Origin of the sequence: Nocardioides pymetrozini (assembly GCF_046058985.1) — a bacterium.
Lineage (GTDB): Bacteria > Actinomycetota > Actinomycetes > Propionibacteriales > Nocardioidaceae > Nocardioides.
Genome location: NZ_CP175556.1, coordinates 3,410,760 through 3,521,206, shown reverse-complemented (window position 1 = coordinate 3,521,206; position 110,447 = coordinate 3,410,760). Strand labels below are relative to the sequence as shown.

At 72.2% G+C, this 110,447-nt stretch carries 115 protein-coding genes (2 of these 115 cut by a window edge); 79 read left to right on the top strand and 36 right to left on the bottom strand.

The window, feature by feature from the left end; all coding sequences use genetic code 11:
* Nucleotides 1-1,919 carry the 3' portion of an ATP-dependent RNA helicase HrpA gene (hrpA, locus tag ACJ5H2_RS17250; RefSeq protein WP_408896665.1) on the top strand. 1,903 nt of this gene lie to the left of the window's left edge, so 1,919 of the gene's 3,822 nt are visible here — the last part of the coding sequence; its start codon lies beyond the left edge, outside the window; its stop codon occupies nt 1,917-1,919.
* Nucleotides 1,920-2,314: 395 nt separating this feature from the next.
* Nucleotides 2,315-3,151, top strand: a complete 837-nt coding sequence (locus ACJ5H2_RS17245) for a helix-turn-helix domain-containing protein (protein ID WP_408896664.1) — start codon at nt 2,315-2,317, stop codon at nt 3,149-3,151.
* 16 nt (nt 3,152-3,167) lie between these two features.
* On the opposite strand, the gene ACJ5H2_RS17240 is transcribed toward ACJ5H2_RS17245, so the two are convergent.
* Both ACJ5H2_RS17240 and ACJ5H2_RS17235 read right to left on the bottom strand, forming a co-directional pair.
* On the bottom strand, nt 3,168-3,935 hold the full coding sequence (locus tag ACJ5H2_RS17240; RefSeq protein ID WP_408896663.1) for a sigma-70 family RNA polymerase sigma factor: 768 nt from the start codon (nt 3,933-3,935) through the stop codon (nt 3,168-3,170).
* A gap of 294 nt (nt 3,936-4,229) precedes the next feature.
* The gene (locus tag ACJ5H2_RS17235; protein WP_408896662.1) at nt 4,230-4,829 is read right to left on the bottom strand and encodes a hypothetical protein; all 600 of its coding nucleotides are present in this window, start codon (nt 4,827-4,829) and stop codon (nt 4,230-4,232) included.
* Nucleotides 4,830-4,877: 48 nt separating this feature from the next.
* On the opposite strand from ACJ5H2_RS17235, the gene ACJ5H2_RS17230 reads away from it, so the two are divergent.
* On the top strand, nt 4,878-6,302 hold the full coding sequence (locus ACJ5H2_RS17230; RefSeq protein ID WP_408896661.1) for an ABC transporter substrate-binding protein: 1,425 nt from the start codon (nt 4,878-4,880) through the stop codon (nt 6,300-6,302).
* Here the strand turns inward: ACJ5H2_RS17230 and ACJ5H2_RS17225 are convergent.
* Both ACJ5H2_RS17225 and ACJ5H2_RS17220 read right to left on the bottom strand, forming a co-directional pair.
* A complete protein-coding gene (locus ACJ5H2_RS17225) occupies nt 6,215-7,573 on the bottom strand; it encodes a ribonuclease D (protein WP_408896660.1) in 1,359 nt (452 codons plus the stop codon). The two genes, ACJ5H2_RS17230 and ACJ5H2_RS17225, sit on opposite strands and share 88 nt — an antisense overlap.
* Nucleotides 7,573-8,187, bottom strand: a complete 615-nt coding sequence (locus ACJ5H2_RS17220) for a DUF3000 domain-containing protein (RefSeq protein ID WP_408896659.1) — start codon at nt 8,185-8,187, stop codon at nt 7,573-7,575. Before ACJ5H2_RS17220 ends, ACJ5H2_RS17225 begins: the two co-directional genes overlap by 1 nt.
* Nucleotides 8,188-8,256: 69 nt before the next feature.
* On the opposite strand from ACJ5H2_RS17220, the gene hemE reads away from it, so the two are divergent.
* A complete protein-coding gene (gene hemE, locus ACJ5H2_RS17215) occupies nt 8,257-9,318 on the top strand; it encodes a uroporphyrinogen decarboxylase (protein ID WP_408896658.1) in 1,062 nt (353 codons plus the stop codon).
* Here hemE and ACJ5H2_RS17210 read toward each other — a convergent pair.
* From ACJ5H2_RS17210 to ACJ5H2_RS17165, 10 genes are all read right to left on the bottom strand, one after another.
* Complete coding sequence (locus ACJ5H2_RS17210; RefSeq protein WP_408896657.1) at nt 9,303-10,169, bottom strand: NYN domain-containing protein; 867 nt, start codon at nt 10,167-10,169, stop codon at nt 9,303-9,305. The two genes, hemE and ACJ5H2_RS17210, sit on opposite strands and share 16 nt — an antisense overlap.
* 26 nt (nt 10,170-10,195) lie before the next feature.
* Nucleotides 10,196-11,116: a LysR family transcriptional regulator gene (locus ACJ5H2_RS17205; protein WP_408896656.1), complete on the bottom strand. Its 921-nt coding sequence runs from the start codon at nt 11,114-11,116 to the stop codon at nt 10,196-10,198.
* A gap of 118 nt (nt 11,117-11,234) precedes the next feature.
* A complete protein-coding gene (locus ACJ5H2_RS17200; RefSeq protein WP_408896655.1) occupies nt 11,235-12,152 on the bottom strand; it encodes a DUF4349 domain-containing protein in 918 nt (305 codons plus the stop codon).
* A 57-nt stretch (nt 12,153-12,209) separates the two neighbouring features.
* Nucleotides 12,210-13,295: a DUF6670 family protein gene (locus ACJ5H2_RS17195; protein ID WP_408896654.1), complete on the bottom strand. Its 1,086-nt coding sequence runs from the start codon at nt 13,293-13,295 to the stop codon at nt 12,210-12,212.
* Nucleotides 13,296-13,480: 185 nt separating this feature from the next.
* Nucleotides 13,481-13,831 carry a winged helix-turn-helix transcriptional regulator gene (locus ACJ5H2_RS17190; RefSeq protein WP_408896653.1) on the bottom strand — a complete coding sequence of 117 codons (351 nt, stop codon included), beginning with the start codon at nt 13,829-13,831 and terminating at the stop codon, nt 13,481-13,483.
* 176 nt (nt 13,832-14,007) lie between these two features.
* Nucleotides 14,008-15,348, bottom strand: coding sequence for a DUF58 domain-containing protein (locus ACJ5H2_RS17185; RefSeq protein WP_408896652.1), 1,341 nt, complete (start codon nt 15,346-15,348; stop codon nt 14,008-14,010).
* 13 nt (nt 15,349-15,361) lie between these two features.
* Nucleotides 15,362-16,351 (bottom strand): AAA family ATPase, encoded by a 990-nt coding sequence (locus tag ACJ5H2_RS17180; protein WP_408896651.1) that lies wholly within the window; start codon nt 16,349-16,351, stop codon nt 15,362-15,364.
* On the bottom strand, nt 16,348-17,562 hold the full coding sequence (locus ACJ5H2_RS17175; protein WP_408896649.1) for a DUF4350 domain-containing protein: 1,215 nt from the start codon (nt 17,560-17,562) through the stop codon (nt 16,348-16,350). Before ACJ5H2_RS17175 ends, ACJ5H2_RS17180 begins: the two co-directional genes overlap by 4 nt.
* Nucleotides 17,559-18,188, bottom strand: a complete 630-nt coding sequence (locus ACJ5H2_RS17170; RefSeq protein ID WP_408896648.1) for a DUF4129 domain-containing protein — start codon at nt 18,186-18,188, stop codon at nt 17,559-17,561. Before ACJ5H2_RS17170 ends, ACJ5H2_RS17175 begins: the two co-directional genes overlap by 4 nt.
* On the bottom strand, nt 18,185-19,321 hold the full coding sequence (locus ACJ5H2_RS17165) for a hypothetical protein (protein ID WP_408896647.1): 1,137 nt from the start codon (nt 19,319-19,321) through the stop codon (nt 18,185-18,187). The genes ACJ5H2_RS17170 and ACJ5H2_RS17165 overlap by 4 nt, the downstream gene beginning before the upstream one ends.
* 374 nt (nt 19,322-19,695) lie before the next feature.
* Here ACJ5H2_RS17165 and rpsJ point away from each other — a divergent pair, with 374 nt between their 5' ends.
* From rpsJ to ACJ5H2_RS16980, 37 genes are all read left to right on the top strand, one after another.
* Nucleotides 19,696-20,004, top strand: coding sequence for a 30S ribosomal protein S10 (rpsJ, locus tag ACJ5H2_RS17160; protein ID WP_007078637.1), 309 nt, complete (start codon nt 19,696-19,698; stop codon nt 20,002-20,004).
* Nucleotides 20,005-20,015: 11 nt separating this feature from the next.
* Nucleotides 20,016-20,666 (top strand): 50S ribosomal protein L3, encoded by a 651-nt coding sequence (gene rplC, locus ACJ5H2_RS17155; RefSeq protein ID WP_218236193.1) that lies wholly within the window; start codon nt 20,016-20,018, stop codon nt 20,664-20,666.
* A gap of 7 nt (nt 20,667-20,673) precedes the next feature.
* On the top strand, nt 20,674-21,300 hold the full coding sequence (rplD, locus tag ACJ5H2_RS17150) for a 50S ribosomal protein L4 (RefSeq protein ID WP_408896646.1): 627 nt from the start codon (nt 20,674-20,676) through the stop codon (nt 21,298-21,300).
* Nucleotides 21,300-21,605 carry a 50S ribosomal protein L23 gene (gene rplW, locus ACJ5H2_RS17145; protein WP_141003841.1) on the top strand — a complete coding sequence of 102 codons (306 nt, stop codon included), beginning with the start codon at nt 21,300-21,302 and terminating at the stop codon, nt 21,603-21,605. Before rplD ends, rplW begins: the two co-directional genes overlap by 1 nt.
* A gap of 24 nt (nt 21,606-21,629) precedes the next feature.
* Nucleotides 21,630-22,466, top strand: a complete 837-nt coding sequence (rplB, locus tag ACJ5H2_RS17140) for a 50S ribosomal protein L2 (RefSeq protein ID WP_408896644.1) — start codon at nt 21,630-21,632, stop codon at nt 22,464-22,466.
* A gap of 14 nt (nt 22,467-22,480) precedes the next feature.
* A complete protein-coding gene (rpsS, locus tag ACJ5H2_RS17135) occupies nt 22,481-22,762 on the top strand; it encodes a 30S ribosomal protein S19 (RefSeq protein WP_139621517.1) in 282 nt (93 codons plus the stop codon).
* Nucleotides 22,759-23,190 (top strand): 50S ribosomal protein L22, encoded by a 432-nt coding sequence (gene rplV, locus ACJ5H2_RS17130; protein ID WP_408896643.1) that lies wholly within the window; start codon nt 22,759-22,761, stop codon nt 23,188-23,190. The genes rpsS and rplV overlap by 4 nt, the downstream gene beginning before the upstream one ends.
* A complete protein-coding gene (gene rpsC / locus ACJ5H2_RS17125; protein ID WP_408896642.1) occupies nt 23,190-24,029 on the top strand; it encodes a 30S ribosomal protein S3 in 840 nt (279 codons plus the stop codon). Before rplV ends, rpsC begins: the two co-directional genes overlap by 1 nt.
* 3 nt (nt 24,030-24,032) lie before the next feature.
* Entirely contained in the window at nt 24,033-24,452 is a 420-nt protein-coding gene (gene rplP, locus ACJ5H2_RS17120) for a 50S ribosomal protein L16 (RefSeq protein ID WP_257430580.1), read from the top strand.
* Entirely contained in the window at nt 24,452-24,688 is a 237-nt protein-coding gene (gene rpmC, locus ACJ5H2_RS17115) for a 50S ribosomal protein L29 (RefSeq protein ID WP_408896641.1), read from the top strand. Before rplP ends, rpmC begins: the two co-directional genes overlap by 1 nt.
* Nucleotides 24,688-24,963: a 30S ribosomal protein S17 gene (gene rpsQ, locus ACJ5H2_RS17110; protein WP_408896640.1), complete on the top strand. Its 276-nt coding sequence runs from the start codon at nt 24,688-24,690 to the stop codon at nt 24,961-24,963. The genes rpmC and rpsQ overlap by 1 nt, the downstream gene beginning before the upstream one ends.
* Nucleotides 24,964-25,044: 81 nt before the next feature.
* Nucleotides 25,045-25,413, top strand: coding sequence for a 50S ribosomal protein L14 (rplN, locus tag ACJ5H2_RS17105; RefSeq protein ID WP_408896639.1), 369 nt, complete (start codon nt 25,045-25,047; stop codon nt 25,411-25,413).
* Nucleotides 25,413-25,826, top strand: a complete 414-nt coding sequence (gene rplX / locus ACJ5H2_RS17100; RefSeq protein ID WP_408896638.1) for a 50S ribosomal protein L24 — start codon at nt 25,413-25,415, stop codon at nt 25,824-25,826. Before rplN ends, rplX begins: the two co-directional genes overlap by 1 nt.
* Nucleotides 25,826-26,395, top strand: coding sequence for a 50S ribosomal protein L5 (gene rplE / locus ACJ5H2_RS17095; RefSeq protein WP_408896637.1), 570 nt, complete (start codon nt 25,826-25,828; stop codon nt 26,393-26,395). Before rplX ends, rplE begins: the two co-directional genes overlap by 1 nt.
* A 1-nt stretch (nt 26,396) precedes the next feature.
* Complete coding sequence (locus ACJ5H2_RS17090; RefSeq protein ID WP_011757321.1) at nt 26,397-26,582, top strand: type Z 30S ribosomal protein S14; 186 nt, start codon at nt 26,397-26,399, stop codon at nt 26,580-26,582.
* A 68-nt stretch (nt 26,583-26,650) separates the two neighbouring features.
* Entirely contained in the window at nt 26,651-27,055 is a 405-nt protein-coding gene (gene rpsH, locus ACJ5H2_RS17085; protein WP_179727418.1) for a 30S ribosomal protein S8, read from the top strand.
* 22 nt (nt 27,056-27,077) lie between these two features.
* Nucleotides 27,078-27,617, top strand: coding sequence for a 50S ribosomal protein L6 (gene rplF / locus ACJ5H2_RS17080; protein WP_408896634.1), 540 nt, complete (start codon nt 27,078-27,080; stop codon nt 27,615-27,617).
* A 2-nt stretch (nt 27,618-27,619) separates the two neighbouring features.
* On the top strand, nt 27,620-28,003 hold the full coding sequence (rplR, locus tag ACJ5H2_RS17075) for a 50S ribosomal protein L18 (RefSeq protein WP_408896632.1): 384 nt from the start codon (nt 27,620-27,622) through the stop codon (nt 28,001-28,003).
* A gap of 25 nt (nt 28,004-28,028) precedes the next feature.
* Nucleotides 28,029-28,673 carry a 30S ribosomal protein S5 gene (gene rpsE, locus ACJ5H2_RS17070; protein WP_408896631.1) on the top strand — a complete coding sequence of 215 codons (645 nt, stop codon included), beginning with the start codon at nt 28,029-28,031 and terminating at the stop codon, nt 28,671-28,673.
* A complete protein-coding gene (gene rpmD, locus ACJ5H2_RS17065; protein WP_139621508.1) occupies nt 28,673-28,861 on the top strand; it encodes a 50S ribosomal protein L30 in 189 nt (62 codons plus the stop codon). The genes rpsE and rpmD overlap by 1 nt, the downstream gene beginning before the upstream one ends.
* 1 nt (nt 28,862) lies before the next feature.
* Nucleotides 28,863-29,303: a 50S ribosomal protein L15 gene (gene rplO, locus ACJ5H2_RS17060; protein ID WP_408896629.1), complete on the top strand. Its 441-nt coding sequence runs from the start codon at nt 28,863-28,865 to the stop codon at nt 29,301-29,303.
* Between the two features lie 197 nt (nt 29,304-29,500).
* Nucleotides 29,501-30,814, top strand: coding sequence for a preprotein translocase subunit SecY (gene secY / locus ACJ5H2_RS17055; RefSeq protein ID WP_408896627.1), 1,314 nt, complete (start codon nt 29,501-29,503; stop codon nt 30,812-30,814).
* Nucleotides 30,811-31,386, top strand: a complete 576-nt coding sequence (locus ACJ5H2_RS17050; RefSeq protein WP_408896626.1) for an adenylate kinase — start codon at nt 30,811-30,813, stop codon at nt 31,384-31,386. Before secY ends, ACJ5H2_RS17050 begins: the two co-directional genes overlap by 4 nt.
* Nucleotides 31,387-31,391: 5 nt before the next feature.
* Nucleotides 31,392-32,234: a type I methionyl aminopeptidase gene (gene map, locus ACJ5H2_RS17045; protein ID WP_408896625.1), complete on the top strand. Its 843-nt coding sequence runs from the start codon at nt 31,392-31,394 to the stop codon at nt 32,232-32,234.
* A gap of 10 nt (nt 32,235-32,244) precedes the next feature.
* Nucleotides 32,245-33,372, top strand: a complete 1,128-nt coding sequence (locus ACJ5H2_RS17040; protein WP_408896624.1) for an isochorismate synthase MenF — start codon at nt 32,245-32,247, stop codon at nt 33,370-33,372.
* 237 nt (nt 33,373-33,609) lie between these two features.
* On the top strand, nt 33,610-34,662 hold the full coding sequence (locus ACJ5H2_RS17035; RefSeq protein WP_408896623.1) for a TerC family protein: 1,053 nt from the start codon (nt 33,610-33,612) through the stop codon (nt 34,660-34,662).
* A 53-nt stretch (nt 34,663-34,715) separates the two neighbouring features.
* Nucleotides 34,716-37,085, top strand: a complete 2,370-nt coding sequence (locus tag ACJ5H2_RS17030; protein ID WP_408896621.1) for an FHA domain-containing protein — start codon at nt 34,716-34,718, stop codon at nt 37,083-37,085.
* A 60-nt stretch (nt 37,086-37,145) separates the two neighbouring features.
* Entirely contained in the window at nt 37,146-38,192 is a 1,047-nt protein-coding gene (locus ACJ5H2_RS17025; protein ID WP_408896620.1) for an LLM class flavin-dependent oxidoreductase, read from the top strand.
* Nucleotides 38,193-38,368: 176 nt separating this feature from the next.
* Nucleotides 38,369-38,590 (top strand): translation initiation factor IF-1, encoded by a 222-nt coding sequence (gene infA, locus ACJ5H2_RS17020; protein ID WP_028656368.1) that lies wholly within the window; start codon nt 38,369-38,371, stop codon nt 38,588-38,590.
* 42 nt (nt 38,591-38,632) lie between these two features.
* Nucleotides 38,633-38,746 carry a 50S ribosomal protein L36 gene (rpmJ, locus tag ACJ5H2_RS17015; protein WP_004008316.1) on the top strand — a complete coding sequence of 38 codons (114 nt, stop codon included), beginning with the start codon at nt 38,633-38,635 and terminating at the stop codon, nt 38,744-38,746.
* A gap of 175 nt (nt 38,747-38,921) precedes the next feature.
* On the top strand, nt 38,922-39,296 hold the full coding sequence (gene rpsM / locus ACJ5H2_RS17010; RefSeq protein WP_036547929.1) for a 30S ribosomal protein S13: 375 nt from the start codon (nt 38,922-38,924) through the stop codon (nt 39,294-39,296).
* 61 nt (nt 39,297-39,357) lie between these two features.
* Nucleotides 39,358-39,759, top strand: a complete 402-nt coding sequence (rpsK, locus tag ACJ5H2_RS17005; protein ID WP_038681087.1) for a 30S ribosomal protein S11 — start codon at nt 39,358-39,360, stop codon at nt 39,757-39,759.
* A gap of 37 nt (nt 39,760-39,796) precedes the next feature.
* Entirely contained in the window at nt 39,797-40,405 is a 609-nt protein-coding gene (gene rpsD, locus ACJ5H2_RS17000; protein ID WP_408896619.1) for a 30S ribosomal protein S4, read from the top strand.
* 138 nt (nt 40,406-40,543) lie between these two features.
* Nucleotides 40,544-41,566, top strand: coding sequence for a DNA-directed RNA polymerase subunit alpha (locus tag ACJ5H2_RS16995; protein ID WP_141003809.1), 1,023 nt, complete (start codon nt 40,544-40,546; stop codon nt 41,564-41,566).
* Between the two features lie 79 nt (nt 41,567-41,645).
* The gene (gene rplQ, locus ACJ5H2_RS16990) at nt 41,646-42,260 is read left to right on the top strand and encodes a 50S ribosomal protein L17 (RefSeq protein ID WP_408896618.1); all 615 of its coding nucleotides are present in this window, start codon (nt 41,646-41,648) and stop codon (nt 42,258-42,260) included.
* A 91-nt stretch (nt 42,261-42,351) separates the two neighbouring features.
* Nucleotides 42,352-43,368 (top strand): 4-hydroxy-3-methylbut-2-enyl diphosphate reductase, encoded by a 1,017-nt coding sequence (locus ACJ5H2_RS16985; RefSeq protein WP_408896617.1) that lies wholly within the window; start codon nt 42,352-42,354, stop codon nt 43,366-43,368.
* Nucleotides 43,368-43,985, top strand: a complete 618-nt coding sequence (locus ACJ5H2_RS16980; protein WP_408896616.1) for an L-threonylcarbamoyladenylate synthase — start codon at nt 43,368-43,370, stop codon at nt 43,983-43,985. Before ACJ5H2_RS16985 ends, ACJ5H2_RS16980 begins: the two co-directional genes overlap by 1 nt.
* On the opposite strand, the gene ACJ5H2_RS16975 is transcribed toward ACJ5H2_RS16980, so the two are convergent.
* From ACJ5H2_RS16975 to ACJ5H2_RS16950, 6 genes are all read right to left on the bottom strand, one after another.
* Nucleotides 43,982-44,404: a DUF6542 domain-containing protein gene (locus tag ACJ5H2_RS16975; protein ID WP_408896615.1), complete on the bottom strand. Its 423-nt coding sequence runs from the start codon at nt 44,402-44,404 to the stop codon at nt 43,982-43,984. The two genes, ACJ5H2_RS16980 and ACJ5H2_RS16975, sit on opposite strands and share 4 nt — an antisense overlap.
* A gap of 74 nt (nt 44,405-44,478) precedes the next feature.
* Nucleotides 44,479-44,919, bottom strand: a complete 441-nt coding sequence (locus tag ACJ5H2_RS16970; RefSeq protein ID WP_408896614.1) for a hypothetical protein — start codon at nt 44,917-44,919, stop codon at nt 44,479-44,481.
* Between the two features lie 10 nt (nt 44,920-44,929).
* Nucleotides 44,930-45,367 (bottom strand): hypothetical protein, encoded by a 438-nt coding sequence (locus ACJ5H2_RS16965; RefSeq protein ID WP_408896613.1) that lies wholly within the window; start codon nt 45,365-45,367, stop codon nt 44,930-44,932.
* Nucleotides 45,364-45,963, bottom strand: coding sequence for a hypothetical protein (locus ACJ5H2_RS16960; RefSeq protein WP_408896612.1), 600 nt, complete (start codon nt 45,961-45,963; stop codon nt 45,364-45,366). The genes ACJ5H2_RS16965 and ACJ5H2_RS16960 overlap by 4 nt, the downstream gene beginning before the upstream one ends.
* Before the next feature lie 3 nt (nt 45,964-45,966).
* Nucleotides 45,967-46,686: a hypothetical protein gene (locus ACJ5H2_RS16955; protein WP_408896611.1), complete on the bottom strand. Its 720-nt coding sequence runs from the start codon at nt 46,684-46,686 to the stop codon at nt 45,967-45,969.
* Nucleotides 46,687-46,802: 116 nt separating this feature from the next.
* A complete protein-coding gene (locus ACJ5H2_RS16950) occupies nt 46,803-47,882 on the bottom strand; it encodes an ABC transporter ATP-binding protein (protein ID WP_408896610.1) in 1,080 nt (359 codons plus the stop codon).
* An 83-nt stretch (nt 47,883-47,965) separates the two neighbouring features.
* Here ACJ5H2_RS16950 and ACJ5H2_RS16945 point away from each other — a divergent pair, with 83 nt between their 5' ends.
* The 8 genes from ACJ5H2_RS16945 to ACJ5H2_RS16910 all read left to right on the top strand — a co-directional run bounded on the left by ACJ5H2_RS16945 (nt 47,966) and on the right by ACJ5H2_RS16910 (nt 56,426).
* Entirely contained in the window at nt 47,966-49,096 is a 1,131-nt protein-coding gene (locus ACJ5H2_RS16945) for an ROK family protein (protein WP_408896609.1), read from the top strand.
* 68 nt (nt 49,097-49,164) lie between these two features.
* Nucleotides 49,165-50,448 (top strand): extracellular solute-binding protein, encoded by a 1,284-nt coding sequence (locus tag ACJ5H2_RS16940; protein WP_408896608.1) that lies wholly within the window; start codon nt 49,165-49,167, stop codon nt 50,446-50,448.
* Between the two features lie 31 nt (nt 50,449-50,479).
* Nucleotides 50,480-51,367 carry a carbohydrate ABC transporter permease gene (locus tag ACJ5H2_RS16935; RefSeq protein WP_408896607.1) on the top strand — a complete coding sequence of 296 codons (888 nt, stop codon included), beginning with the start codon at nt 50,480-50,482 and terminating at the stop codon, nt 51,365-51,367.
* 5 nt (nt 51,368-51,372) lie between these two features.
* A complete protein-coding gene (locus tag ACJ5H2_RS16930) occupies nt 51,373-52,215 on the top strand; it encodes a carbohydrate ABC transporter permease (RefSeq protein ID WP_408896606.1) in 843 nt (280 codons plus the stop codon).
* Nucleotides 52,212-53,639, top strand: a complete 1,428-nt coding sequence (locus tag ACJ5H2_RS16925) for a glycoside hydrolase family 3 N-terminal domain-containing protein (protein ID WP_408896604.1) — start codon at nt 52,212-52,214, stop codon at nt 53,637-53,639. The genes ACJ5H2_RS16930 and ACJ5H2_RS16925 overlap by 4 nt, the downstream gene beginning before the upstream one ends.
* Nucleotides 53,636-54,535: an ROK family protein gene (locus tag ACJ5H2_RS16920; protein ID WP_408896603.1), complete on the top strand. Its 900-nt coding sequence runs from the start codon at nt 53,636-53,638 to the stop codon at nt 54,533-54,535. The genes ACJ5H2_RS16925 and ACJ5H2_RS16920 overlap by 4 nt, the downstream gene beginning before the upstream one ends.
* The gene (locus tag ACJ5H2_RS16915; RefSeq protein WP_408896602.1) at nt 54,532-55,638 is read left to right on the top strand and encodes an N-acetylglucosamine-6-phosphate deacetylase; all 1,107 of its coding nucleotides are present in this window, start codon (nt 54,532-54,534) and stop codon (nt 55,636-55,638) included. Before ACJ5H2_RS16920 ends, ACJ5H2_RS16915 begins: the two co-directional genes overlap by 4 nt.
* The gene (locus ACJ5H2_RS16910) at nt 55,638-56,426 is read left to right on the top strand and encodes a glucosamine-6-phosphate deaminase (RefSeq protein WP_408896601.1); all 789 of its coding nucleotides are present in this window, start codon (nt 55,638-55,640) and stop codon (nt 56,424-56,426) included. The genes ACJ5H2_RS16915 and ACJ5H2_RS16910 overlap by 1 nt, the downstream gene beginning before the upstream one ends.
* Nucleotides 56,427-56,441: 15 nt before the next feature.
* Here the strand turns inward: ACJ5H2_RS16910 and ACJ5H2_RS16905 are convergent, their stop codons facing one another.
* The gene (locus tag ACJ5H2_RS16905) at nt 56,442-57,233 is read right to left on the bottom strand and encodes an exodeoxyribonuclease III (RefSeq protein ID WP_408896600.1); all 792 of its coding nucleotides are present in this window, start codon (nt 57,231-57,233) and stop codon (nt 56,442-56,444) included.
* 22 nt (nt 57,234-57,255) lie between these two features.
* Here ACJ5H2_RS16905 and ACJ5H2_RS16900 point away from each other — a divergent pair, with 22 nt between their 5' ends.
* Entirely contained in the window at nt 57,256-58,371 is a 1,116-nt protein-coding gene (locus tag ACJ5H2_RS16900) for a glycosyltransferase 87 family protein (protein WP_408896599.1), read from the top strand.
* Here the strand turns inward: ACJ5H2_RS16900 and ACJ5H2_RS16895 are convergent.
* Nucleotides 58,349-60,541 (bottom strand): CDP-alcohol phosphatidyltransferase family protein, encoded by a 2,193-nt coding sequence (locus ACJ5H2_RS16895; RefSeq protein ID WP_408896598.1) that lies wholly within the window; start codon nt 60,539-60,541, stop codon nt 58,349-58,351. The two genes, ACJ5H2_RS16900 and ACJ5H2_RS16895, sit on opposite strands and share 23 nt — an antisense overlap.
* Before the next feature lie 48 nt (nt 60,542-60,589).
* Here ACJ5H2_RS16895 and ACJ5H2_RS16890 point away from each other — a divergent pair, with 48 nt between their 5' ends.
* The 8 genes from ACJ5H2_RS16890 to ACJ5H2_RS16855 all read left to right on the top strand — a co-directional run bounded on the left by ACJ5H2_RS16890 (nt 60,590) and on the right by ACJ5H2_RS16855 (nt 67,656).
* On the top strand, nt 60,590-61,630 hold the full coding sequence (locus tag ACJ5H2_RS16890) for a zinc-dependent alcohol dehydrogenase (protein ID WP_408896597.1): 1,041 nt from the start codon (nt 60,590-60,592) through the stop codon (nt 61,628-61,630).
* Nucleotides 61,618-62,028 (top strand): 6-pyruvoyl trahydropterin synthase family protein, encoded by a 411-nt coding sequence (locus ACJ5H2_RS16885; protein ID WP_408896596.1) that lies wholly within the window; start codon nt 61,618-61,620, stop codon nt 62,026-62,028. Before ACJ5H2_RS16890 ends, ACJ5H2_RS16885 begins: the two co-directional genes overlap by 13 nt.
* A gap of 9 nt (nt 62,029-62,037) precedes the next feature.
* Nucleotides 62,038-63,090: a glycosyltransferase family 4 protein gene (locus ACJ5H2_RS16880; protein ID WP_408896595.1), complete on the top strand. Its 1,053-nt coding sequence runs from the start codon at nt 62,038-62,040 to the stop codon at nt 63,088-63,090.
* Nucleotides 63,091-63,126: 36 nt separating this feature from the next.
* On the top strand, nt 63,127-64,038 hold the full coding sequence (locus tag ACJ5H2_RS16875; protein WP_408896594.1) for a lysylphosphatidylglycerol synthase transmembrane domain-containing protein: 912 nt from the start codon (nt 63,127-63,129) through the stop codon (nt 64,036-64,038).
* Nucleotides 64,011-64,700 carry a RibD family protein gene (locus tag ACJ5H2_RS16870; RefSeq protein ID WP_408896593.1) on the top strand — a complete coding sequence of 230 codons (690 nt, stop codon included), beginning with the start codon at nt 64,011-64,013 and terminating at the stop codon, nt 64,698-64,700. Before ACJ5H2_RS16875 ends, ACJ5H2_RS16870 begins: the two co-directional genes overlap by 28 nt.
* Before the next feature lie 159 nt (nt 64,701-64,859).
* A complete protein-coding gene (locus tag ACJ5H2_RS16865) occupies nt 64,860-65,681 on the top strand; it encodes a M57 family metalloprotease (protein ID WP_408896592.1) in 822 nt (273 codons plus the stop codon).
* Between the two features lie 74 nt (nt 65,682-65,755).
* A complete protein-coding gene (gene ychF, locus ACJ5H2_RS16860; protein ID WP_408896591.1) occupies nt 65,756-66,829 on the top strand; it encodes a redox-regulated ATPase YchF in 1,074 nt (357 codons plus the stop codon).
* Nucleotides 66,830-67,008: 179 nt separating this feature from the next.
* Nucleotides 67,009-67,656: a DUF3800 domain-containing protein gene (locus ACJ5H2_RS16855; RefSeq protein ID WP_408896590.1), complete on the top strand. Its 648-nt coding sequence runs from the start codon at nt 67,009-67,011 to the stop codon at nt 67,654-67,656.
* Nucleotides 67,657-67,980: 324 nt separating this feature from the next.
* On the opposite strand, the gene ACJ5H2_RS16850 is transcribed toward ACJ5H2_RS16855, so the two are convergent.
* The 4 genes from ACJ5H2_RS16850 to ACJ5H2_RS16835 form a co-directional block, all read right to left on the bottom strand.
* Nucleotides 67,981-69,312 (bottom strand): ABC transporter ATP-binding protein, encoded by a 1,332-nt coding sequence (locus ACJ5H2_RS16850; RefSeq protein ID WP_408899646.1) that lies wholly within the window; start codon nt 69,310-69,312, stop codon nt 67,981-67,983.
* Nucleotides 69,313-69,442: 130 nt separating this feature from the next.
* Nucleotides 69,443-70,285: an ABC transporter permease gene (locus tag ACJ5H2_RS16845; protein WP_408896588.1), complete on the bottom strand. Its 843-nt coding sequence runs from the start codon at nt 70,283-70,285 to the stop codon at nt 69,443-69,445.
* The gene (locus ACJ5H2_RS16840) at nt 70,282-71,250 is read right to left on the bottom strand and encodes an ABC transporter permease (RefSeq protein ID WP_408896587.1); all 969 of its coding nucleotides are present in this window, start codon (nt 71,248-71,250) and stop codon (nt 70,282-70,284) included. The genes ACJ5H2_RS16845 and ACJ5H2_RS16840 overlap by 4 nt, the downstream gene beginning before the upstream one ends.
* On the bottom strand, nt 71,247-72,788 hold the full coding sequence (locus ACJ5H2_RS16835) for an ABC transporter substrate-binding protein (RefSeq protein WP_408896586.1): 1,542 nt from the start codon (nt 72,786-72,788) through the stop codon (nt 71,247-71,249). Before ACJ5H2_RS16835 ends, ACJ5H2_RS16840 begins: the two co-directional genes overlap by 4 nt.
* Nucleotides 72,789-72,926: 138 nt before the next feature.
* Between ACJ5H2_RS16835 and ACJ5H2_RS16830 the strand changes: the two genes are divergently transcribed.
* From ACJ5H2_RS16830 to ACJ5H2_RS16815, 4 genes are all read left to right on the top strand, one after another.
* Nucleotides 72,927-73,457 carry a hypothetical protein gene (locus ACJ5H2_RS16830; protein WP_408896584.1) on the top strand — a complete coding sequence of 177 codons (531 nt, stop codon included), beginning with the start codon at nt 72,927-72,929 and terminating at the stop codon, nt 73,455-73,457.
* A 55-nt stretch (nt 73,458-73,512) separates the two neighbouring features.
* Nucleotides 73,513-74,808 carry a DUF222 domain-containing protein gene (locus tag ACJ5H2_RS16825; RefSeq protein ID WP_408896583.1) on the top strand — a complete coding sequence of 432 codons (1,296 nt, stop codon included), beginning with the start codon at nt 73,513-73,515 and terminating at the stop codon, nt 74,806-74,808.
* 328 nt (nt 74,809-75,136) lie between these two features.
* A complete protein-coding gene (locus tag ACJ5H2_RS16820; protein WP_408896582.1) occupies nt 75,137-75,790 on the top strand; it encodes a hypothetical protein in 654 nt (217 codons plus the stop codon).
* 4 nt (nt 75,791-75,794) lie between these two features.
* Nucleotides 75,795-76,643: an alpha/beta fold hydrolase gene (locus ACJ5H2_RS16815; protein ID WP_408896581.1), complete on the top strand. Its 849-nt coding sequence runs from the start codon at nt 75,795-75,797 to the stop codon at nt 76,641-76,643.
* Between the two features lie 4 nt (nt 76,644-76,647).
* Here the strand turns inward: ACJ5H2_RS16815 and ACJ5H2_RS16810 are convergent, their stop codons facing one another.
* Entirely contained in the window at nt 76,648-76,863 is a 216-nt protein-coding gene (locus ACJ5H2_RS16810) for a hypothetical protein (RefSeq protein ID WP_408896580.1), read from the bottom strand.
* Between the two features lie 103 nt (nt 76,864-76,966).
* Between ACJ5H2_RS16810 and pcrA the strand changes: the two genes are divergently transcribed.
* Nucleotides 76,967-79,402, top strand: coding sequence for a DNA helicase PcrA (gene pcrA / locus ACJ5H2_RS16805; protein ID WP_408896579.1), 2,436 nt, complete (start codon nt 76,967-76,969; stop codon nt 79,400-79,402).
* 12 nt (nt 79,403-79,414) lie between these two features.
* Here pcrA and ACJ5H2_RS16800 read toward each other — a convergent pair whose 3' ends face one another.
* Nucleotides 79,415-80,578 carry a M23 family metallopeptidase gene (locus ACJ5H2_RS16800; protein WP_408896578.1) on the bottom strand — a complete coding sequence of 388 codons (1,164 nt, stop codon included), beginning with the start codon at nt 80,576-80,578 and terminating at the stop codon, nt 79,415-79,417.
* Between the two features lie 340 nt (nt 80,579-80,918).
* Between ACJ5H2_RS16800 and sucC the strand changes: the two genes are divergently transcribed.
* Nucleotides 80,919-82,097, top strand: a complete 1,179-nt coding sequence (sucC, locus tag ACJ5H2_RS16795) for an ADP-forming succinate--CoA ligase subunit beta (RefSeq protein ID WP_408896577.1) — start codon at nt 80,919-80,921, stop codon at nt 82,095-82,097.
* Between the two features lie 19 nt (nt 82,098-82,116).
* Entirely contained in the window at nt 82,117-83,013 is an 897-nt protein-coding gene (sucD, locus tag ACJ5H2_RS16790) for a succinate--CoA ligase subunit alpha (protein WP_408896576.1), read from the top strand.
* Between the two features lie 108 nt (nt 83,014-83,121).
* On the opposite strand, the gene ACJ5H2_RS16785 is transcribed toward sucD, so the two are convergent.
* From ACJ5H2_RS16785 to ACJ5H2_RS16775, 3 genes are all read right to left on the bottom strand, one after another.
* On the bottom strand, nt 83,122-84,573 hold the full coding sequence (locus ACJ5H2_RS16785) for a hypothetical protein (protein WP_408896575.1): 1,452 nt from the start codon (nt 84,571-84,573) through the stop codon (nt 83,122-83,124).
* On the bottom strand, nt 84,566-85,075 hold the full coding sequence (locus tag ACJ5H2_RS16780) for an RNA polymerase sigma factor (protein ID WP_408896574.1): 510 nt from the start codon (nt 85,073-85,075) through the stop codon (nt 84,566-84,568). The genes ACJ5H2_RS16785 and ACJ5H2_RS16780 overlap by 8 nt, the downstream gene beginning before the upstream one ends.
* Before the next feature lie 126 nt (nt 85,076-85,201).
* Nucleotides 85,202-87,154 (bottom strand): hypothetical protein, encoded by a 1,953-nt coding sequence (locus tag ACJ5H2_RS16775; protein ID WP_408896573.1) that lies wholly within the window; start codon nt 87,152-87,154, stop codon nt 85,202-85,204.
* Nucleotides 87,155-87,291: 137 nt separating this feature from the next.
* Here ACJ5H2_RS16775 and ACJ5H2_RS16770 point away from each other — a divergent pair, with 137 nt between their 5' ends.
* From ACJ5H2_RS16770 to ACJ5H2_RS16750, 5 genes are all read left to right on the top strand, one after another.
* Nucleotides 87,292-88,611, top strand: a complete 1,320-nt coding sequence (locus ACJ5H2_RS16770; RefSeq protein ID WP_408896572.1) for a DUF6350 family protein — start codon at nt 87,292-87,294, stop codon at nt 88,609-88,611.
* 19 nt (nt 88,612-88,630) lie between these two features.
* Nucleotides 88,631-89,245, top strand: a complete 615-nt coding sequence (purN, locus tag ACJ5H2_RS16765) for a phosphoribosylglycinamide formyltransferase (RefSeq protein ID WP_408896571.1) — start codon at nt 88,631-88,633, stop codon at nt 89,243-89,245.
* 127 nt (nt 89,246-89,372) lie between these two features.
* On the top strand, nt 89,373-90,965 hold the full coding sequence (purH, locus tag ACJ5H2_RS16760; RefSeq protein ID WP_408896570.1) for a bifunctional phosphoribosylaminoimidazolecarboxamide formyltransferase/IMP cyclohydrolase: 1,593 nt from the start codon (nt 89,373-89,375) through the stop codon (nt 90,963-90,965).
* 65 nt (nt 90,966-91,030) lie between these two features.
* Nucleotides 91,031-91,903, top strand: a complete 873-nt coding sequence (locus ACJ5H2_RS16755; protein WP_408896569.1) for a bifunctional methylenetetrahydrofolate dehydrogenase/methenyltetrahydrofolate cyclohydrolase — start codon at nt 91,031-91,033, stop codon at nt 91,901-91,903.
* Nucleotides 91,904-91,956: 53 nt separating this feature from the next.
* Nucleotides 91,957-92,250 carry a DUF3017 domain-containing protein gene (locus ACJ5H2_RS16750; protein ID WP_408896568.1) on the top strand — a complete coding sequence of 98 codons (294 nt, stop codon included), beginning with the start codon at nt 91,957-91,959 and terminating at the stop codon, nt 92,248-92,250.
* Nucleotides 92,251-92,316: 66 nt separating this feature from the next.
* Here the strand turns inward: ACJ5H2_RS16750 and ACJ5H2_RS16745 are convergent, their stop codons facing one another.
* Nucleotides 92,317-93,303 (bottom strand): malate dehydrogenase, encoded by a 987-nt coding sequence (locus tag ACJ5H2_RS16745; protein WP_408896567.1) that lies wholly within the window; start codon nt 93,301-93,303, stop codon nt 92,317-92,319.
* Nucleotides 93,304-93,400: 97 nt separating this feature from the next.
* On the opposite strand from ACJ5H2_RS16745, the gene ACJ5H2_RS16740 reads away from it, so the two are divergent.
* Nucleotides 93,401-94,069: a hypothetical protein gene (locus tag ACJ5H2_RS16740; RefSeq protein WP_408896566.1), complete on the top strand. Its 669-nt coding sequence runs from the start codon at nt 93,401-93,403 to the stop codon at nt 94,067-94,069.
* 18 nt (nt 94,070-94,087) lie between these two features.
* Here ACJ5H2_RS16740 and ACJ5H2_RS16735 read toward each other — a convergent pair whose 3' ends face one another.
* On the bottom strand, nt 94,088-95,098 hold the full coding sequence (locus ACJ5H2_RS16735) for an MIP/aquaporin family protein (protein ID WP_408896565.1): 1,011 nt from the start codon (nt 95,096-95,098) through the stop codon (nt 94,088-94,090).
* A gap of 157 nt (nt 95,099-95,255) precedes the next feature.
* Between ACJ5H2_RS16735 and ACJ5H2_RS16730 the strand changes: the two genes are divergently transcribed.
* From ACJ5H2_RS16730 to ACJ5H2_RS16700, 7 genes are all read left to right on the top strand, one after another.
* Complete coding sequence (locus ACJ5H2_RS16730; RefSeq protein ID WP_408896564.1) at nt 95,256-97,445, top strand: NADP-dependent isocitrate dehydrogenase; 2,190 nt, start codon at nt 95,256-95,258, stop codon at nt 97,443-97,445.
* 109 nt (nt 97,446-97,554) lie between these two features.
* On the top strand, nt 97,555-101,064 hold the full coding sequence (locus ACJ5H2_RS16725; protein ID WP_408896563.1) for an ATP-binding cassette domain-containing protein: 3,510 nt from the start codon (nt 97,555-97,557) through the stop codon (nt 101,062-101,064).
* Nucleotides 101,065-101,115: 51 nt separating this feature from the next.
* Entirely contained in the window at nt 101,116-102,327 is a 1,212-nt protein-coding gene (locus ACJ5H2_RS16720) for an MFS transporter (protein WP_408896562.1), read from the top strand.
* 63 nt (nt 102,328-102,390) lie between these two features.
* Nucleotides 102,391-103,479: a tryptophan--tRNA ligase gene (trpS, locus tag ACJ5H2_RS16715; RefSeq protein ID WP_408896561.1), complete on the top strand. Its 1,089-nt coding sequence runs from the start codon at nt 102,391-102,393 to the stop codon at nt 103,477-103,479.
* Nucleotides 103,479-103,985 carry a 2'-5' RNA ligase family protein gene (locus tag ACJ5H2_RS16710; protein WP_408896560.1) on the top strand — a complete coding sequence of 169 codons (507 nt, stop codon included), beginning with the start codon at nt 103,479-103,481 and terminating at the stop codon, nt 103,983-103,985. The genes trpS and ACJ5H2_RS16710 overlap by 1 nt, the downstream gene beginning before the upstream one ends.
* Before the next feature lie 18 nt (nt 103,986-104,003).
* Entirely contained in the window at nt 104,004-105,089 is a 1,086-nt protein-coding gene (locus ACJ5H2_RS16705) for a YihY/virulence factor BrkB family protein (RefSeq protein ID WP_408896559.1), read from the top strand.
* Entirely contained in the window at nt 105,086-105,313 is a 228-nt protein-coding gene (locus tag ACJ5H2_RS16700) for an SCO4848 family membrane protein (RefSeq protein ID WP_408896558.1), read from the top strand. The genes ACJ5H2_RS16705 and ACJ5H2_RS16700 overlap by 4 nt, the downstream gene beginning before the upstream one ends.
* Before the next feature lie 145 nt (nt 105,314-105,458).
* On the opposite strand, the gene ACJ5H2_RS16695 is transcribed toward ACJ5H2_RS16700, so the two are convergent.
* The 3 genes from ACJ5H2_RS16695 to ACJ5H2_RS16685 are packed head-to-tail and all read right to left on the bottom strand — an operon-like array spanning nt 105,459 to nt 108,997.
* On the bottom strand, nt 105,459-106,202 hold the full coding sequence (locus ACJ5H2_RS16695; protein WP_408896557.1) for a succinate dehydrogenase/fumarate reductase iron-sulfur subunit: 744 nt from the start codon (nt 106,200-106,202) through the stop codon (nt 105,459-105,461).
* A complete protein-coding gene (locus tag ACJ5H2_RS16690) occupies nt 106,199-108,262 on the bottom strand; it encodes a fumarate reductase/succinate dehydrogenase flavoprotein subunit (RefSeq protein WP_408896556.1) in 2,064 nt (687 codons plus the stop codon). The genes ACJ5H2_RS16695 and ACJ5H2_RS16690 overlap by 4 nt, the downstream gene beginning before the upstream one ends.
* A gap of 12 nt (nt 108,263-108,274) precedes the next feature.
* Nucleotides 108,275-108,997, bottom strand: a complete 723-nt coding sequence (locus tag ACJ5H2_RS16685; protein WP_408896555.1) for a succinate dehydrogenase cytochrome b subunit — start codon at nt 108,995-108,997, stop codon at nt 108,275-108,277.
* A 185-nt stretch (nt 108,998-109,182) separates the two neighbouring features.
* Here ACJ5H2_RS16685 and ACJ5H2_RS16680 point away from each other — a divergent pair, with 185 nt between their 5' ends.
* Nucleotides 109,183-110,447 carry the 5' portion of an FdhF/YdeP family oxidoreductase gene (locus tag ACJ5H2_RS16680; protein ID WP_408896554.1) on the top strand. 1,030 nt of this gene lie beyond the right edge of the window, so 1,265 of the gene's 2,295 nt are visible here — the first part of the coding sequence; its start codon is at nt 109,183-109,185; its stop codon lies off the right edge, out of view.

The following is a 110,447-nucleotide window of genomic DNA, read 5'->3' as shown; positions in this document are numbered from 1 at the left end:
CGTTCGTGATGGCCGGCGAGCTCGTCGAGACTGGGCGGCTCTGGGCCCGCCAGAACGCCGCGATCGACCCGCGCTGGGCCGAGCGGCTGGGCGCGCACCTGGTGAAGCGCACGTACTCCGAGCCGAGCTGGTCGCGCAAGCGCCAGGCCGTCATGGCCCGTGAGCGGGTCACCCTGTACGGCGTACCGCTGGCCACGGACCGTGCCGTCTCCTACGGCAAGGTCGATCCCGAGCTGTCGCGCGAGATCTTCATCCGTCACGCGCTCGTCTACGGGGAATGGGACACCCGGCACCGCTTCTTCCAGCACAACCGCCGGCTGCTCGCCGAGGCCGAGGAGCTCGAGCACCGGGCCCGCCGGCGCGACCTCGTGGTCGACGAGCACACGCTGTTCGACTTCTACGACGCGCGGGTGCCCGAGGGCATCGTCAGCGGCGCCCACTTCGACCGCTGGTGGCGCGACGCCCGTCGCGCGAACCCCGACCTGCTCACCTTCGACCCCGCGATGCTCACCCACGACACCGTGGAGGAGGTGCGCGAGGAGGACTATCCCCAGGAGTGGTCGGTCACCGGCGGGCTGACCTTCCCCATCAGCTACCACTTCGAGCCGGGCGCCCGCGACGACGGGCTGACGATCGACATCCCCGTCGCCACCCTCAACCGGGTCGACGACGACGACTTCTCCTGGATCGTCCCCGGCCTGCGGGCGGAGCTGGTGACCGAGCTGATCCGCAGCCTGCCCAAGCAGCTGCGGGTCAGCTTCGTGCCCGCGCCGAACACCGCGCGCGAGTTCCTCGCCGCCGTCCCGCCGGGGGAGGAGCCGCTCCTCACCGCGCTCGAGCGCTACCTGCGCTCCACCACGGGCGTCCACGTCCCGCGCGAGGCGTGGGACCTGGCCGCGCTGCCGGAGCACCTCAAGCCGACCTACCGCGTGGTCGACGAGAGCGGCGCGGTCCAGGGCAGCGGGAAGTCCCTCGCGCGGCTCAAGGAGCCGCTGCAGCCGCAGTTCGAGAGGGCGATGGCCGAGGTCGCGTCGGACTCGGGGGTGGCCCGCACGGGCGAGACCGACTGGGTGTTCGACGCCATCCCCGCCACCGCCACCTGGACACGCGCCGGTCACGAGGTCGAGGCCTATCCCGGGCTGGTCGACGAGGGCGGCACCGTCGGCCTGCAGGTCTTCGGCTCGGCCGACGAGCGGGACGCCCGGCACCGGCTCGGCGTCGTACGCCTCGTGCTGCTGGCGCTCGGCTCCGCTCCGCTCGCGGGCGTCGTCGAGGGGCTGGGCAACGCCGAGAAGCTCGGTCTCGCCGGCACGCCGTACTCCGGGGTGGCCGCGGTCCTCGAGGACTGCCTGCGCGCCGTCGTGGTGGACGCCGTCGACGGGCGGGATCCCGTGCGCACCCGGGCCGACTTCGACGACCTGCTCGCCGCGCTGCGCCCGCGCGCCGCCGCAGGGGTGCGGGAGGTGCTGGCCGAGCTGCTCCGGGTCCTGTCGGCGTGGCGCGAGGTCGAGCGCCTGCTCAGCGGCCGCGCCGAGCTGCCGCTGCTGCCCGCCCTCAGCGACCTCCAGGGCCAGCTCGCCCGGCTCGTCCACGACGGCTTCGTCGGGGAGGCCGGGGCTGTCCGCCTGCGCCGCTACCGCACCTGGCTGGCCGCGATGCGCGAGCGCCGCGCCGCCCTCGAGACCGGCGGTCGCGCCGCCCTGGCGAAGGACCGCCAGCGGATGGACGTCCTCCAACCCCTGCAGGACGCGTACCTGGCGCGCGTCGCGGCCCTGCCCGAGGGCCGTCCGCCCGGCGACGGGCTGCGCGCCGTCCGGTGGATGCTGGAGGAGTACCGGGTCTCCCTGTGGGCACAACAGCTCGGCACCGACGGCCCCATCTCCGACGTCCGGATCCGCAAGGCGCTCGACGCGCTGTGAGGCAGCGCCCCGTGCGGGACTGGACGGCCTTGCAGCGGTGTCATCATCGGGGCCGTCCGTCGTCCTTCACTCCGAGAGCTGATGGAGCGATACCTGAGCGTCCCGTCGACGCAGTTCGGCAGACCCCGCTTCGGTCGCGCTCAGGCGGTCCGGTCCGGCCCGGCCCCTGCGGGCTGCCTTCTGTCCGGTGTGCCTCCCCCTGCGCGAGCGCAGGCAGAGTCCCGCACCGCCGGGTCTGACCGGCGAGCTCGCCTCGTCCTGGCTGTCACGGTCGCGGCGGTGCGAGCACCAGGGGAGATGGGGTGGGATTGCCCGAGGGGCGAGAGCACCATGGGCAGTGCGAAGAGTGGCCGGGCGGGGCATGAGCCCACGTGGAGCGAAGGAGGAGCGCGCGGATGTTCGACGATGTCATCGCGCCGGAGGTGAGGCGCGTGATCAGTGTCGGCGCGTTCCAGCAGCAGTGGCGCCTCTTCACCGCCGCCGCGCCGGGCTGGGCGGAAGGACGCCATGGGCGGGCGGCTGTGCACGTCGTCGCGAACATGCTGAGCCTGGCGGCTCAGCAGCGGGTGGACGACTACCGGGAGTTGCACCGGCTCTCGGCGGAGCTGGGAGCCCACCGGCTGGCGATGCTCCAGCAGACCCTGTCCGTGACGATCGAGACCGACGGGGAGCTGTCGCTGGGGAGCGCCTTCGTCCACGCACTGGCTCCGCCGTTCTACGGCCCGGTCCTGGGGGAGGTCGATGACGAGGCCGAGTCGGCGACTCTCGCCGCACTGTGCACCCGCACAGCCATGCTGTTCATGCTGGCTGGAGCTCACCTGGTCTCCCCAGGACCCGACATCCAGACGCCCCAGGACTTCGTCGACCACTTCCTCCACGAGCGCCTGCCGCAGTGGCGAGCACAGGTCCTGCGCTATGCGAACGACCCCTGGTCTCCCTACGCCCAGCATCTCCTGGCGCTCGCGGAGGCCGCGGGCATGCCCGAGTTCGGGACGACGATCCGCAACTTCGTCGGAACCCTTCGCCTCCATGTCGACGAGCGAGACCGTCAGGCCGTCGCGGCGGAGATCCTCCATCTGGTCAGCCGTAGTGGCCTGACCCAGGCGGAGTTCGCGCGCCGCGTCGGGACCTCGCCCTCGCGGATGTCCACCTACTGCTCGGGTCGGGTCACGCCCTCAGCCGCGCTGATGGTGCGGATGCGCAGGTTGGCGAACGAGCCCGCGGCGGAGTGAGCCCCGACGACGCCCGTCAGGCTGCCGAGAGCGACCTGCTCGGCCGCGGCCGACGTGGGAGGATATGGCGGTTGACCTCCGCCAGCTCGACCCTGGCCGCCCGGCAGGCAGGGCATCGCTCCACGTGCGCCTCGAACGAGCGCCGGCGCCGGGGCGGGAGTGCCCCGCGGGCATCCAACGACAGCAGCTGCCGCATGGCTCGGCATCGTGGCTCAGGGCTCTGGCGCACGTGCTCCTCGAGAAAGGCCTGGCGCAGCCCCTCACGCGCCCGGAAGCTCAATGCGGCCACGGCGTTCGGGGCGATCCCGAGCCGCCCGGCAGTCTCGGCATGGGAGAGGCCGTGGACCTGCGTGCACCACAGGACGACCCGCCAGCGCTCCGGCAGGCTGTGGAACGCCGCCCTGACGGCCTGCCTCTCGAAGCGCTGCGCGGCGTCGTCGTCGACCGACCCACGTGTCGCGAGGCCGGCGTCGCATGCGTCCCCACCGTCGATCCGCTGGGTGTCGCGGAGGGAGTTGAGCCACAGCATCCGGATCGACGTCAGGAGATAGCCACGGAACGAGTGGCTCGGCCCGAGGCCACGCCGCAGTGCGTCGAGCACCCGGGTGAATGCCTCAGCAACGAGATCCTCCGAGTGAGCGCCGGCCCCCAGCCGTCGGGCACGGGAAAGCGCCGCTGCGGCGTGTCTCTCGTAGAGAGCGGCGTAGGCGTCGAGGTCGCCCTCCCTCGTGCGGCGGACCAGATCGTCGTCGTGGACGTCGTGAGCGTGAACATGAGTGTTCATGTGCAACTTCCCCCCAGCGCCGCGCCCCCGCGCGGCGACTTCCCGCGTCGCACGTTAGACAGGGCCGCGGCACCCGCCAAGGAAGGTGGGTCCGTCGGACCGAATCGTTCTCAGATGTGAGCACGCGGCCGCAGGAAGAGCGCGCGGCCGGCGCGGAGGAGGCTCTGCGGAGCGAGCACACCGGGCCGGGAGCGCCTCACGGCGCAGGGCCGCTCGTAGCGGCTAGATGTGGGACCCGGGGCTGCCGCGACCCGGCGTGCTCGCATGCTCAGTCTAGTGCCCGGGCGGTCACGGTCACGCCAAACCGCGGGAGAGCTCCAGGTGCCCCGCCGCCTCGAGCTGCTCGGCCAGCACGAGCATGCGGCGCACGTCGGCGTCAGCGACCTCGTGCAGGGCCGCCCGGCCGGCCGCGACGACGCGGGCGAAGGCGGCCGCCCGGAGCAGGACGTCGGCGAAGTCGCCATGGGCGATGCCCCGCAGGACCTCGTCGACCATCGTGCGCAGCTCGTCGGGCCCGGGCGGCTCGGCCACCCCGGCGACCACGCGGGCGAACTCCGCGCGGGCGCGGCCGGCCTCGAACTGGCGAGCGATGCCGGCGGGATCGGCGTACACGCCCGAGCGGAGCAGGTAGAGGCGCCAGAGGCAGCCCGCGAGCGAGTCGGCGGCGGCATGCGACCAGAGCGCGGCGATCGCCTCGATGCCCTCCGTGTCGGCGAGGTGGACGAGTCGGTCCGAGACGCCGGCGTCCTCGCTCGCCCGGGCCCCACGGACCAGCAGCACCGCGGCCCGCTCGGCCGCCTCGGTGAGCAGAGCGGGATCGGCGCCCTCGGCGTGCTCGTCGAAGAACGCGCTCTCCCGCGGCGCGGGGCGATGGTGACGCCGGTGCTCGGACATCCGACCAGCGTAGAACGGGCGCTGTGACCGGCCGGTAGGGTGGCCGCCGTGGGTCGGTTCACGTGGCGGACAGGTGCGGTGGTCGTCGGGGTCGCGTTGGCGGTGCTCATCGGCATGATCGCGCTCGCGAACGGCACGGAGCAGAAGCCCGACCCGCACCCGCCGACGCCGCCGACCGCAGCGGTGACCGAGCTCGAGCTCGCCGTCTGGGGCTCCGAGCCCGAGATCGCGGCGTACCAGACGGTCGTCGACGACTACAACGCCAGCAGCAAGGACACCAACGTGTCCGTCGTGTCCTGGCCCGACGCCGACGCGATGCTCGACGCGATCCGGGCCGGCCGAGCGACCCCGGACCTCTACCTCCTGCCACGGGGCGAGCTGGCCGAGACCGTGGCCGAGAAGCGCAACGTGCCGCTGCTCGACCTGGTCAACGAGCGGGAGATCCCGATCGGGGACGACTTCGCCCGCGACGCCGTCTCGGCGTTCTCGGTGCACGACGACCTGCAGTGCATGCCGTACGCCGCCTCGCCGATGGTCATCTACTACAACACCGAGCTGGTCGACTTCGCCGCGATGGAGGCCGAGGGCCTGCCGGTGCCGAACGAGAGCCACTCGGGCTGGAACTTCGCGCAGTTCCGCGCGGCCGCCGAGTTCGCGAGCCGCCCGCGCCGCAACACCCGCGGCATCCACATCGAGCCGACGCTGCGCGGCCTGGCGCCGTTCATCTACTCCGGCGGCGGGCAGCTCTTCGACGACGAGGGTGAGCCGACCAGCCTGGCGCTCGGCGAGGACGGCTCGACCGACGCGCTGCGCCAGACCCTCGAGCTGCTGCGCGACCCGCGGCTCACCCTTAGCACCCGACAGCTGGAGCGGCGCTCCGCGCTGGAGTGGTTCCAGCGCGGGAAGCTGGGGATGATCGCCGGCTTCCGCGGCATGACCCCCGAGCTGCGCGCGACCGAGGGCCTCGCGTTCGACGTGATGCCGATGCCCTCGCTCGGCTCGGCGCACACGATCGCCGAGCTGAACGGCCTGTGCCTGGCGCCCAACCGCCCGGCCCGCACGGAGGCCTCGGCGAACGTGCTGAGCTATCTCGTGAGCGACGAGGCGCTGGCCCGGGTCGCGGAGACCGGCTACGTCCAGCCCGCGAAGCTGACGGTCGCCTTCTCCGAGGACTTCCTCCAGAGCGACCAGGCGCCGGAGCACTCGACGGTCTTCAACGCGGTGATGCGCACGATCGTGCTGCCGCCCCTGATGGCCCAGGGCCGTGAGCTGCGCGCACTGGTCGATCCCGACATCGAGACCCTGCTGACCACGCCCGACATCGCGGACCTGCAGGAGTCCCTGCGAGCGATCGACGAGAAGTCGCGCAGCCTCCTCGACCCGGACTACGAGCCGTCGGAGGCGCCGTCCGAGACGCCGTCGGGCGAGCCGTCCGGAACGCCCTCGGGCGAGCCGTCGGACGACCGCGGCTGACGCTTGCGTCGCGGCCCCGGGGCAGCGGTCTCCTCGGCGTCGAGGATGGCGCGGCTCAGCGCCGACGCGGTCAGCCCGATCTGCCAGCTGCGGGCGCCGAGCGCGCGGAGCTGGTCGATGACCGCCTCAAGCACGCCCACCGCGTCGCGGGTGGCCGGCGGCGACCACATGACCCGGCGCAGCGTGTCGGGCGTGAGCAGGTTCTCCAGGGGAATGTCGTGCTCCGTGGCCAGCTGCGAGACGGCGGCACGGGCGAGCTCGAGGCGACGGGCGGCGACGGGGTCCTTGTCGGCCCAGGCGCGCGGGGCCGGGGGACCGTCACCGTGGCTCACCCGGGTGGGCAGCTCGCTCTCGGGCAGCTGCGCGGCCTCCTGCAGCGCGGCCAGCCACTCGCGGGAGTGTCGGGCCGCGCCACGGCCGTGGAACCCCGGCGTGCCGAGCAGGGCGCCGCGCGTGGTCGGCATGGCGGTGGCCGCCGCGACGATCGCGCTGTCGGGGATCAGCCGGCCGGGGGTGACGTCGCGCTCGCGCGCGATCCGGTCCCGGGCCTCCCACAGCGCCCGCACCGCGCCGAGGGTACGACGACCGCGGACCTTGTGCAGGCCCGAGGTGCGCCGCCATGCGTCCACCCGGACCGTCGGCTCGAAGCCCCGCAGGTGGTCGAACTCCTGGCGCGCCCAGTCGGCCTTCCCGGCCTCCTCGAGCTGCGCGGCCAGCAGGTCGCGCAGCTCCACGAGCACCTCGACGTCGAGCGCGGCGTACTCGAGCCACGGCTCCGGCAGCGGCCGGGTCGACCAGTCGACCGCGGAGTGCTCCTTGCGCAGGTGTCGGCCGAGCAGGGTCTCCACCAGCGTGGCCAGGCCGACGCGGGGGTAGTTCAGCAGCCGCCCGGCCAGCTCGGTGTCGAAGAGCGCGACCGGTCGCAGGCCCACCTCGGCGAGACAGGGGAGGTCCTGGGTGGCGGCGTGCAGGATCCACTCCGCGTCGCCGATCGCCTCCTGGAGCGGGACCAGGTCGTCGAACGCGATCGGGTCGATGAGGCCGATGCCGGCGCCCTCGCGCTTGACCTGGATGAGATAGGCGCGGTTGGAGTACCGGTAGCCCGAGGCACGCTCGGCGTCGATGGCGACCGGGCCGCTCCCGGCGGCGAGTGCCGCGCAGTACTCCGCGAGGGCATCCGGGGTCTCGATGACCGGTGGGAGGCCGCCGGACAGGGTCAGCAGCTCGACCGGCTGCTGCTCGTCGGGCTCCTCGGTGGCGTGGTCCGCCATCAGTCGGCGCCACCCCGCTGGCCGCGCCGCGACGGCATGACCGCGATCCCGTCCGGCACCGGCTCCAGGCCGCCCGCGGTGCACATCAGCTCGCCCCACGCCTCGGCGTGGGTGGCGATGTCGGCGGGGTCGACCGGCGTCCAGGACGCCCGGATCTCCAGCTGCGCGCTGCCCGGCTCCTCGGCCATCGAGCCGTAGCTCTCGGTCACCACCTTGGTCACCGTGCCGGACACCGCGACGTGCTCGGCGCCGTGGGCCTCCAGCGCGTCGGTGAGCCAGGTCCATCCCACGTCGGTGAGCATCGGGTCGGTCGCCAGGTCGTTGTCGATGTCGGCGCGGCAGTACGCCACGCAGCGGAAGGTGCCCTCCCAGGCGTCGTTGCCGGCGGGGTCGTGCAGCAGGACCAGGCGGCCGGTGGCGACCTCCTCGTCGTCCACCGTGACGTCGGCGGAGAGCGCCGCGGCGTACGGCGCGATGCGCTGTGGCGCTGGCATCTCCTCGCAGAACACCTCGGGCCGGAACGAGGCCGCGCGCAGGCCCGCGACGGCAGCGGTGAACGCGGGGGGTGTGCCGGCCGCGCCGGACCCGTGGTTCATCTCCTGGCGGGCGACCATGGGGCCACCCTAGGACCACCGGGCCGGATCGATGTGCGTCCCACGCCGTCAACCTGAGACCCTGGCCCCGTGACCGCCGCACTCCACGCCAGCCCCCTCGCCGACAGCGCCTTCCTCAAGGCCGCGCGTGGAGAGCCGGTGCCGCACACGCCGGTGTGGTTCATGCGCCAGGCCGGGCGGTCGCTGCCGGAGTACCTCGCGGTGCGCGAGGGCGTGGCCATGCTGGACTCCTGCCAGGACCCCGGGCTGATCACCGAGATCACGCTCCAGCCCGTGCGCCGCTACGGCGTCGACGCCGCCATCTTCTTCTCCGACATCGTGCTGCCGCTCAAGGCGGTCGGCGTCGACCTCGACATCGTCCCCGGCGTGGGCCCGGTGGTCGCCCACCCCGTGCGCACCCTCGCCGACGTCGAGGCGATCGCCGACCTGACCCCCGAGCACGTCCCGTACATCACCCAGGCGGTCGAGGCACTGGTCGGCGAGCTCGGCTCGATCAACGGCGGCACGCCGCTGATCGGCTTCGCCGGCGCGCCGTTCACCGTCGCGTCGTACCTCGTCGAGGGCGGGCCCTCCAAGGAGCACGCGAAGACCAAGGCCCTCATGTTCGGCGCCCCCGACGTGTGGGACGCGCTGATGCGCAAGATCGCGGACATCGCCGCCGTGTTCCTCGAGACCCAGGTCGCCGCGGGCGCGTCGGCGGTCCAGCTCTTCGACTCCTGGGCCGGCGCGCTCACCCCGGAGGACTACGTGCGCTACGTGCAGCCGCACTCCGCCCGGGTGCTCGCGCGCGTCGGCGAGCTGGGCGTGCCGCGCATCCACTTCGGGGTCGGTACGTCGAACCTGCTCGACCTCATGGCCGAGGCCGGCGCCGACGTGGTCGGCGTCGACTGGCGCACGCCGCTGGAGCGGGCGATCCCGCTCGTGGGGGACCGGTCCGTGCAGGGCAACCTCGACCCGACCCTGGTGTTCGCGCCCACCGAGGTGATGACCGAGCGGGCCGCGGCGGTCATCGAGGCCGGCCGTGGCGCGCGGGGTCACGTGTTCAACCTCGGCCACGGCGTCATCCCCAGCACCGACCCCGACCAGCTCGCCCGGCTGACGGAGTTCGTGCAGTCCTATCCCTTGGGCTGAGCGGACTTCCGGCCCGCCGTCTTCTTGGCGGCCGTCTTCTTGGCGGCGGTCTTCTTGGCGGCGGTCTTCTGGGCGGAGGTCGTGGCCGACGCCGTCGGCTGGGCCTGCTTTACCTGACCCTTGAGGCCCACCAGGAGGCCACCTCCAGCGCCGGAGCCGGTCGTCGTCAGGTAGCCCTGGGACTCCACCAGCGTGGCCAGCTTCGCAGCGCCGTAGAGCCGCGGGTCGAAGGAGGAGTCGGCGGAGCGAAGGTAGCTGCCGATCGCGCTGAGGTGCGCCCACCCGTCGTCGTCGGACGTGGCGTTCACCGCCCGGCTGAGCAGACTCTGCAGGTTGGGCAGGGGAGTGGCGGGCTCGGCCCCGTCGGCCCCGTCGGCGGCCGCGGTGTCGTCGTCCTGGTCCTGGACCTTGCCGAGGACCTCGAGGTAGATGAAGGTGTCGCACGCGGCGACCAGCGACTGCGGCGTCTTGCGCAGGCCCAGGCCGTAGACGGTCTTGCCGGACTCGCGCAGCCGGGTCGCGAGCCGGGTGAAGTCGCTGTCGCTGGACACCAGGGCGAACGCCTCGAGGTTGCCGGAGTAGAGCAGGTCCATCGCGTCGATGATCAGCGCCGAGTCGGTCGCGTTCTTCCCCGTCGTGTAGGCGAACTGCTGGACCGGGACGATCGCGTGCCTGTTGAGCTCGCCCTTCCAGCCGCCGAGCTGGGGCGTGGTCCAGTCGCCGTAGGCACGCTTCACGGTGGCCACGCCGTAGCTCGCCAGCTCCTCGAGCAGCGCGCTGACGTGCTTGGGCGAGGTGTTGTCGGCGTCGATGAGGACGGCCAGCCGGGCGGTGCTCGGAGTGATGGTCACCCGACCATCATGGCCGACCGGCATGCTCAGGAGGCTGCGGCGCCCGCCGCCCGGTGCTCGGCCGCCCGCGCGGTGAGCGCGGCCTGCAGCTCGCGGACGGTCAGCGGCTGCTGCAGGGAGGTGCGCTGTCGCAGCTGGAGGGTGAGGACGGTGTGGTCGCCGGTGATCGGGCGCACCTCGATCCGGCCCGAGCGGTGCAGCGGGTCGTCGAGCACGGCGTAGTCGGGCAGCACGGTGACCCCGGCGCCCTCCGCGACCAGCGCCTTGCCCATCTCGGCACCGTCGGTGCTGTGCGCGGCGGGCGGGACCTCCGGGCTGAAGGTGCGGTGGACGTAGCGGTGCATCACGTGCCCGGCGCGCATCATCACGAACCGCTCCCGACGCAGCTCCTCGACCGTGACCCGCGGGCGCGCGGTGAGCGGGTGGCCCCCCGGGAGCACGGCGACCGGTCGACCGTGCAGCAGGTCGGCGCCGTCCAGGCCGACCGGCACGTCGTCGCCGTCCAGCACGTTGACCAGGCCGAGGTCGAGGCTCCCGTCGGCCAGTGCCTCGTCGATCCGAGACTGCTGGAGCGTGAGCACCTCGACCGTCGTACCGGGGTGGCGCTCGTGGAAGGAGCGCACCGCCGGGACCAGCAGCGTCGAGGTGGCGGCATGCACCGTGCCGACGCGGATCACCCGGGTGTCGGTGCGGTGGTCGCCCGCGGCGGTGCGCAGGCGGTCCACCGCGGCGAGGACGTCGGACATGTACGGCAGCAGGTCGCGCCCCTCGCGGCTGATCTGGGCACCGGAGCGGCGGCGGTCGAGCAGGGTCACCCGCAGCTCGCGCTCCAGCTTGGTGAGCGCCTCGCTGAGCGCGGGCTGGGAGAGGTGGAGCTTCTCGCTGGCGCGGCGCAGCGAGCCGTGCTGGGTGACGGCGGTGAGGTACTCGAGCTGTTCGATGCGCATGGGTGCGGCCTTTCACATCCATCGGTGACGCCGTGGCCCGAGTCCTTGCCCGCCGCACCAAAGTTGAGTAAGTCTGTAGACAAACAGTAACACGCGGCGCGGGGGCTCCGGACCCGGCTCACGCAGTACGGGCCGGACCCCGCGCACGGCGGCGCAGCACGAGCCGCACCGCGCCGGCGACGAGGGCCACCAGCGCCAGCCACGGGACCAGGAAGCCGACGGCGACGAGGACGCCACCGAGACCGTCGACGAACGAGTCCCAGCCGCGCTCGAGCCCGCCCAGGAAGCCCGACGGCTCGTCGTCGGGCCGGTCCGGGTCCGCGGGCTGCTCGATGTAGACGGTGACCGTCGACAGGCTGGTCTGGTCGGCGAGCCAGCGCTGACGCGACTCGAGTGCGTCGAGGTCGCCCTGCCGGCGGGCGAGCTGGGACTCGACCGCGACGATCTGCTCGATGCTCTCGGCGCGGGCCAGGAGCGCCTCGACCCGCTCGACGCTCTTGCGCTGGGCCCGGATCCGCGCGTCGACGTCCACGACCTCGGCGGTGACGTCCTCGCCGTTGGTGGTGGTGCCGGTCGGGGTCGCGAGGTCCTCCAGCGCGGCGATGACGTCGTCGAACCGGTCGCTCGGCACCCGCAGCACGAGGCGGGCCGTGCTCAGCCGGCCCTTCTCGCCGGTCGTCGTCTCCTGTTGGCTCACCGTGCCCCGGTGCTCGTCGACGACCTTGCGGACCCCGAGCCGCGCCTTGCCGACGTCCTCGGCCTCCAGTGAGACGGTGCCCGTCGAGATGACCGCAGGCTGCGGCGCGACGGTCGAGTCGAGCCCCTGCTCGGCCGCGCCGTCGGCGGCCCGCGCAGCGGACTCGTCGGCGGGCTGGTCACCGAGCCGGCCGGCGTCCGGCGGGGCAGGCGCCTGCTCGCTCAGCGCGGCGCGGTCGGCGGTGGCCGGCTTCGCGGTCCTCTCGGCATGACCGGCTCCACAGCCGGTCAGCACCAGGAGGGTGGCGAGCGCGGCGATGCCTCGGGATGTCGTGTTCATGCGGGTCCGACGGGGCGCGCGTCGCGACGGTTCCCGTTCTCCTGCCCTGGGTCGAGGTCAGGAGCCGCTGGAACGTCCGCCTTGCGAAGGGGCATGTCGCCGCCAGCCGCGTCGGTCGATGTACTCGACATATCCCGTATCGCCCGCGACGGCAGAGCCGTCCGCCGAGCCGGTGAACGAGAAGCCACCGACATACCCGTTGCCGAGGCCCCAGCTGAAGGGAGTGTCCACTGCTCCCTCGATGTGGATGTCGACGGGCGAGCTGCTGGTGGTGCGCCAGCTGAACCGGGCGGGAAGCCGCATCGGCGCCCCGTCGGGGGTGACGGCCATGTCGGGGAGGTACTCCTCGACGGCGAAGTCGACGCCGTCCACCAGGGCTCGCGATGTTCCGCCCGGCGATCGGAGGAAGGCTGCGCTCATGGCGATGCGGCCCTCTGCGTCGACCCGCGCGAGGAGAAGCTGGCGGCCGTCGTTGAGGTCGATGACGTGGTAGGTGAAGAAGTCCAGGGCCATGCGGAGCCACGGATGTCGCAGCTCGCGGGCGGTGACGGTGTAAGGCCCCATGGCGCGGGCGTGCTCGAACGCGCACTCGCCGCTCACCCGGTGCACGACGCCGTCGTGGGTGACCGTGCCGTCGTAGTGGGTCAGGAGGCTCAGGTGACGATAGACGGGGGTGTGGACGAACCACGTCACGACGTCGCTGCACCGGAGCTCCACGTCGACGTCGAGGCCGGGTGTCGATGTGGTCAGGTGGTAGTCGGGATAGCGGCCGCGCAGTGCGACGTCCTCCCCGAAGGTCAGCAGTGACCCGTCCCGCGCGAGGGTGCACTCGGTGTCGATGCGGTAGTCGCGCCAGAAGCCAGGGGCGGTCGCAGCGCTCGACACGTTGACGGCGGCGCGGTTCCGCGGGCCGCCGACGTGGTGGGGGCGGTGGAGGATGTCCGAGATCGGCGCCCCGCTCGCGCCGACGCCCGTGGTCATCGACAGGAAACGGATCGGGGCTGGCAGATTCGGAATCATCACGCCGTTGTGGGACCAGGCGTACCCGCGGCCGGCGGTATGGGGCACCAGCTGCTCCGGCGCGTCGAACGGCCGCGCCGAGAGCGCCGGGCCCCGGTTGACCCTCGGGAGCAGGGAGGTCATCAGCAGCCCTGCGGGAGTGCGGGCAGGGGGCCGGAGGATCCTGTCGCCGGCAGCGACCGGAGTCCAGGGGAACGGGCGCACGATGTCTCCCCGCGTCGCGTACTTCTATTTCAGAAGTACTGGAGGTGGACATTCCTACCTACCCTCCGGGCGCCCGTCAAGGGCGCAGCCGTGTCGCTCGGCCGCTACGTCTCGTCCTCGTCCTCGTCCTCGCGGTGCGCGAGTGCGATGCGCAGTGCGTCGGGGATCGGTTCATTCGGCGCCGCGTGGTGCTGCTGCGCCCACCGGTCTGACCACGTCCACAGCGCCTCGAGAGCCACGAGGAGCTCCGTGCCAATATCGGTCAGGGTGTACTTGCCGGTCTCGTCGGTTCGGGCGAGCCCCACCGTGGACAGTTCCTTCAACCTCGTGGCGAGGACGCTGCTCGACGCGCCCCCGAGCCGGCGCTGAAGTTCGTTGAACCCCAAGGGGGCCTCGCCCAGCTCGCCGACGATGCGGAGGGTCCAGCGGCGGCCCAGCAGGTCGAACGCAGCCATGATGGGTCGGCCGCTCGCCGAGCCTCGCACGGATTGCCCGGGGCGCGGCACAGGTGAGGTCATCCGCGCAGACTAGAGGCCGCCGTCGTTCGCGTCGGCAGGCGGTCGCTGTCGAGCCGGCGCGCCACCAGGCACATGCGCCGCCCCGGTCACGGGTCGGGCCGTACGGACGCGCCCTAGAGGAGACCCTGCGCCTTCAGGGCGAGATAGTGGTCGGCGAGGGCGGGAGGGAGGTCACCGGCGTCGGCATCCACGACGTCGACGCCGAGCCGGACCAGCATGTCCCGCACCCGCTCCCGGCGGTGCAGCTCGTGCGCGGCCGCGGCGGCGGCGTACACGTCGTCGACGCTCGGCGTCGGCGTCGTCTCTCCGGCGGCGCCGAGTGCAGCCATCCGGCTCAGCTCGGGGTCCCGCACGGAGGCGACGACCACCCGGTGGTGCCGCGTGAGCACGGGCAGCACGGGCAGCAGTCCGTCGGCGATGGCCGAGGGCTCCAGCGCGGTGAGCAGGACGACGAGCGAGCGCTGGCGGCCGAAGCCCTGCACCGCCCCGGCGAGCAGGTCCCAGTCGGCCTCGACGAGGACCGGGTCGAGCTCGGCCATCTGCTCCTGGAGGCGTGCCGCGACGTCTCGGGCACCGTGCAGGCGCTGGCGGGCCCGGACGCGCCGGTCGCCGGCGACGAAGTCGACCCGGTCGCCTGCCCGCGAGGCCAGCGCCGCGAGCAGCAGGGCGGAGTCCATCGCGGCGTCGAGCCGCGGCATGCCGTCGGTCTCGGGCTCCCCGGCGGCGCGCGCGACCCGGCCCGCCGAGGTGCGCGAGGTGTCGAGGACCAGCACCACGCGGCGGTCCCGCTCGGGCTGCCAGGTGCGGACGACGACATGGCTGCTGCGCGCGGAGGCGCGCCAGTCGATCGAGCGGACGTCATCCCCGCGGACGTACTCGCGCAGCGAGTCGAACTCCGTGCCCTGGCCGCGGACCCGCACGGCGGCGCGCCCGTCGAGGTCGCGCAGCCGGGCCAGGCGGGAGGGCAGATGCTTGCGGGACTCGAACGGCGGGAGCGCCCGCACCGCTCCCGGCACGTCGAAGGTCCGCTGCCGGGCGACCAGCCCGAGCGGGCCCCAGGACCGGACGGTGACGCCCCCCGCGCGCAGGTCGCCGCGCCGGCGCGGGAGCAGCGGGGTCGTGAGGCGCTGGCGGTCGCCGGGGGCCAGGCGGAGCCGGAAGCGGTTGTCGCGCGCGCCGGCCGAGGGCTGCCAGGCGTCGCGCACGTGCAGCCGGAGGGTGCGCTCCCCGCCGACGACGAGGAGCTCCGACGTCGCGGGGTCGCCGAGGCGCACCGAGCCCGGGTCGCGGCGGCTGATCGCCGCCTGTGCCGGCGCGGGGGCGAGCAGCCGGTCGAGGCCGACGAGGAGCAGGACGCCGAGCAGCCAGAGCCACACGGTGCTCGCCTGGGGGCGCAGCACGACCGCCACCAGCCCCAGGAGGAGCAGCAGCGGGACCCGGCCGGAGATCACCATGGGCGGAGCTGTCTCAGCGAGGGACGGGGACGGAGGCGATCGCCGAGGCGAGGACCTGCGCGACGTCGACGCCCTCCAGCTCCGCCTCCGGTCGCACGCCCAGCCGGTGCGCGAGCGAGGCGTGTGCGAGCGCCTTCACGTCGTCCGGGGTCACGAAGTCGCGTCCCGACAGCCACGCCCACGCCCGGGCGGCGCGCAGCAGCGCGGTCGCGCCGCGGGGGCTGACGCCGAGCGACAAGGACGGCGACTGGCGGGTGGCCCGCGCGATGTCGACGATGTACGACGCCACCTCGGGCGAGACCTGCACCCGCCGGACCGCCGCCTGGCCGGCCTCGAGGTCCGCACCGCTCGCGACCGGCCGCACGCCCGCTCCGGCGACGTCGCGGGGGTCGAAGCCCTCGGCGTGGCGGGTGAGGATGGTGATCTCGTCGTCGCGGGGCGGCACGGGCAGGACCACCTTCAGCAGGAAGCGGTCCAGCTGGGCCTCCGGCAGCGGGTAGGTGCCCTCGAACTCGACGGGGTTCTGGGTCGCGGCGACCAGGAACGGCCGCGGCAGGGGGCGGGTGACCCCGTCCGCGGAGACCTGACCCTCCTCCATCGCCTCCAGCAGTGCCGACTGCGTCTTCGGTGGCGTCCGGTTGATCTCGTCGGCGAGGAGCAGGTTGGTGAACAGCGGGCCCTCGCGGAAGCTGAGCTCGCCGCCGCCCGCCGCGTCGATGACCAGGGAGCCGGTGATGTCGCCGGGCATCAGGTCCGGCGTGAACTGGACGCGACGGGTCTGCACGTCGAGGCTCTGCGCCAAGGTGCGGACCAGGAGCGTCTTCGCCGTCCCGGGAACGCCCTCCATGAGCACGTGACCGCCGCACAGCAGCGCGACGAGCAGGCCCGACACGGCGGCGTCCTGGCCGACCACGGCCTTGGCCACCTCCTGGCGTACGGCGATCAGGCGCTCGCGCACGCCGGCGTCCTCCGTGGGGGGCGGCGGCGGGGGCATCTGGGTCATGGGCGGTGTACCTCTCTCCTCAGTCGGGCCAGGTCCTGCGCGTACCGGACCAGGTCCTGGTCGGTCGCGGGGCTCGTGCGCTCGTCGTCGAGCAGGGTGGCGACCATCTCGACGGGCACGCCGAGCTGCCGGGCCGCGGCCTCCGCGACCACGGGCGCGGGGGTGCCGCGGTCGAGACGGAGCCGGCCGGCGATGTCGGCCCGCGCGGCGCCGCGCAGGGCGCGCGCGGCGTGAGCCCTGTCGCCGCTGCGCCGGTACATGCGGCCGCGGCTGCTCGCCGTCTCGACGGCCCGCACGACGACGGGCAGCGGCTCGGTGGACAGCGGTCCGAGGCGCCGGAAGCGCCACAGGACCAGGGCGACCCCGCTGAGGGCGAGCACCCACAGGCCGGGGCCGACCCAGTCGGGCAGCAGGGTGCCGATGGTCACCGCGTCGTCGCCGACCGCGTCGGCGGCGTCGGGGACGTACCAGACCACCCGCGGCTCGTGGCCGAGCAGCCGCAGCGCCACCGCCGCGTTGTCGGCCCGGGTCACCTGGTCGTTGGTCAGCGCGGCGCCCGCCCCGAGCAGGACCAGGTCGTCCACGGTGAGCATCAGCGCGCCGTCCCCGAGGGGGAAGCAGCTCTCGTCGGCCTCGTCGAGGTGGTACGACCGGGCCCGGTCGACCTCCACCGTGAGCCCGTCGAGGGCAACGCCCGCGACACCGTCGGGACACCGCGCCGCGACGGCGTCGTCGCCCTCGGCGGCGACCGACAGCAGGCCGAGCGCGGGATCGATCTCCTGCAGCAGCGCGTAGTCCGGCTCGACCAGCACGATCCGGGCCGCGTCGGACGCATGGCGTCGCATCCGCGCCAACGTGCTCGCCGCCAGCTGCTCGGTCCCGCTCACCACGACCGTCGTGGAGGCGTCGACCCTGGCCTCGTCGAAGGCGTCGGCGGACCGGGCGACCGTGACCTCCACGCCCTGGTCCTCCAGCACCCGGGCGAGGGCCTGGGCACCCTCCGCGCCGGGGTTGCGCGGGTCCGCCGCGCCGGGGTACTGCTCTCCGCCGCGGGTGGTCCACACGCCGACGGCCAGGGCGAGGGCGAGCGCCGCGACCACGGCCAGGCGCAGGCGCGAACGGCGCCCCGACCGGGTCGTCGACGGGGTTGTCGGCCGGGTCGTCGGCCGGGTCGTCGGCCGGGTCGGCGCGCCGGCCGTCGGGGCGCTCACCGGTGGGCCGCCCGGCCTGCGAGGGCGTCGTCGAGCGCCAGCAGCGTCGCTGCCTGCGCCGCGGTGGCCGGGCGCTCGCCGTACAGGACGCCGTCGAAGAGGTCGGCGCCCTCCAGCACGGCGAGCCGGTGCTCCGGGAAGACCGCGACGAGCGCGTCGGCGAGCTCGTGCGCCGTCGCCTGGGGGAGGTCCTCGATCCGGCCGCGCTCGATCTGGCGCAGCGCGCCGGCCCGGAAGGCGTCGACCAGGGCCGACTCCGCGTCGCCGGCCGCCAGCGCGGCCTCCGCCCGCGCGCGCAGCTCCTCGGCGGTGACCACCTCACCGGTGAGGGCCGGGCTCGCCTCGGCCCGTCCGGCGGCGGTGCGCCGGGCGCGGCCGGCCAGGAACAGCACGGCCGCCGTCACGAGGAGCACGACCAGGATCGCCGCGGCCGCGCCCAGGCCCGAGCTGCTCGCGGCGGCGTTGACGGTGCCGGTGACGAGGCGGTCGAGCCAGCGCGTCAGCCGACCCACGATGTCGTCCTGGTAGTACTCGGGGCGGACCAGCTCGCGCCGCAGCTGGCGGCGGGCCTCGTCGCCCCCGGGGTCGAGCGGCGGATCGGCCCGGGCCACGAGCGAGGGACTCATGCGGGGACGATCCCCGCCTCACGCATCAGCTCGACGTCGAAGGCCTCCTTGCGCATGCGGAGGTCGACGTACTGCACCGACGTGACGGCGGCGAGGAAGGGGGCGACGAAGGCGTTCTGCACCACGAGAGCGGCGGCCTGGGTCAGCACGAGGAACAGCGCGGCGTACTCGGGCGCGGCGAGCATCCCGATCTGCCCGACCAGGGTGATCGGGACCGACAGCATGCCGCCCGCGAACTGGGCGATGACGACGGTCAGCAGCGCGATCCCGAAGGTGCGCCAGTACTGGCGGGACGTCAGCCGCCAGCCGCGGCCGATGGCGCCGAAGACGCCGACCGGCTCGAGCATCAGCGCGGGCACGGGCAGGTAGTAGAAGCGGATCCACAGCCAGCAGCACAGGGCGAGGAAGGCCGGCACGGTGACCAGGCCCCACAGGACGACCGGCGCGGGGCCGCCGGCCACCTGCACGACCACGACCCACATCAGCACGTAGGCGACGAGCAGGAGGAGGAAGGCGAGGTTCACCACCAGCGTGAGGCCGATCAGGCGCCACCGCTTGCCGTGGGTGGCGGCCCAGGCCTCGCCCAGCCCGAGCCGGCGCCCGACCGCGGCCGCCCGGGTCACGTGGGCGACCATCCCGGTCACGAGGACCACGCCGACCTGGGCCAGGACGATGGACAGCAGCAGCGAGCCGTACGCCGCCAGCGCGCCGAGCGCGTCGGACAGGGAGGCGTCGGCGTCGACCTCACCGGAGGCGTCGACGGCGATGCCGACGGTGAAGGTGAGGACCAGGGTCACGACGACGGGGATCAGCATCGCCACCGCGGTGACCAGGACGGCCGCGCCGACCGTCGCCTTCGGGTTGAAGCGGATGATCCGGAAGGCGCCGTCGTAGATGTTGCCGAGGGTCAACGGCCGCAGGGGGAGCGCGCCCGGCTTGTGTGCGGCGCCCAGCAGCAGCCCCGGGGCCGGCCGCGGACCGGGGACGGTCGGGTAGGTCGCCCAGCCGGCGGGTGCGGGGGGCGGGGGGCTCCCCGGCGGGGGCATCGGCACCGTGCCCGCCGCGGCGGGGACCGGGTCCACGGGCGGCGGCGCGCCCGGGGGCGGGAACTGCTGCGCGGGGCCGTCACTCATGCGGCTCATCCTTGCACCCGGTGCCGCGGCGCAAACGGCGTCCGCAATTTGGTGCGCCCCGGGAACTCTGCCAAGATGTTCCGGTTGCCTCGAACAGGTTGGTTCGGGTGCGCGCCACATCTTGACTACTGAATCGTGTCTCCCCAGCGGAGTGAGCGGCCATCAGATCCACGGCCGGTCCGAGCCGCGTGGAGCGTGCCGGGTCGTCGAGAGCAGCTCGCACCGCACGCCACGAGACCCGAGACAGCCGAGAACAACAGCTCCACTTCCCCTCCGGGAGACGTGTGTGCCCGAACAAGGCGCGACACGCCCGACCGCGGGGGTCGGAGCTGAAGAGCCCAGAGTCGTACGACGAGTAAGGACGAGAGAGACCTATGGCGGGACAGAAGATCCGCATCAGGCTCAAGGCCTATGACCACGAGGTGATCGACACCTCGGCGCGCAAGATCGTGGACACGGTCACCCGCACGGGTGCGAAGGTCGCCGGCCCGGTGCCGCTGCCGACCGAGAAGAACGTCTTCTGTGTCATTCGCTCGCCGCACAAGTACAAGGACTCGCGCGAGCACTTCGAGATGCGCACCCACAAGCGGCTCATCGACATCATCGACCCCACGCCGAAGACGGTCGACAGCCTCATGCGCCTCGACCTGCCGGCCGGTGTCGACATCGAGATCAAGCTCTGAGGTTCGAGATCATGACTATTGAGCGCAACGTGAAGGGCCTGCTGGGCACCAAGCTCGGCATGACCCAGCTCTGGGACGAGAACAACCGGGTCATCCCGGTCACCGTGGTCGCCGCGGGCACCAACGTCGTCACCCAGGTCCGCCAGCCCGAGCCGGACGGCTACAACGCCATCCAGATCGGCTACGGCGAGATCGAGGGCCGCAAGGTGAACAAGCCGCAGGCCGGCCACTTCGCCAAGGCCGGCACGACGCCGCGCCGTCACGTGGTCGAGATCCGCACCGCGGACGCCAGCGAGTACACCGTCGGCCAGGAGCTTCCCGTCGACACGTTCGAGGCCGGCCAGGTCATCGACGTGACCGGCACCAGCAAGGGCAAGGGCTTCGCCGGTGTCATGAAGCGTCACGGCTTCGCCGGCGTGAGCGCCTCCCACGGTGCCCACCGCAACCACCGCAAGCCGGGCTCGATCGGCGCCTGCGCCACCCCCGGCCGCGTCTTCAAGGGTCTGCGCATGGCGGGTCGGATGGGTACGGACACCGTCACCACCCAGAACGTCACCGTCCACGCCGTGGACGTGGAGAAGGGCATCGTCCTGATCAAGGGCGCCGTCCCCGGCCCCAAGGGCGGTCTCGTCGTTCTCCGCACGGCTGCGAAGAAGGGCTGATCACCCCATGGCTAACACTGTCAAGACTGTCGCTGTCGACTTCCCCGCCGAGATCTTCGACGTCGAGGTCAACATCCCGCTGATCCACCAGGTCGTCGTCGCCCAGCAGGCGGCCGCGCGCCAGGGCACCCACGCCACCAAGACCCGCGGCGAGGTCCGCGGCGGTGGCAAGAAGCCCTACAAGCAGAAGGGCACCGGCCGCGCCCGTCAGGGCTCGACCCGCGCGCCGCAGTTCGCCGGCGGTGGCACCGTCCACGGTCCGCAGCCGCGCGACTACAGCCAGCGCACCCCGAAGAAGATGAAGGCCGCCGCGCTGCGCTCGGCTCTCTCCGACCGGGCCCGCAACGAGCGGATCCACGTCGTCGAGAGCCTCGTCACCGGCGACAAGCCGTCGACCAAGGCCGCGCTCGCCTCGCTCTTCGAGCTGTCCGAGCGTCGCAAGTTCCTCGTCGTGCTCGAGCGCACCGACAGCCTGACCTGGCTCTCGCTGCGCAACGCGCCCGAGGTGCACATCGTGGCCGTCGACCAGCTCAACACCCGCGACGTCCTCGTGAGCGACGACGTGGTGTTCAGCAAGGCCGCGTACGACCTGTTCGTCGCGGGCGGCTCCGGCGCCGAGGAGGAGAACAACTGATGAGCACCCTGCACAAGGACCACCGCGACGTCCTGATCGCGCCGGTGGTGTCGGAGAAGAGCTACAGCCTCCTCGACGCCAACAAGTACACCTTCCTGGTGCACCCGGACGCGAACAAGACCGAGATCAAGATCGCCGTCGAGAAGATCTTCGGCGTCAAGGTCACCTCGGTGAACACGCTCAACCGTCCGGGCAAGGTCCGCCGCACCCGCAACGGCCTCGGCAAGCGCAAGGACACCAAGCGCGCGATCGTGAGCCTGGCCGACGGTCACCGCATCGACATCTTCGGAGGTCCGGTCTCCTGACCGGGCTAGGTAGAGGAATCTGACATGGCTATCCGCAAGTACAAGCCGACCACCCCGGGCCGTCGTGGCTCCTCGGTGGCCGACTTCGCCGAGATCACCCGGACCACGCCCGAGAAGTCGCTGACCCGTCCGCTCCCGAAGAAGGGCGGCCGCAACAACCAGGGCCGGATCACCACCCGGCACCACGGTGGCGGTCACAAGCGGGCCTACCGCATCATCGACTTCCGTCGCTACGACAAGGACGGCGTGCCCGCCAAGGTCGCGCACATCGAGTACGACCCGAACCGCACCGCGCGCATCGCGCTGCTGCACTACGCCGACGGCGAGAAGCGCTACATCGTGGCGCCGAAGGACCTCGTCCAGGGCATGCGGGTCGAGTCGGGCGTCGGCGCCGACATCAAGCCGGGCAACAACCTGCCGCTGCGCAACATCCCCGTCGGTACGACGATCCACTGCGTCGAGCTGCGTCCCGGCGGCGGCGCCAAGATGGCCCGCTCCGCCGGCAACAGCGCCCAGCTGGTCGCCCGCGAGGGCAGCCGCGCGACGCTGCGCCTGCCGTCCGGCGAGATGCGCTTCGTCGACGTGCGCTGCCGCGCCACGATCGGCGAGGTCGGCAACGCCGAGCAGTCGAACATCAACTGGGGCAAGGCCGGCCGCATGCGCTGGAAGGGCAAGCGCCCGACCGTCCGCGGTGTCGTCATGAACCCGGTCGACCACCCGCACGGTGGTGGTGAGGGCAAGACCTCCGGTGGTCGCCACCCGGTCTCGCCGTGGGGCAAGCCCGAGGGCCGTACGCGCAAGCGCAAGGCCAGCGACTCCCAGATCATCCGCCGCCGCAAGTCCGGCAAGAACAAGCGCTGAAGGAACGAGAGACGATGCCTCGCAGCCTGAAGAAGGGCCCCTTCGTCGACGGCCACCTGCTCAAGAAGGTGGACGCGGAGAACGAGAAGGGCACCCACAACGTCATCAAGACCTGGTCGCGTCGGTCCATGATCATCCCCTCGATGATCGGCCACACGATCGCGGTCCACGACGGGCGCAAGCACGTCCCGGTCTTCGTGTCCGACTCCATGGTCGGCCACAAGCTCGGTGAGTTCGCGCCGACCCGCACCTACCGCGGACACGTCAAGGAAGACCGGAAGGGACGCCGTCGATGAGCACCACTGAGCGTCAGCGCACCAGCGCGCGTCGCGAGTCGCTGCTGGGCGACGAGCCCGGCGCGTTCGCCACCGCCCGCTTCGTGCGGATCACGCCGATGAAGGCGCGCCGCGTCATCGACCTGGTCCGGGGCCTGCCCGCGGACGAGGCGCTGACCCTGCTGGAGTTCGCTCCGCAGGCCGCCTCCGAGACCATCTACAAGGTGCTGCAGAGCGCCGTCGCGAACGCCGCGACCACCGAGGGCCTCGCCACCGGCGACCTGGTCGTCTCGGTCGCGCGGGTCGACGAGGGTCCGACGATGAAGCGCTGGCGTCCGCGTGCGCAGGGCCGGGCCACCCGGATCAACAAGCGCACCAGCCACATCACCATCGCGGTCCAGCCCGCGGAGACCGTCGTCGCGAAGACCAAGAAGGGGGCCAAGAAGTAATGGGCCAGAAGATCAACCCGAACGGCTTCCGCCTCGGCATCTCGACCGACCACAAGTCGCGGTGGTACGCCGACAAGCTGTACAAGGCCTACGTCGGCGAGGACGTCGCGATCCGCAAGCTGCTGAGCAAGGGCATGGAGCGCGCCGGCATCGCCAAGGTGGAGATCGAGCGCACCCGTGACCGGGTCCGCGTCGACATCCACACCGCGCGTCCGGGCATCGTCATCGGCCGCCGCGGCGCCGAGGCCGACCGCATCCGCGGCGAGCTCGAGAAGCTGACCGGCAAGCAGGTCCAGCTCAACATCCTCGAGGTCAAGAACCCCGAGATCGACGCCCAGCTCGTCGCGCAGGGCGTCGCCGAGCAGCTGTCGGGCCGCGTGCAGTTCCGCCGCGCGATGCGCAAGGCCATGCAGACCTCGATGCGCTCCGGTGCCAAGGGCATCCGGATCCAGTGCTCGGGCCGCCTCAACGGCGCCGAGATGTCGCGCACCGAGTTCTACCGCGAGGGTCGCGTCCCGCTGCACACGCTGCGCGCCGACATCGACTACGGCTTCTACGAGGCCCGTACGACCTTCGGCCGCATCGGCGTGAAGGTCTGGATCTACAAGGGCGAGGTCGCCGGCACCCGTGCCGAGCGCCAGGCCCAGGCCGCTGCGCGCGCCGGTGTCCCCGGTCGGGGCGGCCGCCCCAGCCGCGGTGGCGACCGTCCGACCCGTGGTTCGCGCGGAGACCGCCCGAACCGCTCCGACCGTGGTGGCGACGCCCCCGCCGTGACCGAGGCTCCGGCCGGCGGCGACACGGCGCAGGCCACCACGCCGGCCGAGACCCAGGAGAGCTGACCCATGTTGATGCCGCGTCGCGTCAAGCACCGCAAGCAGCACCACCCGAAGCGTCGGGGTGCGGCCAAGGGCGGTACGTCGCTCGCGTTCGGTGACTTCGGTATCCAGGCGGTCGAGGGTGCGTACGTGACCAACCGCCAGATCGAGTCGGCCCGTATCGCGATGACCCGCCACATCAAGCGTGGCGGAAAGGTCTGGATCAACATCTACCCGGACCGCCCGCTCACCAAGAAGCCGGCCGAGACCCGCATGGGCTCCGGCAAGGGCTCCCCGGAGTGGTGGGTCGCCAACGTCAAGCCCGGCCGCGTCATGTTCGAGCTCTCCGGCGTCCCGGAGGACATCGCTCGCGAGGCCATGCGTCGTGCGATCCACAAGCTCCCCATGAAGGCCCGTTTCATCACGCGAGAGGCTGGTGAGTTCTGATGGTGAACGTCATCCGCGCCCACGAGCTGGACGAGCTCAACGACGTCGACCTCGAGGCCAAGCTCCGCGAGGCCAAGGAGGAGCTGTTCAACCTGCGCTTCCAGGCGGCCACCGGCCAGCTGGAGAGCCACGGTCGGCTCCGCACGGTCAAGAAGGACATCGCCCGGATCTACACCGTGGTGCGTGAGCGCGAGCTCGGCATCCGGACCGCCCCGGGTACGGAAGAGGAGAACTGATGAGCACGGAGTCCAACGAGACCTCGCGCAACGCCCGCAAGACCCGTGAGGGACTCGTGGTCAGCGACAAGATGGACAAGACCGTGGTCGTGTCCGTCGAGGACCGCGTCAAGCACGCTCTGTACGGCAAGGTCATGCGCCGCAACACGCGGCTCAAGGCCCACGACGAGCAGAACGACTGCGGCGTCGGCGACCGCGTCCTCATCATGGAGACCCGTCCGCTCTCGGCCACCAAGCGCTGGCGCGTGGTGGAGATCCTCGAGCGCGCCAAGTAGTCCACACGTTCGGCCAGGCTCGACCCGCTGCGTCCTTCGCGGAGAGGGTCCGAGAACCGGCACGACAACCAGGAGAAATCGATGATTCAGCAGGAGTCGCGACTCAAGGTCGCCGACAACACCGGTGCCAAGGAGATCCTTTGCATCCGCGTGCTCGGCGGCTCGGGTCGTCGGTACGCCGGGATCGGTGACGTCATCGTCGCCACCGTCAAGGACGCCATCCCCGGCGGCAACGTGAAGAAGGGCGAGGTCGTCAAGGCCGTCGTCGTGCGCACCGTCAAGGAGCGCCGTCGCGCCGACGGCTCGTACATCCGCTTCGACGAGAACGCGGCGGTGATCCTCAAGAACGACGGCGAGCCCCGCGGAACCCGCATCTTCGGCCCCGTCGGCCGTGAGCTGCGAGAGAAGAAGTTCATGAAGATCATCTCGCTCGCGCCGGAGGTGCTGTGATGGCCAGCAAGTTCGTTCGCAGCACGCGCAAGAAGTCCGAGCAGAACCGCAAGAAGCCCAACCTGCGGGTCAAGAAGGGCGACACCGTCAAGGTCATCGCCGGCAAGGACAAGGGCGCCGAGGGCAAGATCATCAAGGTCCTCCGTGAGGAGGAGCGGGTGATCGTCGAGGGCGTCAACCGGATCAAGAAGCACACCAAGGTCGTCGACCAGGGTGGGCGCTCCGGCAACACCGGCGGCATCATCACCACCGAGGCCCCGATCCACGTGTCCAACGTGATGCTGGTCGAGGGCGACGGCGTGACGAAGGTCGGCTACAAGCGGGTCGACGTCACCAAGCGCCGTCCCGACGGCTCCGAGTACAGCTCGACGCGCAGCGTGCGCATCTCCCGCAAGACCGGGAAGGAAATCTGATGACCGAGAGCACCATCGAGCAGGTCACGCCCCGGCTCAAGACCAAGTACCGCGAGGAGATCCTCCCGGCGCTCAAGGCCGAGTTCGAGATCGCCAACGTCATGCAGGTGCCCGGTCTGGTCAAGATCGTGGTCAACATGGGTGTCGGCGAGGCCGCGCGTGACTCGAAGCTGATCGAGGGCGCCATCCGCGACCTCACCGCGATCACCGGCCAGAAGCCGGCCGTGACCAAGGCCCGCAAGTCGATCGCGCAGTTCAAGCTGCGCGAGGGCATGCCGATCGGCACGCACGTCACGCTGCGCGGCGACCGGATGTGGGAGTTCCTCGACCGCCTGCTGTCGCTCGCGCTGCCGCGCATCCGCGACTTCCGCGGCCTCTCGCCGAAGCAGTTCGACGGGCGGGGCAACTACACCTTCGGCCTGACCGAGCAGGTCATGTTCCACGAGATCGACCAGGACAAGGTCGACCGCCAGCGGGGCATGGACATCACCATCGTCACCACGGCGACCAACGACGAGCAGGGGCGCGCGCTGCTGAAGCAGCTCGGCTTCCCGTTCAAGGAGAACTGACATGGCGAAGACTGCGCTCAAGGTCAAGGCGGCCCGCAAGCCCAAGTTCGCGGTGCGCGGCTACACCCGCTGCCAGCGGTGCGGCCGGCCCAAGGCGGTCTACCGCAAGTTCGGCCTGTGCCGGATCTGCCTGCGGGAGATGGCCCACCGCGGCGAGCTGCCCGGCGTCACCAAGTCGAGCTGGTAACACCCAACCGTTGAAGGTCCACTCGCCTCGCGTGCTGAGTGGAAACCACAGCAGAAAGAACACACATCATGACGATGACTGACCCGATCGCAGACATGCTCACGCGTCTGCGCAACGCCAACCAGGCGTACCACGACGCGGTGACCATGCCGTACAGCAAGCTCAAGGAAGGCGTCGCGGAGATCCTCAAGCAGGAGGGCTACATCACCTCCTACGCGGTCGCCGACAACGAGAACGGCGTCGGCAAGCTGCTGACCGTGACGCTGAAGTACGGCCGCAACCGCGAGCGCTCGCTCGCCGGCGTGCGCCGCATCAGCAAGCCCGGCCTGCGGGTGTACGCCAAGCACACCGGCCTGCCGAAGGTCCTCGGCGGCCTCGGCGTGGCGATCATCTCGACCAGCCAGGGTCTGCTGACCGACCGCCAGGCCAACCAGAAGGGCGTGGGTGGGGAAGTCCTCGCCTACGTCTGGTGACAAGGGAAGGAGAGAGAAGAACATGTCGCGCATCGGCAAGCTCCCCGTCCCGGTCCCCGCGGGCGTCGACGTCCAGGTGGACGGCCCCGTCGTCACGGTGAAGGGCCCCAAGGGCACCCTGAGCCACACCGTGGTCGCTCCGATCACGGTCGAGAAGGGCGACGGCGTCCTCGACGTCAAGCGTCCCGACGACGAGCGCCAGTCCAAGGCCTACCACGGCCTGTCCCGGACGCTCATCAACAACATGGTCGTCGGTGTCACCGAGGGCTACGAGAAGAAGCTCGAGATCGTGGGCGTCGGCTACCGCGTCCTGTCCAAGGGCCCGACCCAGCTGGAGTTCCAGCTCGGCTACTCGCACCCGATCATCTTCGACGCTCCCGAGGGCATCACCTTCACGGTGGACGGCCCGACGAAGCTCGGCGTCGTCGGCATCGACAAGCAGCTGGTCGGCGAGGTCGCCGCCAACATCCGCAAGCTCCGCAAGCCCGAGCCCTACAAGGGCAAGGGTGTCCGTTACGCCGGCGAGCACGTCCGTCGCAAGGTCGGAAAGGCTGGTAAGTGATCATGGCGATCACCCTGAAGCACCAGCGGAACCTGTCGGCGCGCGCCAGCTCCAAGCTGCGCCGCCAGATCCGGGGCCGCAAGAAGATCTCCGGCACCGCCGAGCGCCCGCGCCTGGTGGTCACCCGGTCGAGCAAGCACATCACCGCCCAGGTCGTCGACGACCTGGTCGGCAAGACCCTGGTGTCGGCGTCGACCCTCGAGGGCGACCTGCGCGCCTTCGACGGCGACAAGACCGCCAAGGCGAAGAAGGTCGGCGAGCTCGTCGCCTCCCGCGCCAAGGAGCAGGGCGTCGAGTCGGTCGTCTTCGACCGGTCGGGCAACAAGTATCACGGTCGCATCGCGGCCCTGGCAGATGGCGCCCGCGAGGGCGGCCTGACCTTCTGACCGCGAACAGGACTGAGGAGAGATCATGAGCGGACCCCAGCGCGGACAGCGTTCGGGCGGCGACCGTGGCGGCCGTGGTGGCCGTGACGGCGGCCGCGGCGGCGCCGAGAAGAGCCAGTACGTCGAGCGGGTCGTTGCCATCAACCGCGTCGCGAAGGTCGTGAAGGGTGGTCGTCGCTTCAGCTTCACCGCCCTCGTGATCGTCGGCGACGGCGACGGCCTGGTGGGCGTCGGCTACGGCAAGGCCAAGGAAGTTCCCGCGGCGATCGCCAAGGGCGTCGAGGAGGCGAAGAAGAACTTCTTCCGCGTCCCCCGCGTCCAGGGCACGATCCCGCACCCGGTCCAGGGCGAGAAGGCCGCCGGCGTGGTGTTCCTGCGCCCGGCCGCGCCCGGTACCGGTGTGATCGCCGGTGGTCCGGTGCGCGCCGTCCTGGAGTGCGCCGGCATCCACGACGTGCTCAGCAAGTCGCTGGGCTCGTCCAACCAGATCAACATCGTGCACGCGACCGTCGCGGCGCTCCAGATGCTGGAGCAGCCCGAGTCGGTGGCCGCGCGTCGTGGTCTGCCCGTCGAGCACGTCGCCCCCGCGGCGCTGCTCAAGGCCAAGGCCGAGGGTGAGGCCGCCGCGGCGGCCGCCAAGTCCTCGGCGCCCGAGGCGGTGTCCATCTGATGGCACAGCTGAAGGTCCAGCAGACCAAGTCGAAGATCGGCGCCAAGGCCAACCAGCGCGAGACGCTGCGCAGCCTCGGCCTCAAGCGGATCGGCGACGTCGTGATCAAGGAGGACCGTCCCGAGATCCGGGGCATGGTCCACACCGTCCGTCACATGGTGACGGTCGAGGTCGTCGGAGGCGAGTGAGATGACGCTCAAGCTGCACCACCTGCGCCCGGCTCCGGGCGCCAAGACCGCCAAGACCCGTGTGGGTCGCGGTGAGGGCTCCAAGGGCAAGACCGCCGGTCGTGGTACCAAGGGCACCAAGGCCCGCTACCAGGTCCCGGTCGCGTTCGAGGGTGGCCAGATGCCGCTGCACATGCGGCTCCCGAAGCTCAAGGGCTTCCGGAACCCGTTCAAGGTGACCTTCCAGGTCGTCAACCTCGACCGGATCAGCGCGCTGTTCCCCGAGGGTGGCGACGTCACCCCGGAGACGCTGGTCGCCAAGGGCGCCGTCCGCAAGGGCGAGCCGGTCAAGGTGCTCGGCCAGGGTGACCTGACGGTCAAGGTCTCGGTGAGCGCGAACGCGTTCTCGGCCTCGGCCAAGGAGAAGATCGAGAGCGCCGGCGGGACCGTCACGGTCCTGTGAGGCACACGCGAGGGGCGCGGTGGCTGGCTTCGACCAGCATGCCGCGCCCCTTGCGCGTCTCATCCGGGCGCGCAGCGTCAACGCAACACCTTGCCTGTTAGGCTTCCCGCGGCCGCTCGCCCGTCATCGTCAGGTGGTCAACCCCGCCGGATCGACGGCCCGCCGAGGCGGCAGCCAGGAGTAGAAAGAGGACCCGAGTGCTCACCGCGTTCGTGAACGCCTTCCGGACCCCGGACCTGCGGCGCAAGCTGCTGTTCGTCCTGTTGATCATCGTCATCTTCAGGGCCGGATCGCAGATCCCCGCCCCGGGCGTGCACGTCTCCAACGTGGAGAAGTGCATCAAGGTGGTCGAGGAGGGCAGCAACGCCAGCCTCTACAGCCTGGTCAACCTGTTCTCCGGTGGAGCGCTCCTCCAGCTGACGATCTTCGCGCTGGGCATCATGCCCTACATCACGGCCAGCATCATCCTGCAGCTGCTCGTCGTCGTGATCCCGCGCCTGGAGGCCCTGAAGAAGGAGGGCCAGTCCGGGCAGACGAAGATCACGCAGTACACCCGCTACCTGACCCTCGGCCTCGCCGTCCTGCAGGCGACCGGCATCGTCGCGCTCGCCCGCACCGGCAACCTGCTGCAGGGCTGTGATGCGACCCAGTTCCCGCTGCTGCACAGCGACAACACGAGCACCTTCCTCGTGCTGGTCGTGACCATGACCGCGGGCACCGCGGTCATCATGTGGCTCGGCGAGCTCATCACCGAGCGCGGCGTCGGCAACGGCATGTCGATCCTCATCTTCACGCAGGTGGTGGCGACCTTCCCGGCCTCGCTGTGGCAGGTGAAGATCAGCCAGGGCTGGTGGACCTTCGGCATCGTCGTGGTGATCGGCCTCGTGCTGGTCGCGGCGGTCATCTTCATCGAGCAGGCGCAGCGCCGCATCCCGGTGCAGTACGCCCGCCGGATGGTCGGCCGGAAGATGTTCGGCGGCAGCTCGACGTACATCCCGCTCAAGGTCAACCAGGCCGGCATCATCCCGGTCATCTTCGCCTCGTCGCTGCTCTACCTCCCGGCGATGGCGGTCCAGTTCAACCAGGAGAACCCGAACCAGGTCATCCGGTGGGTCAACGAGTACCTCGTCGACCAGGGACACCCGGTGCACATGGCGGCGTACTTCCTGCTGATCATCTTCTTCACCTACTTCTACGTGTCGATCACCTTCAACCCGCAAGAGGTGGCCGACAACATGAAGAAGTACGGCGGCTTCATCCCCGGGATCCGGGCGGGCAAGCCGACCCAGGACTATCTGTCCTACGTCCTGTCCCGCATCACGCTGCCGGGCGCTCTCTACCTGGGTCTGATCTCGCTCGTGCCGCTGATCGCGTTCGTGTTGATCGATGCCAACCAGAACTTCCCGTTCGGCGGTACGTCCATCCTGATCATGGTCGGCGTCGCACTCGACACGGTGAAGCAGATCGAGAGCCAGCTCCAGCAGCGCAACTACGAAGGATTCCTGCGTTGAGGCTTCTGATCATGGGCCCGCCGGGGGCCGGCAAGGGCACCCAGGCGAAGGCGGTCGCCGACCACTTCGGCGTCCCCGCCATCTCCACCGGCGACATCTTCCGCGCCAACGTCGGCCAGGGCACCCCGCTCGGCGTCGAGGCGAAGCGGTACATGGATGCCGGGGAGTACGTTCCCGACGAGATCACCAACAACATGGTCCGGGACCGGATCGCCGAGCCCGACGCCGACAAGGGCTTCCTGCTCGACGGCTACCCGCGCACCCTCGCCCAGGTCACCGAGCTCGACGACATGGTGGCCGCGACCGGCCACCGCATCGACGCCGTGCTGTGCCTGACCGTCGACAAGGAGGCGATCATCGGCCGCCTCCTCAAGCGCGCCGAGATCGAGGGCCGCGCCGACGACACCGAGGAGGTCATCCGGCGTCGTCTCGAGGTCTACGCCGAGGAGACCGAGCCGCTCATCGCCGTGTACGGCGACCGTGGCCTGGTCGTCTCCGTGGACGGCATGGGGGAGATCGAGGAGGTCCAGCAGCGGATCTTCGACGCCCTCGACGACGTACCCGAGAGCTGAGCTGCTTGTTCTTCGACCAGCAACGGATCGAGATCAAGACGCCCCAGCAGGTGCGGGCGATGCGGGCGGCCGGCCTCGTGGTGGCCCGCACGCTCGCGCGGCTGCGCGAGGAGGTCCGTCCGGGGGTCACGACGGGTGAGCTCGACGCCCTCGCCGAGCACACCATCCGGGACGCGGGCTGCGTCCCGTCCTTCCTCGGCTACGGCGAGCCGCCCTTCCCGGCGAGCATCTGCGCGTCGGTCAACGACGAGGTGGTCCACGGCATCCCCGGCGCCCGGGTGCTGGCGGAGGGTGACGTCATCTCGATCGACTGCGGTGCGATCGCCTTCGACGCCGACGGCCAGGGCTGGCACGGCGACGCGGCGGTGACCGTCGCGGTCGGGACCGTCCGCGACGAGGTCGCCGCGCTGATGGACGTGACGGAGGAGGCGCTGTGGCGCGGCCTCGCCGCGGCGCGGGCCGGCGGCCGCGTGGGGGACATCTCGCACGCCGTCGCGTCGTACGTCCGCGGCCAGGGCGACTACGGCATCGTCGACGGCTACACCGGCCACGGCATCGGGACCTCGATGCACATGGAGCCCGACGTCCCGAACGAGGGACGGGCCGGCCGCGGGCCACGCCTGCGCGAGGGCATCGCGCTGGCCGTGGAGCCCATGGTCACCCTGGGCACCCACGACAGCGACGTCGCCGCGGACGACTGGACCGTGGTCACCACCGACGGCAGCTGGGCGGCGCACTACGAGCACACCTTCGCCCTCACCGCCGCGGGGGTGTGGGTGCTGACCGCGGAGGACGGTGGGCGAGCGCGGCTGGAGGCGCTGGGCGTCCCCTGCGGTGCACTGGATTAGTCTGGCTGCCATGGCGCGGGCCCCGATCACACCAGCGGCTCTCGCGGCGCGACCGATGCTCTTCGCCTCGGGTGAGGAGGCGTACGTCGCCAGCGCGGTGCGCCGCAGCTGGGAGGTGCCGGACGGCGCGGACCCGGACTGGGCCGACGCGGTCGTCGCCGGACTTCAGCCGGGGGAGCGGGCGCTGTGCGCACTCTCGTTCGCGGCCGGCGCGCCGGGACTCGCGCACGTCGTCGCGGGCGCCGAGCACGCCCTCCAGCGTCCCGAGGTGGACGCCACGGTCGCGCGCACCTACGAGGTCACCGAGTTCCCGACCCCGGACGAGTACGCAGCGATGGTGGAGGCGGCGCTGGCGAAGATCGCGACCGGGGCGCTGCACAAGGTCGTCCTGGGCCGCTGCCTCGACGTCGTGAGCACGCCGCCGCTGGTGCCGGCGGAGATCATCGACCGGCTGCTCACCACGCGGCCGGGCCGCTACGTCTTCAGCGTGCCACTCGGCGCGGCGGAGGCCGACGGCCCGATCCTGGTCGGCGCCAGCCCCGAGCTGCTGGTGCGCCGGGAGGGCGCGGTCATCTCCTGCACCCCGCTGGCGGGCTCGGTCCCGCGCTCCGCGGATGCCGCCGAGGACCTGCGCCGCGCCGGCGAGCTCCAGCGCTCCGCCAAGGACCTCGCGGAGCACGCCTTCGTCGTCGAGGCGATCGTGCACGCCCTCAAGGACGTCTGTGTCGAGATCGAGTACCCCGCGACGCCGGAGCTGCTGTCGACCGACACCGTGTGGCACCTCGCCACCCCGATCCACGCCCGGCTCGCCGACCCGGTCGACGGCCCCAGTGCGCTGCGCCTGGCTCAGCTGCTGCATCCGACCCCGGCGGTGGGCGGCGTGCCGACGGCCGCGGCCAACGCCGTGATCGCCGACCTCGAGGGCGGCCTGCGCGACTGGTTCGCCGGCTGCGTCGGCTGGGTCGACCGTCACGGCGACGGCGAGTTCGCGGTGACGATCCGCGCGGCCGTCATGGACGGGCCGCGCCTGCGGCTCTTCGCCGGCGCGGGGATCGTCGCCGGCTCCGACCCCGCCGCCGAGGTGCGGGAGACCGGTGCCAAGCTCGCGACGATGGCGCGGGTCACGGGCCTGCCGTGAGCCGCGCGCGGCGACGCTGACCGCCCTCACGACGGGCCGGATTGGACCCTCGCGCGCCCGGCGTGCGAGGATTCCGCGCACCAGGGGGGAGTACTCCTTCGCTGCGGGCTCGTCATCACGAGCGGTCGAAGTCGCCCGCTCCGGTCCCGTAGGCTGCAGGACGGCGCAAGACCGCCGGCAGCGGAAGAGACCTCGGGCGATCTGTCGACGCATCCGCCCGCCTGAAGGGACACCTCTATGGACGTGACCACCCTGGAATGGACGATCACCATCGCGGTGACCGTCGGAGTCCTCCTGTTCGACGTCGTCGTCATCGCGCGCGACCCGCACGAGCCGTCGATGAAGGAGTGCGCCGTCGCGCTGTGCTTCTACGTCGGCGCGGCGCTGGCGTTCGGCGCGTTCATCTGGCTGCACCACGGGCACGACTACGGCATCGAGTTCTACACCGGGTGGCTGACGGAGTACTCGCTGTCGATCGACAACCTCTTCGTCTTCATCATCTTGATGTCCGCGCTCAAGGTGCCCCGCAAGTACCAGCAGGAGGCGCTGCTGGTCGGCATCGTGCTGGCGCTGGTGTTCCGCGGCATCTTCATCGCGCTCGGCTATGCGCTGATCGAGAACTTCAGCTGGGTCTTCTACATCTTCGGCGCGTTCCTGGTCTACACCGCCGTCAAGCTGGTCAAGTCCTACGGCAGCCACGAGGACGAGCACCCCGAGGACAACGCGGTGGTCACCTTCGCCCGACGCCACATGCGGGTCGGCGAGGCCTACCATGGCCTGCGGCTGTGGTACCACGAGAACGGCGTCCGCTTCGTGTCTCCGATGGTCATCGTGATCATCGCGCTCGGCGTGACCGACATCCTCTTCGCGCTCGACTCGATCCCGGCGATCTTCGGCATCACCCAGGAGCCCTACCTGGTCTTCACCGCCAACGTGTTCGCCCTGATGGGCCTGCGCCAGCTGTACTTCCTGCTCGGCGGGCTGCTGCAGAAGCTGGTGTACCTCTCGCTGGGCCTGGCGTTCATCCTCGCCTTCATCGGCGTGAAGCTCGTGCTCCACGCCCTGCACGAGAACGAGCTGGCCTTCATCAACGACGGCCACGGCGTCCACGCCGCCCCGGAGATCTCGTCGCTGTTCAGCCTGGGCGTGATCATCGTGACCCTCGTCGTCACCGCGGTCGCCAGCCTGTGGAAGTCCTCGCGTGGCGACGGAGACGACCACGTCCCGGACCACGTCGCCTCGCGCGACGCCGCGGACGTCGACGAGACCGCGGGCCCGGACTGGCGCTGAGCCGTCCACCGCTGAGCCCGTGAGCCACGCCCGTCGCCACTAGGGTGACGGGCGTGGATCGACTCCAGGCGCGGTGGGACGGCACGAGCCGGGTCTTCGACGGACCCCGGGTCGTCGTCGGACGCGAGGCCGACTGCGAGATCACGGTGAGCGATGCCCGGGCCTCTCGGCACCATCTCGTCCTGCACGTCGAGGACGGCCGGTGGGTGGTCGTCGACACCAGCAGCAACGGCACCTACGTGGCGGGCCGGCCGGTCGCGCGGTTGCCCCTCACCGCGGAGCCGGTGAGCCTGCACCTCGGCGGACCGGACGGCGAGGCGGTGGTCGTCAGCGTGCTGGCCGTGGCGCAGGGACCGCCGCCGCCCCCGCCGACGGGGGACTTCTGGCGCAACCTCCCGCCGCCGCAGGTCCCCGCGAGCGGCGGCCCCGTCGACGCCTGGCGTCCGGCCGGCGTACTCCCGCCCGGCCAGCTGCCGCACGGGCACTCCGTGGTGCTGCCCCAGCAGGTCCAGGCCGGTCGGGCGCTCACCATCGGCCGCGACCCCGGCAACGACATCGTCCTGGCGGACCCGTTGGTGAGCCGCCGTCATGCCCGGCTCGACCCGGCCGGACCCGCGTCGCCCGCGCTCCTGCACGACCTCGGCTCCTTCAACGGCACCTTCGTCGACGGCCGGCGGGCACAGGGAGCGGTCCCGCTGCCCGTCGGAGCGGAGGTCATCTTCGGGAACCAGACCTTCCGTTGGGACGGGCGCCAGCTGGTCGCCTCGGCCACCGCGCACGAGCTCACGCTGTACGCCGACCGGCTGACCCAGGTCGTCGGCAGCGGCCGGCGGCTGATCGAGAACGTCTCCTTCAAGCTCGAGGCGCGCAGCCTGACCGCGGTGATCGGCCCGTCCGGTGCCGGCAAGTCCACGCTCCTCGGCGCACTCACCGGCCTCAGGCCGGCCAGTCACGGCCGGGTCATCTGGCAGGGCCACGACCTCTACCAGCACTACGACCAGCTGCGCTTCCAGATCGGCCTGGTGCCGCAGCAGGACATCCTGCACCCGCAGCTGCGCGTCCGGCAGGGACTGCGCTTCGCCGCCCAGCTCCGGCTGCCGCCCGACACGACGGCGCGGGAGTGGGACCAGCGGGTGCACGCCGTCGCCGGCCAGATGCAGCTCACCGAGCGCCTGGAGAACCGGATCGGCACCCAGCTCTCGGGCGGGCAGCGCAAGCGGGTCTCGATCGCCACCGAGCTGCTCACGGCGCCACCCCTCCTCTTCCTGGACGAGCCGACGTCCGGGCTCGACCCCGGCCTGGACCTGGAGGTGATGCGGCAGCTGCGCGGTCTCGCCGACGACGGCCGGGTCGTCATGGTGGTGACCCACTCGGTGCTCGCCCTCGACGTGTGCGACCACGTGCTGGTGCTCGCACCCGGCGGCCGGGTCGCGTACTTCGGTCCGCCGTCCGGTGTCCTCGCCCACTTCGGCGCGGCCAGCTACCCGGAGGTCTTCGACCTGCTCGACGAGCCCGACCTGTGGCGCCGGATCCCCGTGCCCCCGCCCGCGGTGGACACGGCGGCCCTGGCGCGGCACGCGCACGCGGGCGCCGTACCCGCCCCGCCTCGGCAGTCGGTGGGACGCCAGCTGGGGACCCTGGTCCGCCGCAACCTCGCGGTGGTGCTGGCGGACCGCCTGCTGCTCGGGATGCTGCTGGTCCTGCCGCTCGTCCTCGGCGGCCTCAGCCGGGTGGTGCCCGGCAGCGACGGCATCTCGGTCGCCGCGGCCGGCGGCCGGGTCGGGGAGGCACAGCAGCGGCTGACCGTCCTGATCGTGGCGGCCTGCCTGATGGGGACGGCCCTGTCCATCCGCGAGCTGGTGGGGGAGCGGCCGATCTTCCGGCGCGAGTACGCCGTCGGCCTCTCGCCCGGGACGTACTTCACGAGCAAGGTGCTGGTCCTCGGCACGGCGGCCTTCGCCCAGGGCCTCGTCGTCACCCTGCTGGCCACGGCCGGGCTGCCCGGCGCGGACGGGGCGGCGGGCACCCTGCGGGTGGCGCTGGCGATCGCGGGGCTCTCCGCGGTCATGGTCGTCGTCGGCCTGGCCCTCTCGGCCCTGGTGACCAGCACCGAGCAGACCATGCCCACGCTGGTCGGCCTGGTCATGGTGCAGCTGGTCCTGTCCGGCGCACTGTTCCAGATCGCCGGACGTGCGGTGCTCGAGCAGGTCGCCTGGCTCTCCCCGTCGCGCTGGGGCTACGCCGCCGCGGCGTCGGCGGTCGAGCTCGTCGACCGGTTCGAGGGCACCGACCGCGCGGACCCGATCGCCCAGAGCGGTGCGGCCCCCTACCTGACGGACCTTGTGCTGCTCGGCGTCCTCGGGGCGGCGGCCTACGCGGTGGGGCTGCTGCTCGTGCGGCGCAGCGCGACCGCGGAGGGCTGAGGGGGCGGCGGCAGGGACGGGAGGGGAATGTCGCGGCGCCCGCGCGCCTTGGACCAGACGATGTCTCTCGCGCTCTCCGTCCTCGACCTCGTCCCCGTCCGCAGCGACCAGGCGACGGGCGACGCCCTCGCCGCCACCCTCGACCTGGCCCGCACCGCCGACCGGCTCGACTACCGGCGCTACTGGCTCGCCGAGCACCACAACATGCCGGCGGTGGCGGCGACCAACCCGCCGGTGGTGATCGGGCTGGTCGCCTCCGCGACCGAGCGGATCCGGGTGGGATCTGGCGGCGTGATGCTGCCCAACCACGCCCCACTCGTCGTGGCCGAGCAGTTCGCCCTCCTCGAGGCGGCCTTCCCGGGCCGGGTCGACCTCGGCATCGGGCGTGCCCCGGGCACGGACCCGGTCACCAGCTGGGCGCTGCGCCACGGTGCCGGCGGCGTGAGCGACGAGGGGGTCACCCGCTTCCCCGAGTACGTCGACAACGTGCTCGCCATGATGGAGCCGGCCGGCGTCGGACTGGCCCTGCGCGGCTCGCAGCACGTCCTCAGGGCCACGCCCGCCGCGCGAAGCGTCCCGCAGATCTGGCTGCTCGGCTCCTCCGACTACTCGGCCCGACTGGCCGCCGAGAAGGGCATGCCCTACGTCTTCGCGCACCACTTTTCGGGCTCGGGCACGGCCGAGGCCCTCGAGCTCTACCGCTCGAGCTTCCGGCCGTCGCCGGAGCTGGCCGAGCCGCGCACCTTCCTCACCGTCAACGCCTCCGTCGCCGACACGGCCGAGGAGGCGGGCCGGCTCGCCCTGCCGCAGCTGCTGCAGATGCTCGCCCTGCGCACCGGGCAGCCGCTGGTGGCCCAGCGCACCGTGGAGGACGCCGAGACCATCGTGGAGGCGGGTCTGCCCGAGGCCCACGAGAGCCTGCTCGACGCCATGCGTCGGCGCTGGGTGATCGGCGACGCCGCCGGGGCCCGCGCGGAGCTGGCGCAGCTCGCCGCGTCGTACGGCGTCGACGAGGTGATGGTCAACCCCGTCGCGGGCGCCTTCCGCGGCACCGACCCGCGCACCGCGCCTGCGCGGGAGCGGACCCTGGAGCTCCTGGCGGGCTGAGTCCGCACGGGCGACGATTTCGGGTTCGTCGACCGGTGCCCATAGACTGGCGTGTCGGTCCAACGTGGGTTCCGTGTGTGGTGCACGCCCCACGAGGTCCACTCAGGCGCAGCAGTGCGGCTGGGAGGTTCCCGGGCCACCGGTAGACACCAGTATCCCCGAGCAGATTGTGAGACATGGCGAAGAAAGAAGGCGTCATCGAGATGGAGGGCTCCGTCGTGGAGGCCCTTCCGAACGCCATGTTCCGCGTCGAGCTGAGCAACGGCCACAAGGTCCTTGCCCACATCAGCGGCAAGATGCGCCAGCACTACATCCGGATCCTCCCCGAGGACCGCGTGGTGGTGGAGCTCTCGCCGTACGACCTCTCCCGCGGGCGGATCGTCTACCGCTACAAGTGAGCCACCGCTCGCCTGTTCCGCCACTAGCAAGAAAGGGCTGACATGAAGGTCAACCCGAGCGTCAAGCCGATCTGTGACAAGTGCAAGGTGATCCGTCGCCACGGCCGCGTCATGGTGATCTGCGAGAACCCGCGTCACAAGCAGCGCCAGGGCTGAGCCCGGCGCGGCCCACGGCGGGCCCCAACTGAATAACACCTCAACGTGATCGCTTAGGTCCCTCCACGCTCGACGAGCGGGACCGAATCACCTCCGGAGCGGATGGCCGGAGCTGGGAGGACATCCCGGATGCATCACGACCAGACCACCGCGACTGTTCGAAAGGGAAGCCACCATGGCACGCCTCGTCGGAGTCGACCTGCCGCGCGACAAGCGCATCGAGGTCGCACTCACCTACATCTACGGCATCGGCCGTACCCGCGCCCAGCAGCTGCTGGAGGCCACCGGCGTCAGCCCGGACCTCCGCGTCCACGAGCTGGGTGACGAGGAGCTGGTCAAGCTCCGCGACGAGATCGAGGCGAACTTCAAGATCGAGGGTGACCTCCGTCGCGAGGTTCAGGCCGACATCCGCCGCAAGATCGAGATCGGCAGCTACCAGGGTCGCCGTCACCGCATGGGCCTTCCGGTCCGCGGTCAGCGCACCAAGACCAACGCTCGCACCCGCAAGGGCCCGAAGCGCACGGTTGCCGGCAAGAAGAAGGCCAAGTGATCTGAGCCCTCGGGCTCGACACCGCCTCTCACACCGACCAGCTTTCTCAAGGAGATAACGCATGCCTCCCAAGGCTCGCGCGGGCGCCAAGAAGGTGCGCCGCAAGGAGAAGAAGAACGTCGCTCAGGGCGAGGCCCACATCAAGAGCACGTTCAACAACACGATCGTCACGATCACCGACCCGACCGGTGCGGTGATCTCGTGGGCCTCTGCCGGCACCGTCGGCTTCAAGGGCTCCCGCAAGTCCACCCCGTACGCCGCTCAGATGGCCGCCGAGGCCGCGGGCCGTCGGGCGATGGAGCACGGCATGAAGAAGATCGACGTCTTCGTCAAGGGCCCGGGCTCGGGCCGCGAGACGGCGATCCGCTCGCTGGGTGCGATCGGCCTCGAGGTCGGGACCATCCAGGACGTGACCCCCGCCCCGCACAACGGCTGCCGCCCGCCGAAGCGCCGTCGCGTCTGACGTCTGCTGCGTCACTAGGACTTAGAGGAGAACTTCAATGGCCCGTTACACCGGACCCCTGACCAAGAAGTCGCGCCGTCTCGGCGTCGACCTCGTCGGCGGCGACGCCGCCTTCGAGAAGCGCCCCTACCCCCCGGGCCAGCACGGCCGCGCGCGGGTGAAGGAGAGCGAGTACCGCAACCAGCTGCAGGAGAAGCAGAAGGCCCGCTTCACCTACGGCGTCCTGGAGAAGCAGTTCCACCGCTACTACGAGGAGGCCGCTCGCCGCCAGGGCAAGACCGGCGACAACCTCCTCCAGCTGCTGGAGTGCCGTCTCGACAACGTGGTCTACCGCGCCGGCTTCGCCCGGACGCGACGCCACGCCCGCCAGCTGGTGACCCACGGTCACTTCCTGGTCAACGGCAAGAAGGTCGACATCCCGTCCTTCCAGGTGACCCAGTACGACATCATCGACGTGCGCGAGAAGTCGCTCGAGATGACCCCGTTCATCGTGGCTCGCGAGACCCACGGCGAGCGGATCGTCCCGGCCTGGCTCGAGGCGCTGCCGTCGCGGATGCGCATCCTGGTGCACCAGCTGCCCGTGCGCGAGCAGATCGACATGCCGATCCAGGAGCAGCTCATCGTGGAGTACTACTCCAAGAAGTGATCGTGAGCCCGTCCCGGACCTCCTCCCACGAGCGAGGAAGCCGGGGCGGGCACGCGTTCCTCCCGCAGTCCCTCTTCTCCATCTCCGCACCACGTCTGGGTCCTCATATAGCGGTCGGCCCGGAAAGGAACGAAACAAGTGCTCATCGCACAGCGCCCCACCCTGTCGGAGGAGACCGTCGACCAGTTCCGGTCGCGCTTCGTCATCGAGCCCCTCGAGCCCGGCTTCGGCTACACGCTCGGCAACTCGCTGCGTCGTACCCTCCTGTCCTCGATCCCCGGTGCCTCGGTCACGAGCATCAAGATCGACGGCGTCCTCCACGAGTTCTCGACGATCGAGGGCGTCAAGGAGGATGTCACCGAGATCATCCTCAACCTCAAGGGCCTCGTCGTCTCCTCCGAGCACGACGAGCCGGTCACCATGTACCTGCGCAAGTCGGGTGCCGGTGACGTGACGGGTGCCGACATCGCGCCGCCCGCCGGCGTCGAGGTCCACAACCCCGACCTGAAGATCGCCACCCTCTCGGACAACGGCAAGCTCGAGCTCGAGCTGGTCGTCGAGCGCGGCCGCGGCTACGTCTCGGCCGTGCAGAACAAGGGCGCGGACAACGAGATCGGCCGGATCCCGGTCGACTCCATCTACAGCCCCGTCCTCAAGGTGACCTACAAGGTCGAGGCCACCCGTGTCGAGCAGCGCACCGACTTCGACAAGCTCGTCATCGACGTCGAGACCAAGCCCTCGATCCTGCCCCGCGACGCGATCGCGTCGGCCGGAAAGACGCTGGTCGAGCTCTTCGGCCTGGCCCGCGAGCTCAACGTCGAGGCCGAGGGCATCGACATCGGTCCCTCGCCCGTCGACGAGCAGCTCGCCGCGGACCTCGCCCTCCCGGTCGAGGACCTGCAGCTGACCGTGCGGTCCTACAACTGCCTCAAGCGCGAGGGCATCCACACGGTGGGTGAGCTCATCAGCCGCTCGGAGCAGGACCTGCTGGACATCCGCAACTTCGGGGCGAAGTCCATCGACGAGGTCAAGGCCAAGCTGCACGAGATGGGCCTGTCCCTCAAGGACAGCGCCCCGGGCTTCGACCCCTCGGCCGCGCTGGCCAACTACTCCGACGATGACGAGGACGACACCTCGTTCATCGAGGACGAGAGCTTCTGACCCACCCCACCTCCGGTACCTGACACGGCCGGACCGATCTCCCGGTACCTGACACGGCCGGGGAGAAACGAGAGAAGCAATGCCCAAGCCCAAGAAGGGCCCCCGCCTCGGCGGCGGCGCCGCGCACCAGCGCCTCATCCTGTCGAACCTGGCCACCGCGCTCTTCGAGCACGGCCGGATCACGACCACCGAGGCCAAGGCGCGGACCCTGCGCCCGTATGCCGAGAAGCTGATCACCAAGGCGAAGAAGGCGCACGCCGGCGAGAACCCGCTGCACCAGCGCCGCGAGGTCCTCAAGGTCATCCGCGACAAGGGCGTCGTGCACACCCTGTTCGAGGACATCGCGCCGACCTTCGCCGAGCGTCCGGGTGGCTACACCCGGATCACCAAGATCGGCAACCGTGCCGGCGACAACGCCCCCATGGCCGTCATCGAGCTGGTGACCGACGCGTTCACCCCGTCGGCTCCGACCGCCAAGGCCGCCCCGGCCGCCGAGGTCACCAAGCCGGCCGAGACCGCGCCGGCCGAGGTCGAGGCGACCAACGAGGCCGGTGAGACCGAGGTCGTCGAGACCGAGGCCGCCGACGTCGAGACGGCCGAGGCGGAGACCACCGCGGAGGAGGCCCCCGCCGAGGAGGCCGCCACCGAGGAGGCTGCCACCGAGGAGTCCGCCGAGGACGCCGAGAAGGCCTGAGCATCGCGCCGTGTCGACGGCCCGTCGCCCGTGAGGGCGGCGGGCCGTCGTGCTTTTCCGGGGCTCCGCCGGCGTCCGTAGACTGGGGACCATGAGCATCGACCTGGGAACGCCGCGCCTGCTCGAGGACGCCGAGCGCGAGGTGCTGCTCGCCGACCCGCGCGGCTACTGCGCCGGGGTCGACCGCGCCGTGGTGACCGTCGAGCAGGCGCTCGACCTCTACGGCTCGCCCGTCTACGTCCGCAAGCAGATCGTGCACAACAAGCACGTCGTGTCGAACCTCGAGTCGCGCGGCGCGATCTTCGTGGAGGAGCTCGACGAGGTCCCGCCCGGCGCGACCGTCGTGTTCTCCGCGCACGGCGTCTCGCCGGCGGTCCACCGCCAGGCCGCCGAGCGCGAGCTGAAGACGATCGACGCCACCTGCCCGCTGGTGACCAAGGTCCACCGCGAGGCGGTCCGCTTCGCGGGTGAGGGCTACACCATCTTGCTCATCGGGCACGCCGGCCACGAGGAGGTCGAGGGGACGGCGGGGGAGGCCCCCGACCAGACCGTGCTCGTCGAGCACCCCGACGACGTCGACCGGCTCGAGTTCCCGCCCGACGCCAAGCTCGCCTGGCTGTCCCAGACCACGCTGAGCGTCGACGAGACGATGGAGACGGTGAGCCGGCTGCGCGCGAAGTTCCCCCAGCTGGAGGACCCGCCCAGCGACGACATCTGCTACGCCACCCAGAACCGGCAGGTGGCGGTCAAGGAGATCGGCGCGACCGCCGACCTGGTGATCGTGGTCGGCTCGGCGAACTCCTCCAACTCCGTGCGCCTGGTGGAGGTCGCCCTGGAGGCCGGGGCCAAGGCGTCGTACCGGATCGACGACGTGTCCGAGCTGGACGAGTCCTGGCTCGACGGTGCCGCGACCGTGAGCGTCACGTCGGGCGCCTCGGTCCCCGACCACCTCGTCACGGAGGTCCTGGCCTATCTCGCCGAGCGTGGCTACCCGGACGCCCGCGCGGTCCAGACGGCGGAGGAGACGCTCGCGTTCTCCCTGCCCAAGGAGCTGCACCGCGACCTCAAGGCCGCCGGCCGGAGCACCAAGACGGCCGTCCGCGTCTGATGGCCCGCTATCTCGACGTCCACCCCGACAACCCGCAGCCGCGGGCGCTCCAGCAGATCGTCGCCGCGCTGCAGGACGACGCGCTGATCGCCTATCCGACCGACTCCGGGTACGCCCTGGGCTGCCGGGTCGGCAACCGCGACGGGCGCGACCGGATCCTCAAGATCCGTGGCCTGGACGAGAAGCACCACTTCACCTTGGTCTGCCGCGACTTCTCCCAGCTCGGGCAGCTGGTCCACGTCGACAACGCGGCGTTCCGGGCGATCCGCTCGGCGACGCCGGGGCCCTACACCTTCATCCTGCCGGGCATGCCCGACGTGCCCCGACGGCTGCTGCATCCCAAGAAGCGCACGGTCGGCGTCCGGATCCCCGACCACACCTTCGTGCAGGCGCTCCTGGCGGAGCTGGGCGAGCCGCTGCTCACGTCCACCCTGATCCTGCCCGGCGAGACCGAGCCGCGCACGATGGGCTGGGAGGTGAAGGAGGACCTCGACCACGAGGTCGACATCGTGGTCGAGGCGGGCGAGGTGCGGCCGGAGCCGACCACGGTCGTCGACTGGTCGGACGGCGCGCCGGAGATCCTGCGTCGCGGCGCGGGGGACCCGGACCGCTTCTAGCGCGGTCGGCGCGCGACGAAGGAGCGCCGCAGGGCCAGCAGACCGAGGCAGGCGGCGTACCCGAGCGCGAGCGCGATCCCGTGGCGCGACAGTCCGGCGACGGCCGCCTGCGCGAAGCCGTCGTCCGGACGGGCGATGCTGCCGCGCTCGGCCACGGCGAGCAGCAGGACGACCAGCGCCATGGCCAGCGGCGGCATCACCCCGACGGCGAAGAAGTCGCGGGGCCGTACGGCGAGGGCGGCCGCGACGCAGACCGTGACGAACACCAGGTCGAAGAACAGGCCGAGACCCTCCGAGAGCAGCAGGTCGGCCACGGCGGCCGTGAGCAGCAGGGCGAAGCCCAGCGAGACGACCTCCCGACCGGGCTGTCGTCCCTCCTCCCACAGGGTGTGGGGGCGTGGGTGCAGAGCACTGCTCACCCCTCCACGCTAGGCGAACTGGGCCGCCGACCGGTGGACTCGGCCCGGCGAGCCGAGTGGTTTGCCCTGGGGCCTCAGGCGGTGCGCTCGCCGATCGCGGCCACGACGACCTGGATGCGGTCGTCGTGGTACTCGAACTGCAGGTAGTCCTGGCCGACCTGGAACCGGTCGGAGTCGTCCTTGTGCCAGACCGGCTCGCCGAAGCGGGCGCGGACCTCCTCGCGGGTGGCGGTGCCCGACAGGCCGTCGATGAGCTGGTCGGGGCGCGGGTACACCCCCCAGGCCTCGCGAGGCTGGGTTCCGATGAAGACCGCGACGAGCTGGTTGTGGGAGAACATGAACTCGGTGCCGTTCGAGCGGGCGGCGAGGTGGAAGACGACGTTGCCGTCGGCCTCGCGCTGCTCGTTGGTGTCGGTGGTGGGACCGGGCAGGTCGAGCACCGCGGTGAGCGCGGGGTCGTTGGGGTCCATGCCCAGGGCGTCGAGATAGGTCCGGATCTCGCCGGTCACGGTCATCGTGGCCTCCTCATTGCCCGGGTGCGGTCCGCATGACCGTGATGTCGGCGACCCGGTCGTCCACGTAGCCGAAGCGAACGAAGACGTCGTCTACGCTGAACCGGTCGGATGCATCGGTGGACTTCACCGGGGTGCCGAACCGGGCGAGGACGTCGTCGCGCGACGCCGTCCCGGACAGGCCGTCGATCAGGGAGTCCGGCGCCGGATAGGCGCCGTGCTTGTCGTCGGCCACCACCTGGATGATGACCGACTGGAGCACGTCCTCCTCGAAGAGGAAATCGGCTATCGACTGGTCTGCGGTGTAGTAGACCCGCTTGGTCGGGCCGACGGTGAACTCACTGCGCTCGGTGGGCAGCCCGACCAAGGTCATGGCATCGAGCACCTGGGGGTCGCCGAAAGGATGGCCCAGGGCTCCGATCATCACGCCCAGGTCGCCGGTGATGCTCATCCGATGCCTCGCTCCTTGTTCATGTCGATGAGTTTCGCGATGGCGTCACGGACCTCGTCCTGTGAGTACCCGTGCTGCAGCATCAACGCTATCCGATCCTTGTAGTCGGCATTCGCGGCGCCTGCGAGGTCCGCGGCGTCGGCCGCGATCTGGTCGGCGGTGTTCCGCCCGCCATAGGTCCGAGTGTCCCGGTGCACCGATGACGGGAGCTCCACCGTTGCGGCGTTGTTGTAGATGTCGCGCAACTCGTCCGGCTTGAGCGGCCGGTCGAGCTCGATCTCCTTCGCCTTGATGAGGGCCGCCGCCGATGGCACGTGGTCGTGCTCCAGACGGTCGCCCACCTCGGCGCGGCTCTTCAGCTTGGCGTAGGTGTCGACGTCGAGCGGCTGCACCGCGCCGTCGGTCCGCGACCGGTCGCGGGGGATGGAGGGCGTGCTCACGTTGCTCTGGTCGTCGTCGGTCTGCCGCGCCCGGCGGATCATCTCGTCGATCTTGTCCTTCTGGCGGCGCGACCGTCCGGCCGCGCCGTCGCGGCCCGCGCGCCGGATGCCGTCGAGGATCGCGTCGGCGATCTCGTCCCACTGCTGCTTCTTCATCCGTCAGCCTCCGGTGATGTTCAGCGCGGCGATGTCGGCCAGGAACTGCTCGGTAATGCTCTCCTGGTCCTGCGCGTTCGTCTCCAGGTCGGCCGAGGCCTGCTCCAGGGCCGCGAGGTCCATCTGGTACTCGCCCACCTCGCCGACCGCGCCGGTGACCACCGGAGCGTTGAGCACGGCGTCCACGACCGCGGGGATCTGCTGGGTGAACGGCTCGATGATCATCGGGAGCACCTGGGCCATCACCTCCTCCACCGCCATGTCGGTCAGGGCGTCGAGCGCCTTCTTGCGCGCGATGATGAGTCCGGCCGCGACCGCGGCGCCGGCGCCGAAGGTGAACGCGGCGCTCGCCAGTGCGGCGACGACCTGGGCCGCGGTGATGGTGACCTCGGCGATGACCTTGACCTTCAGCGCCAGCACGGCGTCGGCGAAGACGTCGACGCCGGTGGCGGCCGGGTCGATGAAGTCGACCAGCTGCTGAAGGTGCTGCGAGCGGGCCTGGTTCCAGCCGTCCGCATAGGCCAGACCCGCGTTGCCCTTCGTGGTGCCGACGACGTCGGCGTTGATGCGCTGGTCGGCCCAGGCGATCGTCGCGTCGAGGTCCTCGCCGTACTGGCGCAGCAGGACCGCGGCCTTGCGGATCTCGTCCTCGTCGAGGTCGGGCCATTCGAAGCCGAGCTTGTCCATGATCCAGATCAGCTCATTTGGGAGCATCATGCCCATGATGTCCTCCTCGGATAGGTCGGCGTGCCGTGACCGCGGTCGTCCACGAAGGGGCTGCTGCCCGCTGTCGAGCGTCTGAAACGCTCGGAGCCGAATTTCGGTCGCAGCTCCTGAGGTCAGGGGCCGAGCCGGCGGCCGGTGACCGAGTCGAAGACGTGGGCCGCCCCCTCCGGGACGGCCACGTGCAGGATGTCGTCGGGAGTGACGTGTCCGCGCGAGGGGAGCCGGACGGCGACGGCCGCGCTGCGGTCGCCCAGGTCGGCCACGCCGTGGGCGAAGCCGTCGGAGCCGAGCTCCTCGACCAGGCTGACCCGGACCGGGACGCCGGCGCCGGGCGGCACGAGCGTCCATGCCTCCGGGCGGATCCCGACGGTGACCTCCGGCGTGAGCGCGGCGCGCGCTGCGGGGTCGAGCGGGACGGTGCATCCGCCGACGCTGAGGCCGTCGTCCGCGACCTTGCCCGGGAGCAGGTTCATCTGGGGCGACCCGATGAAGCCGGCCACGAAGAGGTTCGCCGGCCGGTCGTAGAGCGCCAGCGGCACGTCGACCTGCTGGATGCGGCCGCCGCTCATGACCGCCACCCGGTCTCCCATCGTCATCGCCTCGACCTGGTCGTGCGTGACGTACACCGTGGTGACGCCGAGCTCGCGCTGGAGCCGGGCGATGTCGCTGCGGGTCTGCACCCGCATCTTCGCGTCGAGGTTGGACAGCGGCTCGTCCATGCAGAAGACCTGCGGGGAGCGCACGATCGCCCGGCCCATCGCCACGCGCTGCCGCTGGCCTCCGGAGAGCTGCTTGGGCAGGCGGTCGAGAAGGTCGGTGAGCCCGAGCAGGGCGGCGGCATCGTGGACCCGGCGCTCCCGCTCCTGGCGGTCGACCTTCGCGATCCTCAACGCGAAGGCGAGGTTCTCCCGCACCGACTTGTGGGGGTAGAGCGCATAGCTCTGGAACACCATGGCGATGTCGCGGTCCTTGGGGGGCAGCCGGGTGACGTCGCGCTCGCCGATCAGGATCCGCCCGGCGTCGACCTCCTCCAGCCCGGCCAGCATCCGCAGGGTCGTGGTCTTCCCGCAGCCGGACGGGCCGACCAGGACGAGGAACTCCCCGTCCTCGACGACGAGGTCGATGCCCGGTACGGCGGGGGAGTCGGCGCCGGCGTACCACCGCTGCGCGCCCTCGAAGGTGATGCTGGCCATGGCTGCTCCTCGGCTAGATCCGTGTGACCTGGATCGCATTCTGCTCTTGCGAGGGTATATGTAAGTGTGCTGAACTAACAAACATGTCCTGGCGCAGCCCGACCTCCCGCTCACCCCGGGAGCGGATCAAGCTCGACCGTGCCGACTCGCGCCGGCACCACCGCTCGATGCTGCTCCAGGAGCTCTTCGCCGCCGGACCCGCCAGCCGCGCGGACCTGGCTCGCAGCAGCGGCCTCACCCGGGTCACCGTCTCGGACCTGGTCGCCGAGCTGCTCGCCGAGGGCCTGGTCGAGGAGCTCGGTACGCCGAGCGAGAGCCGCGTCGGGAAGCCCCCGACGATGGTCGGGCTGGTGGCGGACGCCAAGCACGTCGTGGCCATCGACCTCTCCGTCGACGACCAGGTCGCCGGCGCCGTGCTCACCCTCGAGGGGGAGGTCGTGCTCCGCGATGCCCGGGCGCGCGAGGGCCGGCGGGGTGCCGATGCCGTGTCCCAGGTGCAGGTGCGCGAGCTCGCGACCGAGCTGGTCGCGCGCAGCAGCCGCCCCCTGCTGGGTGTCGCCGTGGCGACCCCCGGTGTGGTCACCTCGGACGGCGTGGTGCTCGACGCGCCCAACCTGGGCTGGCACGACCTGCGCCTCGCCGACGAGCTCACCGCCGCGCTCGCGCTGCCCGTCTATGTCGCCAACGACGCCAACACCGCCGTGATGGGGGAGTTCGTCTTCGGCAGCAGGGGCGACGGCGGGCTCCTGCTGCTGCGCCTGAGCACCGGTCTCGGCGCCGGCCTGGTCCTCGGCGGTGCGTTGCTGCACGGCCAGGGCGGTGCCGCCGGCGAGATCGGCCACGTCCAGGTCGCCCCCGACGGCCCTCGGTGCGGCTGTGGCCGCCTGGGCTGTCTGGAGACCTACCTGGCCGTCCCGCGCCTGCGCCGCGAGCTCGCCGCGGGGGACCCCGAGGCCGTGCTGGCCGACGCGGGCGTCCGGCTGGGCCAGGCGCTCGCGCCGGTCGTCGCCACCCTCAACCTCGGCGAGGTGGTGCTGAGCGGACCGGCCGACCTGGTCGAGCCGCTGGCCCGCGTCGCCGAGCAGGCGGTCCGCGACCGGGTCATGCCGGTCTCGGCGGAGCAGTTCGTCGTCCGTACGTCGTCCCTGGGCGACGACGGCGTCCTCGCCGGAGCCACGGGCGTCGTGCTCGCCGGCGAGCTGGGGGTGTCCTGAGGGACAGGTCATGCGCGGTCCCCACCGAGGGGTCCGCGTCCCGTGAGGAAGATCGAAGGGAAGTAGCGGTGCGAATCAACAAGACGCGGGCGGTCCGAGGACTCGCCATCGCAGCCATCACCGCCCTGGTGGGCGTGACCAGCGCGTGCGGCTCCGACAGCGACGGCGCCGGCGGCGGGGACAAGGACGAGATCGTCGTCTGGCTCAACGGCACCGACACGCCCGACGAGGCGCGCGCGTGGCTGAAGGAGACCTTCGAGGACGAGCACCCCGGCACGACGCTCACGATCGAGCAGCAGGAGTGGGAGGGCCTCGTCGAGCGGCTGACGACCGCGCTGACCTCGGCCGACCAGACGCCCGACGTGGTCGAGGTCGGCAACACCCAGGCCGCCACCTTCACCACGGTGGGCGCCTTCAGCGACCTGTCCGGCGACCTGGAGAGCCTGGGCGGCGACGACCTGCTGCCCGGCTTCGTGGAGGCCGGCAGCGCGGACGGCAAGACCTACGCGGTGCCCTACTACGCGGGCTCGACGTACGTGTTCTACCGCAAGGACCTCTTCGAGAAGGCAGGCATCACCGAGGTTCCCGCGACGATGGCGGACTTCGTCGCCGCCGCCAAGAAGCTCAAGCAGGACAGTGGGCAGGCCGACTTCTCGGGCTACTGGCTGCCCGGCAAGGACTGGCGCGACGGCGCCGCCTTCCTCTGGGACGCGGGCGGCGACTTCGCCGAGCCCGACGGGGAGGGCTGGCGCGCCACCCTCTCGACACCGGAGTCCATCGAGGGCCTGCAGACCTTCCAGGACCTCTACACCTCCGCGTCCGGCGCCCCGGCCGATGCCAACGAGTCGGACCCGGTGACCCCCTTCTGCGCCGGCAAGATCGGCATGATGTCGCGCCCCGGCTGGGTGCACGGCATGCTGACCGACCCGGAGAGCGGCTGCCCGGACCTCGCCGAGCAGGTCGGGGTCTTCGCCCTTCCCGGGAGCGACGGCGAGCCGGCTCCCGTCCTCCTGGGCGGCTCGAACCTCGCGATCTCGGCGAAGTCCCCGCAGCAGGACCTCTCGCGTGAGGTGCTCGAGCTCATGTTGAGCGAGGACTTCCAGACCATCCTCGCCGAGGCCGGGCTCACCCCCGCGAAGCAGTCCCTGGCCGACAAGCTCGGCGACGACGAGTTCGCCCGCGCCACGATCGAGGCCGCGTCGAACGCCAAGCTCACCCCGGCCGCGGCGAGCTGGGCGAGCGTCGAGGGCACGTTCGTGCTCGAGGACCTGTTCAGCAAGATCGCGCAGGGCGGCGACGTCGAGAAGCTCGCGGCCGAGGCCGACGAGCAGATCGACGCCCAGCTGAACTGACCGACGCAGCCCGGCTGGAGGAAGGACACGGATGAGTCGCCGTAGCGCGCCCGGAGCGGGCCTGGTGGCGCCCGCGACCGCGCTGCTCCTGGTCGCGCTCGGCTATCCGCTGGTGCGCCAGGTCGTGCTCTCCCTGCAGGAGTTCGGCCTCGCGCAGCAGTTCGGGCAGCCGCCGGCCTGGGCCGGGCTCGCCAACTACCGCGACCTGGTCACCAGCAGTGAGCTGTGGGTCGTGGTGGCCCGCACCATCGCCTTCTGCTTCGTCAACGCGGGCCTGACCTTCGGCATCGGCCTGGGCCTCGCCCTGGTGATGGCGCGGATGAGCAGGGTGGTGCGGGTCCTCGCGCAGTGCGGACTGCTGCTGGCGTGGGCGATGCCGGTCGTCGCCGCGATGACGGTGTGGCAGTTCCTCTTCGACACCGAGTACGGCGTGGTGAACTGGCTGCTCACGAAGGCGGGCGGCGACTTCTCCGGACACGGCTGGCTGCTCGAGCCGTGGTCCTTCTTCCTCGTGGCGACGATCGTCGTGGTCTGGATGAGCGTGCCGTTCGTGGCGTTCACGATGTACGCCGCGCTCACCCAGGTGCCCGAGGACGTCATCGAGGCGGCCGAGATCGACGGAGCCGGCCCCTGGCAGCGGTTCGTCCACGTGGTGCTGCCCGCGATCCGGCCCGTGCTCCTCGTCGTCGTCCTGCTGCAGGTGATCTGGGACCTGCGGGTGTTCACGCAGATCTACACGCTGCAGAAGGCAGGCGGGGTCAGCGACGACACCAACCTGCTCGGCACCTACATCTACACGCTGGGCATCAAGGGCGGTGACTTCGGCACCGCCGCGGCCGCCGCCATGTTCATGCTGCTCCTGACGGTCGTGCTGACCGCCCCCTACGTGCGGCTGATGATCCGACAGGAAGAGGGTTGAGCGGCATGGCCCGTCGTACCCCCACCGCCGTTCGCATCGGCGCCGACCTCCTCGGAGTCGTGGTGCTGCTGGCCTGCGTGTTCCCCGTCTACTGGATGGTGAGCCGGTCCTTCCTGCCGCGCAACCGGATCAAGGGAGAGGAGCCGGTGCTGTTCCCGTGGGACGGCACGCTGGACAACTACCGCACGATCCTCGGCGACGACGACTTCGGGGACGCGATGGTGACCAGCCTCAGTGTCACCCTGCTGACGGTCGTCGTGGCGCTGCTGTTCGCATTCCTCGCCGCGGTGGCGGTGAGCAGGTTCCGCTTCCGCGGGCGCCGCTCGTTCATCCTCACCCTGCTGCTGATCCAGATGATCCCGGCCGAGGCCCTGTTCATCAGCCAGTACAAGATGCTCGACGGGATGGGACTGCTCAACTCCGTCCTCGGCCTGACCCTCGTGTACGTCGCCGGGGTGCTGCCGTTCACCGTGTGGACCCTGCGAGGGTTCGTGGACGGGGTGCCCCGCGAGCTCGAGGAGGCCGCGATGATGGACGGCTGCTCGCGCACCCAGGCGTTCTTCCGGGTCACCCTGCCCCTGCTCGCGCCGGGCCTCGTCGCGACCGGCGTCTTCGGCTTCATCCAGGCCTGGAACGAGTTCACGCTCGCGGTGGTCGTGATGACGGACCCGGCGAAGGAGACCCTGCCCGTATGGCTGGTCGCATTCACGGACACCCGCAGCCGCGGCGTGGACTGGGGCGCGATCATGGCGTCGTCGACGCTGATCACGATCCCGGTCGTCGTCTTCTTCCTGCTCGTCCAGCGCCGGATGGTGTCCGGCCTGACCGCGGGCGCGGTGAAGGGATGAGCCGGGCCGGGAGCGAGGTCGCCGAGCTGGCGCTGGGGGTGCAGCTGGCGTCCTTCGCCGGGCCGTCGCTGCCGTCGGAGTGGGCGGCGCTGCTGCGTGAGGGCCTGGCCGGGATCTGCCTGTTCGGCTCGAACCTCGCAGGGTCGCTCGACGACGCCGCGGCCCTCGTCCGCGCCCTGCGCCACGAACGGCCCGACGTCCTCGTCGCGACGGACGAGGAGGGCGGCGACGTCACCCGCCTGCACGTCCGCGAGGCGAGCCCGGTGCTCGGCGCCGCGGTGCTGGGGGCGGTCGACGACGTGACGCTGACCCGCCGGGTGGGCGCCGCGGTCGGCGCGGAGCTCGCGGCGGTCGGCATCGACCTGGCCCTCGGGCCGGTCGCCGACGTGAACAGCAACCCGGACAACCCCGTGATCGGGACGCGCAGCTTCGGCGCGGAGCCCGCCCTCGCCGCCCGTCACGTCCGTGCCTGGGTGGAGGGCCTCCAGTCGGCCGGCGTCGCGGCCTGCGTCAAGCACTTCCCAGGACACGGCGACACCGCGCAGGACAGCCATCTCACCGTGCCGGTCGTCGAGGCCTCCGCGGCGGTCCTCGGTGCCCGCGAGCTGGTGCCGTTCCGCGCCGCCGTCGCCGCGGGCGCCGCGTCCGTGATGACCTCCCACCTCCTGGTCCCGGCCGTGGACCCGGCGGCGCCGGCCACCCTGTCGCCTCGGGTCCTGGCGCTCCTGCGGGACGATCTCGGGTACGACGGCGTCGTGGTCAGCGACGCGCTCGACATGGCCGGTGCCTCCCATGGTCGCGGCGTGCCCGAGGCCGCCGTTCTCGCGTTGGCCGCCGGCTGCGACCTGCTGTGCCTGGGCGCCGACAAGGACGCGTCCCTGGTGCGCGAGGTCCAGGCCGCCATCGTCGCCGCCGTCGCCTCCGGGCGTCTCCCCGCTGCCCGTCTCGCCGACGCCGCCACCCGCGTCTCCCAGCTCGCGCGAGGTGTGAGACGTGGGGCCGCGAGGTGTGAGGAAGGGGGCCTCGAGCTGGCCGAGATGGTCGCCGCGGCGCGGCTGGCGTGCGTCGTCGAGGGTGCGCTGCCGGACCTGAGGGACGCCCGCGTGGTCACCATCGCCACGGAGGCCAACATCGCTGTCGGCGCCGGCCGCTGGGGGCTCCACCCCGAAGTCGTCGTCCCGGCCGGCGAGGCGCTGCCGTCGGGGCCCCTCGTCGTCCAGGTCCGCGACGCGCACCGGTACGACGACGTGGCCGCGGCGCTCGCCGCCCACGCCGGCCCCCTGGTCGTCGTGGAGTGGGGCTGGCCCGGCCCACGGACCGGATGGGAGAGCGCCCCGCATCCGCGGATCTGCACGCGGGGCAACGGACAGCCGTCGATCGCGGCGGTGAGCGAGATCCTCGGAGAGGCAGGACTGCGCAGGTGAGCGACGTGCTCATGGGACTCGACATCGGCGCCACGAAGATCCTGGGCGTGGTCGCCTCCGTGGACGGAGTGGTGCTGGACTCGGTACGGGTGGCCAGCCCGACCGGAGGCGCGGCCGTGGTCGCCGCGGCGGCCGAGGTCGTCGGCATGCTCCGTGACACGGCGGGTGCGGGCCTCGACGTCGTCGGCGTCGGCATTCCGGGGCTGGTCGACGTCGACCACGGCACCGTGCGCCATGCCGTGAACCTCGGCGTGGCCGACGGCTACCCCGTCGGCGAGCAGCTCGGTACGGCGACCGGGGCGCGGGTGGTGCTCGACAACGACGCGAACGCCGCGGCACTCGGGGCGGCGGCCGTGCTCGGCGCGAGCGACCTCGCCTACCTGAGCCTCGGCACCGGCCTCGCCGCCGCACTGGTCCTCGACGGCGCCCTGCGCCGCGGGTCGGGCAACGCGGCCGGCGAGATCGGGCACATCCCCGTCGACCCCGCGGGGCCGCGGTGCGAGTGCGGCCAGCGCGGCTGCCTGGAGACCGTCGCGTCCGGCTCGGCCATCGCCGCCCGGTGGCCCGGCGACGGACACCCCGCGGCGCAGGCGCTCTTCGACGCCGCGGCGGACGGCTCGGCCGAGGCGGTCGCCGTCCGCGACCGCTTCGCGGCGCGGGTTGCAGACGCGGTCCGGCTCGTCGCCCTCACCGTCGACCCGGCGGTCGTCGTCCTCGGCGGCGGCGTGGCGCAGGTGGGCGAGCGGCTGCGGGACGCGGTCGCGGACGCCCTCGCCGCCCAGGCCGCGGCCTCGCCGTTCCTGCGCTCGCTCGACTTGGCGGGGCGGCTGCGGATGGCGCCCGGGGACGTACCCGTGGCAGCCCTCGGGGCTGCCCTGCTGGGGAGGCGCTCGTGAGCTCGTTGCGGATCACCGGCGGGTCGCTCGACGTGGCTGTCGTCGACGGCCTGCTCGTCGACCACGTGCCCCCCGGCCTCCCTGAGTACGACGCCCGCGGGCTGCACGTCCTGCCGGGGCTCCTCGACCTGCAGGTCAACGGCGCGGCCGGGATCGACCTGACCCGCGAGCCGCGGCGGCTGTGGGAGGTCGCGGCCGCGCTGCCGGCGTACGGCGTGACCGCCTTCCTCCCGACGGTCATCACCTCCGAACCGGCCGCGCGGACCGCCGCACTCGAGACCCTCGCGGCCGGCCCGCCGTCCGGCTGGAGCGGTGCCTGGCCGCTCGGGCTGCATCTCGAAGGCCCGATGATCTCCCCCGCGCGCCCGGGCGCGCACCCGCGCCGATGGCTGGTGCCGCCGTCGCCCGCGCTGGTCGACGGCTGGTCACGCGCCGACGGCGTCGCGATGGTGACCCTGGCCCCCGAGCTGCCGGGCGCGCTGGAGGTGGTCGCGTCGCTGGTCGAGCGGGGCGTCGTGGTCGCGCTCGGCCACACCGAGGCCACCGCCGAGCAGGTTGCCGCCGCGGCCGACCGGGGCGCCCGCGCCGTCACCCACCTCGGCAACGCCATGCCCCCGCTCGCCGGGCGCGTGCCGGGGCCCGTCGGAGCGGCCCTGGCCGACCCGCGCCTCACCGCGGGCGTCATCGCCGACGGGCACCACCTGCATCCCGCGACCCTCGGCGCCTATGCCCGCGCGCTCGGCCCCGACCGGCTGCTCGCCGTCACCGACTGCACCGCCGGGCTGGGGATGGCCGACGGCCCGGCGCGACTGGGGGACCAGCAGGTCGTCGTACGGGACGGCGCGGTGCGGCTCGCCGACGGCACCCTCGCCGGCTCGGCCGCCGCGCTGCCCGACTGCCTGCGCGTGCTGCGGGCCGCCACGGGGTGGTCGCTCGCGGAGGTCGTCGGCTGCTGCACCCGGGTCGCGGCGGACCTGCTCGGTGACGCGTCGCGTGGGCGGCTGGTCGCGGGTGGGCGCGGCGACGTCACCCTCGTCGACGACGAGCTGCGCGTGGTCGCGACCGTCGTCGGCGGCCGGCTGGTCCACGGAGGTGAGCGCTGATGGAGGTCGTGCCCCTGGACTCGGTGGCAGAGGTCGCTGTGCTCGGCGCGGACGTCCTCGAGGCCGTCGTCCGCGAGCGCGCCGGGTCGGCGGTCCTCGGGTTGGCGACGGGATCGACGCCGGTGCCGACCTATCGCGAGCTGATCCGGCGTCACGAGGCGGGCACCGGACCGTCGTACGACGGGGTGCGCTGCTTCACCCTGGACGAGTACGTCGGCCTGCCGCCGGGCCACCCGCAGAGCTATCGAGCCACGATCGCGCGCGAGCTGACCGACCTGGTCGGCATTCCCGCCGAGCGGGTGCACGGACCCGACCCGACCCCGGACCGGCTGCCCACCGCCGGCCAGCGCTACGAGGAGGCGCTGCGTGCCGCCGGCGGCGTCGACGTGCAGGTGCTCGGCATCGGCACGGATGGCCATCTGGCGTTCAACGAGCCGGGCTCGTCGCTGGCCTCGCTGACCCGCCTCAAGACGCTGACGGAGGAGACCCGCCGCGACAACGCGCGCTTCTTCGGCTCGGTCGACGCAGTGCCGCGCCACGTCCTCACCCAAGGGCTGGGGACGATCCTGCGGGCGCGCCACCTGCTCCTGATCGCGACCGGCCCGGCCAAGGCCGCCGCGCTCGCCGCGGCCGTCGAGGGCCCGCTCACCGCCTCATGCCCCGCGTCGGTGCTGCAGACCCACCCGCACGTGACGGTGCTGGCCGATCCGGAGGCGTCCGCGGAGCTCGAGCGGCGCGACCACTACCGCGAGGTCTACGCCGCGAAGCCGGCCTGGCAGGGCCTCTAGCCACCTCGCTCCGGGTCAGCCGGCGAGGTCCACCACGACCGGCGCGTGGTCCGACGGAGCACCAGCGAAGACCGACGGGTCACGCTCCTCGCGGTCGATGAACGCGCCGGTGACCCGCTCGGCGAAGGGCGGCGAGCCGAGGACGAAGTCGATCTTGAGCCCGCGGTCGCGCTCGAAGCGCTGGCGGTAGTAGTCCCAGTAGGTGTATCCGGGCGCATGCGACCGGGTGACCTCGGTCCAGCCCTCGTCGAGGAAGGCCTGGAACGCGGCGCGCTCGGCCGGTGTGACGTGGGTCGACTTCGCGAACTGGGCGACGTCGAAGACGTCGGCGTCGGTGGGGCAGATGTTCCAGTCGCCCACCAGGGCCGTCGGCGGCTGCGCGGTGTCCAGCCACGCGGTCGAGGCCTCGCGGAGGCGGGAGAGCCAGTCGAGCTTGTACACGTAGTGCGGGTCGTCGGGCTTGCGCCCGTTGGGGACGTAGAGGCTCCACACCCGCACGCCTCCGCAGGTCGCGGCGAGGGCGCGCGCCTCCACCTCGGACGCGTCGCCCCAGCCCGGCTGGTCCGGGAAGCCGACGGTCACGTCCTCGAGGCCGACGCGGCTGATGAGGGCGACGCCGTTCCACTGGTTGAGTCCGTGGGCGACGATCTCGTAGCCGCGTGCCTGCAGTCCCATGAGGGGGAGCTGGTCCTCACGGGCCTTGGTCTCCTGGACGGCGAGCACGTCGACGTCGTGCCGGTCGAGGAAGGCTTCGACGCGGTCGATCCGCGTGCGCAGGGAGTTGACGTTCCAGGTGGCCAGTCGCACCGGCCCACCCTAGGCTCTGGCGATGGTCCGCGTGCCGCGGGGAGTCGGCCCGGCGACGGTGCTCCTGGCCGCCGCCGGCCTCGGTGCCCTGGTGGGAGCCGCCGTCGGCGGCTTCCCCGACCTGCACGTCTACCGGTACGGCGGCGACGTGGTCCTCCACCAGGAGCGCCTGTACGCCCAGGACGACCCGGTCACCGGCTACCCGTTCACCTACCCGCCGTTCGCGGCGGTGCTGATGGTCCCGCTCGCGCTGGTGCCCGGATGGCTGGCCGCCGCACTGTGGACGGCGGCGTCGGCGGCGGCACTCGTCGCGGCCGTCGTCGTCTCCCTGCGGATGCTGGACCTGCCGGCGCCCGGTCGGCTGGTCGCGGCGCTGGGTGCCGGAGCGCTGGCGCTGGAGCCCGTCTGGCAGAGCCTCTCCTTCGGGCAGGTCAACCTGCTGGTGATGGTCGCGCTGCTCGTGGACCTGCGGGACCCCGAGCGACGCTGGTCCGGCGCGATGGTCGGGCTCGTGGCGGGCGTCAAGCTCACGCCGCTCGTCTTGGTGGTGCTGCTCGTGCTGGCCGGGCACCGGCCGGCCGCGGGCCGCGCGATGCTGGCGTTCGCGGGGACGGTCGTCCTCGGGTTCGTGGCGCTGCCCGGCTCCGCCTCGGCGTACTGGACCGACGGCCTGCTCGACGCCCGCCGGGTCGGCCCGCCCGCGCTGGCGCACAACCAGTCGGTGTACGGCGCGCTGACCCGGGCGCTGGGCGAGCCGGCTCCCGGGTGGCTGTGGGTCGCCGTCGCGGGGCCGGTCGCGCTCGCGGTGGTCGGCCTCGCGGCCGTGTGCTCGCGCCGGGGCCGGCGGCTCCTCGCGATCTGCCTCGGGGCGGTGGCGATGCTCGTCGCGTCACCCGTGTCCTGGTCGCACCACTGGGTCTGGGTCGTGCCGCTGACGCTGGTGCTGTGGCAGCGCAGCCGGCTGGCGGGCGTCACCTGGGCGACGCTCTTCGCCGTACGGCCGATCGTGTGGCCGCCCTGGGCGCACGGCCGGGAGTACGACTGGCGGTGGTTCGAGCATCTGCCCGGGAACGCCTACCTGCTCGGCGCGCTCGTCCTGGCCGGGGCGGTCGCGCTCAGGACGGCCCGAAGGCCGTGAGCAGGCGGTCGCGGAAGGCGTCCATCCGCCACACGGGCGCGTCGGGCCGCGGACGGATGCCGGACTGCCAGCCCCAGGCATCGAGCCGGCGGATCACGGCGGGGTCCTGGGCCAGCAGGGTGACCGGCACGTCGCGCCCGGCATCCGGGCCGCTGACGAACGAGTGCGGCTGGTGGTCGCCGGCGATGACCACCACCCGGTCGGGGTCCGGATAGGTCAGCAGGAAGGAGAGCAGGATGCGCCAGGTGTAGCGGACCGACGCGGCATAGTTGCGCTGCGCCGACTCCGGGCGCCGATCGCCGTCGACCGCCTTCGCCCCCCGCTCGGGCATCCCGTCGAAGACCGAGCCATCGCCGACCTCCGACCACGGCACCTCCTCCGGGACCGGCGCCCACGGGTGGTGGCTGGAGACCAGGTCCACCTCGGCGAACACCGGGGGCCGGTCGGGCCGGGCGAGCTCGGTCCGCCGGAGATGCTCGAGCGTGTACTGGTCGGGCATGGACGCGTAGCCGAACTCCGGTCCCCGGTAGCCGATGTCGCGGGAGTCGTAGAGCCGGTCGAAGCCGTAGTACGCCGCACCCTCCGGCCAGTCGCGGGTGTTGGCGGGCACGGTGAACACCGTCCGCCAGCCCGATGCCCTGAAGGCGCCGGTGAGGCTGAGCCGGTCGCTGGCGAGGAGCTGGGCGTAGCGCCGCTCGGTGTCGGTCCAGACCCCGGACTGGAGGGTCGCGTGGGCCAGCCAGCTGCCCGCGCCGAAGGTCGGTGAGGTCAGGAACGCACTGCGCGCCTGGTAGCCCGCGGCACTCAGCCGCCGGTCCCCGTCCTCCAGCAGGTCCACGACCGAGGCAGCGAACCAGCTGTCCTCGAGCGCCACCCGGCCGTAGCTCTCGAACCAGACCAGCAACACGTCCTTGCCGCGCAGGCCCGGCAGGAGATGACCGGCCGGCGTGGACGCGAAGGCGTCGGCCTCGATGGCGCGCGCGAAGACGGCAGTGTCGTGATGGTCGGTGCGCACCTGCTCGACCGTGTCCACGACCAGCCCGGCCGAGCTCGCCGCGGCGACCCGGTCGACGGGGCCTCCGACGGCCGCGCACAGCGCCCACACGGTGCCGAGCGCCACGACGGCGCGCCAGCTGACCCGCGGATGGGCGGCGGCCTCGCGGGCCACGCGCAGTGCCGCCCACGTGAGCAGCGCCGCGAGCGCGACGACGAGGGCGGCAGCCCCGGCGACCAGAAGGCCCGCGGGGACCGCTCCGTGCGTGTCGCGGCTGACCTCGTACGCCTTGGGCAGATAGGACCAGTCGCCGAGCACGTGGAAGTCTCGGTCGAGATAGACCTCGAAGCCCCGGCCCAGGCCCCGCAGCACCGCCAGGGCCGTGGCCGCGAGGCCCGCCCCGACCGCGAGGACGACGCGGGCTCGGGCAGGCAGGACGGTCGCGACGCCGACCAGCACCAGTCCCTCGACGGGGATCCGGGCGAGGTCGGCCACCCCGATGCCGTCGGCCAGGGCTGGCGGGGCGAGGACGAGCCAGAGCGCAGCGGCCGCGGCCCCGGTCAGCAGGCCCGGCGGTGGGCTCGTCGTACCGGCGGGGACGGGGGCGTCGGCCGGATCCGCCCGGTGTCGCCACTGCCACACGATGTCGTGGCCGAACGACTCCACGAGCAGCAGCAGCGCGGCGACGACCCCTGCGCGCGCGGTCGGCTCCGGGAGCAGCGTGGAGGCGGCGAGCGTCAGGACGATGCCCTGGGCCGCCGCGACGACCTTGGCCCAGTAGCGCGGCGGCGTGGGCCGCCGCAGCCAGGGCAGCACGCGCCCGGCCAGGACGTAGGCGTAGCGCATCGCGCCGATCGCCAGCACCCACCAGCCCAGGCTGGGCGCGACGTGCACGCTCAGCACCGCGATGAGGAAGGCGTCGGTCTCCATGTCGAAGCGCGCACCGAAGGCGCTGACGGTGCGGGTCCGCCGGGCGACGTACCCGTCGACGGCGTCGAGCAGGAGCGCCAGGGCGCTGGTCCCCACCAGGACCGCGGTGGTCTGGCCGTCCAGCGGCTCGACGAGGCCGCGGATCGTGAGGACGGCGACCGCGCAGGCGAGCACGGCGCGCACCGCCGTCACCCGGTCCGCCGGGCCGATCCGGGCCCGGCGGATCCCGCCTGCGCGTGTGCTCACGGGACTAGGTTGTACCCACTGCTGGGACGAGCGGGGAAGGAGTCCGCCGTGGTAGAGGAGGCCCGGGCGTTCTGGATCACCGAGCCGGGACGCGGCGAGATCCGCACGGTCTCGCTGGCGGAGCCCCGGGCCGACGAGGTCCTGGTCCGCGCCCTGCGCTCGGGGATCAGCCGCGGCACCGAGTCGATCGTGCACGCCGGCCGGGTGCCCCGCAGCCAGTACGCCGCCATGCGGGCGCCCTTCCAGGAGGGAGACTTCCCGGGGCCGGTGAAGTACGGCTACCTCAGCGTCGGCGTCGTCGAGCGGGGACCCGACGAGCTGCAGGGCCGGACCGTCTTCTGCCTCCACCCCCACCAGACGGCGTACGTCGTGCCGGCCGCCGCGGTGGTCCCGGTGCCCGACTCCGTCCCGGTGGGCCGGGCGGTGCTGGCCGGCACCGTCGAGACCGCCGTCAACGCGCTGTGGGACGCGCCGCCCCTGCTGGGGGACCGGGTCACCGTGGTGGGAGCCGGCCTCGTCGGCTGCTGTGTCGCGCGGCTGGCGGCGGGCGTGCCCGGCGTGGGCGTGACCCTCGTCGACACCGACCCGGGACGGGCGTCGGTCGCCGCGGCGCTCGGCGTCGACTTCGCCGGCGCGGACGACGCTCCGGTCGACGGCGACCTGGTGGTCCACGCGAGTGCGACCGAGGCCGGACTGCGGCGGGCGCTGGAGCTGGTGCGCCGGGAGGGGACCGTGCTCGACCTGTCCTGGTACGGCGACCGCCCGGTCACCCTGCCGCTGGGCGAGGCCTTCCACTCCGGCCGGCTCACCCTCCGCAGCAGCCAGGTCGGGGCCGTCGCCCCTGCGCGCCGCGACGCGCGCAGCCACCGGAACCGGTTGGCGCTGGCCCTCGCGCTCCTCCGCGATCCCGCGTTCGACGCGCTGCTGACCGGATGCTCGCCCTTCGACGCTCTCCCCGAGACGATGGCGGCGATCGCGTCCGGCACGCTGTCGGGGCTGTGCCACGCGGTCGACTACACCGTCGACCCGACCCTCGACCCGACCCTCGACGAGACCGCCGAGCACGAGGAGGCCCGATGTTCCGGGTGACCGTCCGCGACCACATCATGATCGCCCACAGCCTCGAGGGCGAGGTGTTCGGTCCGGCGCAGCGCCTGCACGGGGCGACCTACGTCGTGGACGCGACCTTCGCCGGACCCGACCTCGACGCGGACGGGATCCTCGTCGACATCGGCCGGGCGACCGACGTCGTGCACGAGGTGCTGGGTCGGCTGCACTATCGCAACCTGGACGACGAGCGCACCGGAACGATCGGGCTGGCCGGCCAGAACACCTCGACCGAGGTCCTGGCCCGCTGGGTCGCCGACCGCCTGGCGGAGCGAGCGGCGGCGGGGGACCTCGGCCCGGGTGGCCGGCAGCTCGCGTCGATCCTGGTGACGCTCCACGAGTCGCACGTCGCCTGGGCCAGCTACGAGCGGCCCGTGTGAGTCGACGCCGTGACGGTCCACCTCCTGGTGCCCGAGGGCATCGACGACCCCCGCCGGCCCAGCGGGGGCAACGTCTACGACCGCAGGCTGGCGGCCGCGCTCCCCGAGCTCGGCTGGTCGGTGCGTGTGCACGCGGTCGGCGCGGCCGGCGTCGGACCGGTCCTGGCGCGGCTGCCCGACCGCGCCGTCGTCCTCGTCGACGGCCTGGTCGCCGCGGCCACCGACGCCCTCGTCGCCGAGAGCCGTCGGCTCCGGGCCGCGGTGCTGCTGCACATGCCCGGGTCCGGCCCCGCCGAGCCGGCCGTCCTCGGTGCGGTCGATGCCGTCATCACGCCCAGCGAATGGGCCCGCCGTCGCGTCGTCGAGGAGCACGGCGTCGCCCCCGGACGCGTCCACGTCGCGGTCCCGGGCGTCGACCCCGGCCCGCTCGTCCGCGGATCCGCCGGCGGCGAGGGGCTGCTCTGCGTGGGGCCGGTGACGCCCGCGAAGGGGTACGACGACCTGGTGGGCGCGCTCGCCGAGGTCCGCGACCTGGTGTGGCGCTGCCGGTGTGTGGGGGCGCTCGACCTCGACCCGCCGTACGTCGCGGCCCTGGGGGAGCGCATCCGTCGGCTCGGCCTCGCCGGCCGGGTCGAGCTCACGGGAGCGCTGCCGGGGGACCGGCTGGAGGCGCTGCGCGCGGCCAGCGATCTCGTCGTCGCCCCGTCGCGTCGCGAGGCCTACGGCATGGCGCTCGCGGAGGGCCTCGCCCGCGGCCTGCCCGCGATCGCGACCACCGTCGGCGGGCACCCGGAGGCCCTCGGCACCGCTGACGAGGGGGAGCGGCCGGGCGCGCTCGTCCCGGTGGCCGACCCGGGCGCGCTGGGCGCCGCGCTGCGCCGCTGGCTGGACGACCGCGACCTGCGCGAGCGGTGGCGCCGGGCCGCCGTACGTCGTCGGCAGGGGATGCGCGGCTGGCCGGAGACCGCCGTCGCGGTGGCCGCCGTGCTCGACCGGATCGCCGACCGGACCGTCGACCGGACCGTCGACCAGGCGCCCACCGCCGGTCGGGGCGAGGGTTAGGGGAGGGAGACGGCCATCCGCGAGGACAGCCAGCGCGTGAGCCTGCGAAGGGTCGGGACGTGGGCCCGGTGGCTGCTGCCCGTCGCCATCCTCGCCTTCCTCCTGGCCAGATGCGGGGCGGAGCCCTTCCTCGATGGGCTGCGGCACACCGCCCCCGGAGCGGTGGTGGCGGCGCTCCTCGTCACGGCCGTGACGACGGCGTGCTGTGCGCGCCGGTGGAGCCTGGTGGCCACCGGGCTCGGCGTCGGCGTCCCGTTCGCGGAGGCGTACCGGACCTGCTACCGGGCGCAGCTGCTCAACGCGACGCTGCCCGGCGGCGTGGTCGGGGACGTGCACCGCGGCTACCTCCACGGCCGTGCGAGCGGGGCGCTCGGGCGCGGCCTGCGCTCGGTCGTCTGGGACCGCGGCAGCGGCCAGGTGGTGCAGGCGGCCCTCGCCCTCGCCGTCGTCTGGCTGCTGCCGGGCGCGATCCGGGGCTGGGTGGCGGGCGCCCTGGTCGCGACGCTCCTCCTCGCCGCGGTCGCGCTCGCGGCGGCGCGGCGGGAGGCCACAGCGGCCCTCGGCCCGGTCTGGCCGCAGGTGCTGGCCCTCTCCGTAGTCGCGGCCGCGGGCCACGCCGCGGTCTTCGTGGTCGCGGCCCGCACCGCCGGCGTGGACCTGGCGGCGCCGCGGCTGGTGGCGCTGGGCCTGGTGGTCCTGCTGGCGTCGGCCATCCCTGCCAGCATCGCCGGCTGGGGTCCCCGCGAGGGTGCCGCCGCCTGGGCGTTCGGCGCCTGCGGGCACGGCGTCGGCACGGGGGTCGAGGTGGCGGTCCTGTACGGCGTCCTGTCCCTGGTGGCGACGCTGCCGGGCATGCTGGTCCTGCGAGCGCCGGGTACTGCCCGGCCGTCAGGCGGGACACCGGCGAAGGGAGGCGCGGCATGGTCGAGCGGCCCTACGTCCTCCTGAGCTGCAGCATCTCGCTCGACGGCTACCTCGACAGCGCGGGCGAGGGCCGGCTGCTGCTGTCGAACGACGCCGACTTCGACCGGGTCGACGAGGTGCGCGCCGGGTGCGACGCGATCCTCGTGGGGGCCGCGACGGTCCGCAACGACGACCCGCGCCTGCAGGTCCGCTCGCCGGAGCGGCGGCGGCGACGGCTGGCGGCCGGTCGCCCCGCGGGACCGGTGAAGGTGACCCTGACGTCGCAGGGAGACCTGCCCGCGGACGCGCGCTTCTTCACCGTCGGCGACGGCGAGAAGCTCGTCTACTGCCCCGACCCCACCGTTGCCGCGCTGGAGAGCCGGGTGGGCTCGCTCGCGAAGGTGACCGGGCTGGGTGCGCAGGTGCGCATGGACGCGCTGGTCGGCGACCTGGGCGCACGCGGGGTCGAGCGGCTGATGGTGGAGGGCGGCGGCACCGTCCACACGCAGTTCCTGACCGCGGGGCTCGCCGACGAGCTGCAGCTCGTCGTCGCGCCCTTCTTCGTCGGCGACTCGCGGGCCCGCCGCTTCGTCGGCGACGGCGGCTTCCCCTGGTGTGCCGAGCGTCGCGCCGAGCTCGTCGAGACCCGGGCGATCGGGGACGTCGCGCTGTTGCGCTACGCGCTGTCCGAGCGCTTCGAGCGCTGACGCCGACTGCCCTTCCTGGCGCCGCCCCAGGAAAGTCGTGGCTCAGGTTCTTGCAGCGCCCGACGCTGCCGGTTTCTGACCCGCAGGATGTCTTGTGGCGGATGGGTCGCCGGCGCTTCGATGAGCGCCGATCCACCCCTTCCATCGAAAGGTTCTTGCATGTTGTCTTCCCGGATCCACAAGATCTCCGCCGGAGTCGCGTGCCTGGTCGCCGCCCTCGCGGGCGCGTCCGTGTCGACGTCCGCCGGTGCCGACAGCACCGCCGACGTGCCGACGTACCAGCAGTTCGAGGCGTCGACGTACGTCGACGTCGACGGCGCCTATGTCGTCAACGGCGACGAGGCCATCTCCACCAAGGGCGACCTGCGGAAGTTCTACGAGCTCCTCGCGGGTCCGTCGAAGACCCACGAGGACGGCCTGATCGTCAACACGGTCAACGGCCAGGACGACAAGTGGAGCGCCAGCCAGGCCCTCAACCTGACCTACTGCGTGAGTACCCGGTTCGGCACGCGGCACGCCGACGTGGTCGCCGCGATGAACGCCGGCGCCGGCCTCTGGGAGGCGGCGACGACGAGGATCAACTTCGTCTACGTGCCCTCGCAGGACGGCAGCTGCTCGACCCGCAACAACAGCATCCTGTTCTCCGTCGAGCCGGTCGCCACGTCCCAGTACATCGCGCGTGCCTTCTTCCCGAGCACCCCGAAGCGGCAGCGCAACGTGCTCATCGACGACTCGATCTGGTCGTCGGGCACCTGGGAGCCGGGCGACATCCTCGCCCACGAGCTCGGCCACGCCCTCGGCTTCCGGCACGAGCACACCCGGCCCGAGGCGGGGACCTGCTTCGAGGACAACAACTGGCGGCCGCTGACGCCGTACGACTCGGCGTCGATCATGCACTACCCGCAGTGCAACGGCAGCTCCTCGGACCTGGAGTTCCAGGCGTCCGACGCGGCCGGGGCGCGCGCGCTCTACGGCTCCTGAGCCTCCCTCGGTGAACGGCGAGGGGGCCCGGCGGTGATTCGGGCCCCCTCGTCGTACCGCCCTAGGATTCGCGGGTGGCACTCACCATCGGCATCGTCGGTCTCCCCAACGCGGGCAAGTCGACGCTCTTCAACGCGCTGACCAAGAACGACGTCCTCGCGGCGAACTACCCGTTCGCCACGATCGAGCCGAATGTCGGCGTGGTGGGCGTCCCCGACCCGCGCCTGGCCACGCTGGCCGAGATCTTCGGCTCCGAGCGGCAGCTCCCCGCGACGGTGGAGTTCGTCGACATCGCGGGCATCGTGCGCGGCGCCTCGCAGGGGGAGGGCCTGGGCAACAAGTTCCTCGCGCACATCCGCGAGTCCGCCGCCATCTGCCAGGTGACCCGGGTCTTCCGCGACGAGGACGTCACCCACGTCGACGGCGAGGTCAACCCGGACAACGACATCTCCACCATCCAGACCGAGCTGATCCTCGCCGACCTCGAGACCGTCGAGAAGTCGATCGTGCGGCTGGAGAAGGAGGCCCGCAAGGTCAAGGAGCTCGCGGCCAACCTCGAGGCCGCGAAGGAGGCCAAGGAGGCGCTGGAGGCGGGTACGCCGATCATCGCGACCTCCATCGACCGGGCCCTGCTGCGCGAGCTCTCCCTGCTCACCGCGAAGCCGTTCATCTACGTCTTCAACTGCGACGCCGACGAGCTCCAGGACGAGGAGCTGAAGGCCCGCATGCGCGAGCTCGTCGCTCCGGCCGAGGCGATCTTCCTCGACGCCAAGTTCGAGTCCGAGCTGATCGAGCTCGACGACGAGGAGGCCGCCGAGTTCCTCGCCGAGGCCGGCGTCACCGAGCCCGGCCTCGAGGTCCTGGCCCGCGTCGGCTTCGACACCCTCGGCCTGCAGACCTATCTCACCGCCGGCCCCAAGGAGTCGCGCGCCTGGACGATCCCCAAGGGCGCCACGGCTCCCGAGGCCGCCGGCGTGATCCACACCGACTTCCAGAAGGGCTTCATCAAGGCCGAGGTCGTCTCCTTCGACGACCTCGTCGCCGCCGGCTCGATGGCCAAGGCCAAGGAGGCCGGCAAGGTGCGGATGGAGGGCAAGGACTACATCATGGCCGACGGTGACGTGGTGGAGTTCCGCTTCAACGTCTGAACCGGCGCGTTTGCGCAGGTCAGAGGGGTAGATCCCCTCCCAGTCCGCACAGAGTCCGCAAGAACTTCAGCCGGATGGGCTCGATCGGCCTGGCGAAGGCAGATCCTGGCCAGTGGCGACCCGATCTTCTGCGGCTGTGGAGGCGCGAGAGTGTCGGGAACCGCTGGCACACTCGTGCCGTGGTGGACCACTACCTGTACCTCGATGAGACTGGGACCCTCGACTTCGAGGGCCGCCCCGGTGAGGAGTACTTCGGCGTCGGCACGGCACACTTCGAGGGCGACCACCGTGACGCCATCTGGGAAGGACACCAGCTGCGGGTCGGCCTTGAAGCCAAGGGGATCAAGCTGCCGAAGGGCCTGCACGCGAAGAACGACTCCCACCCGACTCGCGGCGATGTGTACGCGACCATCGCGGCGCAGCAGGTCCGCTTCGACGCGACCCTCCTGAAGAAGAGCGCGGCCTACGCCAACGTTCGTGCCGCTGGCAAGGTTCGCCTCTACAAGATGGCAATCTGGCTTCACCTCAAGTACGTCATTCCCCGGGTCTCTGCCACCGGCGACCGCATCTTCGTGATCGCCGGCCATCTCCAGACCAGCGGCCATCGGGACGCGATCCGCCATGCTGTCGACGACGTCTGCCAGCAGAACGCCTTCGATCGCACCGTGGTCCCCTGCATCTGGGAGGCACAGTCCTCATGGGGCATCCAGGCAGCGGACTACGCGCTCTGGCGTATCCAGCGGATCGCTGAGGGCAAGACGGTGCCGGCGTACACCGACGTCATCCAGGGCCAGATCACGTCTATCTTCCGGCCGTGGGGGAGTTGAGGGCAGGTAAGAGGCCGGCTATCTCGGTTCCCCGAGAAGAAGTCCCCTGGACCTCTTGTCACCGGCCTGTACCTACATCAAAGCACGTGCCGCCGACAGATTCACGTTGGCCCACGGCGTGAGGCGAGCGCCAGCCCCGTCGCGGAGCGCGACCCCGGCGACGGGTGAGCGGTCCGCAAGTAGTCCGCAAGAAGTTCAGCTGAGACCGATGGTGGCCGACGATGCCCAATGGTCCCGCGGACGCGTTTGCCCAGGCCAGACGGCCTTTTCGGCAGCGATCGGCAATGACCAACAACAGCCGAAACCCCGCGTAATCGTTCCGGTTCAACGTCTGAGCTCGCGGACACGGACGTGCTCGGCGAGGTCCAGCCGGTGGTGCGTCACCGCGACCGCGAGATCCTGGTCATGGGTGACCAGCAGCAGCGCGCAGCCCGACGCGGCGACCTGGGTCATCAGGAGGTCCATGGTCGTCTGCTGGGTGGCGAGGTCGAGCCGTGAGGTGGCCTCGTCGGCGAAGACCAGCCCGGGCCGGGTGATCATGGCGCGCACGATCGCGATCCGCTGCAGCTCGCCGCCGGAGACCTGCCCGGGACGCCGGTCCAGGAGGTCGGCGGAGAGGCCGACCTGCTCGAGCAGGGAGCGCACCTCGGCGTCGCTGGCGCCGTGGCGTCGTACGACGTCCTGCATCGCGTGTGCGAGGGGGACCCGGCGCGGGAAGGAGAGCGCGGGGTCCTGGTAGAGCTTCTGCATCCCGGTGCCGCGAGCCGCCTCGCCCAGGGTGACCGTGCCGGCGTCGACCCTGGTGAGACGCAGGAGCGCGTTGCCCAGCGTGGTCTTGCCGACTCCGCTCGGGCCGGTCACCGCCCAGCGTTCGCCGGGGCGGATGTCGAGGGAGAGGTCGGTGAAGAGCCGCTGCTCGCCGTACGCCTTGGTGAGCCCGCGGGCCGTGACCAGCGGGGGAGCGTCGCCGGCGTCGGCGGGAGCCGCCATCCACGGGTAGCTCCATCGCGCGGGCTCCGCGTCGAGCAGGCGCCGGGTGTAGTCGTGCTCCGGAGTGCTGAGGACCTGCTCCGCGGGGCCGGACTCGACCACCGAGGCCTCGCGCATCACGAGGACGTCACCGCCCAGCCGTCGCGCCAGGCGCAGGTCGTGGGTGATCGTGAGGAGCAGCCCGCCCTCCGCGACGTGCGCGGCGAGCAGCTCGGCGAGCCGGTCCAGGGAGGCCGGGTCGAGGCCCTTCGAGGGCTCGTCCACCACGAGGATCCGCGGGCCCCCGATGGTCGCGGCCGCGTAGGCCACCCGTTGTGCCATGCCGCCCGACAGGGTGTGCGGGTACGACGAGCGCGCGTGGGCGAGACCGAGTCGGTCGAGGTGCTCGTCGGCGAGACGCAGCGCAGCGGCGTCGCGGGGCCGCCAGCCCGGCGCCCCTTCGGCCACCTGGGACCGGATCCGCATGGTCGGGTCGAGGGCCAGCGCCGGCTCCTGGGGAAGCAGGGCGAGCTCGCGACCCCACAGGTGCCGGCGTCCGTCGCGGTCGGCGAGGTCGAAGCGGGTGGTGCCGATCGTCATCGTGCCCTCGGCGTGCAGCTCCGCCGGGAGCGTGCCCATGAGGGCATGGGCGAGCACGGACTTCCCCGAGCCGCTCTCGCCGACGATCGTGAGGGCCGTCCGGGCTCGATCCGCAGGTCGGCCACCTCCGCCAGGGCCAGCGCGCCGTGGGTGACGACCGCTCGGGAGAGGACCAGAGCGTCACCGGTCCGGGCCGTGGTGGTCAGCGTGGAGTCGCTCATGCGTGGTCCTCGGAGGTGCGCAGGCTCAGGAAGCAGACGGTCAGCAGGAAGAGCACGGCGATCGGCGCCAGGCACATCCACGGCGCGACGTCGTAGAACGGGAAGGACTCGGTGATCATCAGGCCGAGCTCCGCGCGCGGCGGCTGCAGGCCGACCTTCACGAAGCCCAGCGTCGACATGGCGAGGATCGAGGTCACCATGCCGAGGGAGGCGAGGGTGGCCAGCAGCGGGGACAGGTCGGGCCACAGGTGCCGGCGCAGCACGTGGACGCGCCCCAGGCCCAGGAGCCCCGCCGCCTCGACGGCGGGTGAGCCGAGCACCAGCCCGGCGCGGGCGCGTACGACGCGGAAGTACTCCACCCACTGGGCGAGGGCGAGCCCGAGGTAGAGCGCCCACAGGCTGCCCCCGCTCGCCAGGGCGGAGACCAGCAGCACCACGAGCAGCGCCGGGATCGCGACGAAGGCCTCCGAGATCGCCCGGAGCACGGCGTCGACCCGGCCGCCGTACCAGGCCGAGGCGATGCCGGCCGCGGTGCCGAGCACGAGCGCGGTCGCGACGCACAGCGCCGCGAGCACGAGGGAGAGCCGGGTGGCGGTGGCGAGCCGCGCCAGCACGCTGCGGCCGTAGTCGTCACGTCCCAGCGGCTCGGCCAGCGACGGGCCCTCGAGATAGCGGCCCAGGTCCTGGGCCGCCGGGTCGGGCAGCACCAGCGGACCGACCAGGGCGAAGGCGGCCAGCGCCAGCAGCGCCGACACCGCCAGCCAGTGCCCGGCGCCGCGCGCGCGGCGTGGCCGGGAGCCTGCCGGCGTCGTGGTCTCGAGCAGGGGGACGGTCGTCATGCGGGGGCCTCCAGGCGACGCGGACGGGGGTCGAGCCAGAGCACGGCGAGGTCGACCAGGGTGTTGACGGTCACGATCAGCAGGGCGAGCACCAGGGCGGTCGCCTGCAGGACGGGCACGTCGCGCCAGAACACGGCGTGCACCAGCGCATGGCCCAGTCCCTGCCAGGCGAACAGGCTCTCCACGACGACGACGCCCTCGATGAGGACCACCACCTGCACGCCGAGATAGGGCACCAGCACGACGGCGGCGTTGCGGACCACGTGACGCAGCAGCACCCAGCGCTCCCGCAGGCCCTTGGTCCGCGCGAACCGGACCTGGTCCGAGCGCTGGACCTCGACGACGGCGTCCCGGGTCACCCGCGCGACGAGCCCGGAGAGCCCGATGCCCAGGGTGAGCGCGGGCAGCACGAGGCTCGACGCGCTGCCGTGCCCCACCGCGGGCAGCAGCCCGAGCTGGGCGGACAGGACCACGACCAGCAGCAGGCCGAGCAGGAAGGGCGGGACGGCGCGCACGCCCGCGACCCACGCGGTCGCGGCCCGGTCGAGCAGGCCGCCGGGCCGCCGGGCGGCGAGCACCCCGATGCCCCCGCCGAGGACGACGGCCACGAGCAGCGCCGTACCGGCCAGCTGGAGGGTGCCGAGGAGGTAGTAGCCCACCTCCTCCAGGACCGGCCGCGAGGTCACGAGGGAGCGCCCGAAGTCGAGCTGGAAGAGGTCGCCCAGCCAGCTGCCCAGCTGCTGCCACAGGGGTCGGTCCAGGCCCAGCTCGGCGCGGACCGCGTCGGCGGTCTCCTGGTCGACCAGGTCGTAGCCGTACCTGCCCGCCGCGATCCGGTACGCCGCGTCGCCGGGGAGGCGCTGGACCACCAGGAAGCACAGGGCGGAGACCAGCACGGCCACGCCGAGACCCTGGGCGGCCCGGCGGAGCAGCACGCCGCGCACGCCGGTGCCGGACCGGGTCACGACGCCCACCGCAGGTCGGTGATCCGCCAGCTGGTCTCCAGTGGGTCGATCACGAAGCCCGTGACGCGGTCGTTGACGGCCGCGTTCATGCGGTACCACGCGACGGGGATGAGCGGGAGCTGGTCCTGCGCCACCTGCACGATCGTCTCCCGGTGCTCCCGGGCCGCGGCCTCGCCGGACCCGGCCAGCAGGGCGTCGACGGCCGACGTGACGGCCGGGTCGCTCCAGCCGGTGACGCCCCAGTCCGCCCCACCGGGAGCGAAGACGGCGGCGATGTCCACCAGGGGGTCGGACACCAGCGCGAAGTGCTTGGCGATCAGCGCCAGCTCGAGGCTGCCGTCGGCATGGCCGGCGGGGATCTCGCTGGAGTTGGTCACCTCGACCTCGATCTGGACGCCGATCTCGGCGAGGGCGGCCTGGATCGCGGTGGCGAGCGCGGGGAGCTCGGTGCGGTCGGGGTAGGTGAGCAGCGTGAGCCGCAGCGCCTTGCCGTCCTTGCGGAGCGTGCCGTCCTCGTCCGGCGTCCAGCCGGCGTCGGCGAGGAGCGCGAGCGCGGCCCGCTGGTCCTGGTGCAGCGGCTCGACGTCGGCCTGCCAGGCGTCGAGCGAGGGAGGCAACAGCTGGGTCGCGGCCAGGTCCTTCTCGCGCAGCACCGCCTCGGCCATGGCCTCGCGGTCCAGCGCCAGGCTGAGCGCGCGGCGTACCCGCACGTCCCCCAGGGTCGGATGGGCGGCGTTGACCTTCAGCAGGATGGTCCGCGGCTGGAGGCTGGACTCCATGCGCACGCCGTCGGAGGCGTCGACCCGCTGCCGGCCTGCCGGCTCCAGCCCGAAGACGACGTCGGCCTGGTCGCTGACCGCCATCACCGCGCGGGACTCCGCGCGGCCGACCGCCTGGAAGGAGACCCGGGCGACCTCCGGCCGCTCGCCGCGCCAGTCGTCGAAGCGGCGGGTCGTGATGGAGGCGGGGAGCTCGATCTCGTCGATCTCGTACGGGCCGCTGCCGATCACCTGGGTCACCCGGCCCTCGTCGTCGTACGAGGCGGGGGCGAGGATCGCGGTGCTGTAGTGGGTGAGCACGGCGGGCAGCGTGAGATAGGGCCGCTCGAGCTCGACGACCAGTGCCCCGTCCTCCGGGTGGAGGTGCTCGATCGGTACGTCGGCCAGCGGGCTGGCCTCCTGGGCGGCCGCCCGCTCGAGCGCGGCGACCACCGTCGCGGGCGTCACGGGTGTGTCGTCGTGGAAGGTCGCTCCCTCGACGAGGTCGAAGGTCCACTCGGTGTGGTCTGGAGAGGACGACCAGGCCGTGGCGAGCGCGGGAGCCAGCTGGCCCTCGACGTCGCTGGTCACCAGCGTCTCGGAGACCTGCAGGCGCGTGAAGATCTCGCCGTCGGCCGTCGGGTCGAGGCTGTGGACCTCGAACGGTCCGGCGATCCGGAGGGTATCCGAGGACGACCGTGAGGCAGCGGGGCCGCCGCAGGCGCTGGCGCAGAGCGCGGCGGCGGCGAGCAGGGCGACGAGGGGGCGGGGACGATGCATGGTCGGGCCTTCCGGAGCGGGGTGGTGGCCCGAACCGTAGTGAGAATGATTCTCGAAATCAAAACGTCGGCGTGATGGCTACTTCGCCGCGACGGGTACTGAGAGGGAGGCGAACCGCCGGCGGAGAGGAGACTCGTCGTGACTGGGGCCGTGAAGGGCAGGTCCGCATCGGCCGGCTGGCGCTCGCACCCGTCGCTGACGATCTGGGTCTACGACTCGCCCCTGGGCGCGGCGGCGGGCGAGGTCCGCCTCAAGGAGCTCGTCCGGCGAGGGGTCGTGATCGCGATGGAGGCCGTCGCGGTGACCTGGTTCCGCGGCACCCATCGACCGCACGTGGGACATCTGCGCCGCCGCTCGTCCCCGCCCGGGGAGTCGCTGCTGAGCGGACTGGTGGACCTGCTCACCGACACCGGTCCTCAGGGCGAGCGACGCGTCGCCGCGCTGTGCGCGGCCCTCGACGGCTCCGGCATCGACCACGAGCTCCTCGTCGACACCCGCCGGGCGCTGGTGCCCGGCACGTCCGCCCTCCTGGTGCTGGCGAGCGACGTCAACCTGGACGTCGTCAGCCCGATCGTCGAGCACGGCCGGGCGCGGCGTGGCGTCGTCATGGCCCACGCCGACCTCCAGCCGCGCGCCGTCGACATGCTGCGCAGCGCTCTGCTGTCGTAGGCGGCGGTGCTCGCGCCGCCGGGGTTTGTGTCGGACCCCTGGGTTGTGATGGGGCATGGTCACCGATCGGGCGGTGGTGGATCTGGAGGGTCTGCCGGCAGCGGGGGTTCTCGACTTCGTCGAGGCCCAGCATGTGGCGCGCCTGGAGGCGGAGCGGGCGATCCTGCGTGCTGCCTACCAGTGGGCGGTGCTGCACCACCCGGACCGGCTGCCCGTGACCGATCGTCGTGGCCGGGAGCGGGCACGCCCGGCGGGCGGGACCGGGACGCCGCTGGTCACCGAGCACGCCGCAGCCGTGTTCGGGGCCCGGGTCCAGACCAGTCCGTATGGTGCGCGGCGGTTGATCGCGGACGCGGTGGACCTGCAGCTGCGCCTGCCTCGGTTGTGGGCGGGCGTGGAGGCGGGCACGGTCCGCGTGACGCACGCGCGTCATGTCGCGGACGCCACCCGGGAGCTCTCGCCCGAGGAGGCGGGATGGGTGGATGGTGAGGTCGTCGAGGTCGCCGACGGCCGGTTGGCGTGGGCGCGGTTCGAGGCGGTGGTGGAGGGCAAGGTCGCCGCCGCGGCCCCGGAGCTCGCTCGCGCGCGGGAGGAGGCGGCCGCTAAGGAGCGGTGTGCCCGGATGGGCAGGGTGAACAAGCACGGCATGGCCACCCTGGTGATCAGGGCCGACGCGGTCACGGTGGCGGGGATGGATGCCGCCATCACCGCGGTCGCGGACCGGTTGACCGAGACGATGCCCGAGTCGATGCCTGATGCGGTGGTCAACGATCGCCGGGTCGCCGCCGCGGCGGTGTTGTTGAACCCCGCCGCGCACCCGGATCTGAGTGTCGGTCCGGTGAAGGTCCGCGCCAAGACCTACATCCACCTCTCCACGGACCCCGACGCGTCCGAGGTCGCGCGGGTCGAAGACCATGGACCGGTCACCATCGGCCGGGTGGTGCAGATGCTGGGTGCCGCCGGGGCGCGGGTGCAGGTGACCCCGGTGGTGGACCTGCCCGGCATGGTCCCGGTCGACTCCTACGAGATCCCCGCCCGGCTGCGTGAGGCGGTCCACCTGGTCCACGGCGGGGACGTGTTCCCGTTCGCGGCGAACACCGGCCGGCGGGTCGACCTCGACCACGCACAGCCCTACAGCGAGGGCGGGCAGACGAGCATCGAGAACCTGGGGCCGTTGACCCGGACCCATCACCGGATCAAGACCCACGCCGGCTGGACCGCACGACATCCGTTCCCCGGGATCGTGGTGTGGCGCGATCCCCACGGGGCCCACTACCTGGTCGACGCCACCGGCACCCGGCACGTCACCGGCGACGAGCCGCACGAGGTCGGCGAGCACCGCGCAGCCTGAGCATCAGGCTGCGGTGGTCGATCCAGCCTGGACGCTCGGATTGACTTCCCGTGCAATCGGCGTACCGAGAGCTGGTCCCATGGAAACTCGTCCTTCGCCTGCGTCCCTGCCTACGGTGCGGCGCGAGAGCACCACCACGACCGACCCCGGGGCGACCCGGCAGATCGAATGCCTCTGCTGTGGCCGCGTCACGCCCCACGTCCGGGGCAGGACGACCCTCGCCGCGGGTGGCTCGGTGACGGTGCAGTGGTGGACGTGCACCGTCTGCGAGGAAGGCGAGGCCCTCTGAGCCGAGGGCGCCCCGCCGCAGCTCGCATGGGTCGCGATCGTGACCGTCACCCTCGCCGAGCTCGTCGTCGCCGACCCGCCCGACGCCTGGCGCTCGGCGGGGTTCTCCGTCGACGACGAAGGCGACTGCCTGGTGGGTGGAGTGCGGATCCGCCTCGTCGGCCGCGAGGGCGGCGCAGGCATCGTCGGCTGGTCGCTCGGCGGACTGCCCGACCCGACCAGGGCCGAGCTCGACGGGGTGCCGACGACCGCGGCCGTCCCCTCGACGATGCCGACGGGTCCGGGGGTCCACCCGCTCGGCGTGACCCACATCGACCACGTCGTGCTGCTCTCGCCCGACCTCGCCCGCACCACAGCGGCCCTGGCGGCCGTCGGCCTCGACGTACGACGGGAGCGGGACGCCGTCCTCGGCGGGACGCCGATGAGGCAGCTCTTCTTCCGTCTCGGCGAGGTGATCCTCGAGGTCGTCGGCGCGCCGGGCTCCGCGAGCGACGGGCCCGCCCAGCTGTGGGGCGTCACCCACACGGTCGCGGACGTCGACGCCGCGGCCGCTCTGCTGGGGGAGCGGACGTCCCCGGTGAAGGACGCGGTCCAGCCCGGACGGCGGATCACGACGCTGCGACACCGCGACCTCGGGATGTCGGTGCGAACCGCGCTGATCTCGCCCCACGTGCGCCGCGCTGGACCACAATGACCCGATGAGATCGCGCTTCGGGGCAGTGACCACCCTCCTCACCCTGGCGGCGCTCGCGCTGGCGGGCTGTGGCGCCGACGAGGAGCCGGCCGCGGGCGGAAGCTCCGCGTCGCCCGAGCAGACCCCGTCGAGCTCCCCGCCGACCGCCGCGCCCTGGCAGCCCCTCACCGGCCCGCTGAGCCGGTGCGGTCCCCAGCCTGCCGCCGCCGCGGACGCGGGCTTCGTGCCGACCACCCTCGAGGACGAGGAGGTCGGTCGGATCAGCGCCGTCACCGCGGGGAGCGGACCGACGGTCGCGATCCTCCTGCACCAGACCGACGGCAACGGCGCCTGCGGCTGGCTGCCCTACGCCGCCCAGCTGGTGGCCGAGCCGGGGGTGCAGGTGCTGGCCATCGACCTGTGCGGGTACGGCGAGTCCGAGTGCACGGGAGACCGGTCGTCCGGACCCGCCCAGGTCGACGCGGTCGCCGTGGCGGTTCGCGAGGCACGCACGCGGATGAAGGCAGCCCGGGTGGTGGTCGTGGGAGCCTCGATGGGCGGCAGCGTCGCGCTGATGGCCGCCGCGAGCCCCGTGGAGGTGGACGCGGTCGCCGACCTGTCCGGGCCGGTCGACTGGGACGGCATGGAGGTCGTCGACGGCGGCCGGGCACTGCGCGTCCCGGTCCTCGTCGCGATGGCCGACGGCGAGGGCGAGGACCAGGTCGCCGGCGCGCGGGCGATCGTGGACGCGGCCCCGCAGGGCAGCCGGTTCGAGCCCGCCGAGTCGGGCCACGGCTACGACCTGCTGCTGGACCGAGCCGACCAGCCGACCCCGTTGGGGAGCGCGGTGCTCGGCTGGGTCCGCGGGGAGTGAGCGGTCAGGGCCGTCGCTGCAGGACGACCCAGCCCAGGGCGACGCCGAACCCGGCCAGCAGGGGCCCGATGATCGAGAACGTCTGCGACGTCGCGTCGCCGATCACGCCCCACGAGAGCAGGGTCCAGTAGACGCCCACGGCGACCATCACCAGGGCAGGCGGCAGGCCGAGGATCATCCTCTGCCGGCGCGAGCGCGCCCCGTAGCGGTCCTGGTCCACGGTCCGAGGCTACGCGGTGCGCCGGTCCGCGGGCGCGCCGGGTGTGGACGAGGGCGACCACGGCTCACGTCCCGTCGGCAGGGCGCCGTAGGCTGGACGGAGCATGATCGAACCAACGAGCGCGACGCCCCCAGCCCTCACCGCTGAGTCCCTCCTCGACGGGCTCAACGACCCGCAGCGGGAGGCCGTGCGGCACGAGGGCGCGCCGTTGCTGGTGGTCGCCGGGGCGGGCTCGGGCAAGACCCGGGTGCTCACCCGGCGCATCGCCTGGACGATCGCGGTGCGCAAGGCCCACCCCGGCTCGATCCTCGCCATCACCTTCACCAACAAGGCAGCCGCCGAGATGAAGGAGCGCGTCGCCGAGCTCGTCGGCAACCGGGCCCGGATCATGTGGGTCAGCACCTTCCACTCGGCGTGCGTGCGGATCCTCCGCAAGGAGGTCGAGCACCTCGGCTACGAGCGGCTCAAGTCGAACTTCTCGATCTACGACACCGCCGACCAGAAGCGGCTCATCCAGCTGGTCTGCAGCGACCTCGAGCTCGACCCGCGCCGCTACCAGCCCGGGCCGGTGCTGCACTGGATCAGCAGCCAGAAGAACGAGCTGCGCGAGCCCGACGAGGTCGCGGCGGAGGCCCGCAACGCGATCGACGAGTCGTACGCCGCGGCGTACCGGACCTATCAGCGGCGGCTGCGCGAGGCCAACGCGATGGACTTCGACGACCTCATCATGGAGACCGTCCGGCTCTTCCAGCTCAAGCCGGAGGTCCGCGAGACCTACCGCCGACGCTTCCGGCACATCCTCGTCGACGAGTACCAGGACACCAACCACGCGCAGTACGCGCTCATCCACCAGCTCTGCGGCCAGGACCTGGAGGAGCACGACCCGACGACCCTCGACGGCCTGCCCGCGCATCGCGTGCCGCCCGCCGAGCTGATGGTCGTCGGCGACGCGGACCAGTCGATCTACGCCTTCCGGGGCGCCGACATCCGCAACATCATGGACTTCGAGAAGGACTTCCCCGACGCGCGGACCATCCTGCTGGAGCAGAACTACCGCTCGACGCAGACCATCCTGTCGGCGGCCAACGCCGTGATCGAGCGCAACGAGGGGCGCAAGCCGAAGCGCCTGTGGTCCGACGCGGGCGACGGCGAGCGGATCGTCGGCTACGTCGCCGACGACGAGCACGACGAGGCGCGCTTCGTCTCCGGCGAGATCGACAAGCTCACCGACGGCGGCCTACGGCCCTCGGACGTGGCGGTGTTCTACCGGACCAACGCGCAGTCGCGCGTGTTCGAGGAGATCTTCGTCCGCACCGGCATGCCCTACAAGGTCGTCGGCGGGACCCGCTTCTACGACCGCAAGGAGATCCGCGACGCGCTCGCCTACCTGCGCGTGCTGGTCAATCCCGACGACCAGGTCTCGCTGCGCCGGATCGTCAACACCCCCCGCCGCGGCATCGGCCAGCGCGCGGAGGCCGCGGTCGGCGCGTTCGCCGAGCGGGAGCGGATCACCTACTGGGAGGCCCTGCAGCGCGCCGCCGAGGCGCCGGGCCTGGCGACACGCAGCCAGAGCAGCATCGAGGGCTTCGTCGCGATGATCCAGGAGCTGCAGCAGATGGTGGAGGCGCGGGAGCGACCCGACGTCATCCTCGAGACCGTGCTCGACCGCTCGGGCTATCTCGTCAGCCTGGAGAGCTCCGACGACATGCAGGACGAGACCCGCTTGGAGTATCTCGCCGAGCTCGTCGCCGTCGCCCGCGAGTTCGCCGAGGACCCGGTCGCGGGTCCCTCCGCCGATCCCTCCGACGTCGACGCCGGCATCGTGGAGCCCGGCCTGGGCGACTTCCTCGAGCGGGTCGCGCTCGTCGCCGACGCCGACCAGATCCCCGACGCCCCGGACGACGACCCCGACGCTCCCGAGGACCAGGGCGTGGTCACCCTGATGACCCTGCACACCGCCAAGGGCCTGGAGTTCCCGGTCGTCTTCCTCACCGGGATGGAGGACGGCGTCTTCCCGCACTCACGTGCCCTCGGCGACCGGCCCGAGCTCGAGGAGGAGCGGCGACTGGCCTATGTCGGGATCACCCGTGCCCGCCAGCGTCTCTACGTCTCGCGTGCCATGGTCCGCTCCGCCTGGGGCGCACCCGCCATGAACCCCGGGTCGCGCTTCCTGGGCGAGCTCCCCGTCGACCTGGTCGACTGGCGCCGCACCGAGGCCGACCAGACCCGCTGGTCGCGCCCGTCGTACGGCTCCGACAGCGGCAGCGACTACTCGGGCAACCGCTTCGGTACGCCGACCGCGGCGGGCCGCCGCAACTTCAGCTCCGCCGCCGCCCGCGCCGATGCCGCGGCCAAGGCGAAGCCGGCCCGCCCCATCCCGGTGCTGGCGCCCGGGGACAAGGTCACCCACGACTCGTTCGGGCTCGGCACGGTGGTCTCCGTCGAGGGCGCCGCGGAGAAGTCCGTCGCGTCGATCGACTTCGGCTCCGACGGCGTCAAGCGGCTGCTGCTGCGGTACGCGCCGGTGGAGAAGCTCTGACGGGGTCGTGCCTTACGGCGCGACGCCGTTCTGGCGCAGTGCGGCGTCGGGGTCGACCGGGTCGCCGCCGCCGGGACGCACCTCGAGGTGCAGGTGGGGGCCGGTGACGTGGCCGGTGCTGCCGACGTAGCCGATGACCTCGCCCGCGCGGACGGTGTCGCCGACGGAGACGTCGAAGGAGGTCTGGTGGCAGAACCAGAGCTCGGTGCCGTCCTCGAGGGTGAGGACGGTCTTGTTGCCGTAGGCGCCGTCGTAGCCGGCCGAGGTGATCGTGCCGTTGGCGACCGCGCGGATCGGGGTGCCCGGAGGGGCGGCGAAGTCGAGACCGGTGTGGTAGCTGGCCCACAGTCCGTACTGGCCGAAGGTCGCGGTCAGGCGGTAGCTGTCGAGCGGCAGCACCCACTTGTTGAGCGCGATCTCGTTGGCCTCCTTCTGCGCCTTGGCCGTCAGGTCGCTGAGGGCGCTGGTGCGCTCCTCGGCGGTGCGCTCGGCCTCGGCGACGAGGTCGGAGCCGGCGGCCTGGGCGAGGGCGTCCCGGTCGGAGTCACGGCTCACCGTCTCCGCGCGGTCGCCGACGGTGGCGCTGCCGAAGGAGCCGGTGAGGGCGTTGGGGGAGGTGAGGCGGTCACCGCCGGCGGTGAGCTTCGGGTCGGCCGAGGTGACCACGCCACCGACCGCGACGGCGATCGTCGCGACCCCGACCGCGACGGGCAGGGTCGGCAGACCCCGGAAGAGCGGCCCACGGGAGCCGGCGTGGCGCACGGCCCGGCGCTTCCCGGCCGGCTGCACGGCTCGCAGGGTGGTCGAGGAGTCCGACAGCGCGTCGGCGAGGGGGATGTCGCGCAGCGCCGGCAGCTCGACCGTGGGCATCCGCTCCATCGGGCGGGCGGGCACCACGGCCTCGGAGGCCAGGGTCGGCTCGCTGACGGTCAGGACCGGCGCCGCGACGGGGACGACGGGTGCGATCGTGGCGAGCGGGGTGGCCGGCTCGTCGACGCGCGGCGCGGGCCGGGCGACCCGCTTGCCGACGTACGTCGACGGGGTCGCGGTCTCCGCGCGGTTCGCCACCCGCTTGCCGACGTAGCCCGTGGGTACTGGGCTGGTGGAGGCGGTGGGGGAGGAGCCGAGGGTCGCTTCCGGGCGCGGCGCGTTGAGGTCCGCTCGGTGGTTACCCATCGACTGCTGACTCCTAGGGGGACGTTCGTGCAGGCGCGCTCCGCCGGTGTGCCCGACCCGTGCGCCCCGAGTAAGCGCCTCGTGCCGAGGTGGCCGTCGGGTGACGGCCGGGTGAAACGTGCGTGCCGACGATAACCGATGCCGGCAGCGCCCCGAAATCCTACGACGGGCCCCTGGGGACGGTCAGGCGAACGCCCAAACCTGCCGTGTGCGTGAGTCCGGTCACGTCGGTCCAGCCAGCGGGCGCCCGGACTCGTCCTACTGGTGGGTCAGGACTATCGTGCCCGAGGGTGTGCCGCTGTGCGCACCGAACCTCTGACCAAGACGTGAGGACGTATCAGTGGACCTGATGGAGTACCAAGCGAAGGAGCTCTTCGCGAAGCACGGCGTGGCCACCACCCTCGGGACGGTCGTCGAGACCGCCGAGGAAGCGCGGGCCGCGGCGGAGCAGATCGGCGGCGTGACCGTCATCAAGGCGCAGGTCAAGGCCGGTGGCCGTGGCAAGGCCGGTGGCGTGAAGATCGCGAAGACGGCCGACGAGGCCTTCGAGCACGCGTCGAACATCCTCGGCATGGAGATCAAGGGCCTGACGGTCAACCGCGTCCTGGTCACGCCGGCCACGCCGCCGGAGGAGGAGTACTACTTCTCCTTCCTCCTGGACCGCTCCAACCGGCAGTACCTCTGCATCGCGTCCGTCGAGGGTGGTGTCGAGATCGAGGAGGTCGCGAAGACCAACCCCGACGCCGTCAAGAAGATCGCGATCGACCCCGGCACGGGCGTCGACGCGGCGAAGGCGCGCGAGATCGCCACCGAGGCCAAGTTCCCGGAGCCGGTCTTCGAGCAGGCCGTGACGATGATCGAGGACCTCTACAAGGTCTTCGTCGAGGAGGACGCGACGCTCGTCGAGGTCAACCCGCTCGCGCGGCTGGCCGGCGACAGGCTCGAGGCCCTCGACGGCAAGGTCTCGCTCGACGACAACGCCTCCGAGGTGCGCCACCCCGAGCACGAGCAGTTCGAGATCCGCGAGGAGGCCGACGCCCTGGAGTCGAAGGCCAAGGACCTCGGCCTCAACTACGTCAAGCTCGACGGCCAGGTCGGCATCATCGGCAACGGCGCGGGTCTCGTCATGAGCACCCTCGACGTCGTCGCGTACGCCGGCGAGAAGCACGGCGGCGTGAAGCCGGCCAACTTCCTCGACATCGGCGGCGGCGCCAACGCCCAGGTCATGGCCAACGGCCTCGACGTGATCTTGAACGACGAGCAGGTCAAGTCGGTCTTCGTCAACGTCTTCGGCGGCATCACCGCCTGCGACGAGGTCGCCAACGGCATCAAGGGAGCCCTCGAGCTGCTCGGCGACAAGGCCACCAAGCCGCTGGTCGTGCGCCTCGACGGCAACAACGTCGAGCAGGGCCGCGCGATCCTCAACGAGCTGAACCACCCGCTCGTGACCCAGGTCGACACCATGGACGGCGCGGCCGACAAGGCCGCCGAGCTCGCCCACAACGGCTCGGCCGCCTGAGGCCGGGGGGAGAAGAACCATGAGCATCTACCTCAACAAGGACAGCAAGATCATCGTCCAGGGCATCACGGGCGGCATGGGTGCCAAGCACACCGCCCTCATGCTCGACTCGGGCGCGACGATCGTCGGCGGCGTGAACGCCCGCAAGGCCGGCACGACCGTCACCCACCAGGACCACGACGGCAACGACGTCGAGCTGCCGGTCTTCGGCACGGTCGCGGAGGCGATGAAGGAGACGGGCGCCGACGTGTCGGTCCTCTTCGTCCCGCCGGCGTTCACCAAGGACGCCTGCATCGAGGCCATCGACGCCGAGATCCCGCTGATCGTCGTGATCACCGAGGGCGTCCCGGTCCAGGACACGGCCGAGGTGTGGTCGTACCTGCAGGGCAAGAAGACCCGGATGATCGGCCCGAACTGTCCCGGCATCATCACGCCGGGCGAGTCCCTGGCCGGCATCACGCCGCACACCATCGCGGGCAAGGGCCCGGTCGGCCTCGTGTCGAAGTCGGGCACGCTGACCTACCAGATGATGTACGAGCTGCGTGACTTCGGCTTCTCCACCGCCATCGGCATCGGCGGCGACCCGATCGTCGGCACCACCCACATCGACGCGCTCCAGGCCTTCGAGGAGGACCCGGAGACCAAGGTGATCGTGATGATCGGCGAGATCGGCGGCGACGCCGAGGAGCGGGCCGCGGACTACATCAAGGCCAACATCACCAAGCCGGTCGTCGGCTACGTCGCGGGCTTCACCGCCCCCGAGGGCAAGACCATGGGCCACGCCGGCGCCATCGTGTCGGGCTCCGCGGGCACCGCCCAGGCGAAGAAGGACGCGCTCGAGGCCGTCGGCGTCAAGGTCGGCAAGACGCCGTCCGAGACCGCCGCGCTGGCTCGGGAGATCCTGCAGTCGCTCTGACCGGTCTCGAGACGGTCGCTGCGTGACCTCCTCGACCACCGGACGCAGAAGGCCCGCCACCCCCGAGGGGTGGCGGGCCTTCGCCATCTGGCGCCGCCGCGTCCGGCGTCAGCAGCCGGAGCCGCTGAACGGGCACATCGCCTCGACGACCTCGCCGGCCTGCTCGACGAGCTCGGCGATGGTCTCCTCCTCGCGTCCCTGCGGGTTGCCGGCGTGGCCGCCGCGGCTCTCGACGAGGACGGCGCTGCCGACCCGGACCACGAGCAGCGTCTCGCCGAACGGCGTCGCGCCGCCCTCGCTCTCGGCCCAGCCGAGCACGGCGTACCCCTCGGCGCCCGCGGTCACCTCGCGCACCTCCCAGCGGCGGGTCGTGCCGTCGCCGGTGTCCTGCTCCCGGGGACAGGCCCGGTAGAGGTCGGCGACCCGGGTGACCGCATCGGCCGCGGCGTCCGCGCTCGGGTAGGTGGTCAGCTGGCGGTACCGGACGTCCTCGACGTCGACCCACTCCGCGGACAGCCGGTCCGACCGGCGGGGGTCCTGGGCCGTCTCGCCGCAGGCCACGACCGGGATCGGGTCGAGGCCGCGCAGTGGACCGGTCAGCGGGTCCTCGGTCTCGCCGCCGGCCTCCGGCCACCCGGCGGCCAGCGGGAAGTCGTCGGCGATCCTGCTGCCCGGCACCGCGGTCGGGTCGAACGGCTCGCCCCCGCCGGGGCGCAGCAGGTCGGCGGCGACGGGAAGCATCCGCTCGACCGGCGTGCCGTCGGTGAAGGTGTAGTCCTGCCCGACGATCGCGGAGTCCAGGACGGCGAGCCGGTCGCCCACCCGGACGATGCCGGTCTCCGCCAGGTAGGCGGCGTCGCCGTAGGGGTCGAGCTCTCGCGGAGCCGGTCCGTACTGCGCGTCGATGATCTGGGCGGCGCTGTCGCCGCCGACCTCGACGTCGACCGTCCGCGGCTCGAACGCCCGGTACTCCGGCGACTCGGTCTGCGCCACCTGCTCGGTGCAGTCGCGCACCCAGCCGGCGATCGTGTCGTAGGCGGCTGCCGCGGTCGCGGCGTCCGGGAACTGCGCGATCGACTCGGCGAGATGGTCGCCGGAGACCTCGACGGAGGGCTCCGCGGTGTTGCGCAGCTCGAAGCGGCGCTGGAAGACGGCCGTGGCGCCGAGGCTGCCGAGGCTCTCCCGCGCGCACAGGTGGAAGGCAGCCTGGCCGTCGCCCTCCGAGGTGTCGGTGGTGAACCAGTCGCTGCTCTCGCTGTGGACCGTGTCGTCGTCGCCGAGCAGGTCCTGCGGGCCCAGGGCCCCTCTCGGGTCGCGGGTGACCAGGTCGCGGTCGGTGCGCTCGGGGTCGTCGCCGGTGAGCGCGAGGATGGGCGCGGTCACGGCGACCGCCGCGAGGACGGCGCCGCCCGCCACGAGGGCGGTACGCCGGCGGCGGAGGTGGTCGCCCCTGCGGCGTACGTCGGCGGCTGAGAGCGGCATGTCTCCTCCTGCGCGAGCGAGGTCCGCCCCGAACCGGGCGAGGTCCTCGACGGGATCGTGGTCCGCGTGCTCAGGCATGGGTGGCCCCTCCTTCCGCCAGGCCGGGCTCGTCGGCCAGCAGGGCGGCCAGGGCCGCCCGTCCGCGGCTGAGCCGGGCCTTGATGGTTCCCTCCGGCACGCCGACCTCCGCCGCGACCTGCTGGACGGGGAGGTCGGCGATGTGATGGAGGACCAGCGCCTGGCGCTGGGCCTCGGGCAGTCGTCGCAGCGCGGCGACCAGCGCCACGTGCGACTCGTCGACGGCCGCCGCGGTCCCGGCCTGCTGGAGCGCGCGGTCCGGGGAGCGCTCGCCGCGCTTGCGGCGGCGCCACCGGCTCACGGCGAGCCGGTGCGCGGTGGTGCGCACCCACGCCTCGGGGTACTCCGCGCGGTCCAGCTTGCGGCGGTGCGCCCAGGCCCGGGCGAACGCCTCCTGGGTGCACTCGGTGGCCTCGTCCAGGTCGCCGATCATCGCGTAGACCTGACCGGTCACCCGGCGGAACGAGGCGGCGTAGAACTCGTCGAACTCGCTGGCGTCCACGCCGACCTCCTCTCGGTGCTCCGCTGCCTCCGTCGGCAGCGTGGGTTGTCGAGGGGGATACGCCCGAGGACCGGGTCCGGTTGCACGTCGCGCAGAAGTGGCGTCGGAAAGCCGGGTCGGCCGGGGTCAGCTGGGATCGTACGGAGCCGAGCGCGCCAGCCGGTCGAGGGCGCGCTGCGCGAGGGCGACGAAGTCCTCGTCGACGATCCGGGCCTTCGGCGCGGCGACATAGGCCAGCACCGAGACGGCGGTGCCCTGGCGGAGCACGGCGACGTCGTACTCGACGGTGCGGTCGCCCGGCAGTGCGGTCGACAGGTGCCACACCGACAGGGCCTGGGCGCCCCTGCCGGTGCTCAGCAGCTCCTGGACCTCGGTGCCGGCCGTGGCGTCGAGCTCGGGACAGGCTGCCATCTGCTCGCGGAAGCGCGCCACGAACGCGCCGGCCGCGCCGCCCGGGAGGGCGCCGACGGTCTGGGTGAGCCCCACCTGGGGTGGCAGCTTCGCACCGCCGAACACGAAGGTACGGAACTCGTTGCCCTGGATCGCCTTGCCCTTGAACCGGCCGAACAGGTGCACGGTGTTGCAGCCGATGGCGCCGGCGTCGATCCGGTCCTCGCCCAGCGCGGTCGCGGGCGTGCCGACCCACGGACCCGGGTCCGGGGTGATGGGCGGCAGGTCGATCTCGGAGAGCATCGAGGGCTTCTCTCCGGCCGGGTACGGCGCGCGCGGCACCGGCGTCGGGTCCGGGATGGCGCAGCCGCCGGCGTCGGGCAGCGCGCAGATCCGGCCCACGGCCGAGGCGAGAAGCCGGGCGACCCCGGCGCGGTTGGCCCGCGCCGCCGGCACGGTGGAGGTCAGCGAGGTGACCGTCGTGAAGAGCCCGGTGCGCGCCACCCCGACCACGTGGGTGGAGGCGTCGACGCGCGAGCGCAGCACGAAGAGGGTCGACTGGTCGCCGACCCCGGGCAGGTCGGCGGTGCCGACCAGCTGCACCCGCGGCACGGCGGCGCCCTCCTGGTCGGGCGAGGGACAGGTGGCGAACCAGCGCCGCGCCTGGCGGTAGGTGCGCTCGGCCCGCTGCTCGGAGGAGGAGGCCTCGGCGACCTGGACGACGCTGCGCGGCGCCTGCGGGTCGCCGCTGTCGCGGAAGGTGCGGACCCAGGCCGCGGTGCCCTGGGGATCGGCGTAGCGGACCGGCTGGCAGGGGAGGGCCAGCCCGTTTCCGGAGGAGTTGTCGGTGGTCGTGCCCTCCTGCCAGCCCCGGCCCGGGACGGCCTGCCGCAGCACGTCGAGCGGGACCAGGCTGGTGTCGGGCAGGGTGGTGATCGCCGGGCCCGCCGGGGCCGGCCCGCCGGCGGCGGGGGGCTCCTCCCGGTCGAGCGTCGGGCGCACGCCCGCGCCGTCGGTGGCCACGGCGCCGCCCGCGACGAGGGCGACCACGGCCGCCGCGCCTCCGATCACGGTGTGCGCGCGGCGGCGGGCCCCGCCGGCGCGCCGGATGATGGTCACCCGGGGCCAGGTGACCGAGGTCGTGGCCCGGGACAGGCCGTGGAGCGCGAGCGGGATCACCGAGGTGGGGATCGACAGGGCGGTGGCGAACTGGGCAGCGCCGAGCTGGAGCTCCCGCTCGGCGGCCTCGGAGGGCAGGCCGATCTCCTGCGCCATCTCGTCCATGGTGACCGCGGCGAGCTGGGTGAGCAGCAGCGCCTTGCGCTGCACGACCGGCAGGGCCGTGAGCGCGTCGAGGGTGCGCCGGGTCTCGTCGTCCAGGTCCTTCTTGCGGTGCCAGGGGCGGGTGCTGCTGCGCCGCAGCGCCTTGCGCCACGCGTCGGGCCGCACGGCCGACTCGGGGTCGGCGAGCCGACCCGTCTTGCGCCAGTGGTGCCAGGACACGACGAACGCCTCGCGCACCGCGCTGCGCGCGACGGCGAGGTCCCCGGTGAGCGCGAAGGTCTGGAGCAGCAGCCGGTCGCGGGCGTCGCGGTAGAAGGCGTCGAAGCTGCCCATCAGGTCCGCGCTGCTGACGTAGGCGGACCGGGGCTGGTCGGGGGCAGGGGTCACCCGGTCGTCCGCGGTCATGGCCGCACCACCGTACGCCGTGGGCCGTCGTGCGCCCCAACCAGACCCGGGGTGGTCCTCGTCTCTGCGGGCCTTTGCCCCCTTCCCGGCGTGGCGGCCGAGAACCCGCCGTACCGGCGCGTGAAGATGGACGGACCATGACGTCGCTGCAGAGCCCACCGGCACGCCGTACCGGACCCGGTCGATCGCGGTCCGCCTCGGACGCCGACCTGCGCCGCCGGCTCGCCACGACCCGGCCGCTGGTGCCCACCGCGAGCATCGGGGGCGTGATCGCCGCCGGCGCGCCGCTGCTGGTGTGCATGGCCGTGGCGGTCGTCGGCTGGTTCCTCACCGACGCGGGCGGCCAGGGCGCGCCCGGCGACGCCCTGCGCGTCGGGGCCCACGGCTGGCTGATGGCGCACGGCTCCACGGTGGCGGTCGAGGGGATCCGGATCACCGCGATGCCGCTCGGGCTCACCCTGCTCTGCGCGTGGGTCGCGTGGCGGGTCGGGCACCGCGTCGGGGAGTCGGTCTCCGGCCACGGCCCGGACGCCGACCGGATCGCCGACGGCGCGCGCGATCTCACCGTTCCGTACGCCGCGGGGCTGTTCACCGTCGGCTACGCCGTCGTGGGCGTCCTCACCGCCTCCGTCGCCGCGACCGCGTCGTCGGCCCCCGCGCCCGCCCGGGTGGTCGTGTGGTCGGCGCTCATCGGCCTCGCCGTCGGCGGCCCCGCCATCGCCTTCGGGTCGGGACGCGCGGCGATCTGGCTGCCGGTCCTCCCCGTCGTCGTGCGCGACATCGCGCTCGTGGCACGCCGGATCCTCACCCGGTGGGCGCTGGTCTGCCTGCTCGCGCTGCTCGCCGCGCTCGTCCTGGACTTCTCGACCGCGGCCAATGTCGTCTCCCAGCTCCACGCCGACGGGGGCGCGGTGGTGCTGATGACGGCGCTGTCCCTTCTGCTGCTGCCGAACGCCCTGCTCTTCTCCAGCGCCTACCTGCTCGGCCCCGGCTTCACGGTCGGGACGGGCACCACCGTCTCCACGACCACGGTCGTGCTCGGGCCGCTGCCGATGTTCCCCCTGCTCGCCGCCCTGCCCGACCAGGGCAGCCAGCCGTGGTGGACCGACTGGCTGATGCTGACCCCGCTCGTCCTGGCCGCGCTCGTGGCCGGCCAGGTCCAGCGCGAGCGCCCGATCCTGGCCTGGGACCGTGCCGCGATCCGCGGCTGCGCCGGCGGGATCGGCGCCGGGGTGGCCCTGGCTCTCGCGTCCGGACTCGCCGGCGGCGCGGTCGGCCCGGGGCGGATGCAGGACGTGGGCCCCTACACCTTCGACGTCCTCCTCCACGCGATCACCTCCTTCGGCATCGGCGGCGTGCTCGGCGCACTCGTCGTGTGCTGGTGGCAGCGCGACGCCGACGGCCGGGTGCGGGTCGCGCTGCGCGGACTGCGCGCCCGGATGCCGGGACGCTCCTGACCCGGCCTAGAATCCGCGCGTGCCCGCCCGCCCTCGCCTCGTCGTCCTCGTGTCCGGCTCCGGCACCAACCTCCAGGCCCTGCTCGACGCCTGCGCCGACCCGGCGTACGGCGCGCGGGTGGTCGCGGTCGGCGCGGACCGCGACGACATCGAGGGCCTGGCCCGCGCGGAGCGGGCCGGCGTCCCCACCTTCGTCGCGAAGGTCGGGGACTACACGGCGCGGGAGAACTGGGACCGGGCCCTGGCGGACAAGGTGGCCGCCTTCGAGCCGGACATCGTGGTGCTGGCCGGCTTCATGAAGCTGGTGGGGGAGACCTTCCTCGAGCGCTTCGGCGGACGCACCATCAACACGCACCCGGCGCTCTCGCCGTCGTTCCCGGGCATGTACGGCCCCCGCGACGCGCTGGAGTACGGCGTGAAGGTGACCGGCGCGACCCTCTTCGTCGTCGACGCCGGCGTCGACACCGGCGCGATCGTGGCCCAGGTCGTCGTCCCCGTCGAGGACGACGACACCGTCGAGAGCCTGCACGAGCGGATCAAGGTCGCCGAGCGCGGCATGCTCGTGGAGTCGGTCGGCCGCATGGCCCGCGAGGGCTTCACCGTCGAGGGCCGGCGAGTTCGCCTCGGCGGCTGACCGCGCCGTAGGATCCATGCCACACGACTGGCGCGGGTGGGCAACCACCGGGGAGTGAACGAGCCGGCATCGACCGCCTGGGTGCCCCTCATCGAGATCGACCGACCGATCCCATGAGGAGAAGACCATGACCGACCGGATCGAGATCAAGCGCGCGCTGGTCTCCGTCTTCGACAAGACCGGCCTCGAGGACCTCGTCCGCGGCCTCCACGACGCCGGCGTCGAGCTGGTCTCGACCGGCGGCTCGGCCGCGCTGATCGCCGGTCTCGGCCTGCCCGTCACCAAGGTCGAGGACCTCACCGGCTTCCCCGAGTGCCTGGACGGCCGGGTCAAGACGCTGCACCCGCGGGTGCACGCGGGCATTCTCGCCGACCGCCGGCTGCCCGAGCACGTCGCGCAGCTCGAGGAGCTCGACGTCGCCCCCTTCGACCTGGTCGTGGTCAACCTCTACCCCTTCGCCGCGACCGTGATGTCCGGCGCCGGCGTCGACGAGTGCATCGAGAAGATCGACATCGGCGGCCCCTCGATGGTGCGCGCCGCGGCCAAGAACCACCCGTCCGTCGCGATCGTCACCGACGGCGCGGACTACGCGCGGGCGCTCGATGCCGCGCGCAGCGGCGGCTTCACCTACGAGGAGCGCAAGGCCCTGGCCGCCAAGGCCTTCGTCCACACCGCGACCTACGACGTCCAGGTGGCCTCCTGGATGGGCAACGTGCTCACCGACTCGTCCGTCGAGGACGGCGCGAGCACCGGCTTCCCGGCCTGGGTCGGCGCGACCTGGGACAAGCAGGCCGTCCTCCGCTACGGCGAGAACCCCCACCAGCCCGCCGCGCTCTACCGCTCCGGCTTCGGCCCCGGCGGGCTGGCCGCCGCCGAGCAGCTGCACGGCAAGGAGATGTCCTACAACAACTACGTCGACACCGACGCGGCCCGCCGCGCGGCGTACGACCACGGCGACCAGCCGACCGTCGCGATCATCAAGCACGCCAACCCGTGCGGCATCGCGGTCGGCGCCGACGTCGCCGAGGCACACCGCCGTGCCCACGAGTGCGACCCGGTCTCCGCCTTCGGCGGGGTGATCGCCACCAATGTGCCCGTGTCGGTCGAGATGGCCCGGCAGGTCGCGGAGATCTTCACCGAGGTGATCGTCGCTCCGGGCTACGACGAGGGAGCGGTCGAGGTCCTGCAGGGCAAGAAGAACATCAGGATCCTCGTCGCCGAGCCGCTGAGGACGGGAGGCGTCGAGACCCGCCCGATCAGCGGCGGGCTGCTGATGCAGCACGTCGACCAGTTCCAGGCCGAGGGCGACGACCCGACCGCGTGGACGCTCGCGGCCGGAGAGGCCGCCGACGAGCGCACCCTGGCCGATCTCGCCTTCGCCTGGCGCGCCGTGCGGGCCGCGAAGTCCAACGCGATCCTGCTGGCCAAGGACGGCGGCGCCGTCGGCATCGGCATGGGTCAGGTCAACCGGGTCGACTCCTGCCGGCTCGCGGTCGAGCGGGCCAACAGCCTGGTGGAGGGCCAGGAGCGGGCGCGGGGTGCCGTGGCCGCCTCCGACGCCTTCTTCCCGTTCGCCGACGGGCCGCAGATCCTGCTCGACGCCGGCGTCGCCGCGATCGTGCAGCCGGGCGGCTCGGTGCGCGACGAGGAGACCATCGCGGCCTGCCAGGCGGCCGGGGTGACGATGTACTTCACCGGGACCCGCCACTTCTTCCACTGAGCCGGCGAGCGCGACCCGGCACAAGCTGGGTGGGACCTACGTACGCAAACTGAGAGGATGTCCGGGTGACTGCACAGAGGCTCGACGGCAACGCCACCGCGGCCGCCATCAAGGACGAGCTGCGCGTCCGCATCGACAAGCTGCGCGAGCAGGGGATCACCCCGGGCCTGGGCACGGTGCTGGTGGGCGACGACCCCGGCTCGCGCTGGTACGTCAACGGCAAGCACAAGGACTGCGCCGAGGTCGGCATCGCCTCGATCCGCGTGGACCTGCCGGAGGTCGCCACCCAGGAGGAGATCGAGGAGGCGGTGGCGGGTCTCAACGCCGACCCGGGGTGCACCGGCTACATCGTGCAGCTGCCTCTCCCGCGCGGCCGCGACGAGAACCGCGTCCTCGGTCTCATCGACCCGGCCAAGGACGCCGACGGCCTGCACCCGACCAACCTGGGCTGGCTGGTGCTGGGCAACGAGGCGCCGCTGCCGTGCACGCCGTACGGCATCGTCGAGCTGCTGCGCCGCCACGACGTGCCGATCGCGGGCGCCGAGGTCGTCGTGGTCGGCCGCGGCATCACCGTGGGCCGCCCGCTGGGCCTGCTCCTCACCCGCCGCTCCGAGAACGCCACCGTGACCCTGTGCCACACCGGCACCGTCGACCTCGCCGCGCACGTGCGCAAGGCCGACATCGTGGTCGCCGCCGCCGGGGTCCCCGACATCGTCCGCGGCGACATGGTCAAGCCCGGCGCCGCCGTCCTCGACGTCGGCGTCAGCCGGGTCGACGGGAAGATCGCCGGCGACGTGGCCGCCGACGTCTGGGACGTGGCCGGCTGGGTCTCCCCGAACCCCGGCGGCGTCGGGCCGATGACCCGCGCCATGCTGCTGGCCAACGTGGTCGCGATGGCCGAGCAGCAGGCCGCGCTCAGCGGGAAGGCAGCGCGCTGAACGACAGGGCCGAGGCCCCGGAGCCGGGGGAGCCGCTGGAGCCGTCCGCCTCGGTGGACCCGGAGCCCGAGCCGCGCCGGTATCCCTCGACGATCGGCGGGGCGTGCTACATCGCCGTCCTGGTCGTCGTCGGGGTCGGCCTGGTCGTGGCGGCGGCGTCGGACTGGCGCGTGGGCCTGCGGATCATGTCCGGCGGCCTCGCGGGCGCGGGCGCCCTGCGCCTGGTGCTCCCCGAGCGGGACGCCGGCATGCTCGCCGTGCGCCACCGGCTCCTCGACGTCGGCATCCTGGTCGGGGTCGCCGTGGTGCTCTTCCTCCTCGCGGGCACCATCCCCGAGCAGTCCTGAGAGCACCCCGGTACGCCGAAGGGCCGGCGCCTGACGGCACCGGCCCCTCGTCGGGTGGTGTCAGCCTCAGATCAGGCCCAGCTCGGTGACCGCGGCCTTCTCGTCGGCCAGCTCGGCGACGGAGGCGTCGATCTTGCCGCGCGAGAAGTCGTCGATCTCCAGGCCCTGGACGATGCTCCACTCGCCGCCGGCGGTGGTGACCGGGAACGAGGAGACGAGGCCCTCGGGGACGCCGTAGGAGCCGTCGGAGACGACCGCCATCGAGACCCAGTCGTCGGCGGGGGTGCCGTTGAGCCAGTCGCGAGCGGCGTCGCAGGTCGCGGATGCGGCGGAGGCGGCCGAGGAGGCCCCGCGGGCGTCGATGATCGCCGCGCCGCGCTTCGCGACGGTCGGGATGAAGGTGTCGGCGATCCAGGCCTGGTCGTTCACGACCTCGGCGGCGTTCTTGCCGGCGATCTCGGCGTGGAAGATGTCGGGGTACTGCGTGGCCGAGTGGTTGCCCCAGATCGTGACCTTCTTGATGTCGCTGACGGCGGAGCCGGTCTTGGCGGCCAGCTGCGAGATCGCCCGGTTGTGGTCGAGGCGGGTCAGCGCCGAGAACCGCTCCTTGGGGATGTCGGGGGCGTTGCTCGCGGCGATGAGCGCGTTGGTGTTGGCGGGGTTGCCGGTCACGCCGATGCGGACGTCGTCGGCGGCCACCTTGTTGAGGGCCTTCCCCTGGGCGGTGAAGATCGCGCCGTTCGCGGAGAGCAGGTCGCCGCGCTCCATGCCGGGACCGCGCGGGCGGGCACCGACGAGCAGGGCGAGGTTGACGCCGTCGAAGATCTTCTCGGGGTCCGCGCCGATCTCGACGCCGGCGAGGTTGGGGAACGCGCAGTCGTCGAGCTCCATGACGACGCCCTCGAGTGCCTTGAGGGCCGGCTCGATCTCGAGCAGGCGCAGCTCGACGGGGCGGTCGCCGGCGATGGCGCCGCTCGCGATGCGGAAGAGCAGGCTGTAGCCGATCTGGCCGGCTGCGCCGGTGACGGCGACCTTGAGCGGGGTGGTGCTCACTGAAGACTCCTCAGAGGTTGCGGTGGGACTGCCCGCGACGCTAGCAGCGCGCGCCCCCGCGCGGGGAGGCGGGCGGGCCTTGCGAGACGATGAGCCCATGCGGACACGAGTCCCCGCGGCGATCGCGGCCCTGGCCCTCGCCGGCGGTGTGCTGGCCGGCTGCGGGTCCGCCTCGGCGCCGAGCCCGCCCGCGGGCGTGGACGGGCTGGTCATCCCCACCCCGGATCCGGACCCGGCGGACTTCGTCGCGGCGGTGGACAACCCCTGGTTCCCCCTGGCGCCGGGCGCTCGTTGGGAGTACGCCCACGCGGCGACCGGGCAGCCCGCGCTGGTGCTGACCGTGGAGCCGGGGCCCGAGGTCGCCGGGGTCGCGACGACGGCCCTCGTGCGCACCCACGCCGACGGCACGGTCGAGCGGGACCTGTACGCCCAGGACCGTGACGGGAACGTGTGGTGGTTCGGCCGGGAGGGGGAGTGGCAGGCAGGCAGCGTCGGGGCCGAGGCGGGCCTGGCGATGCCCGCCCGCCCCCGCTTCGGCGACGGCTTCCGCACCGCGACGGCGCCCGGGCTGGTCGAGGTCGCCACGGTGCGGGCCGTCGGCGAGCCGGTCACGGTCCCGCTGTCGACGTACCAGCGGACCGTCGAGCTGGTGGTCGAGAAGGGCGTCGAGGGGGCGGCCGGCATGCGGGTCGACGTCTACGCACGCGGCGTCGGCCTGGTGCGGACGGACGAAGCGGGCCTCGTCGCGTACGACGAGGCCCGCTAGGTCACGGCCGGGGGCTGGCTACTGCGGGGGACGCACCTGCGTCTGGTCGTTGGCCGGCGGCGCCCACCCGGCCTGCGGGTCGGCGGCGCCGGGAGCCCCCGGGGCCGGCGGCTGCTGCTGGGCCGGGATCCACTGCTGGGTGGCCGGGTCCCACTGCCAGCCGTCCTGGATGATCGGCTGTCCCTGCTGGTGAACGGGCTGCTGCGCCTGCTGCTGGCCGTAGGCCTGCTGGTTCCACTGCTGGGTGAAGCCCGGGTCCGACGAGCCGCCGGCGCCGAAGCTCAGCCCGGAGCCGGGGACCGGGTCGGCGTCGCGGCCGAACAGGAGGGGGTAGAGCACCCCCGCCACGGCGCCGCCGATGAGCGGGGCGACGAGGAAGGGCCAGACCTGCACGATCCAGTCGCCGCCGCTGAACAGGGCCGGGCCGAGCGAGCGGGCCGGGTTGACCGAGGTGCCGGTCATCGGGATGAGCATGAAGTGGATGACGGCCAGGGTGATGCCGATCGCCAGCGGTGCGAGCGCCGCGATGGCCCGGTTGCGCTCGTCGGTCACGGCGAGGATCACGAGCACGAACATGAACGTCATGGCGAGCTCGACGAGGAAGGCGGCCCACCAGGCGTAGTCGTAGCTGCCGGCGCTGAAGCCGTTGGTCGCCAGCGGCATGCTGTCGTCGAAGGCCTCGAAGCCGTCGAAGCCGAGCAGCAGGATCATCAGGAAGAGGGCGCCGACGATGCCGCCGAGGACCTGGGCCGCGATGTAGAGGCCGGAGTCCTTCCAGGAGATCCGGCCGCCGAGGGCGGCGCCGACGGAGACCGCCGGGTTGAAGTGGCCGCCGGAGATCCGGCCGAAGGCGTAGGCCATCAGGGTGACGGTGAGACCGAAGGCCAGACCGGTCTGCACGACGGAGCCGTCGTTCATGAACCCCACGCCGCATCCGAAGAGCACCAGGGCGAAGGTGCCGACGAACTCCGCGAGGAGCTTCTGGGTCGTGGTGGGCGGGACGGTTGTATCCAGTGCTGCGTCAGTCATGGGATGGACCTTCTCCTCGGTAGGGCTCCCGAAAACCAGCCGGGTTATCAGCGCTCACCCTAGTCATTACTGTGGCCACCGAGGGGGACCCGAGCCCCACCATCAGGTATCTTGACGTCAAGAATCCCACCCACGGCCTCAGGAGTGACGCCCGAACATGTCGAGCATCATCTACACCCACACCGACGAGGCGCCGCTGCTCGCGACGTACTCCTTCCTGCCGATCGTCGAGGCCTTCGCCGCCAAGGCCGGCGTCGCGGTCGAGACGCGCGACATCTCCGTCGCCGCGCGCATCCTCGCGCAGTTCGGCCTGGCCGACGACGCGCTGAGCGAGCTCGGCGAGCTGGCCAAGACGCCCGAGGCCAACATCATCAAGCTCCCCAACATCTCCGCCTCCATCCCGCAGCTCAAGGCCGCGATCAAGGAGCTGCAGGAGCAGGGCTTCGACGTCCCGGACTACCCGGAGGCGCCGGCCACCGACGAGGAGAGGGAGATCCGCGCCAAGTACGACAAGGTCAAGGGCTCCGCCGTGAACCCGGTCCTGCGCGAGGGCAACTCCGACCGCCGCGCGCCGGCCTCGGTGAAGAACTACGCCAAGACCCACCCGCACACCAACAAGCCGTTCGGTGAGGGCTCGAAGACCAACGTCGCCACCATGGGCGCCCACGACTTCGCCAGCAACGAGAAGTCGGTGACCCTCACCGCGGACGACACCCTGTCGATCGTCCTCGAGACCGAGGCCGGCGAGACCGTCGTGCTCAAGGAGGGCCTCCCGGTCCTCGCCGGCGAGATCGTCGACGCCTCCAAGATGGAGGCCGACCACCTCCAGGCCTTCCTCCGCAACGCCCTCGCCAAGGCGAAGGCCGACGACGTCCTCTTCTCGGTCCACCTCAAGGCGACGATGATGAAGGTCTCCGACCCGATCATCTTCGGGCACGTGGTGAAGGCGTACTTCGCCGACGTCTTCGCCCGGTACGGCGACCAGCTGGCCGCGGCCGGCCTCTCCGCCAACGACGGCCTCGGCGCCATCCTCTCGGGGCTCGACGCCCTCGAGAACGGTGCCGAGATCAAGGCGGCCTTCGACGCCGCCCTCGCCGACGGCCCGCGGCTGTCCTACACCAACTCGGACAAGGGCATCACCAACCTGCACGTGCCCTCCGACGTGATCGTCGACGCCTCGATGCCCGCCCTGGTCCGCAACGGCGGCCGCCTGTGGGGCGCCGACGGCGGCGAGGACGACACCCTCGCGGTGATCCCGGACTCGTCCTACGCCGGCGTCTACCAGGCCGTCATCGACGACGTGAAGCAGAACGGCCCGCTCGACCCGGCCACGATCGGCACCGTCCCGAACGTCGGGCTGATGGCGCAGGCCGCGGAGGAGTACGGCTCGCACGACAAGACCTTCGAGATCCCGACCGACGGCACCGTCCGGATCCTCGCCTCCGACGGCGAGGTCCTCATCGAGCACGACGTCGAGGCCGGCGACATCTGGCGGGCCTGCCAGACCAAGGACATCCCCGTCCAGGACTGGGTCAAGCTGGCCGTCACCCGCGCCCGTGCGTCGCAGACGCCGGCCATCTTCTGGCTCAACGAGTCGCGCGCGCACGACCGCGAGCTGATCAAGAAGGTCAACGCCTACCTCCCGCAGCACGACACCGAGGGGCTCGAGATCAAGATCCTCTCGCCGGAGCTCGCGACGGCGTACTCGCTCGAGCGGATGCGCCAGGGCCTGGACACGATCTCGGTGACCGGCAACGTGCTGCGCGACTACAACACCGACCTGTTCCCGATCCTCGAGCTCGGCACGTCGGCCAAGATGCTCTCGGTCGTCCCGCTCATCGCGGGCGGCGGCCTCTTCGAGACCGGCGCGGGCGGCTCCGCGCCGAAGCACGTGCAGCAGCTCGTGGAGGAGAACTACCTGCGCTGGGACAGCCTGGGCGAGTTCTTCGCGCTCGTCCCGTCGCTGGAGAAGTACGCCGAGCAGGCCGACGCGCCGGCCGCGCGGGTGCTCGCCGACGCCCTCGACCGCGCCACCGGCACCTTCCTCAACGAGGACCGCTCGCCGGGCCGCAAGCTCGGCACGACCGACAACCGCGGGTCGCACTTCTACCTGGCGCTGTACTGGGCCGAGGAGCTGGCCGGCCAGAGCGACGACGCCGACCTGGCGGCCGCGTTCAAGCCCCTCGCGGAGACGCTGCGCGCCAACGAGGAGAAGATCGCGGCGGAGCTGGTCGCCGTCCAGGGCAAGCCCGCCGACATCGGCGGCTACTACCGCCCGGACGCGGAGAAGACCACGGCCGTGATGCGCCCGAGCGCGACGCTGAACGAGGCGCTCGCCGCCTTCTGAGCCGCGCCTCGCCGACAGCGCCCGGGACGACAGGTCGTCCCGGGCGCTGCGGCTTTCACCGCAGGAAAATCGGAGGCGGCTGTCGGCGACGACATCTACTCTCGATCCAGTGACGACGACGTTGACGCCGGCTCCCGCCCCGGCCGCAGCCCCCGTCGCCGTCGACCCCGCGCGCCGCGTCGACTGGCACCGCCTGCGCACCCCCGCCGCCGCCTTCGCGGTGGTCGCGGTCGCCCTCGCCGCGCTGGGGCAGGCGCTCGGGACGGTGGTCGCCGGCCGGATCGCCGAGCACCCGACCGCCGCGCTCGTCGGGTGGCTGGCCTGCTTCGTCGTCGGTGCCGCTGCCGTCGACACCGCGGGACGGGTCGTGTGGGCCGGGGTGGTCGACCGGGCCGAGGGCCGGCTGCGGGGCGACCTGCTGAGCGCCGCGCTCCAGCAGCCCCTGGCCCACCTCACCGAGCAGGCCGTCGGCGAGGTCCTCGACCGGGTCGACGACGACACCCACGAGGTCGGCACCCTGCTGCGGCAGCAGATCTGGATGGCGATGCGCACGGCCTTCGCCTCGGTCCCGATGTGGCTCGTCGCCGGCTTCACCTGGTGGCCGGCGTTCGTCCTGTTCCCGGTCGTCGGGACGGTCACGGTCTGGGTGATGCGGCCGGCGCTCGTCGAGATCGCGCGGCGCAAGGTGGTCGAGGAGGCGGCCTGGACCGACCACGCCGCTGCCCTCGAGGAGGGCGTCGCCGGTCGCGACGACCTGCGCACGAGTCTCGGCCAGGCGTTCGCCGTACGACGGCTCGCACGGCTCTCGGCGGACGTCCACGAGAAGTTCCGCCGGGTCCTGATGGTCGAGGCGCGGCTGGCGATCAAGGTCGGCCTGCTGCTCCACGGCCTGCTCGCCGCGGTGGCGGTGGCGGGCGTCGTCCTGGTCGGCGGCGACCACCTGGGCGTGGCGCGCCTGGTCACCCTGTTCCTCGTCACCACGATCTTCGTGGGACAGATCAACAACCTCGCCCACCAGCTGCCCGACATCCAGGCGGGCCTGGGTGCCGTGCTGCGCCTGCGCCAGCTGCTCGCGGTCGAGGCCGAGCCGGAGGGCGGAGCCTCGGTCCCGACGGGCGCGCTCGACCTGCGCATCCGCCACCTCGACTTCAGCTACGACGAGGGCTCCTTCGCCCTGCAGGACGTCAGCCTGTACGTCGAGGCGGGGCACACGCTGGCCCTGGTCGGGCGCACCGGCTCGGGCAAGTCCACGCTCGCGTCCCTGCTCTCCCGGGCCGCCGAGCCGCCGCCGGGGACGATCTTCCTCGGCGGCGCCGACATCACGACGCTCGACCTGCACGAGCTGCGGCGTCGGGTCGGCGTCGTCACCCAGCGCACCGAGATCCTCGCGGGCACGCTGGCGGACAACATCACGCTGTTCGCGCCCGTTCCCCGCGCGGAGGTCGAGGCCGCGATCGTCGAGCTCGGCCTCACCGACTGGGTCGCGGGCCTGCCCTCGGGCCTCGACACCCTGCTGGGTCCCGGCGGCACGACGCTCTCGGCGGGGGAGGAGCAGCTGGTCGCCTTCGCGCGGCTGCTCGTGCGCCACGTCCAGGTCGTCGTCCTGGACGAGGCCACCGCCCGGATGGACCCGGTCACCGAGGCCCGCGTCGTGGCGGCGGCGGACCGGCTGATCAGTGGTCGCACCGGCATCCTCGTCGCCCACCGGCTCAGCACGATCGAGCGGGCCGAGGCGGTGGCCGTGCTCGACCACGGCCGGGTCCTCCAGCACGGTCCGCGCGACGAGCTGGCCGTCGTCGAGGGACCCTTCCGGCGCCTGCTCGCCGCCAGCGACACCGACGCCTTCGCCGACGCCGGATCCGCCGAGGACCTCGACGGCGTCGCCGTCGGCGGGCGCCGTCGTACCGGCACGCCGCCGCAGCGTCCCGAGATCGGTGCCGGCTCGTCCCTGGCCCGCGGCACCTGGAACGCCTTCTGGGTGCGCCCCTGGTGGGGCGCCTGGTCGGTCGTGCTCTTCCTCGGCGGCACGGTCTTCGCGCCGCTCGGGGCGGTCACGGGCTTCCTGTGGGGACAGGTCGTGGAACGGCTCGAGGCGGGCGAGTCCCCGCGCGCCCTGGTGGTCGTCCTGGTCGTCAGCCTGCTGCTCGCGCCCTTCCTGCTGGCCGATGCGTTCCGGCGCTACCCCCGCTGGTGGATCGAGGTCATGCTCCGGGTCCGGATGGCGGTCCTGCTCGGCCAGGTGCGCGGCCACCGGCTGCCGCGGACGCCCCCGGGCGAGGTGGTCGCACGGTCGATGGACGCCGACCGCTACGCGCGCTACGCCGACCGCTGGGTCGACTTCACCAACGGCCTCCTCATCGCGGCGATCACCATGCTCGCCGGCGGCACCTGGCTGGCCGGCACCGTCCTGCTCGTGGTCATGGTCACCAGCGCCCTGGCCTCCTCGATCGGCCGCCCGATCGCCGGGCGGTCGGCAGCACAGTCCTCCGCGGCACGAGCACGGTTCGGGCGCGCCGTGGTCTCCGCGGTCGAGTCGGCTCGCACGGTCAAGCTCGCCGGGCGCACCCCGCAGGTGCACGCCCACCTGCGCAGGGTCGACGACGGCCGGGTGGAGGCCGCGGTCTTCGAGCACCGGGTGCAGGCCGTCCTCGACGGCGTCCCGACCGTGATGGTCCAGGTCGGCGTCGTCGCCGCCTGGGCCCTCTACCTGGCCGACGTCTGGGGACTCGGCACCGCGCTGCTCGTCGCGACGGCGGTCAACGGCTTCGACTGGTTCGGCCGGGTGGCCGGCGCCGTCGTCACCGAGGCGCCGGGCGTCCGCGCCTGGCAGCGGGTGACCGCGCGCTTCGCGGGCGGCACCGACCTGATGGCCCTGCCGGAGGGGATCGACCTCGTGACCGGCGCGGCCCCCGAGCCGCCCACGCCGCAGCGGGTCCCGCTGGAGCGCCTCGAGCTCGCCGACTATGCCGCGATCCACGACGACGGCACGCTCGGCGCGACCGGGGTCGACCTCGTGGTCGAGCGCGGCGAGCTGGTGCTGCTGGTCGGCCAGGTGGGGTCGGGCAAGTCCAGCCTCCTGTCCTCACTGGCCGGGCTGATCGACCACCGCGGCACGCTGCGCTGGAACGGCCACGACGTGGCCGACCCGGAGACCTTCCTGCGGCCCAGCCAGGTCGCCCACGTCGCGCAGGTGCCGCGCGTGCTCTCGGGCACCTTCGCCGACAACATCCTGCTCGGCCACGACCGGCAGATCGACCGACCGGTGGAGACCGCGCGGATGGCCCAGGACGTGGCCGACGCCGGTGGACCCGACGCCGTCATCGGGCACCGCGGGGTGCGGCTGTCCGGTGGCCAGGTCCAGCGCCTCGCGCTGGCCCGGGCGCTCGCCGCCGACGCGGAGCTGCTGCTGGCCGACGACGTGTCGAGCGCCCTGGACGCCGCCACCGAGATCGAGCTGTGGGCCGCCCTGCGCGAGCAGCACACCACGGTCATCGGGGCGACGTCCAAGCGCGCGGCGCTCGCCCAGGCCGACCGCGTCGTCGTCCTCGTCGACGGTCGTGTCGCCGCCGTGGGGCCGTGGACCGAGCTGGCCGGTGACTGGGGTCACCTCGCCGGCTGAGACATCCGACGTCCTGGAATAGCCGGGCGTGCCGGCCGGTTACGATCCGCCGTGACCTCCTCGCCGACGACGACCTCGACCGAGGGGCGCCCGGCGGTGTCCCACCACCGACCCGCGCTGGCGATCCTGGCGCTCGCGGTCGGCGGGTTCACCATCGGCACCACCGAGTTCATGACCATGGGCGTGCTGCCCGAGATCGCGCGCGGCGTCGAGGTGTCCGTGCCGGCCGCGGGGCACGTGATCTCCGCGTACGCGATCGGCGTCGTGGTCGGCGTACCGATCCTGGCGTTCTTCGGCGCCGCCCTCCCGCGCCGGGCGATGCTCGTCGGCCTGATGGCCGCGTACGGCGCGTTCAACCTGCTCAGCGCCGCGGCGCCGGACTACCACGTGCTCACCGTCGCCCGGTTCCTCGACGGGCTCCCGCACGGCGCCTACTTCGGGGTGGCCAGCCTGGTCGCGGCCAGCCTCGTCGTTCCGGAGCGCCGCGGACGGGCCGTGGCGAGCGTGATGCTCGGCCTGTCGGTGGCCAATGTCGTCGGCGTACCGCTGGCCACCTTCCTCGGCCAGCAGGTCGGCTGGCGCTCGACCTATCTCCTCGGCGGCCTGCTCGCTCTGGTCACCGTGGCCCTGGTCCTCGCGGCGGTCCCGTCGGTGCCCGGTGACTCCGAGGCGAGCGGGCGCAAGGAGGCGGGGGAGTTCTTCGGCAGCCTCCAGGTCTGGCTGACGATGGCGGTCGGTGCCGTGGGCTTCGGCGGGATGTTCGCCGTCTACTCCTATATCGCCAAGACGGTCACGGAGGTCGGCGGCCTCGAGCGCGGCACGGTCCCGTTCTTCGTGCTCGCCCTGGGGCTCGGCATGGTCGCCGGCACCTGGCTGGCCGGCGAGCTCGCCGCCTGGTCGGTGTTCCGCAGCCTCCTGCTCGCCGGAGTCGCCGGCATCGCGCTGATGCTGGTGTACTACGTCGCTGCTCCGCACGGTTGGCTGCTCCTGCCGATCGCCTTCCTCGTCACCGCCGCCGGGTCGGTCCTGGTGGTCAACCTGCAGCTGCGGCTGATGGACGTCGCGGGCGACGCCGTCACCCTCGGCGCCGCGATGAACCACGCGGCCCTCAACATCGCCAACGCCCTCGGCGCCTGGCTCGGCGGGCTGGTCATCGCCGGCGGTCACGGCTACCGCGCGCCGGCGCTGGTCGGCGCGGCCCTCGCCGCCGTGGGTACGGCGATCCTGCTGGTCTCGGCCCTCACGCACCGCCGCGCGGCCTAGCCCGGGCCCGGGGCGGGGTGGGGCCTTTACGCGGATCGCCGGCGGCCTGAGAGAATCGCACCCATGTCCGCCACCACCGAGCACCCGCCCGTGCCGGAGACCGCGCAGCCGGCCGCGCCGCAGGGAGCCGCCCGCCCGCGGGTCCTCTCCGGGATCCAGCCGACCTCGGACTCCTTCCACCTCGGCAACTACGTCGGTGCGGTGCGGCAGTGGGTGGACCTGCAGCAGGACCACCAGCCGTTCTTCTTCATCGCCGACATGCACGCGCTGACGGTGGACTGGGACCCGAAGGTGCTGCGCGAGCGCACCCTGCGCAGCGCCGCCCAGCTGCTCGCGGCCGGGGTCGACCCGGCCAAGTCGGCCGTGTTCGTGCAGAGCCACGTGCCCGCCCACGCCGAGCTGGCGTGGGTGCTCAACGGCCTGACCGGCTTCGGCGAGGCGCGGCGGATGACCCAGTTCAAGGACAAGTCGGCGAAGGGCGGGGAGGGCGCGGCGAGCGTCGGCCTGTTCGCCTATCCCGTCCTGATGGCCGCCGACATCCTGCTCTACCGGCCCCACTACGTGCCGGTCGGCGAGGACCAGCGCCAGCATCTCGAGCTCACCCGCGACCTGGCCCAGCGGTTCAACCACCGCTTCAAGAAGACCTTCCGTCTGCCCGAGCCCTACATCCTCAAGGCGACCGCCAAGCTCCTCGACCTGCAGGAGCCGACCCGCAAGATGTCCAAGTCGAGCTCCGCGCCCGCCGGCATCATCGAGATGCTGGACGACCCGTCGGTGACGGCCAAGAAGATCCGCTCCGCGGTCACCGACTCGGGCACCGAGATCCGGTTCGACGCCGAGGAGAAGCCCGGCGTCAGCAACCTGCTGACGATCTACTCCGCGCTCACCGGCGAGGGGATCCCGGCTCTCGAGGAGCAGTACGCCGGCAAGATGTACGGGGACCTCAAGAAGGACCTCGCCGAGGTGGTGGTCGACTTCGTCACGCCCTTCCGGGACCGCACCCTGGAGCTCCTCGACGACCAGGACCACCTGATGCAGGTGCTCGCCCAGGGCGCCGAAACCGCCGGCGCGGTCGCCGAGGCGACGCTGCGCGACGTCTACCAGCGAGTCGGCTTCGTCGCACCGGTGGAGCGTCGTACGGAGGCCCGCTGATGCCGGTGATCGGCGTCGCCGTCGCCATCCCGGAGCCGTGGGCCGCCGAGCTCGTGGCCTACCGCCTGCGGATCGGCGACCCCACCGCCGAGGGCGTCCCGAGCCACATCACGCTGATCCCGCCCACGGAGGTCTCCGGCCGTCTCGACGAGATCGAGGCGCATCTCGCGGAGGCGGCCGGCACGGTCGCGCCCTTCCGGGTTCATCTGCGGGGAACGGGTACCTTCCGGCCCGTGTCGCCGGTGGTCTTCGTCAGCCTCGCTGAAGGGATCTCCCAGTGCGAGCAGCTCGCGGACGCCGTACGACGGGGCCCGCTCGCCGTCGACCTGGACTACCCGTACCACCCGCACGTCACGATCGCGCACCACCTCGACGACCCGACCCTCGACCGCGCGTTCGAGGAGCTGGCGGGCTTCGAGTGCGCGTTCGACGTCACCGACTTCCACCTCTACGTGCACCACGAGCAGGAGGGCTGGCGCTCCACGCGCACCTTCCCCCTGTCCTGAGCCGGAACGGAGCCCGCGATGAAGCTGGTCGAACGCATCAAGGCGAAGCTGGCCGCGCTCCGGGAGCGGTGGCCCCTGGTCGACCACGCGGTGCGCACGCAGGAGCACTACGGCGAGGTCCAGGGAGGTCAGCAGGCCGGCGGGGTCACCTACTTCGGCTTCCTCTCCGTGTTCCCGATCCTGGCGCTCGCCTTCTTCGTGGTCGGCTGGGTGGCCCAGGTGTTCCCCGACGCCCAGGACGCGCTGGTGAAGGCGATCGACGAGATCCTCCCCGGACTCGTCGGCGACGGCGACGGCCAGGTCCGTCTCGAGGACGTGCAGGACGCGGCGGGAACCGTCGGGATCATCGGCCTCGTCGGCGTGCTGTACGCCGGGCTCGGCTGGCTCTCGTCGCTGCAGTCGGCGCTCACGGTCCTCTTCGAGATGCCCGACCGGCTGCGTCCCAACTTCCTCGTCGCGAAGCTGCGCGACCTGCTCACCCTGGCCGTCCTCGGGGTGGTGCTCCTCCTCAGCGTCGTGGCCTCCGCGGTCCTCACCCGGACCTCGCGTGCCGTCCTCGACCTGCTCTCCGTGGGCGCCGAGCTCGGCTGGCTCGTCGCGGTCATCGGCGTCGCGGTCGGCCTGGGCGCCTCGACGCTGCTGTTCTTCCTGATGTTCCGCCTGCTCGTGCGACCCACGATCCCGGACCGTGCGCTGTGGTCGGGCGCCCTGCTCGGAGCCCTCGGCTTCGAGATCCTCAAGCAGCTGTCCGGCCTGCTGCTGTCCAGCACCCGCGGCCAGCCCGCATTCCAGGCCTTCGGGATCGCGCTGATCCTGCTCGTCTGGATCAACTACTTCTCCCGGGTGGTGCTCTACGCCGCCGCCTGGGCGCACACCAGCCCGCTGGCGGACCGGCCGCCGGTGCCGGTGCCGGCAGCGGCCGCGATCGCGGCGGCGGCGGGCCCGGCGACGCCCGTGGAGCCGGGGACCGGCCAGGCTGCGGCGGCGCCGGCGCGGGCGCCCCGGCTGGTGACCTTCGCGGCGGGCGGGCTCGTGGGCGTGCTGCTCGGGCGGCTCGTGCCGCGCGGTCGTCGTACCGGAGGGTCTGGGAGGATGGGCCGGTGAAGTTCGAGCGCAAGCACGCCCTCCTGCTCCTCGCCGTCGCGGCCTGGAACGTCCTCTCCTTCGGCAACTTCGCCAAGAACCTCTACCAGGCCTACGACGCGGGCGAGGACCGCGCCACCGGCTACTGGGTCGCGCACACCGTGCTCATCGTCGTGAACTTCGCGATCGCCGGTCTGCTCGGCGCGTTGGGGTGGAAGGCGCTGCGGGCCTCGCGGCGCGACTGAGCCCGGCCGGCGGCGGCCGTGCCAGATGTTGAGTCGTCACATCCGACCCTTCGAGTCGTCACTTTCGACGATCGATGGGGTCAGATGTGACGACTCGACGGGTCAGAGGTGACGACTCAACCCGTCACGGTGGGCACAGCGGGGGTCAGTGGCCGTTCTTCAGCGCGGTGCGCAGGTCCTTGTTGAGCTGCGAGATCACGTCGAGCGGGATCTCCTTGGGGCAGGCCGCGGCGCACTCGCCGATGTTCGTGCAGCCGCCGAAGCCCTCGTGGTCGTGCTGGCCGACCATGTCGACCACGCGCGACCACCGCTCGGGCTGGCCCTGCGGGAGCTCGCCGAGGTGGGTGATCTTGGCGCCCATGAACAGCGACGCGGAGCCGTTCGGGCAGGCCGCCACGCACGCGCCGCAACCGATGCAGGTCGCGACGTTGAACGCACGCATCGCCTTGTCGCGCGGCGCCGGGACCGAGTTGGCCTCCGGAGCCGAGCCGGTGTTGGCCGAGATGTAGCCGCCCGCCTGGATGATCCGGTCGAACGCCGAGCGGTCCACCACGAGGTCCTTGAGCACCGGGAAGGGCTCGGCGCGCCAGGGCTCGATGGTGATCGTGTCGCCGTCGTTGAACGAGCGCATGTGCAGCTGGCAGGTCGTGGTGACCTCCGGGCCGTGCGCCTCGCCGTTGATCATCAGCGAGCACATGCCGCAGATGCCCTCGCGACAGTCGGAGTCGAACGCGACCGGCTCCTCGCCGCTCGTGACGAGCTGCTCGTTGAGGAGGTCGAGCATCTCGAGGAAGGACATGTCCTTCGAGACGCCGTCGAGCTCGTAGGTCTTGATCGCACCCTGGGCGGTCGGGCTCTCCTGCCGCCAGATCTTGAGCGTGAGCTTCACTTGTACGACCTCTGCTTCATCTCGATGGCGGTGTAGATCAGGTCTTCCTTGTGGAGCACCGGCTGGCCGCCCTCGTTGGAGTCGCCGCCCCACTCCCACGCCGCGACGTAGGCGAACTCCTCGTCGTGGCGCAGGGCCTCGCCGTCCTCGGTCTGCGACTCGGCGCGGAAGTGCCCACCGCAGGACTCGCGCCGGTTGAGCGCGTCGATGCACATGAGCTCGCCGAGCTCGAGGAAGTCGGCGACGCGGCCGGCCTTCTCGAGGTCCTGGTTGATGTTGTCCGGGGAGCCGAGGACCTTGACGTTGGTCCAGAAGTCGGCGCGCAGGTCGCGGATCTTCTGGATGGCCGTCTTGAGGCCCGCTTCGGTCCGCTCCATGCCGCAGTACTCCCACATGATGGAGCCGAGCTCCTTGTGGTAGCTCTCGACCGAGCGGGTGCCGTTGATCGACAGGAACTTCCCGACGCGCTCCTTGACCGACTCGAGCGCCTCGACGACGGCCGGGTGGCTCTCGTCGATCTTCTCGAACGGACCGTCGGCGAGGTACTCGCGGATCGTGTTCGGCAGCACGAAGTAGCCGTCGGCCAGGCCCTGCATCAGCGCCGAGGCGCCGAGGCGGTTCGCGCCGTGGTCGGAGAAGTTGGCCTCGCCGGTGACGAACAGGCCCGGGATGTTGGACTGCAGCTCGTAGTCGACCCACAGCCCGCCCATCACGTAGTGGACGGCGGGGTAGATCCGCATCGGCAGCTCGTAGGGGTTCTCGCCCGTGATCCGCTCGTACATGTCGAGGAGGTTGTCGTACTTCTCCTCGACGGCGTGCTTGCCCATCCGCTTGATGGCGTCGGTCAGGTCCAGGTAGACGCCGCGGCGCACCAGGCGCTCCTCGCCGTCCGGGCCGACCTCGGCGACCTGGGGTCCGACGCCGCGGCCCTCGTCGCACATGTACTTGGCCGCGCGGGAGGCGATGTCACGGGGGACCAGGTTGCCGAAGCTGGGGTAGATGCGCTCGAGGAAGTAGTCGCGGTCCTCGTCGGGGATCTCGCGCGGGTCCTTCTCGCAGTCCTCGGCCTTCTTGGGCACCCAGATCCGCCCGTCGTTGCGCAGCGACTCCGACATCAGGGTCAGCTTCGACTGGTGGCCGCCCGAGACGGGGATGCAGGTCGGGTGGATCTGCGTGTAGCAGGGGTTGGCCATGTAGGCGCCCTTGCGGTGGGCACGCCACGCCGCGGTGACGTTGGAGCCCATGGCGTTGGTCGAGAGGTAGAAGACGTTGCCGTAGCCGCCGGAGGCGAGGACGACGACGTCCGCGAGGTGGGTCTCGATGTCACCGGTGACCATGTTGCGGGCGACGATGCCGCGGGCCTTGCCGTCGACGACGATCAGCTCGAGCATCTCGTGGCGGGTGAACGACTCGACCGTCCCGGCGGCGACCTGGCGCTCCAGCGCCTGGTAGGCGCCGAGCAGCAGCTGCTGACCGGTCTGACCGCGGGCGTAGAAGGTGCGGGACACCTGCACGCCGCCGAAGGAGCGGTTGTCGAGAAGACCGCCGTACTCGCGCGCGAACGGAACGCCCTGCGCGACGCACTGGTCGATGATGTTCGCCGACACCTCGGCGAGGCGGTAGACGTTCGACTCCCGGGCGCGGTAGTCGCCGCCCTTGACCGTGTCGTAGAAGAGGCGGTACGTCGAGTCGCCGTCCTCCTTGTAGTTCTTCGCCGCGTTGATGCCGCCCTGGGCGGCGATCGAGTGCGCCCGGCGCGGCGAGTCCTGGTAGCAGAACGACTTCACGTTGTAGCCGGCCTCGCCGAGGGTGGCAGCCGCGGCGCCGCCGGCCAGTCCGGTGCCCACGATGATGATGTCGAGCTTGCGGCGGTTGGCCGGGTTGACCAGCCGGTTCTCGAACTTGCGCGTGGTCCAGCGCTCGCTGATCGGCCCGGTGGGGGCCTTCTCGTCGACGACCTTCTCGCCGAGCACGTAGAAGCCCGCGGCGTCGTCGGAGGTCTGGACCGACGGCTCGTTGGTCGGGGTCAGTCCGGGGAGGTAGTGGGTTCCTGCAGCCATGTCGTTGGCCCCTTACTTCTCGATGATGCCGACGAGCACGGACAGCGGAACCAGCGAGAAGCCGCCGGCGACGACGATGGCGACGACCCAGCCGGCCGCGCGGGCGCGGGCCCGCGACGTGGCGGAGTTGGTGAAGCCGAGGGTCTGCAGCGAGCTGAACGTGCCGTGGTGGAGGTGGAGGGCGAGCGCGACCATCGCGAGCAGGTAGAGGACGGTCATCCACCACAGGTCGAAGGTGTCGACGAGCAGGCCGTACGCGCTGCCGTCGGGGTCGCCGGTCTCGCCGTTGCTCGGGTTGACCTTGACGATGGTGAAGTTGAGCAGGTGCCACACCAGGAAGACGAGGATCGTGACGCCGCCCCAGCGCATGGTGCGCGAGGAGATCGACGAGCCGCGGTTCTTCTTGGCGACGTACTTCACCGGCCGCGCCTTCGCCGCCCGGGCCGCGAGGATGGCCGCGCACGCGATGTGGACGATGACGGCGACGATGAGGCCGACGCGCATGATCCACAGGAAGCCCTCGTGCGGAAGCATCGGCTCGCCGAGCTCACGCAGGTGATGCGCGTACTCGTTGAACGCCTCCTCGCCGGAGAAGGCCTTGAGGTTGCCGTACATGTGCCCCAGCACGAAGCCGATGAACAGCAGGCCGCTCACGGCCATGAGCAATTTCAGGGCGATGGTCGTGCGCGCTGCACGGCTGCCCTTCACCAGTTGAGGACGCGTCGTCGTTGCCACGGGGGGCCACGCTACTCCCGCTACCGGCCGGTAGGTGACCGGGATCATGTGAGATACGCACGTAAGGCAAGCCTTACTCCCCGTATCGCCCGGCTCGCGATCGCGATGACCATGATCGACGATGCTTATCAAGCGATGGATGAGCGATGTTTGACGCGTCCTCGCGGGCGCGAGACCCTGCCAGGGTGAGTACGACGCGGCGTGACCGGGACCCGGAGGACGACCTCGAGGTGAGCGCGCCGAAGAAGTACGCCGCGGGCGTGCCCGCCGTCGCGCACGCGATGGAGTACTCGCTGGCCCAGGCCGGCCCGAAGCGCACCATGCTCACCCTGCTCAGCCTCAACCAGGCGGACGGGATCGACTGCCCCGGCTGCGCCTGGCCCGACCCGAAGCACCGGCACACGAACGAGTACTGCGAGAACGGCGCGAAGCACGTCAACGATGAGGCGACCACGCGCCGAGTCACCCGCGCCTTCTTCGCCGAGCACTCGGTGGCCGAGCTCGACAGCCGCTCGGACATGTGGCTCAACCAGCAGGGACGGCTGACGGAGCCCATGGTCAAGCGTCCCGGCGGGACCCACTACGAGCCGATCGGCTGGGACGAGGCGCTCGGCCTCGTGGCCGACGAGCTCAACGGCCTGGCCTCACCGCACGAGGCGATGTTCTACACCTCGGGCCGGGTCAGCAACGAGGCCGCCTTCCTGCTCCAGCTGTTCGTCCGCGCCTTCGGCACCAACAACCTGCCCGACTGCTCGAACATGTGCCACGAGTCCAGCGGCTCCGGGCTGGGGGAGACCCTCGGCATCGGCAAGGGCAGCGTGTCCCTCGACGACATCCACGAGTCCGACCTGGTCTTCGTCGTCGGCCAGAACCCGGGCACCAACCATCCCCGCATGCTGTCGGCGCTGGAGCAGACCAAGCGCAACGGCGGCCGCGTGATCGCGGTCAACCCGCTGCCCGAGGCCGGCCTCATCCGGTTCAAGAACCCGCAGAAGCCGAGCGGTGTGATCGGCAAGGGCACCGTGATCGCGGACCTCTTCCTGAAGATCCGGCCGGGCGGCGACCTGGCGCTCTTCCAGATGCTCAACAAGCTCCTGCTCGAGGCGGAGGACGGCGCTCCGGGCACCGTCCTGGACCACGACTTCATCGCCACGCACACCACCGGGTACGACGACTTCGCCGCCCACGCCCGCACGGTGGCCTGGGAGCACGTGCTCCAGGCGACCGGGCTGACCCGCGAGGAGATCGAGGCCGCCCACCGCGAGGTGCTGGGCGCCAAGCGGATCATCGTGTGCTGGGCGATGGGCCTGACCCAGCACCGGCACGGCGTCCCGACGATCCGCGAGATCGCCAGCTTCCTGATGCTGCGCGGCAACATCGGCCGCCCGGGTGCCGGTGTGTGCCCGGTGCGCGGCCACAGCAACGTCCAGGGCGACCGCACGATGGGGAT

What these genes read in the sequence shown, in the direction of transcription:
- ACJ5H2_RS16815 (WP_408896581.1), top strand. Translation starts at nt 75,795, where the DNA reads ATGAGATCGCGCTTCGGGGCAGTGACCACCCTCCTCACCCTGGCGGCG.
- rpsK (WP_038681087.1), top strand. Translation starts at nt 39,358, where the DNA reads ATGCCTCCCAAGGCTCGCGCGGGCGCCAAGAAGGTGCGCCGCAAGGAG.
- rplO (WP_408896629.1), top strand. Translation starts at nt 28,863, where the DNA reads ATGACGCTCAAGCTGCACCACCTGCGCCCGGCTCCGGGCGCCAAGACC.
- ACJ5H2_RS16970 (WP_408896614.1), bottom strand. Translation starts at nt 44,919, where the DNA reads ATGACCGTGACCGGCGAGATCCGGACCTATCTCGACGCCCTGGGCATG.
- ACJ5H2_RS17205 (WP_408896656.1), bottom strand. Translation starts at nt 11,116, where the DNA reads ATGCGCATCGAACAGCTCGAGTACCTCACCGCCGTCACCCAGCACGGC.
- rpmD (WP_139621508.1), top strand. Translation starts at nt 28,673, where the DNA reads ATGGCACAGCTGAAGGTCCAGCAGACCAAGTCGAAGATCGGCGCCAAG.
- rpsC (WP_408896642.1), top strand. Translation starts at nt 23,190, where the DNA reads ATGGGCCAGAAGATCAACCCGAACGGCTTCCGCCTCGGCATCTCGACC.
- pcrA (WP_408896579.1), top strand. Translation starts at nt 76,967, where the DNA reads ATGATCGAACCAACGAGCGCGACGCCCCCAGCCCTCACCGCTGAGTCC.
- ACJ5H2_RS16925 (WP_408896604.1), top strand. Translation starts at nt 52,212, where the DNA reads ATGAGCCGGGCCGGGAGCGAGGTCGCCGAGCTGGCGCTGGGGGTGCAG.
- ACJ5H2_RS16690 (WP_408896556.1), bottom strand. Translation starts at nt 108,262, where the DNA reads ATGGCTGCAGGAACCCACTACCTCCCCGGACTGACCCCGACCAACGAG.
- ACJ5H2_RS17200 (WP_408896655.1), bottom strand. Translation starts at nt 12,152, where the DNA reads ATGAACACGACATCCCGAGGCATCGCCGCGCTCGCCACCCTCCTGGTG.
- ACJ5H2_RS16710 (WP_408896560.1), top strand. Translation starts at nt 103,479, where the DNA reads ATGCCGGTGATCGGCGTCGCCGTCGCCATCCCGGAGCCGTGGGCCGCC.
- rplC (WP_218236193.1), top strand. Translation starts at nt 20,016, where the DNA reads ATGACTATTGAGCGCAACGTGAAGGGCCTGCTGGGCACCAAGCTCGGC.
- ACJ5H2_RS16825 (WP_408896583.1), top strand. Translation starts at nt 73,513, where the DNA reads ATGGTCACCGATCGGGCGGTGGTGGATCTGGAGGGTCTGCCGGCAGCG.
- purH (WP_408896570.1), top strand. Translation starts at nt 89,373, where the DNA reads ATGACCGACCGGATCGAGATCAAGCGCGCGCTGGTCTCCGTCTTCGAC.
- infA (WP_028656368.1), top strand. Translation starts at nt 38,369, where the DNA reads ATGGCGAAGAAAGAAGGCGTCATCGAGATGGAGGGCTCCGTCGTGGAG.
- ACJ5H2_RS16960 (WP_408896612.1), bottom strand. Translation starts at nt 45,963, where the DNA reads ATGAAGAAGCAGCAGTGGGACGAGATCGCCGACGCGATCCTCGACGGC.
- ACJ5H2_RS17235 (WP_408896662.1), bottom strand. Translation starts at nt 4,829, where the DNA reads ATGTCCGAGCACCGGCGTCACCATCGCCCCGCGCCGCGGGAGAGCGCG.
- rpmC (WP_408896641.1), top strand. Translation starts at nt 24,452, where the DNA reads ATGGTGAACGTCATCCGCGCCCACGAGCTGGACGAGCTCAACGACGTC.
- ACJ5H2_RS16930 (WP_408896606.1), top strand. Translation starts at nt 51,373, where the DNA reads ATGGCCCGTCGTACCCCCACCGCCGTTCGCATCGGCGCCGACCTCCTC.
- ACJ5H2_RS17035 (WP_408896623.1), top strand. Translation starts at nt 33,610, where the DNA reads ATGGACGTGACCACCCTGGAATGGACGATCACCATCGCGGTGACCGTC.
- ACJ5H2_RS16800 (WP_408896578.1), bottom strand. Translation starts at nt 80,578, where the DNA reads ATGGGTAACCACCGAGCGGACCTCAACGCGCCGCGCCCGGAAGCGACC.
- rpsQ (WP_408896640.1), top strand. Translation starts at nt 24,688, where the DNA reads ATGAGCACGGAGTCCAACGAGACCTCGCGCAACGCCCGCAAGACCCGT.
- ACJ5H2_RS16870 (WP_408896593.1), top strand. Translation starts at nt 64,011, where the DNA reads ATGGTCGAGCGGCCCTACGTCCTCCTGAGCTGCAGCATCTCGCTCGAC.
- ACJ5H2_RS16785 (WP_408896575.1), bottom strand. Translation starts at nt 84,573, where the DNA reads ATGCCTGAGCACGCGGACCACGATCCCGTCGAGGACCTCGCCCGGTTC.
- trpS (WP_408896561.1), top strand. Translation starts at nt 102,391, where the DNA reads ATGTCCGCCACCACCGAGCACCCGCCCGTGCCGGAGACCGCGCAGCCG.
- rpsE (WP_408896631.1), top strand. Translation starts at nt 28,029, where the DNA reads ATGAGCGGACCCCAGCGCGGACAGCGTTCGGGCGGCGACCGTGGCGGC.
- ACJ5H2_RS17220 (WP_408896659.1), bottom strand. Translation starts at nt 8,187, where the DNA reads ATGGTCGCCCGCCAGGAGATGAACCACGGGTCCGGCGCGGCCGGCACA.
- ACJ5H2_RS16730 (WP_408896564.1), top strand. Translation starts at nt 95,256, where the DNA reads ATGTCGAGCATCATCTACACCCACACCGACGAGGCGCCGCTGCTCGCG.
- ACJ5H2_RS16740 (WP_408896566.1), top strand. Translation starts at nt 93,401, where the DNA reads ATGCGGACACGAGTCCCCGCGGCGATCGCGGCCCTGGCCCTCGCCGGC.
- ACJ5H2_RS17025 (WP_408896620.1), top strand. Translation starts at nt 37,146, where the DNA reads ATGTCTCTCGCGCTCTCCGTCCTCGACCTCGTCCCCGTCCGCAGCGAC.
- rpsH (WP_179727418.1), top strand. Translation starts at nt 26,651, where the DNA reads ATGACGATGACTGACCCGATCGCAGACATGCTCACGCGTCTGCGCAAC.
- rplR (WP_408896632.1), top strand. Translation starts at nt 27,620, where the DNA reads ATGGCGATCACCCTGAAGCACCAGCGGAACCTGTCGGCGCGCGCCAGC.
- ACJ5H2_RS16985 (WP_408896617.1), top strand. Translation starts at nt 42,352, where the DNA reads ATGAGCATCGACCTGGGAACGCCGCGCCTGCTCGAGGACGCCGAGCGC.
- ACJ5H2_RS16965 (WP_408896613.1), bottom strand. Translation starts at nt 45,367, where the DNA reads ATGAGCATCACCGGCGACCTGGGCGTGATGATCGGAGCCCTGGGCCAT.
- ACJ5H2_RS17165 (WP_408896647.1), bottom strand. Translation starts at nt 19,321, where the DNA reads ATGAGTGACGGCCCCGCGCAGCAGTTCCCGCCCCCGGGCGCGCCGCCG.
- ACJ5H2_RS16835 (WP_408896586.1), bottom strand. Translation starts at nt 72,788, where the DNA reads ATGCATCGTCCCCGCCCCCTCGTCGCCCTGCTCGCCGCCGCCGCGCTC.
- ACJ5H2_RS17240 (WP_408896663.1), bottom strand. Translation starts at nt 3,935, where the DNA reads ATGAACACTCATGTTCACGCTCACGACGTCCACGACGACGATCTGGTC.
- ACJ5H2_RS16955 (WP_408896611.1), bottom strand. Translation starts at nt 46,686, where the DNA reads ATGGGCATGATGCTCCCAAATGAGCTGATCTGGATCATGGACAAGCTC.
- ACJ5H2_RS16980 (WP_408896616.1), top strand. Translation starts at nt 43,368, where the DNA reads ATGGCCCGCTATCTCGACGTCCACCCCGACAACCCGCAGCCGCGGGCG.
- ACJ5H2_RS17170 (WP_408896648.1), bottom strand. Translation starts at nt 18,188, where the DNA reads ATGAGTCCCTCGCTCGTGGCCCGGGCCGATCCGCCGCTCGACCCCGGG.
- ACJ5H2_RS17180 (WP_408896651.1), bottom strand. Translation starts at nt 16,351, where the DNA reads ATGACCCAGATGCCCCCGCCGCCGCCCCCCACGGAGGACGCCGGCGTG.
- ACJ5H2_RS16900 (WP_408896599.1), top strand. Translation starts at nt 57,256, where the DNA reads ATGGTCCGCGTGCCGCGGGGAGTCGGCCCGGCGACGGTGCTCCTGGCC.
- rplN (WP_408896639.1), top strand. Translation starts at nt 25,045, where the DNA reads ATGATTCAGCAGGAGTCGCGACTCAAGGTCGCCGACAACACCGGTGCC.
- rplQ (WP_408896618.1), top strand. Translation starts at nt 41,646, where the DNA reads ATGCCCAAGCCCAAGAAGGGCCCCCGCCTCGGCGGCGGCGCCGCGCAC.
- ACJ5H2_RS16935 (WP_408896607.1), top strand. Translation starts at nt 50,480, where the DNA reads ATGAGTCGCCGTAGCGCGCCCGGAGCGGGCCTGGTGGCGCCCGCGACC.
- sucD (WP_408896576.1), top strand. Translation starts at nt 82,117, where the DNA reads ATGAGCATCTACCTCAACAAGGACAGCAAGATCATCGTCCAGGGCATC.
- rplP (WP_257430580.1), top strand. Translation starts at nt 24,033, where the DNA reads ATGTTGATGCCGCGTCGCGTCAAGCACCGCAAGCAGCACCACCCGAAG.
- ACJ5H2_RS17225 (WP_408896660.1), bottom strand. Translation starts at nt 7,573, where the DNA reads ATGGCGGACCACGCCACCGAGGAGCCCGACGAGCAGCAGCCGGTCGAG.
- ACJ5H2_RS16705 (WP_408896559.1), top strand. Translation starts at nt 104,004, where the DNA reads ATGAAGCTGGTCGAACGCATCAAGGCGAAGCTGGCCGCGCTCCGGGAG.
- ACJ5H2_RS16950 (WP_408896610.1), bottom strand. Translation starts at nt 47,882, where the DNA reads ATGGCCAGCATCACCTTCGAGGGCGCGCAGCGGTGGTACGCCGGCGCC.
- rpmJ (WP_004008316.1), top strand. Translation starts at nt 38,633, where the DNA reads ATGAAGGTCAACCCGAGCGTCAAGCCGATCTGTGACAAGTGCAAGGTG.
- rpsJ (WP_007078637.1), top strand. Translation starts at nt 19,696, where the DNA reads ATGGCGGGACAGAAGATCCGCATCAGGCTCAAGGCCTATGACCACGAG.
- ACJ5H2_RS16770 (WP_408896572.1), top strand. Translation starts at nt 87,292, where the DNA reads ATGACGTCGCTGCAGAGCCCACCGGCACGCCGTACCGGACCCGGTCGA.
- ACJ5H2_RS17040 (WP_408896624.1), top strand. Translation starts at nt 32,245, where the DNA reads ATGGCGCGGGCCCCGATCACACCAGCGGCTCTCGCGGCGCGACCGATG.
- ACJ5H2_RS17090 (WP_011757321.1), top strand. Translation starts at nt 26,397, where the DNA reads ATGGCGAAGACTGCGCTCAAGGTCAAGGCGGCCCGCAAGCCCAAGTTC.
- ACJ5H2_RS17245 (WP_408896664.1), top strand. Translation starts at nt 2,315, where the DNA reads ATGTTCGACGATGTCATCGCGCCGGAGGTGAGGCGCGTGATCAGTGTC.
- ACJ5H2_RS16845 (WP_408896588.1), bottom strand. Translation starts at nt 70,285, where the DNA reads ATGACGACCGTCCCCCTGCTCGAGACCACGACGCCGGCAGGCTCCCGG.
- rplW (WP_141003841.1), top strand. Translation starts at nt 21,300, where the DNA reads ATGAGCACCCTGCACAAGGACCACCGCGACGTCCTGATCGCGCCGGTG.
- ACJ5H2_RS17185 (WP_408896652.1), bottom strand. Translation starts at nt 15,348, where the DNA reads ATGGTGATCTCCGGCCGGGTCCCGCTGCTGCTCCTCCTGGGGCTGGTG.
- rplB (WP_408896644.1), top strand. Translation starts at nt 21,630, where the DNA reads ATGGCTATCCGCAAGTACAAGCCGACCACCCCGGGCCGTCGTGGCTCC.
- ACJ5H2_RS16910 (WP_408896601.1), top strand. Translation starts at nt 55,638, where the DNA reads ATGGAGGTCGTGCCCCTGGACTCGGTGGCAGAGGTCGCTGTGCTCGGC.
- rpsS (WP_139621517.1), top strand. Translation starts at nt 22,481, where the DNA reads ATGCCTCGCAGCCTGAAGAAGGGCCCCTTCGTCGACGGCCACCTGCTC.
- rplX (WP_408896638.1), top strand. Translation starts at nt 25,413, where the DNA reads ATGGCCAGCAAGTTCGTTCGCAGCACGCGCAAGAAGTCCGAGCAGAAC.
- ACJ5H2_RS16885 (WP_408896596.1), top strand. Translation starts at nt 61,618, where the DNA reads ATGTTCCGGGTGACCGTCCGCGACCACATCATGATCGCCCACAGCCTC.
- ACJ5H2_RS16735 (WP_408896565.1), bottom strand. Translation starts at nt 95,098, where the DNA reads ATGACTGACGCAGCACTGGATACAACCGTCCCGCCCACCACGACCCAG.
- rpsD (WP_408896619.1), top strand. Translation starts at nt 39,797, where the DNA reads ATGGCCCGTTACACCGGACCCCTGACCAAGAAGTCGCGCCGTCTCGGC.
- rplD (WP_408896646.1), top strand. Translation starts at nt 20,674, where the DNA reads ATGGCTAACACTGTCAAGACTGTCGCTGTCGACTTCCCCGCCGAGATC.
- rpsM (WP_036547929.1), top strand. Translation starts at nt 38,922, where the DNA reads ATGGCACGCCTCGTCGGAGTCGACCTGCCGCGCGACAAGCGCATCGAG.
- rplF (WP_408896634.1), top strand. Translation starts at nt 27,078, where the DNA reads ATGTCGCGCATCGGCAAGCTCCCCGTCCCGGTCCCCGCGGGCGTCGAC.
- rplE (WP_408896637.1), top strand. Translation starts at nt 25,826, where the DNA reads ATGACCGAGAGCACCATCGAGCAGGTCACGCCCCGGCTCAAGACCAAG.
- ACJ5H2_RS16945 (WP_408896609.1), top strand. Translation starts at nt 47,966, where the DNA reads ATGTCCTGGCGCAGCCCGACCTCCCGCTCACCCCGGGAGCGGATCAAG.
- ACJ5H2_RS16865 (WP_408896592.1), top strand. Translation starts at nt 64,860, where the DNA reads ATGTTGTCTTCCCGGATCCACAAGATCTCCGCCGGAGTCGCGTGCCTG.
- ACJ5H2_RS17190 (WP_408896653.1), bottom strand. Translation starts at nt 13,831, where the DNA reads ATGGCTGCGTTCGACCTGCTGGGCCGCCGCTGGACCCTCCGCATCGTC.
- ACJ5H2_RS16775 (WP_408896573.1), bottom strand. Translation starts at nt 87,154, where the DNA reads ATGACCGCGGACGACCGGGTGACCCCTGCCCCCGACCAGCCCCGGTCC.
- rplV (WP_408896643.1), top strand. Translation starts at nt 22,759, where the DNA reads ATGAGCACCACTGAGCGTCAGCGCACCAGCGCGCGTCGCGAGTCGCTG.
- ACJ5H2_RS17195 (WP_408896654.1), bottom strand. Translation starts at nt 13,295, where the DNA reads ATGACCTCCCTGCTCCCGAGGGTCAACCGGGGCCCGGCGCTCTCGGCG.